Source organism: Streptomyces antimicrobicus, assembly GCF_020532625.1.
GTDB classification, from domain to species: Bacteria; Actinomycetota; Actinomycetes; order Streptomycetales; family Streptomycetaceae; genus Streptomyces; species Streptomyces antimicrobicus.
The window spans coordinates 1-83,720 of record NZ_JAJAUY010000013.1; the positions used below are offsets into that span (position 1 = coordinate 1).

At 73.9% G+C, this 83,720-nt stretch carries 82 protein-coding genes, 1 tRNA gene, 1 pseudogene and 1 riboswitch; of the genes and pseudogenes, 34 read left to right on the plus strand and 50 right to left on the minus strand.

Annotated elements, in window-relative coordinates; translation table 11 throughout:
- Positions 1-381 precede the first annotated feature (381 nt).
- Complete coding sequence (locus LG632_RS05465; protein ID WP_226725660.1) at positions 382-1,392, minus strand: HAAS signaling domain-containing protein; 1,011 nt, start codon at positions 1,390-1,392, stop codon at positions 382-384.
- A 97-nt stretch (positions 1,393-1,489) separates the two neighbouring features.
- Between LG632_RS05465 and LG632_RS05470 the strand changes: the two genes are divergently transcribed.
- The 3 genes from LG632_RS05470 (at position 1,490) to LG632_RS05480 (ending at position 7,165) form a co-directional block, all read left to right on the plus strand.
- The gene (locus LG632_RS05470) at positions 1,490-4,144 is read left to right on the plus strand and encodes a helicase-associated domain-containing protein (protein ID WP_226725661.1); all 2,655 of its coding nucleotides are present in this window, start codon (positions 1,490-1,492) and stop codon (positions 4,142-4,144) included.
- A gap of 627 nt (positions 4,145-4,771) precedes the next feature.
- Positions 4,772-5,380 carry a DUF4291 domain-containing protein gene (locus tag LG632_RS05475; protein WP_226725662.1) on the plus strand — a complete coding sequence of 203 codons (609 nt, stop codon included), beginning with the start codon at positions 4,772-4,774 and terminating at the stop codon, positions 5,378-5,380.
- A 123-nt stretch (positions 5,381-5,503) separates the two neighbouring features.
- Positions 5,504-7,165: a DNA repair helicase XPB gene (locus LG632_RS05480; RefSeq protein ID WP_226725663.1), complete on the plus strand. Its 1,662-nt coding sequence runs from the start codon at positions 5,504-5,506 to the stop codon at positions 7,163-7,165.
- Positions 7,166-7,220: 55 nt separating this feature from the next.
- Here the strand turns inward: LG632_RS05480 and LG632_RS05485 are convergent, their stop codons facing one another.
- On the minus strand, positions 7,221-7,415 hold the full coding sequence (locus LG632_RS05485; protein WP_226725664.1) for a hypothetical protein: 195 nt from the start codon (positions 7,413-7,415) through the stop codon (positions 7,221-7,223).
- Between the two features lie 494 nt (positions 7,416-7,909).
- On the opposite strand from LG632_RS05485, the gene LG632_RS05490 reads away from it, so the two are divergent.
- Both LG632_RS05490 and LG632_RS05495 read left to right on the plus strand, forming a co-directional pair.
- Complete coding sequence (locus tag LG632_RS05490) at positions 7,910-10,171, plus strand: HelD family protein (protein WP_374203403.1); 2,262 nt, start codon at positions 7,910-7,912, stop codon at positions 10,169-10,171.
- Positions 10,172-10,188: 17 nt separating this feature from the next.
- Positions 10,189-10,757, plus strand: a pseudogene (locus tag LG632_RS05495) (Uma2 family endonuclease).
- 6 nt (positions 10,758-10,763) lie between these two features.
- On the opposite strand, the gene LG632_RS05500 reads toward LG632_RS05495, so the two are convergent.
- Positions 10,764-11,453: a copper homeostasis protein CutC gene (locus tag LG632_RS05500; RefSeq protein WP_226725665.1), complete on the minus strand. Its 690-nt coding sequence runs from the start codon at positions 11,451-11,453 to the stop codon at positions 10,764-10,766.
- 262 nt (positions 11,454-11,715) lie between these two features.
- On the opposite strand from LG632_RS05500, the gene LG632_RS05505 reads away from it, so the two are divergent.
- Together LG632_RS05505 and LG632_RS05510 are read left to right on the plus strand one after the other, a co-directional pair.
- Positions 11,716-12,357, plus strand: coding sequence for an HD domain-containing protein (locus LG632_RS05505; RefSeq protein ID WP_226725666.1), 642 nt, complete (start codon positions 11,716-11,718; stop codon positions 12,355-12,357).
- A 248-nt stretch (positions 12,358-12,605) separates the two neighbouring features.
- Complete coding sequence (locus tag LG632_RS05510; protein WP_226725667.1) at positions 12,606-13,829, plus strand: Cmx/CmrA family chloramphenicol efflux MFS transporter; 1,224 nt, start codon at positions 12,606-12,608, stop codon at positions 13,827-13,829.
- A 75-nt stretch (positions 13,830-13,904) separates the two neighbouring features.
- Here LG632_RS05510 and LG632_RS05515 read toward each other — a convergent pair whose 3' ends face one another.
- Together LG632_RS05515 and LG632_RS05520 are read right to left on the minus strand one after the other, a co-directional pair.
- Positions 13,905-14,174 carry a DUF4031 domain-containing protein gene (locus tag LG632_RS05515; RefSeq protein WP_226725668.1) on the minus strand — a complete coding sequence of 90 codons (270 nt, stop codon included), beginning with the start codon at positions 14,172-14,174 and terminating at the stop codon, positions 13,905-13,907.
- Positions 14,171-14,551 carry a DUF8819 family protein gene (locus LG632_RS05520; RefSeq protein WP_226725669.1) on the minus strand — a complete coding sequence of 127 codons (381 nt, stop codon included), beginning with the start codon at positions 14,549-14,551 and terminating at the stop codon, positions 14,171-14,173. Before LG632_RS05520 ends, LG632_RS05515 begins: the two co-directional genes overlap by 4 nt.
- 126 nt (positions 14,552-14,677) lie before the next feature.
- On the opposite strand from LG632_RS05520, the gene murQ reads away from it, so the two are divergent.
- Both murQ and LG632_RS05530 read left to right on the plus strand, forming a co-directional pair.
- Positions 14,678-15,610, plus strand: a complete 933-nt coding sequence (murQ, locus tag LG632_RS05525; protein WP_226725670.1) for an N-acetylmuramic acid 6-phosphate etherase — start codon at positions 14,678-14,680, stop codon at positions 15,608-15,610.
- Positions 15,611-15,648: 38 nt separating this feature from the next.
- The gene (locus LG632_RS05530) at positions 15,649-17,142 is read left to right on the plus strand and encodes a PTS transporter subunit EIIC (RefSeq protein ID WP_226725671.1); all 1,494 of its coding nucleotides are present in this window, start codon (positions 15,649-15,651) and stop codon (positions 17,140-17,142) included.
- A 100-nt stretch (positions 17,143-17,242) separates the two neighbouring features.
- Here the strand turns inward: LG632_RS05530 and LG632_RS05535 are convergent, their stop codons facing one another.
- The 5 genes from LG632_RS05535 to thrC form a co-directional block, all read right to left on the minus strand.
- Complete coding sequence (locus LG632_RS05535) at positions 17,243-17,911, minus strand: phosphoribosylanthranilate isomerase (RefSeq protein WP_226725672.1); 669 nt, start codon at positions 17,909-17,911, stop codon at positions 17,243-17,245.
- Between the two features lie 148 nt (positions 17,912-18,059).
- Positions 18,060-19,679: a chaperonin GroEL gene (gene groL / locus LG632_RS05540; RefSeq protein WP_226725673.1), complete on the minus strand. Its 1,620-nt coding sequence runs from the start codon at positions 19,677-19,679 to the stop codon at positions 18,060-18,062.
- A 357-nt stretch (positions 19,680-20,036) separates the two neighbouring features.
- A complete protein-coding gene (locus tag LG632_RS05545) occupies positions 20,037-20,240 on the minus strand; it encodes a cold-shock protein (protein WP_005315736.1) in 204 nt (67 codons plus the stop codon).
- Positions 20,241-20,622: 382 nt separating this feature from the next.
- Positions 20,623-20,901: a MoaD/ThiS family protein gene (locus LG632_RS05550; protein ID WP_226725674.1), complete on the minus strand. Its 279-nt coding sequence runs from the start codon at positions 20,899-20,901 to the stop codon at positions 20,623-20,625.
- Between the two features lie 38 nt (positions 20,902-20,939).
- A complete protein-coding gene (gene thrC / locus LG632_RS05555) occupies positions 20,940-22,220 on the minus strand; it encodes a threonine synthase (RefSeq protein ID WP_226725675.1) in 1,281 nt (426 codons plus the stop codon).
- 17 nt (positions 22,221-22,237) lie between these two features.
- Positions 22,238-22,377: riboswitch (SAM riboswitch) on the minus strand.
- A 202-nt stretch (positions 22,378-22,579) separates the two neighbouring features.
- On the opposite strand from thrC, the gene LG632_RS05560 reads away from it, so the two are divergent.
- Positions 22,580-23,575 carry a glucosyl-3-phosphoglycerate synthase gene (locus LG632_RS05560; RefSeq protein WP_226725676.1) on the plus strand — a complete coding sequence of 332 codons (996 nt, stop codon included), beginning with the start codon at positions 22,580-22,582 and terminating at the stop codon, positions 23,573-23,575.
- A gap of 116 nt (positions 23,576-23,691) precedes the next feature.
- Entirely contained in the window at positions 23,692-25,137 is a 1,446-nt protein-coding gene (locus LG632_RS05565; protein WP_226725677.1) for an alpha,alpha-trehalose-phosphate synthase (UDP-forming), read from the plus strand.
- Between the two features lie 27 nt (positions 25,138-25,164).
- Here the strand turns inward: LG632_RS05565 and otsB are convergent, their stop codons facing one another.
- Complete coding sequence (gene otsB / locus LG632_RS05570) at positions 25,165-26,040, minus strand: trehalose-phosphatase (protein ID WP_226725678.1); 876 nt, start codon at positions 26,038-26,040, stop codon at positions 25,165-25,167.
- Between the two features lie 104 nt (positions 26,041-26,144).
- Here otsB and LG632_RS05575 point away from each other — a divergent pair, with 104 nt between their 5' ends.
- Positions 26,145-26,381 carry a DUF3263 domain-containing protein gene (locus tag LG632_RS05575; RefSeq protein WP_226725679.1) on the plus strand — a complete coding sequence of 79 codons (237 nt, stop codon included), beginning with the start codon at positions 26,145-26,147 and terminating at the stop codon, positions 26,379-26,381.
- 361 nt (positions 26,382-26,742) lie between these two features.
- On the opposite strand, the gene LG632_RS05580 is transcribed toward LG632_RS05575, so the two are convergent.
- Complete coding sequence (locus LG632_RS05580; RefSeq protein WP_226725680.1) at positions 26,743-28,041, minus strand: extracellular solute-binding protein; 1,299 nt, start codon at positions 28,039-28,041, stop codon at positions 26,743-26,745.
- Positions 28,042-28,231: 190 nt separating this feature from the next.
- On the opposite strand from LG632_RS05580, the gene LG632_RS05585 reads away from it, so the two are divergent.
- From LG632_RS05585 to LG632_RS05595, 3 genes are all read left to right on the plus strand, one after another.
- Positions 28,232-29,164 (plus strand): ROK family protein, encoded by a 933-nt coding sequence (locus tag LG632_RS05585; RefSeq protein ID WP_226725731.1) that lies wholly within the window; start codon positions 28,232-28,234, stop codon positions 29,162-29,164.
- Entirely contained in the window at positions 29,164-30,315 is a 1,152-nt protein-coding gene (nagA, locus tag LG632_RS05590; RefSeq protein WP_226725681.1) for an N-acetylglucosamine-6-phosphate deacetylase, read from the plus strand. The genes LG632_RS05585 and nagA overlap by 1 nt, the downstream gene beginning before the upstream one ends.
- Positions 30,316-30,408: 93 nt before the next feature.
- On the plus strand, positions 30,409-31,326 hold the full coding sequence (locus LG632_RS05595) for a 1-phosphofructokinase family hexose kinase (protein WP_226725682.1): 918 nt from the start codon (positions 30,409-30,411) through the stop codon (positions 31,324-31,326).
- Positions 31,327-31,347: 21 nt separating this feature from the next.
- Here the strand turns inward: LG632_RS05595 and LG632_RS05600 are convergent, their stop codons facing one another.
- Together LG632_RS05600 and cdgB are read right to left on the minus strand one after the other, a co-directional pair.
- Entirely contained in the window at positions 31,348-32,370 is a 1,023-nt protein-coding gene (locus LG632_RS05600; protein WP_226725683.1) for a carbohydrate-binding protein, read from the minus strand.
- A 79-nt stretch (positions 32,371-32,449) separates the two neighbouring features.
- Entirely contained in the window at positions 32,450-34,183 is a 1,734-nt protein-coding gene (gene cdgB / locus LG632_RS05605) for a diguanylate cyclase CdgB (protein WP_226725684.1), read from the minus strand.
- Positions 34,184-34,432: 249 nt separating this feature from the next.
- Here cdgB and LG632_RS05610 point away from each other — a divergent pair, with 249 nt between their 5' ends.
- Positions 34,433-35,011, plus strand: coding sequence for a flavin reductase family protein (locus LG632_RS05610; protein WP_374203407.1), 579 nt, complete (start codon positions 34,433-34,435; stop codon positions 35,009-35,011).
- Positions 35,012-35,072: 61 nt separating this feature from the next.
- Here LG632_RS05610 and arfB read toward each other — a convergent pair whose 3' ends face one another.
- Positions 35,073-35,498: an alternative ribosome rescue aminoacyl-tRNA hydrolase ArfB gene (gene arfB / locus LG632_RS05615; RefSeq protein WP_226725685.1), complete on the minus strand. Its 426-nt coding sequence runs from the start codon at positions 35,496-35,498 to the stop codon at positions 35,073-35,075.
- Between the two features lie 169 nt (positions 35,499-35,667).
- Here arfB and LG632_RS05620 point away from each other — a divergent pair, with 169 nt between their 5' ends.
- Together LG632_RS05620 and LG632_RS05625 are read left to right on the plus strand one after the other, a co-directional pair.
- Entirely contained in the window at positions 35,668-36,243 is a 576-nt protein-coding gene (locus LG632_RS05620) for a TerD family protein (RefSeq protein WP_226725686.1), read from the plus strand.
- Positions 36,244-36,351: 108 nt separating this feature from the next.
- Entirely contained in the window at positions 36,352-36,867 is a 516-nt protein-coding gene (locus tag LG632_RS05625; protein ID WP_226725733.1) for a GNAT family N-acetyltransferase, read from the plus strand.
- Between the two features lie 81 nt (positions 36,868-36,948).
- On the opposite strand, the gene LG632_RS05630 is transcribed toward LG632_RS05625, so the two are convergent.
- Together LG632_RS05630 and LG632_RS05635 are read right to left on the minus strand one after the other, a co-directional pair.
- Positions 36,949-38,367: a M1 family metallopeptidase gene (locus tag LG632_RS05630; protein WP_226725687.1), complete on the minus strand. Its 1,419-nt coding sequence runs from the start codon at positions 38,365-38,367 to the stop codon at positions 36,949-36,951.
- A 129-nt stretch (positions 38,368-38,496) separates the two neighbouring features.
- Positions 38,497-39,039, minus strand: coding sequence for a GlcG/HbpS family heme-binding protein (locus tag LG632_RS05635; RefSeq protein WP_226725688.1), 543 nt, complete (start codon positions 39,037-39,039; stop codon positions 38,497-38,499).
- 418 nt (positions 39,040-39,457) lie between these two features.
- Here LG632_RS05635 and LG632_RS05640 point away from each other — a divergent pair, with 418 nt between their 5' ends.
- The 4 genes from LG632_RS05640 (at position 39,458) to LG632_RS05655 (ending at position 43,544) form a co-directional block, all read left to right on the plus strand.
- Positions 39,458-40,597 carry a sensor histidine kinase gene (locus tag LG632_RS05640; RefSeq protein ID WP_226725734.1) on the plus strand — a complete coding sequence of 380 codons (1,140 nt, stop codon included), beginning with the start codon at positions 39,458-39,460 and terminating at the stop codon, positions 40,595-40,597.
- The gene (locus LG632_RS05645) at positions 40,594-41,217 is read left to right on the plus strand and encodes a response regulator (RefSeq protein ID WP_226725689.1); all 624 of its coding nucleotides are present in this window, start codon (positions 40,594-40,596) and stop codon (positions 41,215-41,217) included. The genes LG632_RS05640 and LG632_RS05645 overlap by 4 nt, the downstream gene beginning before the upstream one ends.
- Positions 41,218-41,856: 639 nt before the next feature.
- Complete coding sequence (locus LG632_RS05650; protein ID WP_226725690.1) at positions 41,857-42,975, plus strand: M4 family metallopeptidase; 1,119 nt, start codon at positions 41,857-41,859, stop codon at positions 42,973-42,975.
- Between the two features lie 65 nt (positions 42,976-43,040).
- Entirely contained in the window at positions 43,041-43,544 is a 504-nt protein-coding gene (locus tag LG632_RS05655; RefSeq protein ID WP_226725691.1) for a hypothetical protein, read from the plus strand.
- Between the two features lie 59 nt (positions 43,545-43,603).
- On the opposite strand, the gene LG632_RS05660 is transcribed toward LG632_RS05655, so the two are convergent.
- Positions 43,604-44,074: a GNAT family N-acetyltransferase gene (locus LG632_RS05660; RefSeq protein ID WP_226725692.1), complete on the minus strand. Its 471-nt coding sequence runs from the start codon at positions 44,072-44,074 to the stop codon at positions 43,604-43,606.
- 29 nt (positions 44,075-44,103) lie between these two features.
- Positions 44,104-45,030 (minus strand): aminoglycoside phosphotransferase family protein, encoded by a 927-nt coding sequence (locus tag LG632_RS05665; RefSeq protein ID WP_226725693.1) that lies wholly within the window; start codon positions 45,028-45,030, stop codon positions 44,104-44,106.
- A 59-nt stretch (positions 45,031-45,089) separates the two neighbouring features.
- On the opposite strand from LG632_RS05665, the gene LG632_RS05670 reads away from it, so the two are divergent.
- Positions 45,090-46,490: an NAD(P)/FAD-dependent oxidoreductase gene (locus LG632_RS05670; RefSeq protein ID WP_226725694.1), complete on the plus strand. Its 1,401-nt coding sequence runs from the start codon at positions 45,090-45,092 to the stop codon at positions 46,488-46,490.
- Between the two features lie 70 nt (positions 46,491-46,560).
- Here LG632_RS05670 and LG632_RS05675 read toward each other — a convergent pair.
- A tRNA-Thr gene (locus LG632_RS05675) sits at positions 46,561-46,634 on the minus strand.
- Between the two features lie 204 nt (positions 46,635-46,838).
- Between LG632_RS05675 and LG632_RS05680 the strand changes: the two genes are divergently transcribed.
- The 3 genes from LG632_RS05680 to LG632_RS05690 all read left to right on the plus strand — a co-directional run bounded on the left by LG632_RS05680 (position 46,839) and on the right by LG632_RS05690 (position 49,359).
- Complete coding sequence (locus LG632_RS05680) at positions 46,839-47,927, plus strand: ABC transporter ATP-binding protein (protein ID WP_226725695.1); 1,089 nt, start codon at positions 46,839-46,841, stop codon at positions 47,925-47,927.
- A 198-nt stretch (positions 47,928-48,125) separates the two neighbouring features.
- The gene (locus LG632_RS05685) at positions 48,126-48,542 is read left to right on the plus strand and encodes a hypothetical protein (RefSeq protein WP_226725696.1); all 417 of its coding nucleotides are present in this window, start codon (positions 48,126-48,128) and stop codon (positions 48,540-48,542) included.
- A gap of 49 nt (positions 48,543-48,591) precedes the next feature.
- Positions 48,592-49,359: a nucleotidyltransferase family protein gene (locus LG632_RS05690; RefSeq protein WP_226725697.1), complete on the plus strand. Its 768-nt coding sequence runs from the start codon at positions 48,592-48,594 to the stop codon at positions 49,357-49,359.
- 84 nt (positions 49,360-49,443) lie between these two features.
- Here LG632_RS05690 and LG632_RS05695 read toward each other — a convergent pair whose 3' ends face one another.
- The 6 genes from LG632_RS05695 to LG632_RS05720 all read right to left on the minus strand — a co-directional run bounded on the left by LG632_RS05695 (position 49,444) and on the right by LG632_RS05720 (position 55,937).
- Positions 49,444-51,003 carry a DoxX family membrane protein gene (locus LG632_RS05695; protein WP_226725698.1) on the minus strand — a complete coding sequence of 520 codons (1,560 nt, stop codon included), beginning with the start codon at positions 51,001-51,003 and terminating at the stop codon, positions 49,444-49,446.
- 196 nt (positions 51,004-51,199) lie between these two features.
- Positions 51,200-52,156 (minus strand): 23S rRNA (guanosine(2251)-2'-O)-methyltransferase RlmB, encoded by a 957-nt coding sequence (gene rlmB, locus LG632_RS05700; RefSeq protein WP_226725699.1) that lies wholly within the window; start codon positions 52,154-52,156, stop codon positions 51,200-51,202.
- A gap of 79 nt (positions 52,157-52,235) precedes the next feature.
- Entirely contained in the window at positions 52,236-53,636 is a 1,401-nt protein-coding gene (gene cysS, locus LG632_RS05705) for a cysteine--tRNA ligase (RefSeq protein WP_226725700.1), read from the minus strand.
- 138 nt (positions 53,637-53,774) lie between these two features.
- Complete coding sequence (gene ispF, locus LG632_RS05710) at positions 53,775-54,299, minus strand: 2-C-methyl-D-erythritol 2,4-cyclodiphosphate synthase (protein WP_226725701.1); 525 nt, start codon at positions 54,297-54,299, stop codon at positions 53,775-53,777.
- On the minus strand, positions 54,289-55,044 hold the full coding sequence (gene ispD, locus LG632_RS05715; protein ID WP_226725702.1) for a 2-C-methyl-D-erythritol 4-phosphate cytidylyltransferase: 756 nt from the start codon (positions 55,042-55,044) through the stop codon (positions 54,289-54,291). The genes ispF and ispD overlap by 11 nt, the downstream gene beginning before the upstream one ends.
- A 410-nt stretch (positions 55,045-55,454) precedes the next feature.
- On the minus strand, positions 55,455-55,937 hold the full coding sequence (locus LG632_RS05720; protein ID WP_003953493.1) for a CarD family transcriptional regulator: 483 nt from the start codon (positions 55,935-55,937) through the stop codon (positions 55,455-55,457).
- Positions 55,938-56,529: 592 nt separating this feature from the next.
- Here LG632_RS05720 and LG632_RS05725 point away from each other — a divergent pair.
- Entirely contained in the window at positions 56,530-57,237 is a 708-nt protein-coding gene (locus tag LG632_RS05725) for a copper chaperone PCu(A)C domain-containing protein (protein WP_226725703.1), read from the plus strand.
- A gap of 145 nt (positions 57,238-57,382) precedes the next feature.
- On the opposite strand, the gene phoP is transcribed toward LG632_RS05725, so the two are convergent.
- Together phoP and phoR are read right to left on the minus strand one after the other, a co-directional pair.
- On the minus strand, positions 57,383-58,054 hold the full coding sequence (gene phoP, locus LG632_RS05730) for a two-component system response regulator PhoP (protein WP_466527820.1): 672 nt from the start codon (positions 58,052-58,054) through the stop codon (positions 57,383-57,385).
- Positions 58,055-58,059: 5 nt separating this feature from the next.
- Positions 58,060-59,283 carry a two-component system sensor histidine kinase PhoR gene (gene phoR / locus LG632_RS05735; protein WP_226725704.1) on the minus strand — a complete coding sequence of 408 codons (1,224 nt, stop codon included), beginning with the start codon at positions 59,281-59,283 and terminating at the stop codon, positions 58,060-58,062.
- A 216-nt stretch (positions 59,284-59,499) separates the two neighbouring features.
- Between phoR and phoU the strand changes: the two genes are divergently transcribed.
- Both phoU and LG632_RS05745 read left to right on the plus strand, forming a co-directional pair.
- On the plus strand, positions 59,500-60,177 hold the full coding sequence (gene phoU / locus LG632_RS05740; protein WP_226725705.1) for a phosphate signaling complex protein PhoU: 678 nt from the start codon (positions 59,500-59,502) through the stop codon (positions 60,175-60,177).
- 159 nt (positions 60,178-60,336) lie between these two features.
- The gene (locus LG632_RS05745) at positions 60,337-60,483 is read left to right on the plus strand and encodes a hypothetical protein (protein WP_226725706.1); all 147 of its coding nucleotides are present in this window, start codon (positions 60,337-60,339) and stop codon (positions 60,481-60,483) included.
- Positions 60,484-60,565: 82 nt separating this feature from the next.
- Here the strand turns inward: LG632_RS05745 and LG632_RS05750 are convergent, their stop codons facing one another.
- Both LG632_RS05750 and LG632_RS05755 read right to left on the minus strand, forming a co-directional pair.
- The gene (locus LG632_RS05750; protein WP_226725707.1) at positions 60,566-60,916 is read right to left on the minus strand and encodes a hypothetical protein; all 351 of its coding nucleotides are present in this window, start codon (positions 60,914-60,916) and stop codon (positions 60,566-60,568) included.
- 97 nt (positions 60,917-61,013) lie between these two features.
- Positions 61,014-61,775 (minus strand): phosphoglyceromutase, encoded by a 762-nt coding sequence (locus LG632_RS05755; RefSeq protein WP_226725708.1) that lies wholly within the window; start codon positions 61,773-61,775, stop codon positions 61,014-61,016.
- A gap of 155 nt (positions 61,776-61,930) precedes the next feature.
- On the opposite strand from LG632_RS05755, the gene LG632_RS05760 reads away from it, so the two are divergent.
- The gene (locus LG632_RS05760; protein WP_226725709.1) at positions 61,931-63,319 is read left to right on the plus strand and encodes an MDR family MFS transporter; all 1,389 of its coding nucleotides are present in this window, start codon (positions 61,931-61,933) and stop codon (positions 63,317-63,319) included.
- A 37-nt stretch (positions 63,320-63,356) separates the two neighbouring features.
- On the opposite strand, the gene LG632_RS05765 is transcribed toward LG632_RS05760, so the two are convergent.
- Both LG632_RS05765 and mshA read right to left on the minus strand, forming a co-directional pair.
- On the minus strand, positions 63,357-63,845 hold the full coding sequence (locus tag LG632_RS05765; RefSeq protein WP_226725710.1) for a type III secretion system chaperone family protein: 489 nt from the start codon (positions 63,843-63,845) through the stop codon (positions 63,357-63,359).
- Positions 63,838-65,211 (minus strand): D-inositol-3-phosphate glycosyltransferase, encoded by a 1,374-nt coding sequence (mshA, locus tag LG632_RS05770; RefSeq protein ID WP_374203405.1) that lies wholly within the window; start codon positions 65,209-65,211, stop codon positions 63,838-63,840. The genes LG632_RS05765 and mshA overlap by 8 nt, the downstream gene beginning before the upstream one ends.
- 181 nt (positions 65,212-65,392) lie before the next feature.
- Between mshA and LG632_RS05775 the strand changes: the two genes are divergently transcribed.
- The 3 genes from LG632_RS05775 (at position 65,393) to LG632_RS05785 (ending at position 68,957) form a co-directional block, all read left to right on the plus strand.
- Positions 65,393-66,208: a class I SAM-dependent methyltransferase gene (locus LG632_RS05775; protein WP_226725711.1), complete on the plus strand. Its 816-nt coding sequence runs from the start codon at positions 65,393-65,395 to the stop codon at positions 66,206-66,208.
- A 113-nt stretch (positions 66,209-66,321) separates the two neighbouring features.
- Entirely contained in the window at positions 66,322-67,380 is a 1,059-nt protein-coding gene (locus tag LG632_RS05780; protein ID WP_226725712.1) for a C40 family peptidase, read from the plus strand.
- 218 nt (positions 67,381-67,598) lie between these two features.
- A complete protein-coding gene (locus LG632_RS05785) occupies positions 67,599-68,957 on the plus strand; it encodes a PP2C family protein-serine/threonine phosphatase (RefSeq protein ID WP_226725713.1) in 1,359 nt (452 codons plus the stop codon).
- A 41-nt stretch (positions 68,958-68,998) separates the two neighbouring features.
- Here LG632_RS05785 and LG632_RS05790 read toward each other — a convergent pair whose 3' ends face one another.
- The 6 genes from LG632_RS05790 to LG632_RS05815 form a co-directional block, all read right to left on the minus strand.
- The gene (locus tag LG632_RS05790) at positions 68,999-69,352 is read right to left on the minus strand and encodes a DUF2516 family protein (RefSeq protein ID WP_226725714.1); all 354 of its coding nucleotides are present in this window, start codon (positions 69,350-69,352) and stop codon (positions 68,999-69,001) included.
- A gap of 116 nt (positions 69,353-69,468) precedes the next feature.
- Positions 69,469-70,053: a hypothetical protein gene (locus tag LG632_RS05795; protein WP_226725715.1), complete on the minus strand. Its 585-nt coding sequence runs from the start codon at positions 70,051-70,053 to the stop codon at positions 69,469-69,471.
- Positions 70,054-70,079: 26 nt separating this feature from the next.
- Positions 70,080-70,475 (minus strand): helix-turn-helix domain-containing protein, encoded by a 396-nt coding sequence (locus LG632_RS05800; RefSeq protein WP_226725716.1) that lies wholly within the window; start codon positions 70,473-70,475, stop codon positions 70,080-70,082.
- A 76-nt stretch (positions 70,476-70,551) separates the two neighbouring features.
- Complete coding sequence (locus LG632_RS05805; protein WP_226725717.1) at positions 70,552-71,334, minus strand: putative protein N(5)-glutamine methyltransferase; 783 nt, start codon at positions 71,332-71,334, stop codon at positions 70,552-70,554.
- A gap of 31 nt (positions 71,335-71,365) precedes the next feature.
- Positions 71,366-72,619, minus strand: a complete 1,254-nt coding sequence (locus tag LG632_RS05810) for a GNAT family N-acetyltransferase (protein ID WP_226725718.1) — start codon at positions 72,617-72,619, stop codon at positions 71,366-71,368.
- A 152-nt stretch (positions 72,620-72,771) separates the two neighbouring features.
- Positions 72,772-73,413, minus strand: coding sequence for an RsiG family protein (locus LG632_RS05815; protein ID WP_226725719.1), 642 nt, complete (start codon positions 73,411-73,413; stop codon positions 72,772-72,774).
- 131 nt (positions 73,414-73,544) lie between these two features.
- On the opposite strand from LG632_RS05815, the gene dtd reads away from it, so the two are divergent.
- Positions 73,545-73,970, plus strand: a complete 426-nt coding sequence (gene dtd / locus LG632_RS05820) for a D-aminoacyl-tRNA deacylase (RefSeq protein WP_226725720.1) — start codon at positions 73,545-73,547, stop codon at positions 73,968-73,970.
- Between the two features lie 14 nt (positions 73,971-73,984).
- Here the strand turns inward: dtd and ygfZ are convergent, their stop codons facing one another.
- The 12 genes from ygfZ to LG632_RS05875 form a co-directional block, all read right to left on the minus strand.
- Entirely contained in the window at positions 73,985-74,950 is a 966-nt protein-coding gene (gene ygfZ, locus LG632_RS05825; protein ID WP_226725721.1) for a CAF17-like 4Fe-4S cluster assembly/insertion protein YgfZ, read from the minus strand.
- A 21-nt stretch (positions 74,951-74,971) separates the two neighbouring features.
- Positions 74,972-75,457 carry a Fur family transcriptional regulator gene (locus tag LG632_RS05830; protein WP_226725722.1) on the minus strand — a complete coding sequence of 162 codons (486 nt, stop codon included), beginning with the start codon at positions 75,455-75,457 and terminating at the stop codon, positions 74,972-74,974.
- Positions 75,458-75,553: 96 nt separating this feature from the next.
- Entirely contained in the window at positions 75,554-76,126 is a 573-nt protein-coding gene (locus LG632_RS05835) for a heme-binding beta-barrel domain-containing protein (protein WP_226725723.1), read from the minus strand.
- Positions 76,127-76,408: 282 nt separating this feature from the next.
- The gene (locus LG632_RS05840) at positions 76,409-77,299 is read right to left on the minus strand and encodes a hypothetical protein (protein WP_226725724.1); all 891 of its coding nucleotides are present in this window, start codon (positions 77,297-77,299) and stop codon (positions 76,409-76,411) included.
- Positions 77,296-78,105 (minus strand): hypothetical protein, encoded by an 810-nt coding sequence (locus LG632_RS05845; RefSeq protein WP_226725725.1) that lies wholly within the window; start codon positions 78,103-78,105, stop codon positions 77,296-77,298. The genes LG632_RS05840 and LG632_RS05845 overlap by 4 nt, the downstream gene beginning before the upstream one ends.
- On the minus strand, positions 78,102-78,932 hold the full coding sequence (locus LG632_RS05850; protein WP_226725726.1) for a hypothetical protein: 831 nt from the start codon (positions 78,930-78,932) through the stop codon (positions 78,102-78,104). Before LG632_RS05850 ends, LG632_RS05845 begins: the two co-directional genes overlap by 4 nt.
- 90 nt (positions 78,933-79,022) lie before the next feature.
- Positions 79,023-79,298 carry a DUF3099 domain-containing protein gene (locus tag LG632_RS05855; RefSeq protein WP_226725727.1) on the minus strand — a complete coding sequence of 92 codons (276 nt, stop codon included), beginning with the start codon at positions 79,296-79,298 and terminating at the stop codon, positions 79,023-79,025.
- 107 nt (positions 79,299-79,405) lie between these two features.
- Positions 79,406-79,696 (minus strand): DUF1416 domain-containing protein, encoded by a 291-nt coding sequence (locus LG632_RS05860; protein ID WP_219665613.1) that lies wholly within the window; start codon positions 79,694-79,696, stop codon positions 79,406-79,408.
- A gap of 33 nt (positions 79,697-79,729) precedes the next feature.
- Positions 79,730-80,575, minus strand: a complete 846-nt coding sequence (locus LG632_RS05865; RefSeq protein ID WP_226725728.1) for a sulfurtransferase — start codon at positions 80,573-80,575, stop codon at positions 79,730-79,732.
- Positions 80,576-80,835: 260 nt separating this feature from the next.
- The gene (locus LG632_RS30685; RefSeq protein WP_374203406.1) at positions 80,836-80,925 is read right to left on the minus strand and encodes an Ms5788A family Cys-rich leader peptide; all 90 of its coding nucleotides are present in this window, start codon (positions 80,923-80,925) and stop codon (positions 80,836-80,838) included.
- 145 nt (positions 80,926-81,070) lie between these two features.
- Positions 81,071-81,766: an LmeA family phospholipid-binding protein gene (locus LG632_RS05870; RefSeq protein WP_226725729.1), complete on the minus strand. Its 696-nt coding sequence runs from the start codon at positions 81,764-81,766 to the stop codon at positions 81,071-81,073.
- 43 nt (positions 81,767-81,809) lie between these two features.
- Complete coding sequence (locus LG632_RS05875) at positions 81,810-83,129, minus strand: hypothetical protein (protein WP_445271382.1); 1,320 nt, start codon at positions 83,127-83,129, stop codon at positions 81,810-81,812.
- Positions 83,130-83,720 lie beyond the last annotated feature (591 nt).

Genomic DNA, 83,720 nt, shown 5'->3' on the forward strand with positions numbered 1-83,720 from the left:
TGGCGGGGGGTACCCAAAAACAACCCCCCCCCCCCCCCCCCCCCCCCACCCTCCGCCCCCACCCCTCGCCCCGGCGTTGACGGTCATGGGGGCGCCCACCCCTCGGGCTGCCGCCTGGGGCGCCCACCCCTCACCCCGGCCGAGACGGCTCGAGGTACCCGCCGAGCAAGAGGCCCCGCCTCACGCCGCACTCAGCGCCTCCGATTCCCCCACCCTCGGCCCCGCCTCGGCGCCTCGGACATCCGCACCCCGGGCCCCGCCTGGACGGTCATGGGGGCGGCCGCCTCTCGGCCTGCCGCCCGGGCGGGAGCCCCGCCGAGCTGTGGCCGCGTCGCGCTCTCGGTGCGGCCTTGGGGGGTGGGGGCACTCGGGGGGGAAGGGTCAGGTGCGGCGGGAGCGCCAGGTGAGGTAGAGGGCCGAGGTGATGGCGGCGGCTCGTACGGTCCAGGGCCACAGGGACTCGAACGCCGGGGCCAGCTGGCCGTCGAGCAGCGGGTCGCCCCAGCGGCCGTCGGCGCGGCCCCACAGCCAGACCACCGCCGCCGCGCACACCGTGCCGGGCAGGCCGAAGACGACCCACTTCTTCTCCGCCGGGCCGAGCACCTTCGAGGCGTACGCGACCAGCCAGCCGGCGGCGAGCAGCAGCCAGTAGCCGGTCACCGTCCCCGCCACCAGGACCGCCGCGGCCAGCAGCAGGGCCCCGTGCCGCTGGGGGCGCGCCGCCGGGGCCTCCGGCGGGGGCGGGGCGGCGGCCTTGCGGCGCCGGCGGCGTTCGCGGAGCGCGCGGACCACGGCGCGGGCCCGGGAGCCCGTGCCGCCGGCGGCCGCGTCGTCATCGCCCTCCGCGCCCTGCGCCTTCCCGGCGGTCGCCGCTTTCCGGGCGTCGGCGGGTGCGTCCGGCTCGGCCGGGTCGTCCTCGTCGGCCTGGGGCGGGCGGAACGCCGGGTACTCGATGCCGCCCGCGAACCCCTCCACCTCGGGCTCCGCCAGCGGCCCGCCGCCGCGGGAGCCCTGGGGCAGGCGCCACCAGTCCGGTTCCGGGCCGGGGTCGGACGGGCCGAGCTCGTCCAGGCCCGCCATGTGCGGCGGATTCGCGGCGGTGCGCTGCTGCGGCACGGCAGGGGTGAGCGGCGGCGCCGGGTCCGCGGCCGGGGGGCGCGCGGCCAGCGCCTGGTGCTCGTCCAGCACCTGTTCCGGCGTGCCGAGCCGGTTGAGGATCTGCCGGACGGAGGCCTCCGTCTCCGGCTCGAACCGGGCCCGGCGCCGGTCGATCTCGTCCCGCAGTCCCGCCACGAGCCGCATCCGGTCCCCGCTGGGCAGCTGCCGGCGTTGGGCCAGGTCCCCGACCCGGCTCAGATACGCGTACACCAGCTGGTCGCTCTCGATCCCCACGCCGGGCTCCTCCCGTCCGCCCTCCGTACCGCCCCGGGGGAAAGGTAGCGCGTGCGCCCGTGGAGCCGCCCCGGGCGCAGCGGATAACGTTGGCCGGATGGCGACCGGAACAGGCGACCAGGAGGCGACCGTGCCCGAGGCAAGCACCACGGGGAGCGCGGCACCGCGTTCCCTCGCCGAGGCGCTGCGCGCCCGCGACGACGCGGCGCTCGTGGCCCTGCTGCGCGCCCGCCCGGACCTGCTCAATCCGGTCCCCGGCGACCTCACCCAGCTCGCCACCCGCGCCGGCACCCGCGCCTCGGTGGTGCGCGCCCTCGACCACCTCGACCGCTTCGCCCTCCAGACCGCCGAGGCCCTGGCCGTGGCCCCCGACCCCTGCGACGTCACCACCCTCGAAACCCTCCTGACCGGCACCCGGCCGGCCCCCGCCGTGGGCCCGGCCGACAGCACCGGGGCCGGGGCGAAGGCCGGCGCGGGCGCCGAGCGGACCGGCGGAGCCGCCGCACCGGGGGACGGGGCCGGCCCGGCCGGGGGCGAAGGCCCGGCCCGGGGCGAGGGCGAGGGCCCCGCCGGGGGCGAGGCCGCGGGCGAGGGGGCGTTCGGCAGCGAGCTGGTGGCCGAGGTGCGGCGCGCGTTGCCGGGGGCGCTGGCCACGCTGCGGGACCAGGCCGTGGTCTGGGGGGACGACCGGACGCTGCGGCTGGTACGGACCGCCCGCGAACTACTCGCGCCGTCGCCCTCCCGGCCCTCGCCCACGGGCCTCGGCCCCACCGTCGCCGAGGCCACCGCCGGCATGTCGCCCACCCGCATCCAGGAGATCGTGGCCGCCGCCGGGCTCCCGGCCACCCACGACCCGGTCTCCGCCGTCGCGGCCCTGACCGGCCTGTTCACCGACCCGGACCGGATGTCCGCACTGCTGGCGCAGGCCCCGCCGGAGGCGCACCACGTGCTGGCCCGGCTCGTGTGGGGCCCGCCGTACGGCGAGGTCACCCCCGAGCCGACGGCGCCGGTGCGCTGGCTGCGCGACCGCGGCCTGCTGCTGCCCGCCTCCGCGCGCACGCTCGTCCTGCCCCGCGAGGTGGCCCTGCACCTGCGCGGCGGGCGGGCCCACCGCCGGATCGAACCGCTCGCCCCGCCCGTCGTCGCCGCCCACACGCACCGCCCGGAGCAGGTCGACGCCAACTCGGCCGGGCAGGCGCTGGCCGCCGTCGCGACCGTCGAGGAACTCGTCGGCTCCTGGGACCAGGGCGGTCCCCCCGTGCTGCGCGCCGGCGGCCTGTCCGTACGGGACCTCAAGCGGACCGCCGTCGCCCTGGACGTCGCCGAGCCCGTCGCCGCGTTCTGGATCGAACTCGCCTACGCCGCCGGTCTGCTGGCCAGCGACGGCGAGGCCGACGAGCGCTACGCCCCCACCCCCGCCTACGACGACTGGGTCGAGGCACCGCCCGCGCAGCGGTGGGCCCGGCTCGCCACCGCCTGGCTGCCGGCCACCCGCACGTCCGGGGTGGTGGGCGAGCAGGACGCCAAGGGCCGCACCCTGTCCGCGCTCGGGCCCGACCTGGACCGCTCGGCCGCGCCCGAGGTGCGCCGCCGGGTCCTGGAACTCCTCGCCGAGCTGCCGCCCGGCGGCGCCGCCGAGACCGGCTCCCTCCTGGAACGCCTCGCCTGGGAACGCCCCTTGCGCGGCACCAGCGAACTGCGGGCCCGACTCGCCCGCTGGACGCTCGCCGAGGCGGAGCTGCTCGGCGTCACCGGGCGCGGCGCCCTGGCCGGCGTCGGCCGGGCCCTGCTGGCGGGCACCGACCCGGCGCCGCTGCTCGCGCCGCTGCTGCCGGAGCCCGTCGACCACGTGCTGCTCCAGGCCGACCTGACCGCCGTCGCCCCCGGCCCGCTGCGCCGGCCGCTGGCCGAGACCCTGGCGGTGCTGGCCGACGTCGAGTCCAAGGGCGGCGCCACCGTGTACCGGTTCACGCCGGCCTCGGTGCGCCGGGCGCTGGACGCCGGGCAGGCCGCCAGCGACCTGCACGACTTCCTGGCGGCGCACAGCATCACGCCCGTGCCGCAGCCGCTGTCGTACCTGATCGACGACGTGGCCCGGCGCCACGGCCACCTGCGGGTCGGCGCGGCCTCGTCGTACGTGCGTTGCGACGACGACAGCGTGCTCGGCGAGATCCTGGCCGACAAGCGCTCGGCCGGCCTGGGCCTGCGCCGCCTGGCTCCGACGGTGCTCGCCGCCACGGTCGAACCGCCCGCCCTGCTGGACGGCCTGCGCGCCATGGGCTACGCGCCGGCGGCCGAGTCCCACACCGGGGACGTGCTGATCACCCGCGCGGGCGCCCGCCGCACCCCGCAGCGCACCCCGCCGGTCCCGGTCCCGGAGGGCCCGCCGGTCCCGGACACGACCCTGCTGGCCGCGGCGGTCCGGGCGATCCGGGCGGGCGACGTCGCGGCCACCGCCGTCCGCCGCGAACCGGCCGCCGCCGGCGCCGCCGCCGGCGCGCCGGCCCCCGGCGAACTCCCCCGCACCAGCGCGGCCGAGACCCTGGCCACCGTCCAGGCGGCGGCCCTGACCGGCTCGGCGGTGTGGATCGGCTACGTCAACGCGGAGGGCGCGGCCAGCCAGCGCGTGATCGCCCCGGTCCGCGTCGAGGGCGGCTTCGTCACCGGCTACGACCACACCGCCGACGAGGTCCGCACCTACGCCCTCCACCGCATCACCGGCGTAGCAGAACTGGCCGAAGACCACCTCTGACCACCGCCCCGCCCCCTGGGCCGGGGGAGGGGACGGGGCCGGGGGCGCGGGGCCCCTCAGCCGCCCCGGCCGGACCGAGCCGCCCGGGCCCCTGGCCCACCCGGGAGCCCGGGCCGCCACGCCCCCTGGGCCGGGCGGCGCCCGGGACCGGAGCGTGCCGGGCGGGGCCCGGGACCGGAGCCCCTCGGGCGGACCGGCGGACGGGGCCCGGGGCCCGCGGCCCCTCGGGCGGGTCGTGGGGCCGGGCCCGGAGCATGCCGGGCGGGGCCTGGGCCCGGAGCCCCTCGGGCGGACCGGCGGACGGGGCCCAAAGCGTGTCGGGCGAAACTCGTGCCCAGAGCCCCTCGGGCGGGTCGTGGGGCCGGGACCGGAGTCCCTCGGGCGGAGCGGCGGGCGGGGGCCGGGGGCCGAACCCGGAGCCAGCCGAGCAGGCCGGGCCCGGGTCGCTCGGGCGGAGCGTGGGCGCGGGCTCGGGCCACTCGGGCGGGGCGATGGCCGGGGCCGTCTGGTCCGGGGTGAACGGGGAGAGTGGCGCGGGTGGGCGGGGATGGAGGGGCGGCCCGGCGGGGTTGGGGGTGGGTCGGAAATCGGGTGCGGGGTGGGGTGGGGATCGGCAAGGTGGTCGGCATGCATGACGTTTCGGACGTGGCCGGTGAGCCGTACCGGCGGATCCGCGCCGCCCATACCGACAGCACGGTCACGGTCTATCAGGCCTACCACCCGCGCCTCGGCCTGCCGGCCGCCCGCGACGGGCGCTTCCCGGCGGAGTGGAAGCGGGAGCGGATGACCTGGATCAAGCCCTCCTTCCTGTGGATGATGTACCGCTGCGGCTGGGCCACCAAGGCCGACCAGGAGACCGTCCTGGCCGTCGAGATCACCCGCGAGGGCTTCGACCACGCCCTGGCGAACGCCTGCCTGTCGCACCATGTGCCCGCCCTGCACGGCGACTTCGCGACCTGGCAGGCGACGCTCCGGCAGTCCCCGGCCCGGGTGCAGTGGGACCCGGAGCGGGACCTGCACCTGAACCCGCTGCCCTACCGCTCGCTCCAACTCGGCCTGTCCGGCTCCGCCTCCCGCGCGTACGCCGACACGTGGACGGTCTCGATCCGTGACGTGACGCCCCTGGCCCGGGAGGTCCACGCGCTGGTCCGCGCCGGCCAGGACGAGGCGGCCCGCGCCCTGCTCCCGGTGGAGACGCCCTATCCGGCGGGCCCACTGCCCCACCTGGGCGCATAGCCGCGCCGCCCCCGGCGGCCCGCCCCCGATCGGCCCGCCGTCACGGCCGGCGATACGGCAGACTGGAGGTTTGGCCGTCCGCACCCGGGTGGCCACCCCCCTGCCGAAAGGGACACACGCCAGGTGAATGGGCCGCTGATCGTCCAGAGCGACAAAACCCTCCTGCTGGAGGTCGACCACGAGCTCGCCGATGCCGCGCGCCGCGCCATCGCCCCGTTCGCGGAGCTGGAGCGCGCCCCGGAGCACATCCACACCTACCGGGTGACGCCGTTGGGGCTGTGGAACGCGCGGGCCGCCGGGCACGATGCCGAGCAGGTCGTCGACGCGCTCGTGGAGTACTCGCGCTATCCCGTCCCGCACGCCCTGCTCGTGGACGTGGCCGAGACCATGGCCCGGTACGGCCGGCTGACCCTCAGCAAGCACCCCGTCCACGGGCTGGTGCTCACCACCACCGACCGGCCGGTGCTGGAGGAGATCCTGCGCTCCAAGCGGATCACCCCGCTGGTCGGTGCCCGGATCGACGCCGACACCGTGGCCGTCCACCCCTCCGAGCGCGGGCAGATCAAGCAGACCCTGCTCAAGCTGGGCTGGCCGGCCGAGGACCTCGCCGGGTACGTCGACGGGGAGGCGCATCCCATCGACCTCGCCGAGGACGGCTGGTCGCTGCGCCCCTACCAGCGGCAGGCCGTGGAGGGCTTCTGGCACGGCGGCTCCGGCGTGGTCGTGCTGCCCTGCGGCGCCGGCAAGACGCTGGTGGGCGCCGGAGCCATGGCCCAGGCCAAGGCCACGACCCTGATCCTGGTCACCAACACCGTCTCGGCCCGCCAGTGGAAGCACGAGCTGGTGCGGCGCACCTCGCTGACCGAGGACGAGATCGGCGAGTACAGCGGGACCCGTAAGGAGATCCGGCCCGTCACCATCGCCACCTACCAGGTACTGACCACGAAGCGGAAGGGCATCTATCCGCATTTGGAGCTGTTCGACTCCCGGGACTGGGGCCTGATCGTCTACGACGAGGTGCACCTGCTGCCGGCCCCGGTCTTCAAGTTCACCGCTGACCTGCAGGCGCGGCGGCGGCTCGGGCTGACCGCGACCCTGGTCCGCGAGGACGGGCGCGAGTCGGACGTGTTCTCGCTGATCGGCCCGAAGCGCTTCGACGCCCCCTGGAAGGAGATCGAGGCCCAGGGCTACATCGCCCCGGCCGACTGCGTGGAGGTCCGGGTCAACCTGACCGAGAGCGAGCGGTTGGCCTACGCCACGGCCGAGACCGAGGAGAAGTACCGCTTCTGTGCGACCACGGCGACGAAGCGGAAGGTGACCGAGGCACTGGTCCGGCGCCACAAGGGCGAACAGACCCTGGTCATCGGGCAGTACATCGACCAGCTCGACGAGCTCGGGGCGCACCTGGACGCGCCCGTCATCAAGGGCGAGACCTCCAACGCGCAGCGGGAGAAGCTCTTCGACGCCTTCCGGCAGGGCGAGATCAGCGTGCTGGTGGTCTCCAAGGTCGCGAACTTCTCCATCGACCTGCCCGAGGCGACCGTCGCCATCCAGGTCTCCGGCACCTTCGGCTCGCGCCAGGAGGAGGCGCAGCGGCTCGGCCGGGTGCTGCGGCCGAAGGCCGACGGGCACGAGGCCCGCTTCTACTCGGTGGTGGCCCGCGACACCATCGACCAGGACTTCGCGGCCCACCGCCAGCGCTTCCTGGCCGAGCAGGGCTACGCCTACCGGATCATGGACGCCGACGAACTGCTCGCGGGCGAGGGCGACCGGTCCGACGGGTGAAACGACCGACCCGACGCAGCCGACCGACCCGACGGGAGCGCCAGGCGTAACGGCATCAGCGACGTATGACGCCCGCGTCGGCGGAGTATTCGCCGAGCAGGACCACGCTGAAGGCCGTGCCCGCGAAGACCTTCGCGGCGCGCAGTACGCCGCCGACGCGGTGGCGCGGGTGGATGTGGGCGGGGGTGGTGGTGGCGGTGGCGCCGCGAGGGCGGCGGCCCTGGACCGGGATGTAGGTTGCGGTGCTCATGTGTCCATGGTCGGCATCCGCCCCCTCCCGCACATCGCCCTGCGGGCGGAACCCCGCGGCCCCGCCCTCATCCCCCCGGCTCATCCGCCACGCCGCCCCCTCTACCGGAAGTAGCACCCCCACCCGTAGCCCTCCCGTAGGGGCCCCTACGGGAAGGGGGTCGGGGAAGGGGGTCGGGGAAGGGGATCCGTCCGGCCGAGGGAGCCGCTCCTGCCCGGCCGGCGCGCGGCAAGGCACGGCCGCCCCGCCGCAAGGCCCGGCCGGAGCGCCGCAAGGCCTAACCGGCACGCCGCACGGCCCGGCCGCCCCGCCGCACGGCCCGGCCGCCCCGCGCAGGCCCGGCCGGGCCGGGAAATCCGTTCGCGCCCCACCGGCGCCCTGACTACAATCTCCGCTCTTGCCGCCTCCCGCCTGCCCCTGGGGAGAGCGCCGCCCGGTCGGGACCGGGCGGCAACCGCCGTCGTCCCTCACGCAGCTCAGCAGGAGGCAATTCCGTGTCCGCGCACGCCACCGACCTGGCCGACCAGTCCGACCAGACCCGCCCGGCCGCCCCGACCGACCCGACGGACCCCCTCGCCCGCGAGCGGGCCCACCTGGCCGCCTCCCGCGCCGCCCTGCGGGCGATGCGCGAGGACGTCGAGGCCCTCGACATCAGCGACGTCACCGCGAACTGGGTCAACGCGGCCGTCCTACAGGCCCAGATCGACGACCGCATCAAGGCGCTCGCGGACCTCGCCCACACCCCGCTGTTCTTCGGCCGCCTGGACTACCTCCACCCCGTCGGTGGAGAGCTCGCCGACGGCACACAGCGCCCCGCGGACGCCGAGGGCACCAAGGGCACCAAGGACACGGAGGGCGCCGCAGCCCAACAGCCCCTGCCGGAAGCGGCCGTCCAGCCGCTGTACATCGGGCGGCGCCACGTGCACGACGCCGAGGGCGACCCGATGGTCATCGACTGGCGCGCGCCCGTCTCCCAGCCCTTCTACCGCGCCTCCAAGCAGGACCCGCAGGACGTCGGCATGCGCCGCCGCTTCGGCTACACCGGCGGCGAGCTCACCGCGTACGAGGACGAGCACCTCTCCGGCCCCACCGGCCCCAGCAGCCCCACCGGCCCCACCGGCGCCGAAACCGACCCCGCCGTGACCGAAGCCACCGTCAGCAAGCTCCTCCAGCAGGAGATCGAACGCCCCCGCGTGGGCCCCATGCGCGACATCGTCGCGACGATCCAGCCGGAGCAGGACGAGATCGTCCGCGCCGGGCTGAGCGGCTCGGTCTGCGTCCAGGGCGGCCCGGGCACCGGGAAGACCGCCGTCGGCCTGCACCGGGTCGCGTACCTGCTCTACGCCCACCGCGAGCGGCTGGCCCGCACCGGCACCCTGGTCATCGGGCCGAACCGTTCCTTCCTGCACTACATCGAGCAGGTCCTGCCCGCGCTGGGCGAGCTGGAGGTCCAGCAGACCACCGTCGACGACCTGGTCGCCGGCGGCCACGAGGTGCGGGGCGAGGACTGCGCCGCGACCGCGGTCGTCAAGGGCGACGCCCGGATGGCGGAGGTGCTGCGCCGCGCGGTCCGCTCGCACGTCACGCTGCCCACCGAGGCGCTGATGGTGGTGCGCGGCTCGCGCCGCTGGCGCGTCCCGGCGTACGAGCTCACCGAGATCGTCGAGGAGCTGCTGGCCCGCGACATCCGCTACGGCGCGGCGCGCGAGGCCCTGCCGCAGCGCATCGCGCACACGGTGCTGGTCCGCATGGAGCAGGCGGGCGAGGCCCCCGACGACCGGGTGCAGGACGCGGTGGCGCGCTCCGCGGCCGTGAAGGCGGCGGTCAAGGAGATCTGGCCGGTGGTGGACCCGGCGAAGCTGGTGCTGCGCCTGCTGTCGGACGAGGCGTTCCTCGCCGAGCACGCCGAGGGGCTGCTGACCGCCGACGAGCAGAAGCTGCTGCTGTGGGCCAAGCCGGCGCGCAGCGTACGTACGGCGAAGTGGTCGGCGGCGGACCTGGTGCTGATCGACGAGGCGGCCGACCTGGTCGTACGGACGCACTCGCTCGGCCACGTGGTGGTCGACGAGGCGCAGGACCTGTCGCCGATGCAGTACCGGGCGGTGGGCCGGCGCTGCACGACCGGTTCGGCGACGGTCCTCGGCGACCTCGCCCAGGGGACCACCCCGTGGGCCACCCGCAGCTGGGCCGAGGCGCTCGCGCACCTGGGCAAGCCGGAGGCGGCCGTGGAGGAGCTGACGGCGGGCTTCCGGGTGCCGCGCGAGGTCATCGCGTACGCCTCGCGACTGCTGCCGGCGATCTCGCCGGGCCTGGCGGCGGTGGAGTCCGTCCGTGAGACGCCGGGTTCGCTGGTGGTCCGCGAGGTCGCCGACCCGGCGGAGCTGACCGCGGCGGTGGTCGCCGCCTGCCGCGCGTCCCTGGCGCACGAGGGCTCGATCGGCCTGATCGCCGCCGACGCCCGCGTGCCGGTCCTCGCCGAGGCGCTGACGGAGGCGGGCCTGCCGTACCTCGCGCCGGGCGAGGAGACCACCGCCGACTCCCGGCTCACGCTGGTCCCGGCGTCGCTGGCGAAGGGCCTGGAGTACGACCACGTGGTGCTGGACGAGCCGGCGGCCGTGGTCGACGGCGAGCCGGACGAGCGGACGGGCCTGCGCCGCCTGTACGTCTGCCTGACCCGCGCCGTGTCGGGCCTGACGGCCCTCCACTCCGCCCCACTGCCGGAAGCCTTGGCCACGACCGGCCCAGAGACGTCCTGAGCGGCTACGGCGGGCCCATGACTGCCCTGCCCGAGTGGATGTATCCTCCGCGCGACGAGGGTTGGTTTGCCGATGATCTGGACCACCTGTCCGAGGCTCCCCGGCACACGGAACTCATTGACGGAGCGCTCGTCTTCATGATGTGGCCGCAGCGGTCCTGGCACGGCCGCCTGGTCACCGCCCTCACTACCGAGCTCATGACGCAGGCGCCTCCGGGGTTGGAAGTCGAACGGGAGATGACGATCCGGCTGGACCACCGCAACCGGCCCGAGCCGGACCTGCTCGTCACCAGCTCACCGTACGATCCGGACCGCACCTGGTTCGCCCCGGAAGAGGTCCGACTGTCGTCGAGGTCGTCTCCCCCGAGTCCGCGCACCGCGACCGCACCGTCAAGCTGCGCAAGTACGCCGAGGCCGGGATCCCGCACTACTGGTGCGTCGAGGACGAGGGCGGCGAGCCGGTCGTCCACGTCTACGAGCTGGACCGCCCGACCGGCCCGTACGTGCCGGCCGCGATCTTCCGCGGCGTCCTGCAGCGGCCCGTGCCCTTCCCCGTCGAGGTGGACCTGAGGGCCCTGACTCCGTAGGGGCCGCTACCCGTCCAGCGCCCTGCGCCACTGCGCCACGGCGGCCGTGGAGACCGGGTGGGTCCAGCCCTCGGGGCGGGCCGCGCCGCCGATGTGGAAGGCGTCGATGCCGGCGCCGCGCAGCGCCGGCAGGTGGTCGAGCCGCAGGCCGCCGCCGACCAGGATGCGCGCCTCGTAGCCGGGCTCGCCGCGCCGCGCGGCCTCGGCGAGCAGGACCGGCAGGCCGGCGTCCACGCCGTCCGCCGCGCCCGCCGTCAGGTACGTGTCCAGCCCCGGCCGGTCGGCCAGCGCCTTGCGCAGGCCCTCGCGGTCGGCGGCGCGGTCCAGGGCCCGGTGGAACGTCCAGGGGCAGCCCTCCAGCTCGGCCGCCAGGGTCTCCACGGCGGCCAGGTCCGGCGCGCCGTCCGCCGTGAGGAAGCCGAGCACGAACTCCTGCGCGCCCTCGGCCCGCAGCGCCCGCGCCTCGGCGGCCAGCGCCGCCACGTCGCCCGCCGCGAAGCCGTCCGCGGCGCGCAGCATCACGCGCAGCGGGATGTCCACGGCCGCGCGGACGGCCGCGAAGACCGCGCGGGGCGGGGTGAGCCCGTCGGCCGCGATGTCGGTGACCAGTTCGAGGCGGTCCGCCCCGCCGGCCTCGGCCGCGACCGCGTCCGCCGCGTCGAGGGCGATCACCTCCAGGAGCGCACGGTTGCTCATCTGATCCCATCCTTCGGTTGGCGGCTGATACGCGTGTGGGCTGACCGCGGCCCGACCCGGGCCGACTCCGGCCGGCCTGAGCCGGGCTCCGGCCGGCCCGGACCGACTTCGACCGGCCCGGACCGACTTCGGCCGGCCCGGACCGGCTTCGACCGGCATGACCGGCTTCGGCCGGTCCGTACAACAGGTCTAGTCCAATATCAGGGTACGGCCCTCACCGGTCCCGCCACCAGCACCATCGCGCCAACCGCAGAATGTCCGCATGGATGAGACCACCCGCACGGAGGACCTCCGCACCCGCTGGCACCGCACCGCCCTGGCCGCCGGTGCCCGCCGCGACCCGGCCCCGTACGCCGACCGCCTGCTCGCCGCCTGGGCGGAGCCTGGACGGCGCTACCACACCACCGCCCACCTGGCCGCCGTCCTCGCGCACGTCGACACCCTCGCCGCGCACGCCGCCGACGTCGAGGCCGTCCGCCTGGCCGCCTGGTTCCACGACGCGGTCTACCGCCCCGACCGCTCCGAGAACGAGGAACGCAGCGCCGCCCTCGCCGAGCGCGCCCTGCCCGAGCTCGGCGTCGACGCCACCCGGACCGCCGAGGTGGCCCGCCTGGTGCGGCTGACCGTGACCCACGACCCGGCGCCCGGCGACACCAACGGCGAGGTCCTGTGCGACGCCGACCTCGCCGTGCTGGCCGGTGGGCCCGAGGCCTACGCGGAGTACGTCGCGGCCGTCCGCGCGGAGTACGGCTTCGTGCCCGACGGCGCCTTCCGCGCCGGCCGCGCCGCCGTCCTGCGCCAGCTCCTCGACCTGCCCCGGCTCTTCCGCACCCCGTACGGCGGCGCCCACTGGGAGGCCCCGGCCCGCCGCAACCTCGCCGCCGAGCTGGACTCCCTGTCCTGACGGCGCCCGCCGCCCCACCGCAGGGCCGACCCCCGCAGGGCCGACCCCCGCAGGGCCGACCCTGCACGGCCGACCCCCCGCACGGCCGGGCCCGCCGCGCCCGCCGCCGCACCGCGCCGCGTCACACACCTGACACATACCTGCCACATCCGGGGGAATGCGGACACCCTCCGCCACCGTTGATCACGTACATGCCCGATACCGCCGCGCACCTCCCCACCACCCCCCGCCCCCGCCCCCGTCCCCGCATGCCCGTCGCCGTCTACGTCCTCGGCCTGTCCGTCTTCGCCCTCGGCACGAGCGAGTTCATGCTGTCCGGGCTGCTGCCGCCCATCGCCGACGACCTGGACGTCACCATCCCGCAGGCCGGCCTGCTCATCTCGGCCTTCGCCGTCGGCATGGTGGTCGGCGCCCCGCTGCTCGCCGTCGCCACGCTCCGGCTGCCGCGCCGCACCACGCTGATCGCGCTGATCAGCCTCTTCGGCCTCGGGCAGGTGGCCGGCGCGCTGGCCCCGACGTACGAGCTCCTCTTCGCCTCCCGGATCGTGGCGGCCCTGGCCTGCGCCGGGTTCTGGGCGGTCGGCGCGGCCGTCGCCGTCGCGATGGTGCCGGTCGACGCCCGGGCCCGCGCCATGGCCGTCATGATCGGCGGTCTGTCCATCGCCAACGTGCTCGGCGTCCCGGCCGGCGCCTTCCTCGGCGAACACCTCGGCTGGCGCGCGGCGTTCTGGGCGGTGGGCGCGGCCTCCGCCGTCGCCCTGGCCGGCATCGTCGCGCTGATCCCGCGCATCCCGCTGCCCGAGCAGCGCCCCCGCCTCGCCCGTGAGCTGCGCATCTACCGCGACCGGCAGGTCTGGCTGGCCATCGGCGTCACCGCGCTCGCGGCCGGCGGCGTCTTCTGCGCGTTCAGCTACCTCGCGCCGCTGCTGACGGACGTGGCCGGGCTGGACTCGACGTGGGTGCCGTGGGTCCTCGGACTGTTCGGGATCGGCGCGCTCGTCGGTACGACCCTCGGCGGACGGGTCGCCGACGCCCACCTGTTCGGTGTGATGCTGTGGGGCATCACCGCCTCGACCGTGTTCCTGGTGCTGCTGGCGCTGGTGGCCCCGGCCGCGATCGCCGCCGTCGCGCTGTCCTTCCTGATCGGCGTCTCGGCGTTCTTCACCGCGCCCGCCCTCAACGCCCGGATGTTCAACGTCGCCGGCGCCGCCCCCACCCTGGCGGGCGCCACCACCACGGCCGCGTTCAACCTCGGCAACACCGGCGGCCCCTGGCTCGGCGGCACCGTCATCGACGCCGGCGCCGGCTTCGCCGCCACCGCCTGGGCGGGCGCGGTCATGACCGTGACCGCCCTCGGCCTCGCCGCGCTCGCCCTGCGCCTGGACCGCCGTACGCCGCACCGCCCGACCCGGGTGGTGACCTCCTCGGCGGACGCCCCGGCCCCGGTGGAACGCTCCGCGGCCGCGCACTGAGACACGCGCACGGAGACGGAATGCGCGCGCACCCGCCCGGGCGCCACACCGACCCGCGCCCGCGCCACGCCCGCGCTACGCCGGCCTGCGGTGCTTCGGTACCCGCAGCCCGGCCTCGGTGAGCCGGCGCACCAGCTCCTTGCTGCCCACCTCCACCGCGCCGGCCGCCACGGCGGCGGCGTAGCGGGAGGAGGGCACGTCGTAGTGGTCCCGTTCGAAGGCCCGCGGCGGGCAGCCGATGCCCGCCGCGAAGGCGTGCAGTTCCTCGTACGAGACGTCGCTGACCAGGTGGGACCACATCCTGCCGTGGCCCGGCCAGGTCGGCGGGTCGATGTAGACGGTCACTCCGCGAAGCCCCCGAGCACCGGGCCGAGCGAACCGACGGCGGCCACCTTCACGCCCGCCTTGCCGCACACCCAGTGCGGGTCCGGACCCAGCTCCGGCTCGACGTCCAGGGCATGGGGGTCGCCGTGGCTGCACACCGGGCACAGCGGCCAGCGCCCGTACTTCGTCAGCAGGGCGTCCTGCACGTCCTGCGCGACGAGTCCGGGCAGGTAGTCGACCCCGTCCGGCCACTGCTCCACCCACCAGCGGCGGTGCGCGACCGAGTCCTCGACGAGGGAGACGACGTCGGCCTCGGCGACCTCGCCCGCGACGAGATCGGCGAGTACCAGAGCACGGGCGGCGTGGAGCGCCTGTTCCAGGGGGGTCGCGTGGTCCATGGGCCCATTGTGAACCCGGGCCGGTACGGGGGTGAAGGTCGGCCGGGCGGGGTGGCGCCTTGACCGGCGCCCCCGCCGAAAATAGCTTGCGGAGGATCAGCCGGAGACCGCCGAGGGGAGCCCCGGATGACCTCGTACGCCGCCCTGCGCGCCCAGCTGGACACCCTCACCACCGAGGCCTTCCGCCCCGACCTGGCGGGGATCGACCAGCTCCCCACCGTGGACCTGGTCCGGCTGATGAACGCCGAGGACGCCACCGTCCCCGCCGCCGTCGCCACCCAGCTGCCGGCGATCGCGGCGGCCGTCGACGCCGTCGCCGCGCGGATGGCCCGCGGCGGCCGGCTCGTCCACGCGGGCGCCGGCACCGCCGGCCGGCTCGGCGTCCTGGACGCCAGCGAGTGCCCGCCCACCTTCAACACCGCCCCCGGCCAGGTGGTCGGCCTGATCGCGGGCGGGCCGGACGCCCTGGTCACGGCCGTGGAGGGCGCCGAGGACCGCGCCGACCTGGCCGTCGCCGACCTCACCGCGCTCGACCTGACCCCCGTGGACACCGTGGTCGGCGTCTCCGCCTCCGGCCGCACCCCGTACGCCGTCGGCGCCGTCCGGCACGCCCGCGCCCTGGGCGCCCTCACCGTCGGCCTGTCCTGCAACGCGGGCTCGGCCCTCGCCGCGGCCGCCGAGCACGGCATCGAAGTGGTCACCGGCCCCGAGCTGATCGCCGGTTCCACCCGGCTCAAGGCGGGCACCGCGCAGAAGCTCGTCCTCAACCTGATCTCGACCGTCACGATGATCAAGCTGGGCAAGACGTACGGGAACCTGATGGTCGACGTACGGGCCACCAACGACAAGCTGCGCGCCCGGTCCCGGCGGATCGTGGCCCAGGCCACCGGCGCGCCGGACGAGGAGATCGAGGCCGCGCTCACCGCCACCGGCGGCGAGGTCAAGCACGCCGTCCTCGTCCTGCTCGCCGGGGTCGACGCCGCCACCGCGGCGCGGCTCCTCGACGCCCACCAGGGCCGGCTCCGGCCGGCCCTGCGCGAGGCCACCGCCTCCGGCTGACCCGCCCCTCCGTACGTCCGCACAGCGAGGCCTCCCCCATGGCACCTGCCCCCACACCCCCGGCCGACCGGCACCGCGCCACCGCCGCCGCCCTCCTGCCGCTGGTCGGCGGCCCGGACAACGTCACCTCCGTCGCGCACTGCATGACCCGGCTCCGGATCGGGCTGCGCGACCGGTCCCTGGTCCAGGACGCGGCGGTCCGGGCCGTGCCCGGGGTGCTGGGCGTCGTCGAGGACCGGGGGGCACCTCCCGGCGGTAGCGGGGCGAACTACCAGGTGGTGCTCGGGCCGGGCACGGTCGCCCGGGTCACGCCGGAGTTCGAGGCGCTGGTGGCGGCCGGCCGCCGCGAACCGGCGGGCGGCACCGCGGCCGAGCTGGCCGCACGCGGCGCCGCCCTGAAAGCGGCGCGGAAGGAACGCAACGCCACGCCGCTGAAGCTGCTCCTGCGCCGCGTCGCGAACATCTTCGTCCCGCTGATCCCCGCCCTGATCGGCTGCGGCGTCATCGCCGGGCTGAACGGCCTGCTCACCAACCTCGGCCTGCTGCCCGCCCTGGTCCCGGCGCTGACCGCGACGGCTTCCGGCTTCATGTCGCTGCTCGCGGTCTTCGTCGGGATCAACACCGCCAAGGAGTTCGGCGGGACCCCGGTCCTCGGCGGGGCGGTCGCCGCCGTCATCGTGTTCCCCGGCGTCACGAAGATCACCGCGTTCGGGCATCCGCTCGCGCCCGGCCAGGGCGGGGTGCTCGGCGCGCTCGCCGCGGCGCTGCTCGCCGTCCAGGTCGAACGGTGGTGCCGCCGCCGGGTCCCCGAGGCACTCGACGTACTGCTCACCCCGACCCTGACGGTGCTGGTCCCGGGCCTGGTGACGCTCTACGGGCTGATGTTCGTGGCCGGTGAGGTCTCCCGGGCGGTGGGGTCCTTCGCCACCTGGCTGCTGGCCTCCGGCGGCGCGTTCGCCGGGCTGGTGCTCGGCGGGCTCTTCCTGCCCCTGGTCATGCTCGGGCTGCACCAGGCGCTGATCCCGCTGCACACCACGCTCATCGAGCAGCAGGGGCACACCGTGCTGCTGCCGATCCTGGCCATGGCCGGCGCCGGCCAGGTCGGGGCGGCGCTCGCGATCCGGGTCCGGTTGCCGCGCAACGCGTCGCTGCGCGCCACCATCCGCTCCGCCCTCCCGGCGGGCTTCCTGGGCGTCGGCGAACCGCTGATCTACGGTGTCTCGCTGCCGCTCGGCCGGCCGTTCGTCACGGCGTGCGTCGGCGGGGCGGCCGGCGGCGCCTTCGTCGGGCTGTTCCACCAGCTCGGCGTGAGTTTCGGCTCCACCGCGATCGGCCCGTCCGGCTGGGCCCTGTTCCCGTTGCTGGACGGCGCCTCGGGGATGCTCGCGAGCGTGACGGTGTACGCGTGCGGGCTGGGCGTGGGCTACCTCGCCGGCTTCGTGACCACGTACTTCTTCGGTTTCACCCCGGCGATGCTGACGGCCCTGGACGCGCCGGCGACAGCGGAGCCGGAGCCGGCGCGGCTGCCGTAGGCAGCCGTGTGCGGTCAGACCTTTTCCATACGCGTACTTGTGGCCGTGCAGCCCGGCGGTGGCATTTTGAATGCCCTAGCGAGCGTCGTGATCGAGCGGGTCAGCCCCGGGCCGAGCGCGCCGCCTCGATGAAGGACCTGATCAGGGCCGGGGACTTCACGCCCCGGCTGCTCTCCACGCCGCTGGAGACGTCCACGCCCCAGGCGCCGGTGGTCTTCACGGCCTCGGAGACGTTCCCGGGGGTCAGGCCGCCGGCCAGGAGCCAGCGGCCCTCGGGGGCGGTGAAGGACGGCGCGCCCCAGTTCCAGGGCTTGCCGGAGCCGGGGTCGGGGGCGTCCAGGAGGAGCAGGTCCTCGCCGTACTCGCCGCAGCGCCGCACGTGCTCGGCGGTGGCGCGCAGCAGGGTGCGGCCCTCGGCGCGCAGCGCCTCGTAGTACTCCTGGCCCTCGTCCCCGTGCAGCTGCACGCCGCGTACGCCGCTCTCCTCGGTCAGGCGGCGGACCTCCTCGACGGGCTGGCCCCGGAAGACACCGACCGTGAGCACCCCGGCGGGCACCAGCGCCGCCAGGCGCCGGGCGGTCGGCGCGTCCACGGTGCGCGGGCTGCCGGGGGCGAAGACGAAGCCGACGGCATCGGCGCCGGCCGTGACCGCCACGTCGAGGTCCTGCTCGGTCCGCAGGCCGCAGATCTTGATGAACACGCCGTTCCCGCCGCCCCTGCGCACTTCGCCCGCCGTCCTGTCGCCCGTCGTCCTGTCGCCCGCCGTCATGTCGTCCGCCTCATGTCGTCCGTCCCTCCCGCGTTCCCTCCCATTGCACCAGACCCGCAGCCCGGGAAAGCGCCGAGGGCGGCACCCTCCCCGTCGGGGAAGGGTGCCGCCCTCGGTCAGGCGGAGCAGCCGATCGACCTGAAGTCGATCAGAAGTCCATGTCACCGCCCGGCATGCCGCCCGGAGCGGCCGCGGCCTTCTCCGGCTTGTCGGCGATGACGGCCTCGGTGGTCAGGAACAGGGCCGCGATGGAGGCGGCGTTCTGCAGGGCGGAGCGCGTGACCTTCGCCGGGTCGATGATGCCCTCGGCGATCATGTCGACGTACTCGCCGGACGCGGCGTTCAGGCCGTGGCCGACGGGCAGGTTGCGCACCTTCTCCACCACGACGCCACCCTCGAGGCCGGCGTTGACGGAGATCTGGGTCAGCGGGGCGGCGAGCGCCTTGCGGACGATCTCGGCACCGGTGGCCTCGTCGCCGTCGAGCTCCAGCTTCTCGAAGACGTTGCCGGCCTGCAGCAGGGCCACGCCACCACCGGCGACGATGCCCTCCTCGACGGCGGCCTTCGCGTTGCGGACGGCGTCCTCGATGCGGTGCTTGCGCTCCTTGAGCTCGACCTCGGTGGCGGCACCGGCCTTGATGACGGCCACGCCGCCGGCCAGCTTCGCCAGGCGCTCCTGGAGCTTCTCGCGGTCGTAGTCCGAGTCGGAGTTCTCGATCTCGGCGCGGATCTGGTTCACGCGACCGGCGACCTGCTCGCTGTCACCGGCACCGTCGACGATCGTGGTCTCGTCCTTGGTGATGACGACCTTGCGGGCGCGGCCGAGCAGGTCGAGACCGGCGTTCTCCAGCTTGAGGCCGACCTCCTCGGAGATGACCGTGCCACCGGTGAGGATGGCGATGTCGCCGAGCATGGCCTTGCGGCGGTCACCGAAGCCCGGGGCCTTGACGGCGACGGACTTGAAGGTGCCACGGATCTTGTTGACGACCAGGGTCGACAGGGCCTCGCCCTCGACGTCCTCGGCGATGATCAGCAGCGGCTTGCCGGACTGCATGACCTTCTCCAGGAGCGGGAGCAGGTCCTTCACCGAGGAGACCTTGGAGTTGACGATGAGGATGTAGGGGTCCTCGAGCGCCGCCTCCATGCGCTCCATGTCGGTCGCGAAGTACGCCGAGATGTAGCCCTTGTCGAAGCGCATGCCCTCGGTGAGCTCAAGCTCCAGACCGAAGGTCTGGGACTCCTCGACGGTGATGACGCCTTCCTTGCCGACCTTGTCCATGGCCTCGGCGATGAGCTCGCCGATCTGGGTGTCGGCGGCGGAGATGGAGGCGGTGGAGGCGATCTGCTCCTTGGTCTCGACCTCCTTGGCCTGGTCGAGGAGCGCACCGGAGACGGCCTCGACGGCCTTCTCGATGCCGCGCTTGAGGGCCATCGGGTTGGCGCCGGCGGCGACGTTGCGCAGACCCTCGCGGACGAGCGCCTGGGCGAGGACGGTCGCGGTGGTCGTACCGTCACCGGCGACGTCGTCCGTCTTCTTGGCGACTTCCTTGACCAGCTCGGCGCCGATCTTCTCGTACGGGTCCTCCAGCTCGATCTCCTTGGCGATGGACACACCATCGTTGGTGATCGTGGGGGCGCCCCACTTCTTCTCAAGGACGACGTTGCGACCCTTGGGGCCAAGGGTGACCTTGACGGCGTCAGCGAGCTGGTTCATGCCGCGCTCCAGGCCGCGCCGGGCCTCCTCGTCGAACGCGATGATCTTGGCCATGTGAAGTGGTCCTCCCGGACTGGGGTGGATTGCCTTCGGACCGCGTGGCGCCCGCGACGGACGGCCTGCCGGCCCGGCGGTTCCTTCCCACCGGGGCCCGCGGACCTCACCGACCCGGTCCTCGTCTTTATCACTCTCACCCGGAGAGTGCTAACGCCAATGATTAGCACTCGGGCATGCCGAGTGCAAGCGGCTCCCGCGAACCGGACCCCGCGGCGCGAGCGCGCCACGAGGAGTCGCCCGCACGCCCCCGGCGCCCGGGCACGCGCGAGGGGCCCGCATCTCCCTCCGGGATGCGGGCCCCTCGTGCGTCTGTGTCAGTGGTGGTCGATCGCGTGCGGATCAGCCAGGACTCGATCAAACGGCGAGCTTGACCATGTCCGCCTGCGGGCCCTTCTGACCCTGCGAGATCTCGAACTCGACCCGCTGACCCTCTTCAAGGGTGCGGTACCCGTCCATCTGGATGGCGCTGTAGTGGACGAACACATCCGCACCACCGTCGACCGCGATGAAGCCGTAGCCCTTCTCCGCGTTGAACCACTTGACGGTGCCCTGAGCCATGCCTAACTCCCCTATTACTGGCCCTTGCGCGGGACCACACTTCGTGGTCCCGGGTCAGAACTTGCGTCGGAACGCGTCGACCGCGGCTGAATGTATCTGGACCGACGCTGTCTGCAACAGGTCATTCCGACGAGAAATCTGGACACGCGGATACGCCGAAGAAGCGTGAAAAGTTGGCATATTCCTGGGCAACTCGGACCCGACATATACCGTCAATGCCCCATATCGCTCGCGCACATTGACCCGATGTCGACCATGGCGCGACCCGCTCATATGCACCGGGCAAGAACAGGGGAGGGGACTTCCCCAACTCTACCGCGCCCAACCAAGCAGAATTACCCCCTCCGCTTTCGCGCAGGGGGTAATTCGGAGGTTGCGCGTGTCAGCAGCCGCCGGCGACGGCGGGGATGATCGAGACGCCCGCACCGTCCGGCGTCGCGGCCTGCAGCCCGCCCTCGAAACGCACGTCGTCGTCGTTGACGTAGACGTTGACGAAACGGCGCAGCTTGCCCTGGTCGTCCAGGATGCGCGCGCCGATGCCCGGGTGGTTGGCGTCGAGCGAGGAGATGACCTCGGCGAGGGTGGCGCCCTCGGCCTTCACCTCGGCCTCGCCGCCGGTGTAGGTACGCAGGATGGTGGGGATGCGGACGGTCACGCTCATGGCGCTACTGCCTTTCCGGTAGTGCTGGAGGAGAAGGGTCAGGCCAGGCCGGCGGCGCGGAACGCGTCCAGGCTCGGGCGGATCGTGGCGGTCTGGCCGCTGTCGGCGGCGACCGCCTCCAGGGTCTTGAGGCCGTCACCGGTGTTGAGGACCACCGTGGTCAGGGTCGGGTCCAGGACGCCGTTCTCGATGAGCTTCTTCGTCACGCCGACGGTCACGCCGCCCGCGGTCTCGGCGAAGATGCCCTCGGCCCGCGCCAGGATCTTGATGGCCTCGACGACCTGCTCGTCGGTGACGTCCTCCACGAAGCCGCCGGTGCGCCGGGCGATGTCCAGGACGTACGGACCGTCGGCCGGGTTGCCGATGGCGAGCGACTTGGCGATGGTGTTCGGCTTCTGCGGGCGCACCACGTCGTGGCCGGCCTTGAAGGCCGTCGACACCGGCGAGCAGCCCTCGGCCTGCGCCCCGAAGATCTTGTACGGCTTGTCCTCGACCAGGCCGAGCTTGATCAGCTCCTGCAGACCCTTGTCGATCTTCGTCAGCTGGGAGCCGGAGGCGATCGGCACGACGATCTGGTCGGGCAGCTGCCAGCCGAGCTGCTCGCAGATCTCGTACGCCAGGGTCTTGGAGCCCTCGCCGTAGTACGGGCGCAGGTTGACGTTGACGAAGCCCCAGCCCTCGCCCAGCGGGTCGCCGATGAGCTCGGAGCAGAAGCGGTTGACGTCGTCGTAGTTGCCCTCGATGCCGACCAGGTCACCGCCGTAGACACCGGCCATGACGACCTTGCCCTGCTCCAGGTCGTGCGGGATGAACACGCAGGAACGGAAGCCGGCGCGGGCGGCCGCGGCGCCGACGGCGCCGGCCAGGTTGCCGGTGGAGGAGCAGGAGAGGGTGGTGAAGCCGAAGGCGCGGGCGGCCTCGACGGCGATCGCGACGACGCGGTCCTTGAAGGAGTGCGTCGGGTTGCCGGAGTCGTCCTTGACGTAGAGCTTGCCGGTGACGCCCAGCTCCTTGGCCAGGTTCTGCGCGTCCACCAGCTTGGTGAAGCCCGGGTTCAGACTGGGCTTGCCGGCCACGTCCGCCGGGACGGGCAGCAGCGGGGCGTACCGCCAGATGTTGTCCGGGCCCGCCTCGATGGCCGCGCGCAGGGCCTCCGGGTCGCCGGCCGGGAGTTCGTAGGCCACCTCCAGCGGGCCGAAGCACTCGGCGCACGCGAAGATGGGGCCGAGCTCGAAGCGGGTACCGCACTCGCGACAGGAGAGTCCGGTCGCGGGACCGAGGTCGACGGTGGTGGAGGTTGCGACAGTCTGTGCAGCCATGACGGCGAGGCCCTTTCTCCTCATCTTCCTCGCGACGCACTTCGCCGCGAGACGGATTTGGCACCTTCCCTAGCCGGGGACCTCGCTGCTGCGAGAACCGACTGGAGGGTTGCCGGGGCTTCAACGGGCCGTTTCCCTCTGCCCCTCTGGATGAGCGGTATGGCGCGGGACACCGCGCGCCATGGCGCGTTCCCGAGCGTTTGTGCGTGCGTGGGGACCCCGACATGCGGGGGTCCTCCGCGTTGTTCAAGACTGTAACCGAAGGGTCGGGCTGTTGAGACTGCCGTCCGATCCGCGAGATGGATCACACCGGACGGCACATCCGGACCGCGCACAGGATCACACAGGGGAGCCCACACGTGCTGGAAGAGGTGGAGCGCTGGCTGGCCGACCGCTCCTGGTCCGCTGCCGACCGGCCGCTCGACCAGCTGCTGGAGGCCAAACGGGCGTCCGGCAGCACGGTCAGCGTGGTCCTGCCGGCACTCGACGAGGAGGCCACCGTCGGCGCCATCGTGGAGAAGGTCCGCCGCGACCTGATCGAGGGCCTGCCGTTCCCGCTGGTGGACGAGCTGGTCGTGGTCGACTCGGGTTCGAGCGACCGTACGGCGGCCGTCGCGGCCGCGGCGGGCGCCCGGGTCGTGCGCCGCGACGAGGTGCTGCCGCGGATCCCGGCCCTGCCGGGCAAGGGCGAGGTGCTGTGGCGCTCGCTGCTGGTGACCGGCGGGGACATCGTCTGCTTCGTGGACGCGGACCTGCGGGACTTCTCCTCGGCGTTCGTGTCGGGGATCGTCGGGCCGCTGCTGACCGAGCCGGACGTGCAGTTCGTCAAGGCGATGTACGACCGCCCGTGGGACGGCGCGGCGGCCGCCCCGGGCGCCGTCGAGCAGGGCGGCCGGGTCACCGAGCTGGTCGCCCGGCCGCTGCTGAACCTGCACTGGCCGCAGCTGGCCGGCTTCGTGCAGCCGCTGGGCGGCGAGTACGCCGTCCGCCGCTCGCTGCTGGAGCGGCTGCCGTTCCCCGTCGGCTACGGCGTGGAGCTCGGCCTGCTGGTCGACGCCCTGCACACGGTGGGCCTGGACGCCCTCGCCCAGGTCGACGTGGGCGTGCGCCGGCACCGGCACCAGGACGGGCGGGCGCTGGGCCGGATGGCCGCCGCGATCTACCGCACGGCGCAGCTGCGCCTCTCCCGGGGGCACTCCCCCGGCCACCGCTGGGGGTACCCCCTGGTGCGACCGGAGCTGATCCAGTTCGAGCGGGGTCCGGACGGGTTCGTGCCGCACGCCTATCCGGTGGACACCGAGGAGCGGCCGCCGATGGCCGAGATCGAGGAGTACGCGCTGCGCCGCGCGGCGTGAGGAGCGCCGCCACCGGCCCGCGGGCCGCCCGCGCGCCGGTGGCGGCGTGGCGGACGTCTCGCCGCGCCGGGCGGAACGGACGTTTGAGCGGGAGCCGCCCCGGCTAGGTTGGCCGCATGGCTTCCCAGGTGCTCGTTGCAGCGAACCGCGGCCCCCTGTCCTACGTCCTCGGCGACGACGGCGCGCTGGAGTCCCGGCGCGGCGGAGGCGGTCTCGTCTCCGGCCTGTCGGCGGCCCTCGCGGAGCAACCGGAGGCGCTGTGGATCTGCGCGGCGCTCTCCGAGGCGGACCGCGAGGCGGTGCGCCGGGGGGTGAGCGAGCCGGGCGTCCGCATGCTGGACATCGATCCCACCATCTACGACGACGCGTACAACGGCATCGCGAACTCGGTGCTGTGGTTCACCCACCACGTCCTGTACGACATCCCGCGCGAGCCGGTCTTCGACGCGGAGTTCCGCCGGCGCTGGGAGTCGTACGAGGCCTACAACCGGGCCTTCGCCGAGGCGCTGGCGCAGGAGGCCGCCGAGGGCGCCTCGGTGCTGGTCCAGGACTACCACCTGGCGCTGGTGCCGGGCCTGCTGCGGGTGCTGCGCCCGGACGTGCGGATCGCGCACTTCACCCACACCCCGTGGGCGCCGCCGCACTACCTGCGCATGCTGCCGGACTACGCCCGCGAGACCCTGGTGTGGGGCATGCTCGGCGCGGACCGGCTGGGTTTCCACACCCAGGCCTGGGCGGACGCGTTCCTCGGGTGCACGGACCTGGACGACGCCTGGGGCCGGGCCGAGCCGGGCGCGGACCGGGTCGAGCACCGCCGCTACACGGTGTGGAAGCGGCGCACCACGCACGTGGCGGTGTACCCGCTGGGCGTCGACGGGGACGAGCTGCGGGCGCTCGCGCACCGGCCGGAGGTCGACGAGCGGCTGGCGGCGCTGCGGACGGAGACGGGCGGCTGCCGCACGATCGTGCGGGTCGACCGCACGGAGCTGTCGAAGAACATCGTCCGCGGGCTGCTGGCCTACCGGGAGCTGCTGGCCGGGCAGCCGGAGTGGCGCGAGCGGGTGGTGCACATGGCGTTCGCCTACCCCTCCCGGCAGGACCTCGCGGTCTACCGCGACTACACCGCGGCGGTGGCTCAGCTGTCGGCGCAGATCAACGAGGAGTTCGGCACGGCCGACTGGACGCCGGTCCACCTGCACGTCAAGGACGACTTCGCGCGGTCGCTGGCCGCGTACCGGCTGGCGGACGTGGCCCTGGTCAACCCGGTCCGCGACGGCATGAACCTGGTCGCCAAGGAGATCCCGGTGGTCTCCGACGCGGGCTGCGCGGTGGTGCTGTCGCAGGGCGCGGGGGCGTACGGGGAACTGCGCGAGGACGCGCTGACCGTGAATCCCTACGACGTCACGCAGACGGCCAAGGCCCTGCACCGGGCGCTGTCGATGCCGGAGGCGGAACGGGCCGAGCGGACCAAGCGGCTGGCGGCAGCGGCGACGGCGCTGCCGCCGGCCCGGTGGTTCGCGGCGCAGTTGGCCGACCTCCGGGAGTCGGCGCAGACGTCGTAGGGCGGGGCCTCGGCCCCGGGCGGGATCTCAGTCCCGGCCCGGGTCCTGGGCCCGGGTGCGCAGGGCCGCGGCGAGCCGGGCGAGGAAGTCGGCGACCGCGGCCGGCCCGGCGAGGACCAGGTCCGCGCGGGCGGCGAGTTCGGGGACCTCGGCCGAGCCGCTGCACACCAGCAGGCCCGGGGTGCCGTCGGTGCGGAGCTTCTCCACGGCGGCGTAGGCGGCGAGGTCGCCGAGGTCGTCGCCGGCGTAGAGGACCGCCTCGGCGCCGGTCTCGGCCAGGTACTCGGTGAGGGCCACGCCCTTGTCCATGCCGGGCGGGCGAAGTTCGAGGACGGCCCGGCCGGGCTCGACGATCAGGCCGTGCCGCTGGGCCAGCTCCGCGAGCGGCTCGCGCAGCGCGGCGAAGGCCGCCGCCGGGTCCTCGGCGCGCCGGGTGTGCACGGCCAGGGCCCGGCCCTTCTCCTCGATCCAGGTGCCGTGCCAGGCCCCGATCGCGTCGAGGAACCCGGGCAGTTCCGCGCGGACGGCGGCCACCCCCGGGTGCTCGGCGGGCGCGTGCACGATCCCGCTGACGGCGTCCCAGCGTTCGGCCCCGTAGTGGCCGAGGACGACGAGGTGCTCCAGGCCGGCCACTCCGGCGAAGCCGCCGTGGCGGACGGCGACCCCGGCCGGCCGGCCGGTGACCACGGCCACCGAGGCGACCTGCGGCGCCAGCGCGGCCAGGGCCGGGACGGCGGCGGGGTGGGCCCGGGCCTGGTCGGGGTCGGGGACGATGTCGGCGAGGGTGCCGTCGAAGTCGAGGGCGACCACGGATCGGCGGGGTGCGCGCAGCAGGGCTTGAAGCCCCTCGCGTCCCGCGGCGGTGTCGGGCATCGGCAGTTCGTGCGGATGGCTACTCCCCATGGCTACGACCCTACCGGCGCCGCCGGTCCGCCGCCCAGGCTTCCGCCGGCCCGGCCGTCCGGGTGACCCGGCGGCGTGTCGGTGGTCGGCGTTAGTGTGGCGGTATGACGGACGACGCGCAGCTGACGGCGGTCGAGGCCGCCGTGCTCGCGTACGAGGGGCGGACCTGGCCGGGCCCCGGTGCCAAGGAGCGGGCGATACGCGAGGGCCTGGGCCTGACCCCGGTCCGCTACTACCAACTGCTCAACGCCCTCCTGGACGACCCCCGCGCCCTGGCCCACGCCCCCACGACGATCAACCGCCTCCGCCGCCTCCGCACCACCCAACGCTCCCGCCGCTGACCCCCTGCAGAGGCCTCCGAAGCCCGGCCGGACGGAAACCGCCGGAGACCACACGGGGCGGCGCCTTCGAAGCACGGCCCAGGTCGGGGGCGCAGGGTGGGGGTGTTCGGGACGTAAAGCGTGATTTGTGGCGTGGTCACTGCACGAGCTGCGGAATCAGCCGGAACCGCCATAAATCATGCAGTCCCGAACACCCCCACCCGGAGCCCCCGACCCCCGAAGCCAAGCCCGGAAGCACCGCGCAGCGCGCTCCAGCCCGCCCGCCACGCTCCAGCCCGCCCACCGCGGGGCAGCCCGCCCGCCGCGGGCCCGCCGCGGGGCAGCCCGCCCCACCGGGCAGCCCCCGCCCCACCGGGCAGCCTCAGCGAGGATCGTTCGCCCGCGCAGCAGTCGCGATCTCCGACAGCACGCGGTCCGGGGAGCCCCCCGGAGCCACCGCCTTGCCGATGTTCTGCTTGATGTCCTCGCTCACGCCCGGCCACGACTTCTTGCCCGCCGGGTACAGCCGCGAGCCCGGCAGCGCCTGCAGGAACGTCTTCAGCTGGGCGCTGTTGCCGCCCGTGCTCGCGTTCGTCGCCCGGTAGCCGCTGGTGGTCACCGGCAGCAGGTCGTACGTGCTGGTGAACGCGGTCTGGTTCTTCGCCGTGTACACGAAGTCCAGGAACAGGCCCGTCTCCTTGCGGTGCTTGTTCTTGAACGCCATCATCCAGTCGGCCACGCCCATGCTCGGCTTGTCCGAGCCGTCCACCGTCGGCATCGGCACCATGCCGAAGCGGACCCCCTTGGCCGCGGCCTGCTTCAGCAGCGTCGGGTGCCCGTTGAGCATGCCGACCTCGCCGCGCGTGAACGCGTCGAACGCCGCCTGCCGGTCCAGCTTGCCCGGCTCGACCGGCCCGGTCAGGCCCTGGCCGACCATCCGGTCGCGCAGGAACTCGAAGGTCTTGACGTTCTCCGGCGAGTCGATCGCGTACTGCTCCTCGTTGTCGGTGTAACCGCCACCGCCCGCCAGCAGCCACATCATCGTCTCGGCCTGGGCCTCCTCGCGGCCCAGCGGCAGCGCGAACGGCGTCGGCACGTTCGCCGCCTTCAGCTTCTTGGCCGCCGCCTCCAGGTCCGCCCACGTCCTGGGCGCCCACGGCCGGCCGCCGGCGGTGATCCCGGCGTCCGCGAACAGCTTCTCGTTGTAGAACAGCAGCCGGGTGCTGGCCACGAACGGCATGCCGTACTGCACCCGCTTGACCTTGCCGGCGTCGGCGAGCGGCGCGAGGAAGTCCGCCTCGGTCTGCACGGCGAGCAGCTCGTCGGTGGTGTAGAGCTTGCCGTCGGCGGCGTAGTCGGCGTAGGCGCCGATCTGCGCGATGTCGGGGGCCTTGCCCGCCTTGACCATCGCGGCGACCTTGTTGTCCACCTCCGACCAGGAGTACACGCTCACCTCGACCTTGACCCCGGGGTGGTCCTTGGTGAACTCGCCGGCCAGCTTCTTCCAGTACGCCGCCGACGAATTCGACGGATTGTCGCCGTAGTCGGCCGCCACGACCCGCAGGGTCACCTCGTTGTCCCCCGTGACGCTGCCGCACCCGGCCAGCGTCACGGTCAGCGACAACGCCGCTCCCGTCGCGGCCAGGCCCAGGTAACGATTGCGACTACGGCTCCGGCCCATCACAGCTCTTCGTCCATCCCGACGTTGTACGTACGATCCTCGTAAGGTCTACAGGTCTACACCACTTGAGTTCCGCCGTCACGCCCGATGCCCCGACCTGCGCGCCGACTTTGTATGGCCGCTCAACAAAACCCTGCAATGGACTAGACCTTTCCCCGCCGAGCACGCGAGACTGTCCCCTGTGAAACCCGTGAAACACGTCATCGCCCTCGATGTGGGCGGCACCGGGATGAAGGCCGCCCTCGTCGCCGAGGACGGCACCCTGCTGCACGAGGCGCGCCGCGCGACCGGCCGCGACCGGGGCCCGGAGGCCGTCGTCGAGTCGATCCTCGACTTCGCCGCCGACCTGCGCGACCTCGGCACCGAGACCTTCGGCCGGCCCGCCTCGGCCGCCGGCGTCGCCGTCCCCGGCATCGTCGACGCCGAGAACGGCATCGCCGTGTACGCGGCGAACCTCGGCTGGCGCGACGTACCGCTGCGCGAGCTGCTCGGCCGGCGCCTCGGCGGCCTCCCGGTGGCCCTCGGGCACGACGTACGCACGGGCGGCCTCGCCGAGGGCCGCATCGGCGCCGGCCGGCACGCCGACCGCTTCCTGTTCGTCCCGCTCGGCACCGGCATCGCCGGCGCGATCGGCATCGCCGGCCGCATCGAGGCCGGGGCGCACGGCTACGCGGGCGAGATCGGGCACATCGTGGTCCGCCCCGGCGGCCCCGACTGCGGCTGCGGCCAGCGCGGCTGCCTGGAGACCCTGGCCTCCGCCTCCGCCGTCTCCAGGGCCTGGGCCGCCGCCAGCGGCGACCCCGGCGCCGACGCCGCCGACTGCGCCCGGGCCGTGGCCGCCGGCGACGTACGCGCCCACGCCGTGTGGCGGACGGCGGTCGACGCCCTCGCCGACGGCCTGGTCACGGCGCTCACCCTGCTGGACCCGCGCACGCTGATCATCGGTGGCGGCCTCGCGGAGGCCGGGGAAACCTTGTTCACACCGCTACGGACGGCCGTCAAGGAGCGCGTGACGTTCCAGCGGCTGCCCCACATCGTGCCGGCGGCCCTCGGGGACACCGCCGGCTGCCTGGGCGCAGGGCTGCTCGCCTGGGACCTACTCGCCACGGAGGTAACCGCCTGATGTCCGGACGCGCACACAGCACCGTTCTCTCCGGCGCCAGGGTGGTGCTGCCCACCGGGACCGTCGTCGGCGGCCGGGTGATCGTCGAGGGCGCCCGCATCGCGGGCAGCGCCCCGGAGGGCGCCGAGGTCCTCGACCTGTCCGGGCACTGGATCGTCCCCGGCTTCGTGGACATCCACAACCACGGCGGCGGCGGCGCCTCCTTCACCTCCGGCACCCAGGAGGAGGTCCTGCACGGGGTGCGCACCCACCGCGCGCACGGCACCACCACCCTGGTCGCCTCCACCGTCACCGGCGAACTGGACGAACTCGCCCGGCGCGCCGCGCTGCTGGCCGAGCTGACGCAGGCCGGCGAGATCGCGGGCATCCACTTCGAGGGGCCGTTCATCAACCCCTGCCGCAAGGGCGCGCACAAGGAGGACCTGCTGCGCCACCCCGACCCGGCGGAGGTGCGCAAGCTCGTCGACGCCGCCCACGGCGCGGCCCGCATGTTCACCCTGGCCACCGAACTGCCCGGCGGGCTGGACTCCGTACGGCTGCTGGCCGAGCACGGCGTGATCGCGGCGATCGGCCACACCGACTCCACCTACGAGCAGACCCGCCAGGCCATCGACGCCGGCGCGACCGTGGCCACCCACCTGTACAACGCGATGCCCGGCATGGAGCACCGCGCGCCCGGTCCGATCGCCGCGCTGCTGGAGGACGAGCGGGTCACCGTCGAGCTCATCAACGACGGGGTGCACCTGCACCCGGCCATGCTGGAACTGGCGTTCCACCACGCCGGCGCCGCCCGGGTCGCCCTGATCACCGACGCCATGGACGCGGCCGGCTTCGGCGACGGCACCTACCACCTGGGCCCGTTGGAGGTCGAGGTCAAGGACGGCGTGGCCCGGCTGGTCGAGGGCGGCTCGATCGCCGGGTCCACGCTCACCCTGGACACCGCCTTCCGACGGTCCGTCACCATCGACCGGCTGCCGGTGGAATCGGTGGTCCAGGCCATCTCGGCCAATCCCGCCAAGCTCATCGGCCTGTACGACGAGGTGGGTTCGCTGGAGCCCGGCAAGTACGCCGATCTCGTCGTCCTCGACGAGGACTTCGCGCTCAAGGGCGTCATGCGGCGCGGCGCGTGGGTGGTCGACCCGCTGCGCTGAGCGGGTAGGCGTGGCCGGGTGGCCGGACCGGGGACTGGGCCGGCCGCCCGGACTTTGGCATGATCCCGGCACCGAGATTCTCCGGGGGGTGCCATGATCCTGACCGTCACGCTCAACACCGCGCTCGACGTCACGTACCGCGTGCCGAGGCTGCTTCCGCACACCTCCCACCGCGTCTCCGAGGTGATCGAACGGCCCGGCGGCAAGGGCGTCAACGTCGCCCGGGTGCTGGCCGCGCTCGGTCACGAGGTCACCGCGACCGGCTTCGCCGGCGGACCGGTCGGCGAGGTGCTGCGCTCCCTGCTGGCGGACTCGCCCGGTGTCACCGACGCCCTGGTGCGCTGCTCGGGCACCACCCGGCGCACCCTGGCCGTGGTCGACTCCTCGACCGGGGACACGACCCAGTTCAACGAGGCCGGACCGTTCATCGAGGCCGTGGAGTGGGCGGAGTTCCTCAACGGCTACAACCGGCTCGTCCGCCGGGCCCGGGCCGTCGCCCTGTGCGGCAGCCTCCCGCCCGGCGTGCCGGTCGGCGCGTACGCCGTCCTGGTCCGCACCGCCCGTACGGCCGGGGTGCCGGTCCTGCTGGACACCAGCGGTGAGCCGCTGCGCCGCGGCGTCGCGGCCCGCCCGGAGATCATCAAGCCGAACGCCGCCGAACTCGCCGAGCTCACCGGCTCCCGCGACCCGCTCCCGGCCACCCGCGACGCCCGCCGCCGCGGCGCGCACGCGGTGGTCACCTCGCTCGGCCCCGACGGCCTGCTCGCCGTCACCCCCGAGGGCACCTGGCAGGCGGCCCCACCGCGCACGCTGGCCGGCAACCCCACCGGAGCCGGCGACTCCGCCGTCGCCGGCCTGCTGTCCGCCCTCGCCGAGGGCCTGGACTGGCCCGAACGCCTGGCCCGCGCGGTCGCCCTGTCGGCGGCGACCGTCCAGGCCCCGGCGGCGGGAGAGTTCGACCCCCGCACCTACGAGGAGATGCGGGGGTCGGTGAAGGTCACCCAGCCCTGAGGGGCCGGAGCTCCGTGAGCGCTACATGCGCTCCAGCCACAGCTGGTCGAGGTTGACGTCGCAGGAGTTGCCGGGCTCGCAGGAGATCCGGACGGTGTTGCTGCCCTGCTTCAGGTCGACCTGGACCCAGGTGTTGGTCCAGCCCTTCTCCCAGTCGCCGGGGGCGGCCTTCGCGAAGTTCTTCATGTTGATCTTGCGTAGGTCGGTGGCGTCGTTGAGGCGGAAGCTCATCTCGGCGTCCTTGCCCGGCACCCCGTAGGTCATCTTCAGCTTGTACGTACCGGCCTTCGGCACGTCCAGCGTCCATGTCACCGACGCGCCGGGGTTGTTGAGACCGCCGACGTACAGCCCGTTGCCGCCCTTGGCGCCCTTGATGGTGGACTGCGGGGACGCCCCGCCGGCCAGGCTGAAGCCCGTGCCGCTCGCGTCCGCCTTGGGCAGCGGGGCCTCCGGCGACGCCGACGTGCTCGGCGCGGCGGTCGGGTCCTTGGGAGCCGCCGACGGCGTCTGGCCGCCGCCGGCCTGGTTCTGCGCGCCCTTGTCCTTGTCCTTGTCCTTGTCCCCGCCGAAGGCCAGGGCCGCGCCGATGCCGATCGCGACCGCGGCGACCACCGCGACCGCGGCGATCAGCATGCCGCGGCGGCTGGAGCTGGTGCCGCCGCCGTGGCCGGAGCGCGGCAGCGGCTGCGCCTGCGGGGCCGGGCCGCCCTGCGGCGGGACGCCGTAGCCACCGGCCTGGAGGGTCTCCGGGGCCGGGTACTGGGGCTGGTAGCCCTGCGGCTGCTGCTGGGCGGGGACCTGCCCGCGCTGGCCGCCGTACGTGCGCTCGCCGACGGTCCGCACCTGGTTGTACGAGGTGCGCGGAACGCCGGGCTGGCCGCCGGGGTGACCACCGACCGTCGGACCCGGGTAGCCGTAACCGCCACCGGGCGGGGGCGGCGTGGCGCCGCCGGCCTGGCCGTCCGCGTAGAGGTAGCCGAACGGGTCGTCGTCCTCGGGCTGGTTGGCCCCGCCGTTCCGGCCGTTGTTCGCGGGCGTCGTCATCGCAGGTCACTCCTTTCGACCCCCGGGAGCCTACCTCGAACAGGCGCACCCCCGGTGATCCACCGGGGTCACCGGGGGGTCATCCGGCGCGCCGGTGCGCCTTGGAACGCGACCTTTTCTCGATGTACATCCGCTGGTCGGCCGAGCGCAGCACTTCCTCCGCGGACATCCCGCAGGACGCCCAGCCGATGCCGAAACTCGCGCCCACGCGGACCGCGCGGCCGTCCACCCGGATCGGCGGGATGATCGCGTTGCGCAGCCGCACGGCGAGGTCGGCGGCGTCGGCCGCGCCCAGGCCGTCGGCGAGCACGACGAACTCGTCACCACCCAGCCGGGCGACCGTGTCACCGTCCCTGACGCCCGTCGTCAGCCGCCGGGCCACCTCGATCAGCACCGCGTCACCGGTGTGGTGGCCGAACCGGTCGTTGATCGACTTGAAGCCGTCGAGGTCGCAGAAGAGGACCGCGAGCCCCTTGGTGCCGTCGTCGAGGTCGGTCGGCGCCACCGTGTGCACGTGGTGCTCGAACGCCCCCGGGACCGGCCCGGCACCGCCCGGCGCGTCGAAGGCGGCGTGCGCCTCGAAGGACCCGTGCGGCTCGTAGGGGCCCGCCTGCTCGTAGGAGCCGTGGCCGCCCCGGTAGCCGGCGTCCGACGGGAACTCGTGCTCGCCCCCCTCGCCCGCCCGGCTCTCGTACGCCGCGTCCAGCGCCTCCACGGCGGTCGCCCGGGCCGCCTGCGGCCGGCGGCACAGCCGCGCCGAGAGCCGCGAGCGCAGCTCGGCGCTGTTGGGCAGGCCGGTCAGCGAGTCGTGGCTGGCGCGGTGGGCGAGCTGGAGCTCGTGCCGCTTGCGCTCCTCGATGTCCTCGACGTGCGTGAGCAGGAAACGGGGCCCGTCGGCCGCGTCGGCGACGACCGAGTTGCGCAGGGACACCCACACGTACGTGCCGTCGCGCCGGCCCAGGCGCAGCTCGGCCCGGCCGCCCTCGGCGGAGGTGCGCAGCAGCGTGCCGATGTCCTCGGGGTGGACGAGGTCGGAGAAGGAGTAGCGGCGCAGCACCGAGGCGGGCCGGCCCAGCAGCCGGCACAGGGCGTCGTTGGTGCGCAGCAGCCGGCCGTGCTGGTCGCCGCCCATCTCGGCGATCGCCATGCCGCTGGGGGCGTACTCGAAGGCCTGCCGGAACGACTCCTCGCTGGCCCGCAGCGCCTGCTGCTCGCGCTCCAGGCGGACCAAGGCGCGCTGCATGTTCGCGCGCAGCCGGGCGTTGCTGATCGCGATGGCCGCCTGGAAGGCGTACATCTGGAGCGCCTCGCGGCCCCAGGCGCCCGGGCGGCGGCCGTTGCGGGGCCGGTCCACCGAGATCACGCCCAGCAGCTCGCCGCCGGCCGCGTACATGGGCGCGTAGAGCCGGTCCTCGGGGTGCCACTCGTCCTCGAACCGGGGATCGGGGCCGTCGGTGTGCCATTGCGGCACGTCGTCCTCGATCAGCACCCAGCCCTCGGTGTGCGGGATGAAGCGCAGGTCCCCCCACGACTCGCCCATGGTCAGGCGGCGCTCCCAGGAGGCTCGGGAGCCGACGCGGCCGGTGATGAGGGCCTCTGCGGCGGGGTCACCGGCGAAGGCGGCGACGACGAGGTCGCCGTCGGGGCGGACGAGGTTGACGGCGGCGAGCTCGTAGCCGAGGCCCACGACGATGCCGTCCACGACGGTCTGCAGCGTGTCCGCCAGGCTCCGCGCCGTGTTGAGCTCGGCCACCACCTGGTGAAGCTGCCGCAGGGTCGTAAGACGGACGTACGGCTCCGACTCGGTCTCCATCGTTCGCTCTCCCCGAGACCTCGACAGCAACTCCAGGTTCGTCATCGGCGGTTCGTTGCGGTGTCCCGTCCACTGAATCACAGTGAGCTGTTCCCCAGGTACACAGGGTCAACAAATCTTGCTCTCTGTGACTCAAGTCACACGATCGGATCATAGGAGGAGGGCAGACCTAGGGCCGCGGTCGCGGGTCGGGCTCGGGCCGGGGCCCGATGTGGGGCACGGGACGCCGAGGCTAGCGTCGGGGACGTGCTGAAGACGAGCCCCTCGAACACCCTGGTGCAGCCCGGTCCGGGACCGAAGCCTCATCCTGAGGGGGTGAGCAACGACGAGTTCCGGGCCGCGATGTCCCGCCTGGCTGCGGGCGTGGTGCTGGTCACCGCGCACGAGCCGCCGCTGACCGAGGACGGCCCGCGCGGCGAGGACGTCGGGATGACGGCGACGGCCTTCCTGTCGGTGTCCCTGGACCCGCCGCTGGTCCTGGTGAGCCTGCGCGAGGGCTCCCGCATGGACGACCTGCTGGCGGAGCAGCCGCTGTGGGCGGTGTCGGTCCTGTCCGACCACCAGCGGCAGGTCGCGGGCCGGTTCGCCATGAAGGGCCGGATCAGCGACCGGCTGCTCTTCGCCGACCTCCCCCACACGCGCGGCGCCGCCTCGGGCGCCCCGCTGATCGACGGCGCCCTGGCCACGCTGGAGTGCCGTACGGAGTCCCGGGTCGCGGCGGGCGACCACACGCTGGTCATCGGCCGGGTGCTGAGCACGGCCCTGCCGTCGCCGGAGGCCTCGCCGCTGACGTACTTCAGGGGGCGCTACCGGCAGTTGGGGGCGTAGGGGCGCGGGAGCGGGCGCTGCCGTGCGGCCCGGGCGCGGACCGGCTCGGCGCCCGCGGGGGTCACCAGTCGCGGGAAGAGCGGTTCCGCTTGGTCTCGGAGCGGGCCTTCTTCTCCCGCAGGCGGCGTTCGTTGATGCCCCGCGGGATCTTCGTCGGGCGCCGGGGCTTGGGCGGCGGCGCGGTGGCCTCCGCCAGGAGGGCGGCCAGGCGGACCGCCGCCATCTCGCGGTTGCGCCACTGGGAGCGGTGCTCCGAGGCGCGCACGGTGAGCACGCCGTCCACCAGCCGGCCGGCCAGCCGCTCCAGCGCGCGCTGCTTCCACACCTCCGGCAGCGCCTTCGTGGCCCCGAGGTCGAACAGCAGCTCGACCCGGCTGTCGGAGGTGTTCACGTGCTGACCGCCCGGCCCCGAGGAGCGGGAGAACCGCCACGACAGTTCGGCCTCGGGCAGCACGACCGAGCCGCGGATGGGATAGGGACCAGGCATGACCCCATGATTCCGCCCCGGCCGCCGCCGCGTCACCCGCATTTCCCCCGAGTTCGACGACGGGGAACCGGCCCGGCCCCTCCCGACGTTATGGGGATGAGCGGTAACTTCACCGCGACAAGCCCGCCGCGCGAGCGCGGGCGGGAGCGAATGAGGAAAGGGACATCCCATGGCTGTAAGCCTGTCCAAGGGCGGCAACGTCTCGCTGTCGAAGGAGGCTCCTGGCCTCAGCGCCGTCACCGTCGGCCTCGGCTGGGACGTCCGCACCACCACCGGCGTCGACTTCGACCTGGACGCCTCCGCCATCGCGGTCAACTCCCTGGGCAAGGTCGTCTCCGACAGCCACTTCGTCTTCTTCAACAACAAGTCCACCCCGGACCAGACCATCGTCCACACCGGTGACAACCGCACGGGCGAGGGCGCCGGCGACGACGAGGCCATCAACGTCAACCTGGCGGGCCTCCCCGCCGACGTCGACAAGATCGTCTTCCCCGTCTCGATCTACGACGCCGAGTCCCGCTCGCAGAACTTCGGCCAGGTCCGCAACGCCTACATCCGCGTCGTGAACCAGGCCGGCGGCGCCGAGATCGCCCGCTACGACCTCTCCGAGGACGCGGCCACCGAGACCGCCATGGTCTTCGGCGAGCTCTACCGCAACGGCGCCGAGTGGAAGTTCCGCGCCGTCGGCCAGGGCTACGCCTCGGGCCTGGCCGGCATCGCCCAGGACTTCGGCGTCAACGTCTGACCCCACCGGGCCCGGCGGCGGTGCTCCGGCACCCGCAGCACGGCGGAAGCCCCCTCCCGGCCGTCCGGGGAGGGGGCTTTCGCCGTCAGCCGCTAGGGTCGGCCGGTGATGCTCGAATCCCTCTCCCCCCCGGACGGCACGCCGTGCGGGCCGGTGCTCGACGAGGTCACCGCGCTCTACGCCTCCAACCGGGCGTTCTTCGAGCTCAGCGGCGACTTCCCCGACCCCGCCCGGATCACCTCCGGCCAGGTCGCCCGGGCCCTCGCCGCAGAGCTGGCACAGCCCGGCGCCGAAGTGCTGCTGGCCCGCTGCGGCGGCCGGCTCGTCGGGCTCGCCGCCACCTTGGCCCACCACCCCGACCCCGCCGCCGGGGACCCGGACCCGTGGATCGGCCTGCTGCTGATCGAGGCCGGCGCCCACCGGCGCGGCCACGGCCGCGCCCTCGCCGGCCGGGTCGAGGACCGGTTCCGCGCCGCCGGGCGGGACGGCGTACGCCTCGCCGTGCTGGACGACAACCCCGGCGGGCTGGCGTTCTGGCGGGCGCAGGGCTACGCCTTCCTGCGCCACGCCCGCGACCTTGAGCGCGGCCGGGCCTGCACGGTGCTGCGCAAACCCCTGGCATGACCCTTCCGGGCCGCGGAAGCCGGTGCCCGGGGGCGGGGCGGAGGCGGAGGCGGAAGCGGAAGCGGGCGTCCGGGGCGGAGGTCAGCGGCGCGGTGCCTTCGGCCGGTCCTGCCCGTACAGCCAGACGTCCCACACCTCGTCCAGGTCCTGCCCGGTCCGCTCCTCGGCGTAGGCGGTGAAGTCGGCCGTGGTGGCGTTGCCGTGGCGGCGCTCGGCCGCCCAGCCGCGGACCAGGTCGAAGAAGGCCTCGTCCCCGGCCTCCTGCCGGATCCGGTGCAGCACCATCGCCCCGCGGTAGTACACGGGGGCGTCGGAGATCCGCGCGGGCCCCGGCGGCACGGCCGGCGGGAACGCCGCCCAGTCCTCCAGGGCCGAGGGATCGACGTCGGTGTCACCGTCGAGGAAGGCCTCGAAGCGCTCCTGCGCGCGGACTCCCCCGTGCTGCTCGCTCCACAGCCACTCGGCGTACGTCGCGAACCCCTCGTTGAGCCACATGTCCTTCCAGGACGCGGGCGAGACGCTGTCGCCGAACCACTGGTGGGCCGTCTCGTGCACCACCAGCTCCACCTCGGGCGCCCCCGAGTACACGGGCCGGGTCTGGGTCTCCAGCGCGTACCCGAGGGTGCCGGAGCGTTCGACGATCGCCCCCGCCGAGGCGAACGGGTACGGGCCGAACAGCCGGCTGCCCCAGTCCACGACCTCCGGCAGCCGCTCCAGCGCGGGGGCACTGCCGGCGGCCTCCTCCGGGACGACCGCGTTCAGCACGGGCACACCGCCCGGGCTGCGGGTCGTGGAGATCTTGTAGCGGCCGATCGCCGCGGTCGCCAGATAGCTCGCCATCGGCTCGGCCGCATGCCAGGCGAAGACCGTACGGCCCTGCCCGTCGTCGGCGCGGGAGCGCAACTCGCCGTTGGACACCGCCTCGTAGCCCTGCGGCACGCGCAACGTGATGTCGTACGTCGCCTTGTCGCTGGGGTGGTGGTTGCCGGGGAACCAGGCCATGGACCCCACCGGCTCACCGACGCCGACCGCGCCGTCGTCCGTGCGGATCCAGCCCTCCTCGGAACCGTCGCCGTCCTCGACGGTCCGCGGACGTCCGGCGTAGCGGACCTCGGCGCGGAACTCCTCGCCCTTCTCCAGCTCGCCCGCCGGACGGATCGTCAACTCGTGGCCGGTCCGGTTGAACCGGGCCCCGGCCCCCTGCACCGTCACACCCTGGACGTCGAGGCCGTCGAGGTCGAGGTTGAAGGAGCTCAGCCCCTGCGTGGCGGTGGCCGTCAGCACGGCCGTGCCGGACAGCCGGCCGGTGTCGGGCTCGTAGGTCAGGTCGAGGCCGTAGTGCCGGACGTCGTACCCGCCGTTGCCGGCCTTGGGGAAGAACGGGTCGCGCAGCCCGGACGCGCCCGGCCGCCCCTGCACCGTGGTGCCGGTGCACGCCGTGGTGACGGCGAGCAGGGCGACGACGGCGGGGGCGGCGAGGCGGAGCGCGCGGTGGACCACGCGTCCGATCCTAAGCGCCGGGTACGACGCGCACGGACCGGACGGGACCGGACCGGACGGGAGTGGACCGGACCGGACGGGGCCGGAGCGCACGGGACCGGACCGCACAGGACCGGACCGCGGCAGGGGCTAGTTGTTCAGGGAGTCGACGCCGGCCTTGGCGTACTTCTCGTCCAGGTCGCCGCTCGGCGCGCCGGCCACACCGATGCCCGCGACCGGGGCGCCGTCCTTCTGGACGGGGGCGCCGCCGCCGAGGAACAGGGTGCCGGGGATGTCCTTGAGGTTCGGCGCCTGGGCGAGGCGGCCGACGAGCACGGAGGTCGGGGCGTTCCAGGACACCGCGGTGAAGGCCTTGCGCTGCGCGGACTCGTACGACTGCGGGCCGGCGCCGTCGCCGCGCAGGGTGACGATCGTGTTGCCGTTGCGGTCGACGACCGCGACCGTCACCTTCTGGTTCTCCTTCTGCGCCGCCTCCAGCGCGGCCTGCGCGGCGCGGGTCGCGGCACCGATCGTCAGGTGCGTGCTGGTGGTGAAGGTCTGGTCGTCGCTCTTCTTGGCGACGGCGGCGGGCGCGGAGGCCGGCGCGGCGGTGGCACTGACGGCCCCGAAGGCACCGGCCCCCAGGGCGACGGCGAGGGCGGTACCGGTGAGGACGCGGGTGCGGTTGTTCATGTCGGCATCTCCTGTGACGGGGACGGGCTCGGTGCTCCGCCTGCTGCACCTCCATGCTGGGTCCGCACCCCCCGCCCGCCGGTCCCCGGACCGGCTGCCCCCGGCTGCCGCACCGGATGACCCCGGGGTCATCCGATCGGTCGATGCGCGCCCGGGGCACAGGGCTTTGGCTGGACGTCGAGGGGACGTCGGACGCAGGACGACGACGTGGGACGTCGACGTGGGTCGTCCACGCGGGTCGTCCACGCGGCGCGACGGCCCGGGGCGTCCGCACCGGACGACGACGCCGGCCCCGCTTCGTCGCCGCGAGGCCCCCGCCGGCGCGCCGGGGGAGGATGGTCGCAGGCAGGCGCACCAGGAGAGAGCAGTGAACGAAGTGAACGCCGCGGGAGAGCGGACCCGGGTGCTGGCCGCCGTCATGCACACGGCGTTCTTCCTGCTGCTCGGCGCCTCCCTCCTGCGCTTCCTGCTGCGCCACCCGGGCGAGCCCCGCACCCCCTGGATCATCGCCCTGAGCCTGGCCCTGGCCCTGCTCTACGTCCTCGGACCCGCCCTCGGCGCCGCACCGACCCTGCGCCGCCTGCTCTGGCTCGGCCTGGTCGTCGCGACCTGGCTGGTGCTGGTCGTCCTCGCGCCCAGCTTCGCCTGGTGCGCCGTACCGCTCTTCTACACCGCTCTGCGCACCCTGCCGCCGCGGGCCGCGGTCGCCCTGGTCGCCCTGCTCACCGTCTTCGTCGTGCTCGCCCAGCTCGAACTGGCCGACACCTTCGACCCCAACCTGATCGTGGCACCGCCTGCCGTCGCCGCCATCGCCACCGCCGTCTTCATCCACATGGAACGGCAGAGCCAGGCCCAGCGCGGCCTGATCGACGACCTGATCCGCACGCGCCGTGAGCTGGCCGCCACCGAACGCCGCGAGGGCACCCTCGCCGAGCGGCAGCGCCTGTCCATGGAGATCCACGACACCCTCGCCCAGCACCTGTCCAGCCAGCAGATGCTCCTCCAGGCCGCCGACCGCACCTGGGACACCGACCCCGCCACCGCCCGCGCCCACGTCCGCACCGCCACCGGCATCGCCGCCCGCGGCCTGGCCGAGGCCCGCCGCCTGGTGCACGACCTGGCCCCGCCCGAGCTGGCCGGCGGCGCCGGACTGCCCGACGCGCTGCGGGCCCTGGACGCCGGACCCGACATCACCGTCCGCTTCCACCTGGAGGGCACCCCCGTCCCCCTGCCCGACCGCGCCCAGTCCGCGCTGCTGCGCATCGCCCAGGGCGCGCTGGCCAACGTACGGGAGCACTCGCACGCCCGGACCGCCGCGCTGACCCTGTCCTTCCTCGGCGACCAGGTCGTCCTGGACATCGCCGACGACGGCCGCGGATTCACCGCGCCGCACCCCAGCGGCACCGACCGCGGCCACGGCCTGCCCGCGATGCGCGCCCGGGCCGGCCAGCTCGGCGGCACCCTGACCGTGGAATCGGCGCCCGGCGAGGGAACGGTCCTCTCGGCGGCCATTCCCCTGGACAGCACCCCGCACCACAGAACGGACCCCGGGCCATGACGACGATCCTGCTGTGCGACGACCACGTCGTGGTCCGGGCCGGCCTGCTGGCACTCCTCGGCAGCGAACCCGACATCGAGGTCCTCGGCGAGGCCGGCAGCGGCGAGGAAGCCGTGGCCCTGGCCGCCAAACTGCGCCCCGACGTGGTCCTCATGGACCTCCAACTCGGTCCGGGCATCGACGGCGTGGAAGCCACCCGCCGCATCACGGCCCTGCCCGAGCCTCCGCACGTCCTCGTCCTGACCACGTACGACACCGACGCCGACATCACCCGTGCGATCAACGCCGGGGCCACCGGCTATCTGCTGAAGGCCGAGCGGCCGGAGGAGCTGTTCGCGGCGATCCACTCCGCGGCCCAGGGCCACACCACCCTCTCGCCACCGGTCGCCAACCGTGTGATGGCCCAGATGCGCGGGGCGCGTCCCACCCTGACCGACCGCGAACTGGACATCCTGGGCCAGCTCGCCCACGGCCTGGGGAACCGGGAGATCGCCCGGGCCCTGTTCATCAGCGAAGCCACGGTCAAGACGCACCTGGGCCGCATCTACGACAAACTCGGCGTGGACACCAGGGCTGGCGCAGTTGCGGTGGCCAAGGAGCAACGCCTTCTGCCGTCGTAGCCGAGCCGGGCCGGGCTCCGCTCCGGCTCGGCTGCGGTGGGGCCGGGTCGGGCCAGCGGCCGGGCTACGACAGAAGCGGCCCCTGTCCCCGGGCCAAGCCGGGCCGGGCTCCGCTCCGGCTCCGCTGCGGTGGGGCCGGGTGGGGCCAGGGGGCCGGGCTGCGGCAGGAGCGGCCCGCGCACCCCGGCCAGGCCGAGCCGGGGCGCTCCGGGTCGACGTCAGGGGGCCGGGGGCTCCGGGTGGGGGTGTGCGGGACTGCATGATTTATGGCGGATCCGGACGATCCAGCACCTTGCGCGGCGGTTACGCCACAAATCACGCTTTACGTCCCGCACACCCCCACCCTCCGCCCCCGACCCAGCCGGGCTACGACAGGAGCGGCCCCTGTCCCCGGGCCGAGCCGGGCCGGGCCCTGCTCCGGCTCCGCTGCGGTGGGCCCGGGTCGGGCCAGGGGGCCGGGCTGCGGCGGGAGCGGCCCCTGTGGTGGGGGGTCGGGCTGGTTCGGTCGGTGGAATCCGGTCGGGGCAGCCCTGTCTTCGGCCAAGCCGGGCGCCAGCCTTGTCGTGCACCTGCCGTATGCGGCATTCCGCTGGCAGCCTCGCCAGGGCCACCCACGGCCCACCCCGCGAAGGAGCCAGAGTGTCCCACCCGCACTCCCCGCGCCCCCGCCCGGCAACCCCGGTCGCCCTCGCCCTGGCGACACTGGCCGCGGCCTGCCTGGCCACGGCGACCCCCGCCGCGGCGATCCCGGCGGCGGCAGCCGCCCCCGCGCCCGGCCCCGCCCTCGGCACCGGCCTGAGCCAGCACGCCGGCGCCGTCCCTCTCACCACGTACTGGACCGGCACGACCTACCAGCTCCGCGACCCCACCCGCGGCGACACCCGCACCCTCGACGCCATGAACCAGAGCACCGGCTCCGGTGGCGTCCTGTTCACCGACCCCGACAACACCTGGGGCGACGGCACCCCCGCCCACCGCCAGACCGCCGCCGTCGACGTCCAGTACGGCTCCGCCGTGACCTGGGACTTCTACCTGGCGGCCTTCGGCCGCAAGGGCGTCCGCGGCGACGGCCGCGGCGTCACCTCCCGCGTCCACGTCGGCTCCGCCCACCCCGGCGCCCACTGGGACGACAGCTGCGGTTGCGTCGGCTACGGCGACGGCGCCCCCGGCGGCAAGGCCCCCACCTCGCTCGACATCGTCGGCCACACCCTCGCCCAGGGCCTCGTCAGCAGCACCGGCAACCTCGCCTACAGCGGCGAGCCCGGCGCCCTGCGCGTCGCGACCGCCGACATCCTCGCCGCGGGCGGCGAATTCTTCGCCGACAACCCCACCGACGTCGGCGACTACCTCTTCGGCGAGCGCCTCCAGCCCGACGCGCCCCTGCGCCGCATGGACCGCCCCAGCTCCGACGGCCGCTCCCCGGACTACTGGTCCAAGGACATCGGCCGGCTCGACCCCTACGCCGCCTCGGGTCCGGCCCGCCACTTCTTCTACCTCCTCGCCGAAGGCAGCGGCACCAAGACGATCAACGCGGTCACCTACGACTCCCCCACCCACGACGGCTCCCGGCTCCCCGGCATCGGCCGCGACAAGGCCCTGCGCATCTGGTACCGCGCCCTGACCCTGAACATGACCTCCACCACCTCCTACGCCGGCGCCCGCACCGCCACCCTGCGCGCCGCCACCGACCTCTACGGACCCGCGAGCCCGGAGGCCACCGCCGTGGCCGCCACCTGGACGGCGGTCAACGTCCGCTGACCCCCGGCCGGGGCGGACGCCACCGCCCGCCCCGGCCGCCCCCGGCGCATGACACCATCGGAGGCGTGCTCGACATCGGCTACTCCCTCTCCCGGCGCTTCCCGGACCCCCCGCAGACCGACTACCGGACCGCGGACGTCCACACCCTGCGCCACGACCTCTTCTGCGGCGACGTCTACCTCGCCGACACCAAGGAGGACCGGGAACTGTCCACAGCCTGGGGATGGGTGCCCGTGCTCGACTTCGCCTGGGCCCTGTGCGACATCGTCGAGCAGCTCGACCAGGACCCCCACGGCAGCCGCGCCTCCCGCAGCCAGTACGCCGAGCTCGACTTCACCGAGTCCACCGACCGCATGCTCTTCGAACGCCGCTTCGGCTGGGTCGACATCGAAGCCGACTGGATGCCCGCGGAAGAACCCCCGCTCACCTTCGCCCACCGCCTCCTGCGCCGCGAGGCCCGCGACTTCCTGCACGACCTGATCGCCGACCTGACCGACATGCACGAAGGCCTCGCCGACAACCCGACCATCTGGACGCTCCAGTCCCGCTTCCCCCGCGTCCCCGCCTGACCCGGTAGCCGGCCGTGCGCCGGCGCAGCGCCGCCGCACCGGCGCGCACCGGCGCGCGCCTAGGCCGCGAACCGCGCCAGCGCCTCGTCCGTCAGCCGGTACACCGTCCACTCGTCCTGCGGACGCGCCCCCAACCGCTCGTAGAACTCGATCGCGGGCCGGTTCCAGTTCAGCACCGACCACTCCAGCCGCTCGTAACCCCGCGCCACGCAGATCCGCGCCAACTCCGCCATCAGCTCCCGCCCGTACCCGCCGCCGCGCGCCTCCGGGCGGACGTACAGGTCCTCCAGGTAGATCCCGTGGACACCGCGCCACGTGGAGAAGTTCAAGAACCACAACGCGAAACCGACGACCTCCCCCTCGGCCGTCTCCGCGAGGTGCGCGAACGCCGCCGGCCGCTCCCCGAACAGCGCGGCACCCAGCTGCTCCTCCGTCGTGCGCACCTCGTGCAGGCACTTCTCGTACTCCGCCAGCTCGCGGATCATGGCCAGAAGGGCCGGAACGTCATCGATCGTGGCTCTACGAATCATGCGCGCAGCCTAAGCGGCGAACCCCGCCCCTACGCCCCCGGCAGCCGCTCCACCAGAGCCACCTGCTCCCCGTCGAGCCGCCGCTCCCCCTCCTCGACGTCCCACACCGCGTTCTGCAGCACCCGCGCCAGCGTCCACACCCGCGCCCGCCGCCGGTCCAGCCCCAGCGCCTCGGTCATCAGGTCGAACCGCCACCGCACGTCACCGGCGTCGAAACGGTCCCGCAGAGCGGGCAGCAGATCGAAGCCCGGATCCCCCGCCAGCGGCTTCGGGTCGATCGCCAGCCACGGCTCCCGGCCCGCCGCCAGCACGTTGTCGAAATGCAGGTCCCAGTGCAGCAGCCGGTCCCCCGACTCACCCGCCACTTCCGCCACCTGCGCCCCCCATGCCCGTACCAGCCCCCGCTCCACCGGATCGGCCAACCGCCCCACCACCGCCGGCACCCGCGCCAGCAACCCCCGCACCTCGTCCTCCAACCGCCGCAGCCCCGCCGGCGCCGGCACCGCCGTCAGCCGCGCGAGCAGCCCCGCGACCACCTGCACCGCCGCCCGAGGCTCGTCCTCGGCCACCACCGACAGGTGCCGGCCGTGGTCCAGCCGCTCCAGCAGCAGCGTGCCCGTCGCCGGATCGTGCTCCAGCAACCGCACGCACCCCTCCCCCGCCCACCGCCGCAACGCCACCGGCTCGCCCGCGCTCTCGTCGTCCGGCATCGACACCTTCAACGCCGCCCCGGAACCGTCCCGCCGCCGCACCGGCAGCACCAGCGCCGTCACCCCGTGCAGCACCGGACCGTCCCGCCGCAGCTCCCACCGCTCCAGGAACTGGGCCACCCGCCCCGGCAACGCCGCCACGAACGCCCGCCCGGCCTCCCCGTTGAACCGGAGCTGCGCCCGCGCCAGCCCCTCCGGCACCTCGACCGCGTCACCGACCCCGCCGGCCCCACCGACCTCGCTCATGCCCCGACGGTAGCCCCCGACCCTGGACACGCATCCGGAACGCGGTGTACCACTCCCCCATGACCACCAGCTCGACGATCAACGGCGGCATCTCCTTCTGGTACGCGGACCAGGGCACCCCGCCACCCCGCGCACCCCTCACCGGGGACACCACCGCCGACGTGGTCATCGTCGGCGGCGGCTACACCGGCCTGTGGACGGCCTACTACCTCAAGCGAGCCGCACCCTTCCTCCGGATCACCGTCCTCGAACAGAAGTTCTGCGGCTACGGCGCCTCCGGCCGCAACGGCGGCTGGCTCTACAACGGCGTGGCCGGCCGCGACCGCTACGCCCGCCTCCACGGCCACGACGCGGCCAAACGCCTCCAGCAGGCCATGAACGACACCGTCACCGAAGTCGTCGAGACCGCCGCCAAGGAAGGCATCGACGCCGACATCCACCGCGGCGGAGTCCTCGAAGTCGCCCGCACCCCCGCCCAACTCACCCGCCTCAAGGCCTTCCACGAGGCCGAGACGGCGTTCGGCGAGACCGACCGCACCTTCCTCTCCGCCCTGGAGACCCGCGAGCGCATCGACATCGCCGACGCCGTCGGCGCCAGCTGGACCCCCCACGGCGCCCGCATCCACCCCGCCAAACTCGTCACCGGCCTCGCCGACACCTGCGAACGCCTCGGCGTCACCATCCACGAGTCCACCCCGGTCACCGAGATCGCCCCCAAGCGCGCCGTCACCCCCTACGGCACCGTCCGCGCCCCCTACGTCCTGCGCTGCACCGAGGGCTTCACCGCCGCCCTCAAGGGCCACAGACGCTCCTGGCTCCCCATGAACTCCTCCATGATCGTCACGGCTCCCGTCCCCGCCGACGTCTGGGACCGGATCGGCTGGAGCGACCGCGCCACCCTCGGCGACATGGCCCACGCCTACATGTACGCCCAGCGCACCGCCGACGACCGCATCGCCCTCGGCGGGCGCGGCGTCCCGTACCGCTACGGCTCCCGCACCGACCACGACGGCCGCACCCCGCCCACCACCGTCAGGGCCCTCGCGGACCTCCTCACCGCCTTCTTCCCCCAGCTCGCCGGCATCGAGATCACCCACGCCTGGTCCGGCGTCCTCGGCGTCCCCCGCGACTGGTGCGCCACCGTCGCCCTGGACCGCGCGACGGGCCTGGGCTGGGCCGGCGGCTACGTCGGCTCCGGCGTCGCCACCGCCAACCTGGCCGCCCGCACCCTGCGCGACCTGGTCCAGCAGGACTCCGGCCAGGGCGGTCCCACCGACCTGACCACGCTGCCCTGGGTCGACCACCGCGTCCGCCGCTGGGAGCCCGAACCCTTCCGCTGGCTGGGCGTCCACGCCCTCTACGCCGCCTACCGCGAGGCCGACCGCCACGAGTCCCGCACCCACACCCCGACCACGGCGCCCCTGGCCCGCCTGGCCGACCGCGTCGCGGGCCGCCACTGAGACGGGCCGGACGCCGGCCGGACACACCGAAGGCCTCGGACCACAACCGGTCCGAGGCCTTCGCGCACTGAGCCCCCTGTCGGGTTCGAACCGACGACCCCCGCTTTACAAGAGCGGTGCTCTGGCCAGCTGAGCTAAGGAGGCACGCCCGTGCAGTGTACCCAGGCCCGGGCCGCCCGACTGTCGAAAATCTCACGGTGCGTCCCGCGGTCGGGGCCGGCGCGGGTGCTGACATCCGGGCGCACGCCAGGTAGCGTCACCAGCGGTCCACTTCGTGGACTAGACCAAGACACTCCTTCCACTCGGATCGTCCGGCACGTTCCTGCCGGTAGAAGGGATGCATCACCCATGGCTTCTGTCACCTTCGACAAGGCGACCAGGCTCTACCCCGGCGGCGAGAAGCCGGCCGTCGATCAGCTGGAGCTGCACATCGAGGACGGCGAGTTCCTCGTGCTCGTCGGGCCCTCGGGCTGCGGCAAGTCGACCTCGCTGCGGATGCTCGCCGGCCTGGAGGACGTCAACGGCGGCGCCATCCGGATCGGCGACCGCGACGTCACACACCTGCCGCCCAAGGACCGGGACATCGCGATGGTGTTCCAGAACTACGCGCTGTACCCCCACATGAGCGTCGCCGACAACATGGGCTTCGCCCTGAAGATCGCCGGCGTCGAGAAGGCCGTCATCCGCAAGAAGGTGGAGGAGGCCGCGGACATCCTCGACCTGCGCCCCTACCTGGACCGCAAGCCGAAGGCGCTGTCCGGTGGCCAGCGCCAGCGGGTGGCGATGGGCCGGGCGATCGTGCGGCAGCCGCAGGTGTTCCTCATGGACGAGCCGCTGTCGAACCTCGACGCCAAGCTGCGCGTGTCCACGCGTACCCAGATCGCCTCGCTCCAGCGGCGCCTCGGCATCACGACCGTCTACGTCACGCACGATCAGGTCGAGGCCATGACCATGGGTGACCGGGTGGCGGTGCTGAAGGACGGCGTGCTGCAGCAGGTGGACACGCCGCGCAACATGTACGACCGGCCGGCGAACCTGTTCGTCGCCGGGTTCATCGGCTCTCCCGCCATGAACCTGGTGGAGGTGCCGATCGCCGACGGCGGTGTGAAGTTCGGCGAGAGCGTGGTGCCGGTGTCGCGCACGGCGCTGTCGGCCGCTGCGGACGCGGGTGACCGTACGGTGACCGTCGGCGTGCGGCCGGAGCACTTCGACCTGAGCGAGGAGGGCGGTCTGGCCGTCACCGTGAACGTGGTCGAGGAGCTGGGCGCGGACGGTTACGTCTACGGCACGGCCGAGGTCGGCGGCGCGCGGCAGGACCTCGTGGTCCGGGTGAACGGCCGGCAGGTTCCGGAGAAGGGCGCCACGCTGCACGTGACGCCGCGCTCCGGTGAGACGCACGTGTTCGCGACGTCGTCGGGCGAGCGCCTCTCCGACTGACCGCGTTCCGGGAGGGGTTCGGGTGCGGGGCGCCCGTGCCCCTCCCGCGTTTGCGGGGGGCTTCCGGTCATTTCCCCGGCGAACGGGGGCATTTCGAGCGGCGTGCGTCAACACCCCATTCGAAAAACCACGTCGAACCGTCCCTCGACAGGGTGACTAAATGTCGCCATATCTTCACCGAGCGCTACTCTCGCCCTCGTGACCCACACTGCACGCCGTATCGGCCGTTCCCTCGCCCTGGTCCTGCCCGTCGTTCTGGTCCTGTCCGGGACCCTCGCGGTCACCATGGTCCCTTGGGCCGACAACACGCCGTCCCAGATGCTGACCGCCTCCGCCGAGGACGTCTCCGTGCCGCAGAAGCCGGCCGCCGCGCACGAGGTGCTGCGCGACAAGCTGCTGAGCGAGCTGCAGCAGGGGACGGATCCGGGCGTGGTCCTCACGCACCTCCAGCAGGAGGTGGACAAGCGGCCCACGACGCTCGCCGCGCACTGCGTGGGCATCGCGCGGGCGCTGGGTGAGGCGGCCGTGAAGGTGGTGGGTCCGACGAAGGCCCAGTCCTACGCCCGCCCGGTGTGTGACACGTCGTACGCCACGGGGGTCCTCTCGGCGAGCTGACGGGCCGTTCCGGCCGCGTCGTGCGGTCGGGGGTCCTTAGGCTGCCGCCATGTCGGCACCTTTTCCTGTTCCGTCCTCCGTTCCTCCCGCAGCCGCGCGTCCTGCGGCGCCCACCCAGGCGGTCGTCCTGGCGGGCGGCCAGGGCTCGCGGCTGCGGCCGTACACGGACGACCGTCCCAAGCCGATGGTGGAGATCCCCGGTAGCGGTCTGCCGATCATCGGGCACCAACTGGCCTGGCTGGCCGCCGAGGGCGTCACGGACGCCGTGGTCTCGTGCGGTCACCTGGCGGAGGTCCTCCAGGAGTGGCTGGCGGCGGCGGTGCTGCCGCTGCGCGTGACGACCGTGGTGGAGGAGGAACCGCTGGGCCGCGGCGGCGGGTTGAAGTTCGCGGCGGCGCGACTGCCGTTCCCGGAGCAGCCGTGGTACGCGACCAACGGCGACGTGTGGACGCGGTTCTCGCTGCGCGAGATGGCGGCGTTCCACGAGGAGCGGGGGGCGCTGGCGACGTTGGCGCTGGCGCGGCCGCGGATCCCGTGGGGGGCGGTGGAGACCGACGAGTCGGGGCAGGTGCTGGACTTCGTGGAGGCGCCGCCGTCGCCGTACCTGATCAATGCCGGGGTGTACGTCTTCGCGACGGGCTTCGCCGCGCTGCTGCCGGAGCTGGGGGACCACGAGCGGTCGACGTTCCCGAGGCTGGCGCGCGAGCGGCGGCTGGCGGGCTTCCCGCTGCCGCAGGGGGCCTACTGGCGGGCGATCGACACGGCGAAGGACTTGGCCGAGGCGGCACGGGAATGGGGCGCTCAGGCGGCCGTCTGAGCCCTGCGCGCGGGGTACGGCGACGGGGCCCGGTGCACCTGGTGGTGCGCCGGGCCCCGTCGGGTGTGTCGGGCGGGGTGGCGGTCAGCCGAGGAGGCCGCCGACGAGGCCGGAGCGGCTGCCGCCGGAGGTGCCGCTGCCGGAGCCGCTGCTGCCCGAGGAGGTGGGCGTCCTGGGCGAGGTGGTCGCGGTGGATCCGCTGCGGGTGGTGCTGCTCCTGGGGGTCTGCTGGCCGCCGGTGCCGCGGGTGGCGGTGGGGGATTCGGAGCCGGTGGTGGTGCGGCCGGTGGTGCCGGGGGTGGCCTTGCCGGTCCTGGCCGGTTCGGACGCCTTGGCGGAAGGCGTGGCGGGGGCGGAGGGCTGCTGGGGCGGCGGGCCCTGCTGCTTGCGGGAGGTGGAGGGCTGCTGCTGCGGGAGCGGCTGCCCGGGCAGGTAGTTGGTGGGGGCCCGGCCCGGTCCGGGCACGGTGACGACGGTGCTGGAGCGGACGGCGCCGCCGAGGACGGAGCCGACGAGCAGGGTGAGCCCGCAGACGACGGCGGCCATGACGGCGCCGCGGCGCAGCACGCGGCGGCGCAGTTGCCAGACCTCGGAGCGGGGGCCGAGGGTGCGCCAGGCCTCGCCGGCGAGGCGTCCGTCGAGGGAGTAGACGGGCGCGCCGGCGATGATCAGGGGGCTCCAGGCGGCGAGGTAGATGATGTCGGGCGCGTCGTAGGCGGGGACGGTCTTCCAGCTGACGGTCATCAGCAGGGCGGCGGAGAGCAGGGCGCCGATGCAGGCGGCCAGTCGCTGCCAGAGGCCGAGGACGGTGAGGACGCCGACGACGACCTGGAGGAAGGCGACGCTGAGGCCGGCTCCGACGGGGTGGGCGAGGGCGAAGTCGCGCAGCGGTTCGGCGAGGGCCCACGGGTGCAGGGTGTGCAGCCAGGTGACCATGGACCCGCGTTCGCCGCCGTCGAAGTAGACGGGGTCGCACAGCTTGCCCATGCCGGCGTAGATGGAGATGAAGCCGAGGAAGATGCGCAGCGGCAGCAGGACGACGCCGAGGTTCATCCGGCGGCCGGGGTAGTACGAGGCGTGGCCGCGGGCGTCGGCCTGGGTCCGGCCGGCGCGGTCGGCGGGGCCGGTGCCGGGCGGGGGCTGGTGCGGGGGGCGGCCGGTGTACGGCAGGTCCCGTACGGCGGCCATGGCGCGGGTGTCGCGGTCGTCGTCGGCGTCGCGGTAGCTGCGCTGGCCGATGACGGTGGGGGTGGGGAGGGTGTCGTCGGCGAGGTCGTGCGCGAGGTCGACGCGCGGGATGACCTGGGTGGCGCCTCCGTCGTACTCGTCGTGGCCGCGGCCGGACTCCCGTACGGCCTGGAGCAGTCCGCCGGTGGCCGCGGAGTCGCCGGGGGACGACTTGCCGGACCAGACGACGGGGGCGCGGCGGCGGGTCGCGCCGGCCGCGGCCACCGCGGCGCCGCTGAGGGCGGGGATGCCGGCGGGGGTCTTCGCGGGCTGGTGGGGACGCGCGCTCGGGCTCGGTGCGAGCCGCACGCGGAAGCTGGCGTGGTTCACGATGACCTGTGCCGGGTCGCACGGCACCTTGACCATGCTCAGGGCAGGCTGGTCGTCGAACCGGGGCGTTCTGGTGTCCACACTCATCTAACCGAGTGATCAGTGTTTAGGACACTGCCTTGACAGCGTTGATCTGTCCGAGGCCCGTCAAGGCGCGATTTCCGGCCATCCGGCGGAGCCGGTGTCGCCCGGGAGGCGGGCGGTGCGGGCGGGCGGGTTTGGGCGGGTGTCCCACCCGGTCGGCGGCGGTGCGAGCCGCCGACCGGGGGAATCCGCACCGTGGTCAGCCGCGTCGGCGGGCGGCCTCGTAGAGGACGACGCCGGCCGCGACGCCGGCGTTGAGGGACTCGGCGCCGCCGGGCATGGGGATGCGCACGAGGTAGTCGCAGGTCTCGCCGACGAGGCGGCCCAGGCCCTTGCCCTCGGAGCCGACGACGATGACGACCGGGCCGCCCAGGGCTTCGAGGTCGCCGATCTCGTGCTCGCCCTCGGCGGCCAGGCCGACGACGGTGATGCCGGCCTTCTTGTAGTCCTGCAGGGCGCGGGTGAGGTTGGTGACGCGGGCGACCGGGGTGCGGGCCGCGGTGCCGGCGGAGGTCTTCCAGGCGCCGGCGGTCATGCCGGCGGCGCGGCGCTCGGGGATGACCACGCCGTGGCCGCCGAAGGCGGAGACGGAGCGGATGATCGCGCCGAGGTTGCGGGGGTCGGTGACGCCGTCGAGGGCGACGATGAGGGGGTCCTCGCCGTCGTCGTAGGCCTCGGCGGTGAGGTCGTCGGGGTGGGCGTACTCGTACGGCGGGACCTGCAGGACGAGGCCCTGGTGGTTGAGGCCGCCGGTCATCCGGTCGAGCTCGGGCCGGGGGGCCTCCATCAGGTTGACGTTGCCGCGTTCCTGGGCGAGGGCGAGGGCCTCGCGCACGCGCTCGTCGTTGTCGATGAACTGCTGGACGTAGAGCGTGGTCGCGGGGACGCCGTCGCGCAGGGCCTCGTAGACCGGGTTGCGGCCGACGACCATCTCGCTGGTGCCCTTGGGGCCGCCGCGGCGGGGCGCGGGGCGGCGCCGCTCGGCGGCCTTCGCCTTGGCGTTGGCGATGCGGTTCTTGACGTGGCCCTTGCGCATCGAGGCGGGCGGGGTCGGACCCTTGCCTTCCAGGGCCCGGCGCCGCTGGCCACCGCTGCCGACCGTGGCGCCCTTCTTGTTGGACGTGCGGCGGTTCCTGCGCTGGCTGTTCCCGGCCATGACTACCTGTCTCTGTGAAAAGTACGAACGTATCACCAGTGTGCCGCCCACAGCCTGTGGGCGGCACGTCCGGCTGGTCTCAGCGGGGGCCGAGCGTCCAGCGCGGCCCGGTGGGGCTGTCCTCGATGACCAGGCCCGACTGCTGGAGCTGGTCGCGGATGGCGTCGGCGGTGGCCCAGTCCTTGCGGCCCCGGGCCGACTCGCGCTGGTCCAGGACCAGGCGTACGAGGGAGTCCACGACGCCGTGGAGGTCCTCGCCGCGGTCGGTCTCGCCGGCCCAGTGCGGGTCGAGCGGGTCCAGACCGAGGACGCCCAGCATGGCCCGTACCTCGGCGAGGCGGGCGACGGCGGCTTCCTTGTCGTCGGCGGCCAGCGCGCTGTTGCCCTGGCGGACGGTGGTGTGGACGACGGCCAGGGCCTGCGGCACCCCGAAGTCGTCGTCCATGGCCTCGGCGAACGCGGGCGGCACGTCGGCGGCCGGTTCGACGACGCCCCCGGCCTTCTCCACGACGCGCTGGACGAAGCCCTCGATGCGCGCGAAGGCGGACTCCGCCTCGCGCAGGGCCTCCTCGCTGTACTCGATCATCGAGCGGTAGTGCGGGGTGCCGAGGTAGTAGCGCAGGACGATCGGACGCCAGTTCTTGACCATCTCGGAGACGAGCACCGAGTTGCCCAGGGACTTGGACATCTTCTCGCCGGACATGGTGACCCAGGCGTTGTGGGCCCAGTACCGGGCGAACTCGTCGCCGTAGGCCTTGGCCTGGGCGATCTCGTTCTCGTGGTGGGGGAAGACCAGGTCGAGGCCGCCGCCGTGGATGTCGAAGGCGCTGCCCAGGTACTTGTGCGCCATGGCCGAGCACTCCAGGTGCCAGCCGGGGCGGCCGCGGCCCCACGGGGTCTCCCAGGAGGGCTCGCCCGGCTTGGCGGCCTTCCACATCGCGAAGTCGCGGGGGTCGCGCTTGCCGGTCTCGCCCTCGCCGGAGGGCTGCAGGAGGTTGTCCAGGTCCTGGTTGGACAGGGCCAGGTAGTCCGGGTAGGAGCGCACGTCGAAGTAGACGTTGCCGTCGGCCTCGTAGGCGTGGCCGCGCTCGATCAGGCCGCGCATCATCTCGACCATCTCGGTGACGTGGCCGGTGGCGCGGGGCTCGTAGGTGGGCGGGAGGCAACCGAGGGCGGAGTAGCCGTCGTTGAAGGCGCGCTCGTTCTCGTAGCCGATGGCCCACCAGGGGCGGCCCTGCTCGGCCGACTTGGCGATGATCTTGTCGTCGATGTCCGTGACGTTCCGGACGAAGGTCACGTCGTAGCCCCGGTGGGTGAACCAGCGGCGCATGATGTCGAAGTTCAGACCGGAGCGGATGTGCCCGATGTGCGGGGCGGCCTGCACGGTCGCACCACACAGGTAGATCGAGACGCAGCCCGGCACGAGCGGGGTGAAGTCGCGGATCTGCCGGGCGCTGGTGTCGTACAGGCGAATAGTCACGGCAACCAGGGTAGTGCGCCTGCGGCAGTGCCCCGCGACCGTTTGCGGGCGCGGGGCGGCTTTGTCGCCGGACGGCGGCCCCGCCGAGCGGCGCTCGGGCGGGGCCCAGGTGCACCGGCAGGCCGGTGCGAGCGGTGCTCAGGCGGGGTTCGTGCGGTACACCAGGGCGGTGGCGATCGCGGCCAGGCCTTCGGCGCGGCCGGTCAGGCCCAGGCCGTCGGTGGTGGTGCCGGAGACGGCGACGGGGGCGCCGACGGCCTCGCCGAGCGCCTTCTGCGCCTCGTCGCGGCGCTTGCCGATCTTCGGGCGTACGCCGATCACCTGGACGGAGACGTTGCCGATCTCGAAGCCGGCCGCGCGCACGATCCGGGCCGCCTCGGCGAGCAGGGTGACGCCCGAGGCGCCCGACCACTCGGGCCGGGAGGTGCCGAAGTGGGCGCCGAGGTCGCCGAGGCCGGCGGCGGAGAACAGGGCGTCGCAGGCGGCGTGGGCGGCGACGTCGCCGTCGGAGTGGCCGGCCAGGCCGTACCCGCCGCTGTCGGCGTCGTCCCACCGCAGGCCGGCGCACCACAGCTCGCGGCCCTGCTCGAAGGCGTGGACGTCGGTGCCGATGCCGACGAGCGGCAGCACCGGGGGCGTGGGCGTCGGGGTGTCAGTAGGCATCGGTGGCCCTCCTGCGGGCGAGTACGGCCTCGGCGAGGACCAGGTCGAGCGGGCGGGTGACCTTGAAGGCTTCTTCGTGGCCGGGGACGACCACGACGGTGACGCCGGTCTTTTCCACCATTCCGGCGTCGTCGGTGGCGCCCTCGCCGTTGACGGCGACGCTGTCGTGGGCGCGCACCAGGGTGGCGCGGTCGAAGCCCTGCGGGGTCTGCACGGCCCGCAGCCGGGACCGTTCGGGGGTGGCGACGACCGGCTCGGGCTCGCCGGGCCGGCCGGGCTCGACCTCCTTGACGGTGTCGGCCAGCGGCAGGGCGGGCACGACGGCCGGGGCGCCGGCGCGGACGGCCTCGACCACGGCGTCGACGGTGTCGACGGGGACGAGGGGGCGCGCGGCGTCGTGCACGAGGACGTCGGTGACGTCCTCGGGCAGGGCGTCGAGGCCGGCCCGTACGGATTCCTGGCGGGTCTCGCCGCCGGGCACGACGAGGATGTCGGTCCGGTCGGGCAGGGCGTGCTCGTCGAGGAGGTTCTTCACCTCGCCGGCGCCGTCGGCGGGGGCGACGACGACCACCAGGGAGACGGCACGGGAGCGGGCCATGGCGCGGACGGCGTGGATCAGCATCGGCGTGCCGCCGAGCGTGCGCAGGGCCTTGGGCGCGCCGGGTCCGAGCCGGACGCCGCGGCCGGCGGCGGGGATCACCGCGGCGGTGCGGCGGGGGCGCTCGGGGCGCGATTCGTCATACATCGGGTAGCTCCGCTAGCTCCGGGGAATCGGCCAGGTTTGTGGCTTCGGCCGACGTGGGTATGGCCTGAAGGGTGCCGGGTGCGCTGCCCTCGCCCCTTCCGTGACGACCGGTCGAGCCGGCTGCCCGGACCCGGCACACGCCAGTACGCCGGCGCTCCGGCACGCCGGTGGTGCAGCACGGCGGTGCGGCGGTGTGTGATGTGGGTCCGGTGCGTGGAGGGCGACGTCGCGCGCGGCGTGCGGCGTGGTGTGCCGCGAGGTGGTGTGCGGGGCGCAGCAGGGTGCGTGAGGGATGTGCGCGGCGGGTGGGGCCAGACATGCCGCAGCGCCCGGCGACAGGCCTCCCGGACGAAAAAAGGGAGGCGCCGTCATCGGGCACCGCGGCACACTGTGTGGAACGGTCCGTCGCGTCAGGACGCGAGAACCTCGTCGAGGAGGGCCTCGGCCTTGTCCTCGTTGGTGTTCTCAGCGAGCGCGAGCTCGCTGACCAGAATCTGACGCGCCTTGGCGAGCATGCGCTTCTCGCCCGCCGAGAGCCCGCGCTCGCGCTCACGACGCCACAGGTCACGCACCACTTCGGCGACCTTGATGACGTCGCCAGAAGCGAGCTTCTCCAGATTTGCCTTGTAGCGACGGGACCAGTTCGTCGGCTCTTCGGCGTACGGTGCACGCAGCACCTCGAAGACCCGGTCCAGCCCGTCCTGGCCGACTACATCGCGAACGCCGACGAACTCCGCATTGTCCGCAGGCACACGAACCGTCAGGTCGCCCTGGGCGACCTTGAGCACCAAGTAGGTCTTGTCCACGCCTTTGATCTGGCGAGTTTCGATGGCCTCGATCAGCGCGGCCCCGTGATGGGGATAGACCACGGTGTCGCCAACCTTGAACGTCATGTGACAGGTACCCCTTCCGTGGCTATCCAGGGTAACACGAGAACTGACTGTTCTGAATGGCGTTTTCGCAGGTCAGGGCATATCTCGGGGCTTGACAACAGCGCGGGGGGCGTGCTGCGGAGGGCTTCCGGAAGGGGGTATTCGCAGGTCGGAGGCGCTGTGCGGACACGCCGAAACGGCCACGTTACACCTGCCGGGCGACCCGGTCGACGTGATGTACGTCCCGTTTTGCCTGGTTCGGCGGGGCCGCGGCGAACTACTCCGTTCGGCTGTCGGCCCTCCGTACGGAGCGGTTCCGGCCCAATCCTGAATTGATCACCGCGCCCGTTCGAAGGAATCCGGGAAATTGATCACCGGCGGGTGCCCGCCGGACGATCACCGGCGATTTACGGACGCGCACCGGAAGTGCGGCGGGAATGAAAGATCGGCGAGCCGGGAGCGGCGCGCCCGGCCGCACCCCCGCGGCACCGGAGGGTCGGGTGCGGGGGCGGGGCGGCGGCTCGGTAACCTAAGCGCGCTGACTGACCCTTAGGGCGGCTTTACCTTCGCCCGCACGACCCTCCGTCCGTACGTCCAAGGAGTTGCCGCCGCCGTGAGCCGCAGCCTTCGACGCGGCGCCCTCGCCGCCGCCGCCATCGTGTTCTCGATCGGATCGCTCGCCGCATGCGGTGCGGGCAACGACGCCCAGACGCTGCAGATCAAGCCGGACAACGCGGCCGTCACCAAGGGCGACATCAAGATCCAGAACGCTCTGGTGATCACCCAGGGCGAGAAGGAGAAGAAGGGTCCGGCCGTGGTGTCCGCGACCATCTTCAACGCCGGGACCAAGCCCGAGACCCTTGAGGCGATCACCCTCGGCGGCTCCAAGGGCCGGGTGGAGCTCAAGCCCGCGGCCGGCGGCACCGGCAAGATCGTCGTCCCGGCGGGCGGCTCGGTCGTGCTCGGCGGCAAGGGCAACGCCTCCGCCGTGATCGAGGGCGGCCGCGAGGCCGTCAAGGACGGCGACGCCCAGAAGGTCCAGTTCAAGCTCTCCAGCACCGGCGACGTCGCGCTGGAGGCCTTCGTGGTGCCGAGCACCGGCTACTACGCGGGCTTCGGCCCGACCGAGGCGCCCGCCGCGGCCGGTGCCACCCCCTCCGGCTCCCCCTCGGGCAGCCCGCAGGCCGGTGCCACGCCGTCGGGCGCGCCGTCCGGCAGCCCGCAGGCCGGTGCCACCCCGTCCGGCAGCCCGTCCGGTGCCGCCGCGGGCAAGCCGTCCGGTTCCCCGTCGGGCTCGCCGTCCACGGGCGCCGGTCACTGACACCGGTCACCGTTCACCGGCACCGGCACCAGACCGGTCACCGGTACCGGCCAGCCGGCCGGCCGGCCGATCGAACGCCGAAGGGGCCCCGTCCGCGCGATGCGGACGGGGCCCCTTCGTGTCCCGGCTCCGCCGGGCGGGCGCTCTACGGCTCGAACTTGTAGCCGAGGCCCCGGACCGTCACCAGGTAGCGCGGAGCACCCGGGTCCGGCTCGATCTTGGCGCGCAGGCGCTTGACGTGGACGTCGAGCGTCTTGGTGTCGCCCACGTAGTCCGCGCCCCAGACCCGGTCGATCAGCTGCATGCGGGTCAGCACGCGGCCCGCGTTGCGCAGCAGCATCTCCAGCAGGTCGAACTCCTTGAGCGGCAGGTCCACCTTCGCACCCGCGACGGTCACCACGTGACGGTCGACGTCCATGCGCACCGGGCCGGCCTCCAGCGCCGCGGGGGTGACCTCCTCCGGCTCGCCGCGGCGCCGCAGCACCGCGCGGATGCGGGCGACCAGCTCCCGCGAGGAGAAGGGCTTGGTGACGTAGTCGTCGGCTCCTATTTCCAGGCCGACCACCTTGTCGATCTCGCTGTCCTTGGCCGTCACCATGATCACGGGGACGTTGCTGCGGCCGCGCAGCTGCCGGCAGACCTCGGTGCCGGGCAGGCCCGGCAGCATCAGGTCCAGCAGCACGAGGTCGGCGCCGTTGCGCTCGAACTCGTCCAGGCCGTCGGGCCCGGTCGCCGCGATCGCGACCTCGAAACCCTCCTTGCGGAGCATGTAGGACAGGGCGTCGCTGAAGGATTCCTCATCCTCGACGACGAGCACTCGGGTCACGGAAGGACCTCCGGGGCAGGGGTGGTGGCTGGTACGGATTCGGAGTCGGCGGCGGTCGTCCGGGTGGCTGCGGCCTCCGGAAGCCTGAGGGTGAAGGTGGAGCCCTGTCCTTCGGAGCTCCACACGGTGACCTCCCCGCCGTGCGAGGCGGCCACGTGCTTCACGATCGCCAAGCCCAGCCCGGTCCCTCCGGTGGCGCGGGAGCGGGCGGGGTCGACGCGGTAGAAGCGCTCGAAGATGCGCTCGCGGTCCTTCTCGGGGATGCCGATGCCCTGGTCGGTGACGGCGATCTCGATCAGGTCGCCGCCGGGGCCGGAGACGCGGCGGCCGGCTATCCCGACGCGGGTGCGCGCCGGGCTGTAGTTGACGGCGTTCTCCACCAGGTTGCCGAGGGCCGCCGCGAGCTGGCTGCGGTTGCCCCAGACGCGCAGGTCGGCGGTGCCGCCCGCGGCCATGGTGATGTGCTTGGACTGCGCCGTGTGGCGGCAGCGGTCGATGGCCTCGGCGACGAGCGTGTCGACCCGGACCGGCTCGGCGTCCTCCAGCGGGTCGTCGTTCTGGACGCGCGAGAGGTCGATGAGCTCCTGCACGAGGTTGGTCAGCCGGGTCGCCTCGATCTGCATGCGGCCGGCGAAGCGCATGACCGCCTCGGGGTCGTCGCTGGCGTCCATGACGGCCTCCGAGAGCAGCGAGAGCGCGCCCACGGGCGTCTTCAGCTCGTGCGAGACGTTGGCGACGAAGTCCCGGCGGACCGCCTCGATGCGGCGGGCCTCGGTGAGGTCCTCGACCAGCAGCAGCACCAGCCGGGAGCCCAGCGGGGCCACCCGGGCGGAGACGGCCAGCGCCTCGCCGCGGCCGGTGCCGCGGCGCGGCAGGTCGAGCTCCACCTGCCGTATCTCGCCGTCGCGGCGGGTGTCGCGGGCCATGTGGAGCATCGGCTCGACCGCCAGCTTGCCGCCGCGCACGAGCCCGAGGGCGTACGCCGCCGAGCTGGCCTTGACCACCGCGTCGGCCTCGTCGAGGACGACGGCGGAGGAGCGCAGCACGGACAGGACGGTGTCCACACCCGGGGGCAGCACGGCGTTGATGTCGGGGCGCATGGAGCTCCGGGTGGGGCGGGCCTGGTCGCGCTCGCTCCAGCGGAACGCCAGCATGGCGATCACGCCGGTGCACAACCCGGCGATCGCGGCCACTGCGGCGACCGCCGCGTTCACGTCCATGCATCCAGGTTAAGCAGGCACGACGACGGTTCCACAGCCGTTCGGGTGGCACCTCGAACACTCGTCGCCCAGAGTTCACCGTGGCGACGGAGGTGATTCACTTCCGGTGTCGCAGTCGGACGCGTTCTCGGCCGACCGTGTCGATGTGGGGCAAAGGGCCCCGGCCTCCCGGGCCGGACGCAACCGCCCGGGCCGGACACAAGAGAGGGACACCCAATGCGGGACGCGTACCACGAGGAACTGGACTCGATCGGGGAGAGCCTGGTCGAGATGGCCCGGCTGGTCGGGTCCGCGATCGGGCGGGCGACGACCGCCATGCTCGACGCCGACCTCAAGCTCGCCGAGAGCGTCATCGCGGCGGACCAGAAGATCGACGACCTCCAGCACGACCTGGAGGCCCGCGCCATCGCCCTGCTGGCCCGCCAGCAGCCGGTCGCCACCGACCTGCGGATCGTGGTCACCTCGCTGCGCATGAGCGCCGACCTGGAGCGCTCGGGCGACCTGGCCCAGCACGTGGCCAAGCTGGCCCGGCTGCGCTTCCCCGACTCGGCCGTGCCGCGCGACCTGCACGCGACCATCCTGGAGATGGGCCAGCTGGCGCAGCGCCTGATGGCGAAGGCCGCCGAGGTGATCATCACCAAGGACGTGGACCTGGCGATGCAGCTGGAGACGGACGACGACGAGATGGACCAGCTGCACCGCACGCTGTTCCAGCACCTGATGGACGACCGCTGGAAGCACGGCATCGAGACGGCCGTGGACGTCACCCTGCTGGGCCGCTACTACGAGCGCTTCGCCGACCACGCGGTGTCGGTGGCCAAGCGCGTGGTCTACCTGGTCACGGGCGAGCACGCGGACGACTTCCAGGCCCCGACGCAGGTCGAGGGCGCCTGAGCCGCCGACGGCGTACGGGCGGTCGGCGCGCTGCGGGGCCGGCGCGCCGCCGCGGGCGTGCGGCCGAGCCACAGTGCGCCGTTGACGCGCCTGCCGGCCTGGGCATGAATGAGGCGAAAGGCAGTACGAACCGACCCCGTACGCCTGCGAGGAGGAACCATGCCCGATTCCCCCGTTCCCATCACCCCGGAGCAGGAGCAGCCCCAGCGGCCGGAGCCGGTGCGCCTGCCCCTGCTGGCCGCCTGCGGCTGCGGCTCGGGCTGCGGCTGCGGCTGCCAGTCCGGCGCACCGTGCCAGTGCGGCTGAGCGCACCACCGCTGCACACGGCGAGGGGCCCCGCCCCGGGCGTACCCCGGGCGGGGCTCCTCGTCGTGCGTGCGCCGCGCCCTCAGGCCGGGCGGCCGGCGGCCTCCGCGCGCGGGGCGGCGCACACCACCATCGAGGTGAAGACGTCCGCGCGGGAGCTGACGACGTAGGTCCGCTTCGCCCCCGGCACCCGGAAGCACAGCAGGGCGTCGTCCTCCCCCTCGAACACACCGAGCACCACCTCGCGGGCCCCGGCCTCCTGGCACCCGACCTGCTCGGGCCGGTCCCGCCGGTCACCGGTCAGGCAGTCGCCGACGGCGATGCCGCCGTGCTGCTCGCGCCAGTCGTCGGCGTAGGCGTAGACCGTCAGCGCCAGCAGCACCGCGACGCCCAGCCCCCCGCACACGCGGTTGATCCTGCTCCCCGTCCCCATGGCCGGATCTTGTCAGAGGAGCGGGAGCAGGAGAAGGCCCCCCGCCCGCCGGTGCGGGCAGGGGGCCTCTCACGGGTCGTGCGGGGTGGGGCCGGGCCTACTTCTTCTTGCCCTGGTTCTTGACGGCCTCGATGGCGGCCGCGGCGGCCTCCGGGTCGAGGTAGGTGCCGCCCGGGTTCAGCGGCTTGAAGTCGGCGTCCAGCTGGTAGGAGAGCGGGATGCCGGTCGGGATGTTCAGGCCCGCGATGTCGGCGTCGGAGATGCCGTCCAGGTGCTTGACCAGGGCGCGCAGGCTGTTGCCGTGGGCGGCGACCAGGACCGTGCGGCCGGCCAGCAGGTCCGGGACGATGCCGTCGTACCAGTACGGCAGCATGCGGACGACGACGTCCTTCAGGCACTCCGTCCGCGGGCGCAGCTCCGGCGGGATCGACGCGTAGCGCGGGTCGTCCGACTGGGAGAACTCCGTACCGTCCGCGAGGGCCGGCGGCGGGGTGTCGTACGAGCGGCGCCACAGCATGAACTGCTCCTCGCCGAACTCGGCGAGGGTCTGGGCCTTGTCCTTGCCCTGCAGGGCGCCGTAGTGGCGCTCGTTCAGGCGCCAGGAGCGGTGGACGGGGATCCAGTGGCGGTCGGCGGCCTCCAGCGCGAGCTGCGCGGTGCGGATGGCGCGCTTCTGGAGGGAGGTGTGGACCACGTCGGGCAGCAGGCCGGCGTCCTTGAGCAGCTCACCGCCGCGGACCGCCTCCTTCTCGCCCTTCTCGTTGAGGTTGACGTCCACCCAGCCGGTGAACAGGTTCTTCGCGTTCCACTCGCTCTCGCCGTGGCGGAGGAGGATCAGCTTGTACGGTGCGTCGGCCATGGCGTCGAGCCTAATGGACGCCCCGGGGCGGTCGCGCGCCGCCCGGCGGGGGCTGTGGATTGACGGTCCGCGTCAATTCGGTGGCGCCTCGCACGGCCCCATTTGTAACGTGCCGAGTGCTGAGGAGCCGCTTACACCGCCGGGGGGAATTCCGTATGTCCGTCGCATCCGTCGGACGGGCCGCGCGCGCGAGCGTGTCCGGTCTGCCGCGCGCCTTCTGGTGGCTGTGGGCCAGCACCCTGGTGAACCGGCTCGGAGCCTTCGTCGCCACCTTCATGGCCCTGTACCTGACCCTGGAGCGCGGCTACTCGGCCTCCTTCGCGGGCCTGGTGGCCGCCCTGCACGGGCTGGGCGGGGTCGTCTCCTCCCTGGTCGCGGGGGTGCTCACGGACCGGCTCGGGCGGCGGCCGACCATGCTCGCGGCGAACGTCGCCACCGCCGTGACGGTGGCGCTGCTCGGCTTCATGGAGCATCCGGTGGCCATCGCGGTGGTGGCGCTGCTGGTCGGCATGGCCTCCAACGCCTCGCGCCCGGCGGTGCAGGCGATGATGGCCGACATCGTGGCCCCCGAGGACCGGGTGCGGGCGTTCGCGCTGAACTACTGGGCGATCAACCTCGGCTTCGCCGTGAGCTCGGTCGGCGCCGGCTTCATCGCCGAGTTCAGCTACCTGGCCGGCTTCCTGGTGGAGGCCGCGCTGACGCTGGCCTGCGCCGTGCTGGTCTACGTCAAGCTGCCGGAGTCCCGTCCGGTGCGGGACGCGGCGGCCGGCGGGGACGGGCGGGCCGACGGGGAGCTCGGCCTGGGGTCGGTGCTGCGCGACGGCCGGTTCATGGCCGTGGTGGGCCTGTCGTTCCTGGTGTCGCTGATCTTCACCCAGGGCTCGGTGGGGCTGCCGGTGGCGATGGGCTCGGAAGGGTACTCGCCCGCGGACTACGGCCTGGTCATCGCGGTGAACGGGGTGCTGATCGTGCTGGTCCAGCTGCCGGTGACCCGGTACGTCGAGCAGCGCGACCCGCGGCGGGTGCTGGTGCTGTCGGCGCTGCTGGTCGGCTACGGCTTCGCGCTGACGGCCTTCGCCGGATCGCTGGCGGTGTACGCGCTGACGGTGTGCGTGTGGACGCTGGGCGAGGTGATCAACTCGCCGGTCCAGATGGGCCTGGTCGTCCGCCTCTCGCCGGTCCACGGCCGGGGCCGCTACCAGGGCGTGTACACGATGTCCTGGGCGGTGGCGGCGCTGGTGGCCCCGCTGATGGCGGGCTTCGTCATCGACGGCTTCGGCGCGGTCTGGCTGTGGGCGGGGACGGGCGTGCTGGGCACGGTGGCCGCGGCCGGCTACTGGTTCCTGATGCGCGACCTGCCGTCGGCCGCGGCGTCCGGGGCCGAGGCCTGCGCCGGGACGACCTCGGCGGAGACCCGGGCCGGGGCGGAACCCCCGGAGGCGGGGGCCGGGGCGGGGGCTCCCGGTGCCGGGGCCGGGGCCTCCGAGACCGGGGCCGGGGCCTCCGAGACCGGGGCCGGGGCCAAGGCCGGCGCGACAACCTAGCCGCGGGCGCCGGCGTACGGGCCGGCGCCGCCCGGCGTCAGGCCGACGGCCGGGTCAGGTGCTTGAAGGCGTCCAGGTTGCGCGTGGACTCCCCGCGCGCCACGCGCCATTCGTACTCGCGCCGGATCGCGCCGGCGAAGCCGAGCTCCAGCAGGGTGTTGAAGGCGCCGTCCGCGGCCTCCAGGACCGTGCCGAGGACCCGGTCGAGCTCCTGCGGCGTGACCGCGGACAGCGGGAGCCGGCCGGCGAGGTAGATGTCGCCGAGCGGGTCGACCGCGTAGCCGACGCCGTAGAGCTTGAGGTTGCGCTCCAGCAGCCAGCGGTGCACGCCGGCCTCGTTCTCCTCGGGGTGCCGGATGACGAACGCGTTGACCGACAACGAGTGCCGCCCGAGCTTGAGCGAGCAGGTCGTGGACAGCTTCCGGGTGCCGGGCAGCTGGACGACGTACGAGCCGGGCTGGGGCGACTCCCAGGTCAGGCCGGCGTCGGCGAGGGTGCTCTCGATGATCTCCGCGGGGTCAGCCATGGAGGGAGCGTACGCGACGGCGGTGCTCGTGCATGGCCGCGGTGTACACGTCGGCGGTGCCGCTCGCGGCGGTGTCCCAGCCGAAGAACTGGGCGTGCCGCGCGGCCTCCCGGCCCATGCGTTCGGTCAGGCCCGGGTCGTCGGCGAACCGGCGCAGCCGGGCGGCGTAGTCGGCCGGGTCGTGGCCGGGGACGAGCAGGCCGGTGACGCCGTCGTTGACGGCGACCGGCAGGCCGCCGACCTCGGCGGCGAGCACCGGGGTGCCGGTGGCCTGCGCCTCGATGGCGACCAGCCCGAAGGACTCGTTGTAGGAGGGCATGACCAGCACCGACGCCGCCCGGAACCAGTCCGCGAGCCGGTCCTGCGCCACCGGCGGGTGGAAGTGCACGAGATCGGCGATGCCCAGCTTGGCGGCGAGCTTCTGCAGGCCCTCGGGCTTGGCCAGGCCGCTGCCGCTGGGGCCGCCGACGACGGGTACGAACAGCCGGCGGCGCAGCGAGGGGTCCTGGTCGACCAGGTGGGCGACGGCGCGCAGCAGCACGTCGGGGGCCTTGAGCGGCTGGATGCGGCCCGCGAACAGCGGTATGAGCGCGTCCTGCGGCAGCCCGAGCCGGGCCCGGGCGGCGGCCCGGCCGTCCCCGACGGTGAAGCGGTCGAGGTTCACGCCGGGGTGCACGACGGCGACCTTGGCCGGGTCGGCGTCGTAGTGCCGCACCAGCTCGTCGGCCTCCTCGGTGGTGTTGGCGATGAGCCGGTCCGCGGCGGCCACGATCTGGGTCTCGCCGATGACGCGGGCGGCCGGCTCGGGGGTGTCCCCGGCGGCCAGGGCGGCGTTCTTGACCTTGGCCATGGTGTGCATGGCGTGCACCAGCGGAACGCCCCAGCGCTGGGCGGCGAGCCAGCCGACGTGGCCGGAGAGCCAGTAGTGGGAGTGGACGAGGTCGTAGTGGCCGGGGCGGTGGCCCGCCCAGGCCTGCATGACCCCGTGGGTGAAGGCGCACAGCTGCGCGGGCAGCTCCTCCTTGGCCAGCCCCTCGTAGGGGCCGGCGTCCACGTGCCGGACGAGCACCCCGGGGGCCAGCTGCACGGCGGGCGGCAGGCCGCCCTCGGTGGCCCGGGTGAAGATCTCGACCTCGATGTTGATCGCGGCCAGCCGCTTGGCGAGCTCGACGATGTAGACGTTCATCCCGCCGGCGTCACCGGTGCCGGGCTGGTGCAGGGGGGAGGTGTGCACGCTGAGCATGGCCACGCGGCGCGGCTTGCGGTGGTGGCCGACGGCCGGCAGGCGCAGCCGGTGCGGTTCGGCGTGGCGGGACATGCGGCCGGCGGCGAGCCTGCCTCCGAGCCGGGACACGTACTGGCTCAAGGGAGCAGTCCTCTCGGTCGGGGCCTGACGAGCATGACGACACGGGCATGGCGACGAGGGCGCGGTACGCCCTGCAGGGGGTGCAACCAGTCGGGGGCGGTCCGGCATTCCACGCCGGAGCGGATCGGCGGGGATTTGCTCGATTTTTATCCGGGCGGGGCGTTCCGCTTACCCTCGGCGCATGGCCTCCCGCACCCCTCCCCCGAGCCGCCCGGTGGGCACGGTGACCCGCGGGACCACGAATCCGAACCGGCTGCGCCGCATGGACCGCTGGATCGCGGCCGTGCACGGGCCGGCGCTGCGCCGGGCCGCGGCGCCGGTCGCCGTGGACCTCGGGTACGGGGCCGCGCCGTGGACGGCGGTGGAGCTGCTGACCCGGCTGCGGGTAGCGGCGCCGCAGGTGCGGGTGGTGGGCATCGAGATCGAGCCGGCCCGGGTGGCGGCGGCGCGGCCGTACGAGCGGGAGGGGCTGACCTTCCGGCACGGGGGCTTCGAGGTGCCGCTGGAGGCCGGGCAGCGGCCGGCGCTGATCCGGGCGGCGAACGTGCTGCGGCAGTACGACGAGGAGCAGGTCGAGGCGGTGTGGCGGCGGCTGTGCGCGCGGCTGGCGCCGGAGGGGCTGCTGGTGGAGGGGACCTGCGACGAGATCGGGCGGCGGCACGTGTGGGTGGCGCTGGGCCCGGAGGGGCCGCGCACGGTGACGTTCGCGACCCGGCTCGGCTCCCTGGAGCGGCCCTCGGACCTGGCGGAGCGGCTGCCCAAGGCGCTGATCCACCGCAACGTGCCGGGGGAGCCGGTCCACGCGTTCCTGAGGGACTTCGACCGGGCGTGGGCGGCGGCGGCGCCGTACGCCTCCTTGGGGGCCCGGCAGCGGTGGATCCGCACGGCGCGGTCGCTGGCGGCGGACTGGCCGCTGACGGACGGACCGCGGCGGTGGCGGCAGGGGGAGTTGACGGTGCGGTGGGAGGCGCTGCGTCCGGCCGGGTCCGCCGGATGATCGGCGCGTCGTCCCCAAGGGTGTCGTAATCCGCCGGGACATGGCACCATCCGGAAGGCGATGGAAGTTACTGACGAATAGTCAGATCTGTTGGCCCAGGGGGGACCGCAACCATGAACCGACGGCGGCACAGCGCGTCCGCACTCACGCTGCTCTGCGCCACGGCCATCCTGGTGGCCGCCTCCTTCACCGGCCCGGTGGCCCCGGCGTACGCCGCTCCCCAGCCGGAGCCGGGGCGCAAGTCCCTGGAGCAGGTGCGCAAGGAGATCGAGGAGCTCTACCGGCAGGCGGGCACCGCGACGGACGCCTACAACCTCGCCGAGGGCGAGACCAAGGCCCAGTCCGAGAAGATCGTGGAGATCGCCAAGCAGGTGCAGGCCGGTCAGGAACGGCTGACCGGGCTGAAGAACAAGGCCGGCGCCGCCGCCCGCGCCCAGTACCGCTCCGGCGGGATGCCGCCGGGCGCGCAGCTGGCGCTGAGCAGCGACCCCGGCACGTACCTGGCCGGGGTGGACCTGCTGCGCCAGGGCGAGAAGGCCACGGCGGACACCATCTCGGAACTGACCCGCACGCAGAAGCAGTTGCAGAGCTACGCGGTCGACGCGAGCGCGCGCTGGCAGGTCCTGGAGGAGAACCGGGTCAAGCAGGAGAACGCCAAGAAGGAGATCGAGCAGAAGATCAAGGCGGCGGAGGAGCTGGAGAACAAGCTGGAGGCCGAGGAGAAGGCCCGGCTGCTGCAGCTCGAACAGGAGGACCAGTACAAGGCGCAGAAGGCCTGGCTGTCCACGGGCGTGCTGAAGGAGATCAACGGCGCGGCGTCGGACGCCGGGAAGAAGGCCGTCGCGTACGCCACCGCCCAGATCGGCAAGCCGTACGTGTGGGGCGCCACGGGCCCGGGCTCCTTCGACTGCTCGGGCCTGACCTCCCAGGCCTGGCGGGCGGCGGGCCGCGGCATTCCGCGGACCTCGCAGGAGCAGTTGCGGCTGCTGCCGAAGATCGCGGTCAAGGACATGCGTCCGGGCGACCTGATCATCTACTTCGACGACGCCAGCCATGTCGGCATGTACGTCGGCGACGGGGCGATGGTGCACGCGCCGCGGCCGGGGCGCAGCGTGACGATCGCGGGGGCGGGCTCGATGCCGATCAAGGCGGTCGTCCGCCCGGACGCGTGAGCCGGACTCCCGCCGGGACCGGCCGGGGGCGACGTCCCGCGTGGCGAGACGGGTGGGGCCCCGCCCGTGACGTACGTCATCCCGGGGACCGGGACGACGTACGCGATATCGGCACATGACGGCGGCAGGTGAGACCTTGGCCATTGACGGTCGCAGGTCCCGGGCCGCTAGGGTCGCCTCCGAGCGCACCCTCGGGGGGAGGGAAGGAACCGGAATCGATGCCCGTACCCGTACCGCGGCAGAGGGACACCCCGGCTGCGGAGAGCGGTCAGGCCGTGCTGCCCGGCGCACACCTCGCCCGTCCGCAGGCCACGCCGCCGCACCCCGCAGGGACCGGCACGGCGAGCCCCACCGCCTCCCTCCCGGCCCCGGCGGCCCCGCAGAGCCTGACCTTGCTGGTGATCGACGACGACCCGGCCGGGGGCCTGACCGTCCCCGAGATCCTCGACAGCGACGGCCACCGCATCCGCCTGCGGACCGCGCGGAACCTCACCGAGGCCGCCCGGCTGCTCACCCCGGACGTGCACTGCGTGCTGCTCGACCTGTCGATGCCGCACGGCCCGGGCGGGTCCGAGGCCGCCGGGGACCAGCTGGACGTGCTGCGGGAGGTGCTGCGGATCGCCCCGCGCCACGCCGTGCTCGTCCTCACCGCCGAGGCGGACGCCGAGCGGGCGGCCGAGGCCGTCCGGGTCGGCGCCACCGACTTCCTCTTCCGCGACGAGCTGGACGGGCGGCTGCTGAGCCGCGCCGTCCGCTACGCCGTCGAGCGCAAGCGGGCCGACATCGCCCAGTACAAGCTCGCCGAGTCCCGGCTGCGGGCCCAGGAGAACTCCCGCCTCGAACGCGGCCTGCTGCCCACCCCGCTGCTGGAGGGCTCCGACCTCCGCTTCGCCGCCCGCTACCACGCCGGGCGCAGCCGGGCCCTGCTGGGCGGGGACTTCTACGACACCGTCCGCACGCCCGACGGCACGGTCCACGCCATGATCGGCGACGTCTGCGGCCACGGCCCGGACGAGGCCGCCCTCGGCGTGGAGCTGCGGATCGCCTGGCGGGCGCTGACCCTGGCCGGGCTGTGCGGGGACGAACTGCTGGCGACGCTGCAGCAGGTGCTGGAGGTGGAACGGCCCTGCGAGGAGATCTTCGCCACGCTGTGCACCGTGGACATCTCCCCCGACGGCCGCAGCGCCGGGCTGTGCCTGGCCGGCCATCCGGCCCCGCTGATATCCCGGCCGGGCCGGCCCGCGCGGCTGCTGCCGTACGAGAGCAGCGGCCCCGCGCTCGGCCTGCTGCCGAAGGCGCGCTGGCCGCGCCGTCAGGTCGAGCTCGGCGGCACCTGGAGCCTGATGCTCTACACCGACGGCCTGATCGAGGGCCGGATCGGCGAGGGCCGCGAGCGCCTCGGCCAGGACGGCATGGTGGAGATGATCAACCGGCACCTGGACCAGGGCCTGCGCGGCGAACGCCTGCTGGAGGCCGCCGTCACCGAGGCCCGCCGGCTCAACGGCGGCGAGCTCACCGACGACGTGGCCGTGGTCCTGCTGGACCGCGCGGGAACCCGCTCCCGGCCCCGGCCCTGACGGACCGGCCCTGACAGCCTCGGCCCGGACGGGCCGGCGGCTCAGCGCCCGCCGTTGTAGGGCCCGTACGGCCCGTCGCTGCTGCTGCCCCCGCGGCGCCGGCCGCCCCCGCTGACCTCGGCCAGCGCCGGCCGTACGTCGACCATGAAGACGATCGTGGCGATCAGGCCGGCGATCTGGAGGAACATCAGCCCGCCCAGCAGCCCCCAGAACACGAGGAAGTCGAACAGGACGGTGAAGCCGAGCACCACCGTCCAGAACGTCTTGGTCTGCTTGTCGGCGGCCCGGTAGGCGTCGCTGCGGGCGGCGAGCGCGAGCAGGCAGGCCACGGCGGCGAACACCAGCATGCCGATGTCGATCAGCACCCAGATGGAATCGAACTGGTCCATCAACATGTCGCCTACCGCCTCTGCCGCCTCGTACCCGACCGTGGAGCGCCCGCCCCGGGCTCCACGCTACCGATAGAACGGGCCGGACACCCCCAAGGTGCCCGGCCCGTTCGTGTGCGTCCTCAGCTCTCGGTGGCCGCGGCCTTCTTGGCGGCCGGCTTGCGCGTGCCGGTCCGGCGGGCCGCGGGCTTGGCCTCCTCGCCGGCACCCTCCTCGCCGGCGGCCGGCTCCGCGGCCCCGTCCGGCTGCCCGGCCGACGCCTGCGGGGCCGGGTCGGGCTCGACGACCTCGGCGATGTCGACGATCTCGTCGGCGACCTCGCCGCGCCAGGCGCGCACGGCCTGCTCGCCGTGCTCGGCGACCTTGTCGTAGGTCTCCTTGGCGCGCACCGCGTACTCGGCGGCGACGCCGACGCCGCGCAGCGCCAGGTCCTGGGCGGCCTCGCCGAACTTCTTCGGGTCGAAGGAGCCCAGCACCTCGGCGACCTTGGCGGTCACCACGTCCTGGACCTCCTTGGCCTTCTCCTGCACGACCTTCGGGTCGGTGTTGCGCACGGCCTCGATGCGCGCCGGCGCCTGCTCGCGCACCTGCTCCAGGAGCGCCGGCACCTTCTTGGCCTGCTGCACGGCGAGATCCGCCGTGCCGGCGGCGAAGTAGAGGGGAGTCGGGTCGGTGAGGGTCTTCTTCAGGTCATCGACGATGGCCATGGTGGCTGGTCCTCCCGGATCACAGTTCAGTTCGTGGACGGCGACGGCTCGCCGTGGCCTGCGTCGGGGTCGGCGCCGAGCCCGTTCTCCTTGCGGAACGACTCGTAGATCTGGAGCAGCGCCTGCTTCTGCCCCTCGGTGATGGTGGGGTCGGCGAGGATGACGGCCCGCGTCTCCACCTCGCCCCGGTCCCGCTCATCCAGGATCCCGGCCTGCACGTACAGCGTCTCCGCGGAGATCCTCAGCGCCTTCGCCAACTGCTGGAGGATCTCCGCGCTCGGCTTGCGCAGCCCGCGCTCGATCTGACTCAGGTACGGATTGGACACGCCCGCGGCGTCGGCGAGCTGCCGCAACGAGAGCTGGGCCTGCCGCCGCTGCTCCCGCAGGAACTCCCCGAGACTGCCGACATTGAGCGATGCCATGCTCCGCATCCTCCCCCACTTCGCTAACTTTTGCAAGCACTCGCTTGCAACAGCGCGCACCCGCAGGTGCACCCCTTCAGTCCACCTCCCGGCGGCCGATCACCACCGTGGCGTGGAGGTCCTCCGAGCTCGTGGCGCGGACCGACAGGCCCGCGGCGGTCAGGGCGGCCGCGGTGGACGGGGACTGGCGGGCGCTCGTCTCGATCAGCAGGTGACCGCCCGGCGCCAGCCAGGCCGGGGCCCCCTCGGCGACGCGGCGCTGGACGTCCAGGCCGTCCGGGCCGCCGTCCAGGGCGGTGCGCGGCTCGTGGTCGCGGGCCTCCGGCGGGAGCAGGCCGATGGCGTCCGTGGGGACGTACGGCGCGTTGACCACCAGGACGTCCACCCGGCCGCGCAGCGACGGCGGCAGGGCGTCGTACAGATCGCCCTCGTGCACCCGGCCGCCGACCGGGGCGACGTTGCGGCGGGCGTAGGAGGCGGCGACCGGGTCGATGTCCGCGGCGTGCAGCTCGACCGTGCCGCCCAGCTCCGCCGCGACGGCCGCGCCGATCGCGCCGACCCCGCAGCACAGGTCCAGCACCACCGCGCCGGGCCGGGCCAGGCCCGCCGCCTCCTGGACGAGGAACTCCGTGCGCCGGCGCGGCACGAACACCCCCTCGCCCACCGCCATCCGCAGCCCGCAGAACTGCGCCCAGCCCACCACGTGCTCCAGCGGCTCACCGGCCACCCGCCGCGCCACCAGCGCGGCCAGCTCCGCCTCGTCGGCGGCGGCCGAGGCCAGCAGCTCGGCCTCCTCCTCGGCGAACACGCAGCCCGCCGCGCGGAGCGCGTCGACGACCGGCGTGTGGATTCCTGTCATGTCCTGTCCACCCTCCCTCGCGTCCGTCCCGTCAGAAGATGTCCGGGCACCACGGACGCCGGGCCGTACGGAAGACCACGTCCGCCAGCGCCGCCGCGCCGGGCCGTTCCTCGGCGACCCGGCCGAGGGCCGCGAGCCGCACCACCGAGCCCTCGCCGAGGTAGAGCGCGCCCAGTTCCGCCACGTCCAGGCGCAGGTCCGCCGGGACCGTGTCGGGCACGGCCTCGCACTCCCCCGCCGCCGCGTCGAGCCGGAACCGGCCGCCGGACAGGCCGCTCCGGTCGGTCACGTCCAGCACCAGCGTGCCCGGCGCCTCGTACGTACGGGCCGACAGCGCGGCCGGGACGTCCAGCAGCCGCACCCACAGGTGGTCGGCCGCGGTGAGCGTGCGCGCGGCGCGCGGGTCGGGCAGGAGGTCCGGCAGGAGGTCGTCGGGGGCGCGGTAGCCGGTGCGCACCTTCATCACCCAGTCCATGGAGCACACGTAGTGCCACAGCGCGCGCTCCGCGTCCGGGGTGGCCGCCAGCAGCTCGTGGACGGTCAGGGTGTTCAGTGGGATCTTGGCGTCGGTCCACGTCTCGTCGGTGGTGTACGCGACGTAGCCGTCGACGCTGCCCCCGGGCGAGCGGTAGGCCGCGAACAACTGGCCGGTCCACGGCCGGAAGGACGGCCGGTCCAGGCCGGTCGCCTGGTTCCACACCCACCAGCCGCGGCGGACCACGCCCGCCCGGCCCGCGCCCAGCCGCTCCAGCAGCTCCGGGCCGAACTCCCGTACGTCCGCGGGCTCCACGAAGTCGATCCGCCCGCCGCACTCCGGCCGGGCCCAGCGCCGGTCCAGCCCGGCCCGGCTGACGTCGACCTCCCACTCCACCAGCGAGGTGGCGGGGCCGTAGCCGTAGCGCCCGTAGATCGGGTACTCGGCGGCGATCAGCGTGGAGACCACTTCCCCGCGCTGCCGCGCGGCGGTGAGCTCGTCGGCCATCATCCGGCTCAGCAGGCCCTGGCGGCGGTGGGTGGCCAGCACGGAGACGTTGGTGACGGCGCTGGCGGCGACCCGGGCGCCGCCGGGCACCGCCAGGTCCTGCGCGAAGCTGCGGAACGTGGCCACCAGGCGGCCGGTGTCCCGGTCGAACGCGCCGCGCACCCGGTCGAGGTCGGTCCACTTCAGCCGGGTGGTGACGTCCTCGGGCGTGACCTGCGGGGGGTTGAGGAAACCGATGTGGTTGGCCCGGAACCAGTCGGGGAACTCGGATTCGGTGATCAGCCTGACGTCAGCGTCGCTCATGAGCCGCACGCTAACCGCCGGTTCGCCGCGCGTCGCCTGAATATCGGGCGGCGGCCGCTTGCCGCGACGCGGCGGCCGCCGCTCGCCGCGACCGGGCGGCCGCCGCTGCCGCGACCGGGGCCCAGGGCGCCCGCGCCGGCCCGCCGCGCGCCCTACGCCAGCAGGTCGTCCACCTGGGCCTCGCCCTCCCGGTAGCGCCGGGTGATCTCCTTGCTGCAGTCGTCGGCCAGCCGTTGGAGCTGCTGCCGCCGCCGCGAGACCTGCTGCTCGTAGCCGGTCAGCCGGGCCATCGCCTCGTGCAGTTCGCCGTCCGTTCGGGCGTCGAGGTCGGACAGCTCCACGTCGGCCAGCATCTCGGCGGCCAGCCGCCGGAACTCCTCGCTCTGCGGGGTCCCCAGCGTCACGTGGCGGGCGGAGGCGCTGCGCCGCGACGGCGCGTCCGCGAGGATCTCCGAGAGCCGGTCCACGACGGGCGGTTCGTACACCGCGGGCGCCTCCGGGTCGGCCCGGCGCGCCAGTTCGGCCCGCAGGATGTCGATCCGGCCCTGGAGCAGCCGCCGTACGTAACTGAGGTCGGCCTCGTCGCGCTGCGCGTCCCGCCGCAGCGCCCGCAGCTCGGGCAGGCCGAGCGCGGTGACGGCCACGGCGGCGCCCGGCGCGGGCGGCGCGCACGCGGTGCCCCGCTGCGCGGGCGGTCGGACCGCGGCAGCCGGAGGATGCGGGGCCGCCGAGACGGCGGATCCAGCGGGCGCGGGTGAGGTGTCCGTGCCGGTGCCAGTACCAGAAGTAGTCATCAGAACGTGTCCGTCCCCTCGACCGGTGCGGGAGCACCGCCTGTACGCATCGTGCCACTGACCGTGGTGCCGGTGCAGTCCCACGCCACCCGATCGGCCCCGGACGGGTGCACGCCTGGTACACAGGTGGTATGCGAGCAGTGGTGCAGAGGGTGGACGGCGCGAGCGTCGTCGTCGCCGGCGAGACCGTGGGCGAGATCGTCGGCGAGGGGCTGTGCGTGCTGGTGGGCGTGACCCACGACGACAGCCGCGAGAAGGCCGCGCAGCTGGCCCGGAAGCTGTGGTCGGTACGGATGCTGGAGGGCGAGAAGTCCTGCAGCGACATCGACGCGCCCCTGCTGGTGATCTCGCAGTTCACGCTCTACGGCGACGCCCGCAAGGGCCGCCGGCCCACCTGGAACGCGGCCGCGCCCGGCGAGGTCGCCGAGCCGCTGGTGGACGAGGTCGTCGCGCAGCTGCGCGCGCTCGGCGCGACGGTGGCGACGGGCCGGTTCGGGGCGGACATGCGCGTCTCGCTCACCAACCACGGCCCGTTCACCCTCGTCATCGACGTCTGACGCCGGCCCCGCCGCTACGGCGCGACCACGACCTCCTGCGCCGCCGCGGTCTGCCCGGCCAGCAGCGGAGCGTCGACCGGCACGTTCCGCTTCACCAGCGCCAGGGCGATCGGGCCGAGTTCGTGGTGGCGGGCCGCGGTGGTGACGAAGCCCAGCTGGCGGCCCTCCGCGCCGTCGGCGGCCAGCCGGACCGGCGCGCCGTGCGGCGGCAGGTGCACCTCGGAGCCGTCCAGGTGCAGGAAGACCAGCCGGCGCGGCGGCTTGCCCAGGTTGTGGACGCGGGCGACCGTCTCCTGACCGCGGTAGCAGCCCTTCTGCAGATGCACGGCGGTACCGATCCAGCCCAGCTCGTGCGGGATCGTCCGGTGGTCGGTCTCCAGGCCCAGCCGCGGCCGGTGCGCCTCGACGCGCAGGGCCTCGTACGCCAGCAGCCCGGCGGCCGGACCGTGGGCGGCCGCGAACGCCTCCAGCTCGGCGCGCGGCAGGAACACGTCGCGGCCGAACGCGGTCTCCCGCACCACGTGCTCCTTGTCCGGCTCCGCGACGGACCCGGCGGGCAGGTGGACGACGGCGAAGTCGGCGGTGCGGTCGGCGACCTCGACCCGGTAGAAGAACTTCATCGACTCCAGGTAGGCGATCAGCGCCTCCTGCGTCCCCGGCTCCACGTGCGCCCACACCGTCTCGCCGTCGTCCACGAGGTAGAGCGCGTGCTCGATGTGCCCGTTCGCGGACAGGATCAGCGCCTCGGTGGCCCGGCCGGGCGGCAGTTCCGTCATGTGCTGGGTGAGCAGCAGGTGCAGCCAGCTCAGCCGCTCCGGTCCGGAGACGGTGACGACACCGCGGTGCGAGAGGTCCACGAAACCACGGCCGTCCGCGAGGGCGCGCTGCTCACCGAACAGTTCGCCGTAGTGGGCGGCGACGCCCTCGTCACGGCCTTCGGCCGCCACGGCGCCGGGAAGATTGAGCAAAGGGCTGGTCATGCGCCCAAGCCTACGACTGTCCTACGAGGCGCCCGCCGAGGTCCCCGCCGAAGGGTCGTCGGACGGGTCCGCCGCGTGGTCCGCCCGGTGGGCGGCGGCGCAGCCGCGGCAGCGCCCGAAGATCGCGAAGTGCTTCATGTCGGTCTCGAAGCCGAAGGTGGCGCGCAGGGTGGCGGTGAAGTCGGAGGCGATGTCCTGATCGGCCTCGATCACCTCCTGGCAGTCCCGGCACACCAGGTGGATGTGGTGGTGCCGGTCGGCGAGGTGGTAGGTGGGCGCGCCGTGCCCGAGGTGGGCGTGCGAGACGAGGCCCAGCTCCTCCAGGAGTTCCAGCGTGCGGTAGACGGTGGAGATGTTCACCCCGGAGGCGGTCTTGCGCACCTCGACGAGGATGTCGTCGGGGGTGGCGTGCTCCAGGGTGTCGACGGCCTCCAGGACAAGCTGACGCTGCGGCGTCAGCCGGTAGCCGCGCTGTCGCAGGTCGCTCTTCCAGTCGGTGCTCACCACGGGGTCAGTGTAAAGGCGGCAGGGGCCGGCCGGGTGTCCCCGGCCGGCCCCTGCCGAAAGCCTCGTGGATCGTGCGACCGCGTGGCCGCGTCCGGCTCAGCGGAAGAAGGCGATGCCGTCGTCCGGCATGTCGGGGAGGTTGCGCGCCATCTCGGCGACCTCCTCCGGCGAGACGACCTTCTTGAGCTGGGCCGACATGTACGGACGCAGCTCGACGTCCGGCGTGGCCTTCTCGCCGACCCACATCAGGTCGCCCTTGACGTAGCCGTAGAGCCGCTTGCCACCGCTGTACGGGCCGGAGGCCGCGGTGCGGGCCATGGCGTCGGTGACCAGGTCGATCTGCGGCTTGCCGTCGGCCAGCTCGCCGTACCAGACCTCGACGACGCCCTGGTCGCGGACCATGACGATCTCGACCTTGCGCTCCGTGTCGATGCGCCAGTAGCCGGACTCCGACTCCAGGGGCCGGACCTTGTTGCCCTCGGTGTCGAGGACCCAGGTGCGGGAGGAGTACTCCAGGAAGTCCCGGCCGTCGTGCCGGAAGACGACCTCCTGGCCGAAGTTGCACTTCTCGTCACCGGGGAAGTCGAAGACGCCCGCGCCCTCCCAGGTACCGAGGAGGAAGGCGAGGGGGACGAGGCCCGGGTTCAGGTCGGACGGAATCTGGATCATGGGTGGCAGCTCAGGCGATCTGTAGAGAGGGGTCCGGGGCGGTCACGGCGACCGGTGGGTCAGCGCTGACCCTGGTAGAGCTTCTTCACGGCCAGGCCGGTGAAGGCGAGGACGCCGACGCAGACCAGGACCAGCAGGGAGGTGAAGAATGCCTCAAGCACGGGGTGCTCCTCGGAAGGGTTCGTCGGTTCCTCCAGGATCGCCCGGAGGAAGGCAAGGGGCCGGTCCCCAGCCTACTGGCCCCGGGACCGGCCCACTCTGTGAGGTACGCCGTAGCGACGATCAGCGCAGCAGCTGCTCCTGGAGGATCACGGCCTGCCGCACCGGCACGCCCGGCACCTCGCCCTTGCGGGTCTGGACGATCACGGCCTGCACGTCACCGGACTGGACGCAGCCGAGCTTGGTGTGCTCGTCGCCGGCGGGCAGGGGCTCCTGGTAGACCCGCACCTTGACGGCGACGGTCGCCGCGCCGCCCGGCCGCTCGCCCTCGTGACGGCCCCACTCCACGTCCTCCTCCAGGGCCGCAGCCCCGGCGACCTTGGCGTGGAAGGTGCAGCCGGTGAAGGTGTCCACGAACCCCGAGGACGCGAAGCGCAGCAGGTAGACGTGGGTGCGCGTGCCGTCGGGCATGGTCCAGCCGCGGCCGACGATCTGGCGCAGGCCCTCGTGGGACAGCGTGTCCCTCAGCTTGGGGCGCTCCTCGGCGGAGTACTCCTCCAGGAAGCCGTCGAGCGGGACCACGCCGTCCTTGTCGGCCTTGACCGAGGCGTCGGGCGCGGAGCCCCGCGGGGCCGGCAGCAGCAGCTGGCTCAGGGCCGCGTAGTGGAGGCCGTCCCGGTTGTCGGGCGCGAAGGGCAGCGGGGCGCCCGCGGGGAGGGCGGGCTTGGTGAGGGCGGGGTAGTCCCAGCGTCCGTCGCCGGCGGTGGCCAGCCCGGGGACGTCGGTGCGGTCGGCGCGGGTGATCCCGTACGCGACCCCGGCGCCGGCCACCGCGAAGACGACCGCGGCGGCCGTCCACCGCAGGGCGGCGCGCAGCCCGCGGCGCTGCGCGGGCGCGGCGGGCGCGGGTTCGGGCAGCTCCGGGCCGGCGGGCGCGGGGTCGGGCAGCTCCGGGCCGGCGGGCGCGGGGTCGGGCAGCTCCGGGCCGGCGGCGGTGGTGGACTGCTCGGTCATACGGACTCCCCCGGGGACTTCATGTGGTTCAGCTGCCGCTGGAAGAGCTCGGCGGCCTTGCCGGCGTCGAACGGCTTGCCCCCGTAGGCGCGGAAGCGCACCAGGAGATCGCCCTCGACGGCGACGCACTCCAGGGAGTCGATCTCCTCCTCCTTCTCCCGCCCGACGGCCATGAGCGTGCACTTGGCGGCGGGGAACCCGTCGATCTGCGGCGCCTTGCGGTCGTCGCCGACGAGCTCCATCACCTTCTTGGTGACCGTGGAGAAGGTGCCGAGGGCCTGCGGGTCCGCCTGGACCAGCTGGACCTCGAAAGCGGTGGGGTGGTCCACCCGGCGGGTGGTGCCGGTCCCGGCGTAGCTGCGCCCGGCGAGACCCTTGAGCTTCAGCTGGGCCAGCGACTTGTCGCGCTCGGCACGCTGCTCCGTGGACAGTCCGGTGCGCGCCTCCTTGAACACCTCCACCGCCTTGTCCCCGGAGACGTAGTAGTCGTTGCCGTCGCCTTCGAGGTCGGGGCCGAGGGTGAACTGCTCGGGGACCGGCAGCAGCTTCGCGGTGAGCGCGTTCGCCGGGACCTTGGCCGGGGTGTGGTCCGGTCGCGGGCCGTCGTTGCCCGGGGTCCAGTACGCCGTCGGCGCGCTGCGGTCGGCGGTCGCCGCCATCGCCGCGACCGCGCCGCCGGCCGCGGCCAGCAGGGCGACGGCGGCGCCGCCCGCGACGAGCGCCGTACGCCGCCGGCCCCGCACCGGCTCCTGCACGGCGGGGGCGGGGGTGGGGGTGGGGGCGGCCTCGGGGTGCTGCTCGGTCACAGTCGCTCCATCTGTCGCTTGGCCAGATCGACGATGTCGCTCTGCGAGACCTTCTTCTTGTGGTCGCGGTACGCGACGAACATGGCGACGTCCGCCCGGCGGCCCACGGCGGAGGCCAGGTACAGCGGGAGGTAGCCGGGCTCCTCCAGGGGCTTGGAGAACACCCAGGCCCGAGCGAAGTCGGCCGGAACGCCGGGGACCTCCACGCCGTCGTTGTCCGCGTGGTCGTCCTTGGCCTGGTAGACGGTGTGGTGGTGCTGGAAGGTGTCGGCGCCGGAGCGGTCGCGGAACTGGATGAGCGTGACGTCGACGAAGACCGTGCCGTCCACCTCGTACTCCAGCTGCGCGACGCGCCGCACCTTGTTCCTCAGCAGCGATTCCAGGCCGCGGCCGGGCGTCTTGAAGAAGGTGCCGGCGAACTCGTCCACGGGCACGTCGCGCTTCTGCCTGACCTTGGCCCCTCCCGGCGCGTCGACCAGCAGCTGGACGAGGTCGCCCTCGCTCTTGTGCCAGCGGTGGGCGTTGACCGACGTGGCGGTCGTCCGCTCGTCCGGCGCCTTCGGCGGCGGGTCGGCCAGGTTCTGCTGGGCCAGCGGCGCCAGCGGGGTGGGCTCGCGGTCGTACTGGATCGCGTAGCCGGTGACGGCGCCGGCGAGCACGCCGAGGGCGGCCGCCGAGGCGATCAGGACGGTCGTGCGCCGCGCGCCACGCGTGCCGCGCTCGGCGCGCGGGTCGTGCTCGGCGCGCGGGTCGTGCTCGGCGCGCGGGTCGTGCTGTGCGACCGGAATCGGCGGAGTGTCCGCTTCCGGTGCGGGTGCGTCTTCCACAGTGGTCCCCCCACAGGACATGGGCACGGGGCCCTTCGCCCGTGCACACGTTTGATTCCTGTGGGTCGGGCAGGGTTGCCCGCCCCGCGATCACGGTTCGGTCTCTCTGCCCCCGTCCCGCCGCCCGTCCAGCTCGTCCCACCACGCGTCGGACTGCGGGTCCCCGGACGGGTCGTCCCACCACCGGTCGTCGGGGCCCCGCCGGTTCGCCACCACCGCCGCGACGGGCGGGATCACCATCGCGACGACGCACAGGGCGACCGCCGCCGGCACGGACCACAGCCGCACGAAGGTCCAGGCGGAGACGAAGAGGAAGAGACATCCGCCCATCAGCAGGAAGTAGGCGCGCCGGCGCCGGGCGTACATGTCTCCAGCGTAGGACGCGGACCCGCATCCGGACAGGACGAAGGGCCGCACCCCGTTCCAGTGGCGTCCAACCCCTGGGGTGCGGCCCTCCGGCCGGTTCATGAGCCTCAGACGGCGATGGCGACGTCCGTCAGGCTGCCGGTCTCGGTCACGACGACCTTGCGGTCGGCCGTGCCGCCCGGGACGAGGGCCCGCAGGGTCCACTCACCCGGCGCCGCGTAGAAGCGGAACTGGCCGGTGGCCGAGGTCGGGACCTCGGCGGTGAACTCGCCGCCGCCGTCCAGCAGGCGGACGTAGCCCGAGACGGGCTCGCCGTCCTTGGTCACCTGGCCCTGGATGGCCGTCTCACCCGGCTTGAGGGTCGAGACGTCGGGTCCGCCGATCTGTGCTCCGCACATGTTCTCTGTCCTGTCCTGAGAGAAGAAGTGGTCTTACTTGGTGGCGCCGAGCTCGATCGGCACGCCGACGAGCGAGCCGTACTCGGTCCACGAGCCGTCGTAGTTCTTGACGTTCTCCTGGCCGAGGAGCTCGTGGAGCACGAACCACGTCAGCGCGGAGCGCTCACCGATGCGGCAGTAGGCGATGGTGTCCTTCGCCAGGTCGACCTGCTCGGTCTCGTAGAGGGCCTTGAGCTCGTCGTCCGACTTGAAGGTGCCGTCGTCGTTGGCGTTCTTCGACCACGGGATGTTGCGGGCGCTCGGCACGTGGCCGGGACGCTGCGACTGCTCCTGCGGCAGGTGCGCCGGGGCGAGCAGCTTGCCGCTGAACTCGTCGGGGGAACGGACGTCGACCAGGTTCTTGTTGCCGATCGCGGCCACGACGTCGTCGCGGAAGGCGCGGATGGAGGTGTCCTGGGCCTTGGCCTTGTACTGGGTGGCCGGGCGCTGCGGGACCTCGGAGCCGTCGACCAGGTCGCGGGAGTCCAGCTCCCACTTCTTGCGGCCGCCGTCGAGGAGGCGGACGTCCTGGTGGCCGTAGAGCTTGAAGTACCAGTAGGCGTACGAGGCGAACCAGTTGTTGTTGCCGCCGTAGAGGACGACCGTGTCGTCGTTGGAGATGCCCTTGGCCGAGAGGAGCTTCTCGAAGCCCTCCTGGTCGACGAAGTCACGGCGGACCGGGTCCTGGAGGTCCTTCTTCCAGTCGATCCGGATGGCGTTCGCGATGTGGTTCTTGTCGTACGCGGACGTGTCCTCGTCCACCTCGACGATCACGACGTTGGCGTCGTTCAGGTGGGCCTCGACCCAGTCGGCGTCGACGAGGACGTCGCTGCGGCTCATGATGTTTCTCCTCCGGGGCAGTGTGCGGCGGCTGTGCAGGTGCGGTGCTGCGGTGCGGGGTGCGGATGCTGCGGTGCGTGCGCGGACGTGGTGCGCTGCGCTGCTCGTCGTGCGTGAGGCGGGTGCGCCAGGGCGTCCTGGCGTCCTGTCTCCTGGGCGTCCTGGCGGGGCGCCCAAGGCGGTCGGTCAGGTGCGGTCACGCGGAGGGGCCGGGTCCACGGCCGACGATCGAGCGGGGTGCGTACGGATGCGCGGGGCGCTCACATCGGGCGACAGAGCATGGCGGCGACGCGACACAGGTCTACTGCCCGTCGCTTCGTGAGGTCCGCCTGCTGTCGCTTCATAGGCATGGATCGTAGGGAGGAACCAGGCGCCCTGTCACCGGCGTTTCATATCCCGAGACGGAATCGTCCGCAGAATAAGATTCAAACCCGCTCCGGACGGGCCCGGCGGACCCCGTGGAGCGGGTTTGACTGCGGATCGGACCTGGTCGTCTCACGATCCGGCCAGAACCACGTCCTTGCCGCCGATCGTCAGGTGCACGCCGCCCGCGTCCGAGGTCAGGCCGGACAGCTCGATGCCCTTGGGCAGGCCGTCGATGCGGCGGTCGAAGTCGGTCTTCCTGCGGACCATCCCCTCGACGCCGGGGATGCCCTCGCCGGGGACCTCGTCGGCGCGGACGCGGACCGTGGTGCCGTCGACCAGGCTGATGGTGGACACCACGCTCCGGGTGATGCTGCGGCCGAGGATCTCGACGGTGGCCGTGACCTTCACCTTCCCGGGCGCGCCGCCGTACGTCAGCGTCACGCCGGTCTGGGAGGCCTTGGTGAGGTCCTCGTACGAGACCAGCGCGGTGCCGTCGACGGCCGCGGCGGTCCCGCCGGAGTAGTCGCTCTTGACCGCGACGTCGTGGAAGCGGGCGTCGAGCTGGGTGATCCGCAGCCGGCGGCCGTCGGCGCTCGCCTCGACCCCCTTGAGGCGGACGTCGACCTGCTCCAGCTCGTGGCCGAGCGCCTGCGTCAGGAACGGGAAGCCGTGGATGTCCACCTCGGTGCTCCCGGCCAGGCCGCGGCCGATCTGGACCCGGGCGGCCAGCTCGTCCTCGGCGTAACCGGCCGCCCAGCGGTCCACGGCCACGAAGAGCCCGGCCAGGACCAGTCCGATGATCAGAATTATGCGTAGGGCGCGCACGAGTCCTCCCCCTTGGATGATCAAGTGATCGTGAGGCTACTGGCTAGCCGACGACACGTCCGATCAGGTAGACGGCCGGCGCGGCGACCGCCAACGGGAGGGCGACGCCCGCCGTCATGTGGACGAACTTCGACGGGTAGTCGTACGCCGCCACGCGCAGGCCGATCAGGGCGCAGACGCCCGCGACCAGGCCGAGCAAGGCGCCGCCGGCGGCCCCCACGTCGGTCAGCCCGCCGACGGCCACGCCCGCCCCCGCGGCGGCGGCCAGCGCCACCCCGACCGAGGGCGCGGGCGGCAGCGGCAGGGCCCGGGCGAAGGTGGCGACCGCGACGGCGACCGCGCCGACCGTGACCGCGGCGAGGTCGGCCGCGAGGTAGCCCGCGCAGACGATCGCCAGGGCGGCGGAGGCGACGGAGGCCATCAGGCCGTACATGCGCTCGTCGGGATCGGCGTGGCTGCGCAGCTGCAGCACCAGGGTGAGCAGCACCCAGGCGCCGAGCGTGCCGACGACGGCGCCCGGGCCGTACGCGTCGTCCACGGCGAGCACCGCGATGTCGGCCGTGACCGCTCCGGCGAAGGCCAGGGCGATGCCCTGCCGGGCGGGCCACATCCCGTTGAGCCGGAACCAGCCGGCGGCGGTGAGCCCCTGCAGCAGGACGAGCGGCACGAGCAGCGCGAACTCGCCGACGGCGGCCGCGCCCGCGAGGAGGACGCCGAGCCCGGTCGTCACGAGCGCCGGCTGCGGCCCCGGGTCGATGATGGGCGACCGCCCTTCGGCCCGCGCCTGCGCCGGGTCGATGACCCGCGTGCTCCCCCCGAGCGTCGGCTCGGAATACCCGGCCCCGGCGGCGGAGGGCTCCGCGTGGGGCTCCGCCGGGGCGGGGGCGTCGTCGCGCACGGGCGGCAGGTACGCCGTCTGCGCGGCAGCATCGGCGGGCGCGCCGGTCGGGAAACCCGCCCCGGCGGAGGCGTCGTCGCGGACCGGCGGAAGGTACGCCGTCTGCGCGGCAGCATCGGCCGAAGCCGCGCCCGCCGGGAAACCCGCCCCGGCGAAGGCGTCGTCGCGGACCGGCGGAAGGTACGCCGTCTGCGCGGCGGCATCGGCGGGCGCGCCCGTCGGGAAACCCGCCCCGGCCGAGGCGTCGTCACGGACCGGCGGCAGGTAGGCAGTCTGGGCTGCCGGGTCGGCGGGCGCACCCGCCGGGTACCCGGCACCCGCAACGCCGAGCGGGTGCGGAGCACCCGCCCCGTCGGGGCCGGGCGCGTTCCCGCGGACCGGCGGAAGGTACGCCGTCTGCGCGGCAGCATCGACCGAAGCCGCGCCTGCCGGGAAACCCGCCCCGGCGGGAGCATCGTCACGCACGGGCGGCAGGTACGCCGTCTGCGCGGCAGCATCGGCCGAAGCCGCGCCTGCGGGGAAACCGGCCCCAGCGGAGGCGTCGTCACGGACCGGCGGAAGATACGCCGTCTGCGCGGCAGCATCGACCGAAGCCGCGCCTGCCGGGAAACCCGCCCCGGCCGAGGCGTCGTCGCGGACCGGCGGCAGGTACGCCGTCCGGGCCGCCGCGTCGGCCGGCTCGCGGACCGGGGGCAGGTAGGCGGTCGGGGCCGCCGCGTCGGGGGTCGGGGTGCCCGGCCACGGAGTGGCCGCGGCCTGCGCCCCGGGGGCGGGCGCCGCCGGGGCCTCGGGGCGGAACCACTCGTCCGGCGCAGCCAGCCCGGCCGCGCCCTGCGCGGGTGCGGCGGGTGCGGCGGGTGCGGGCGCGCCCCCGGAGGTGTAGGGGGGCGGGTACGCCGCCTCGGCGGGAGCCGCCGCAGGGGCCGGGGCCTCGTCCCGGAACCAGCCCGCCGGAGCCAACGGCTCCTGGCTCGGGCCGGGCGCCGGGACGCCGCCGTACGCGGCGGCCGGCGGCTGCTGCGCCGGTACCCCGCCCAGGGCCCCGCCACCCCAGCC

Excerpts from the sequence above, each read along its gene's own strand:
- LG632_RS05550 (WP_226725674.1), bottom strand. The coding sequence starts at position 20,901 with ATGAGCGTGACCGTCCGCATCCCCACCATCCTGCGTACCTACACCGGC.
- ygfZ (WP_226725721.1), bottom strand. The coding sequence starts at position 74,950 with ATGACCAGCCCTTTGCTCAATCTTCCCGGCGCCGTGGCGGCCGAAGGC.
- LG632_RS05750 (WP_226725707.1), bottom strand. The coding sequence starts at position 60,916 with ATGGGGACGGGGAGCAGGATCAACCGCGTGTGCGGGGGGCTGGGCGTC.
- LG632_RS05520 (WP_226725669.1), bottom strand. The coding sequence starts at position 14,551 with ATGGACCACGCGACCCCCCTGGAACAGGCGCTCCACGCCGCCCGTGCT.
- phoU (WP_226725705.1), top strand. The coding sequence starts at position 59,500 with ATGCGGGACGCGTACCACGAGGAACTGGACTCGATCGGGGAGAGCCTG.
- LG632_RS05800 (WP_226725716.1), bottom strand. The coding sequence starts at position 70,475 with ATGGCATCGCTCAATGTCGGCAGTCTCGGGGAGTTCCTGCGGGAGCAG.
- LG632_RS05620 (WP_226725686.1), top strand. The coding sequence starts at position 35,668 with ATGGCTGTAAGCCTGTCCAAGGGCGGCAACGTCTCGCTGTCGAAGGAG.
- ispD (WP_226725702.1), bottom strand. The coding sequence starts at position 55,044 with ATGTATGACGAATCGCGCCCCGAGCGCCCCCGCCGCACCGCCGCGGTG.
- ispF (WP_226725701.1), bottom strand. The coding sequence starts at position 54,299 with ATGCCTACTGACACCCCGACGCCCACGCCCCCGGTGCTGCCGCTCGTC.
- LG632_RS05535 (WP_226725672.1), bottom strand. The coding sequence starts at position 17,911 with ATGACGGCGGGCGACAGGACGACGGGCGACAGGACGGCGGGCGAAGTG.
- LG632_RS05500 (WP_226725665.1), bottom strand. The coding sequence starts at position 11,453 with ATGAGCAACCGTGCGCTCCTGGAGGTGATCGCCCTCGACGCGGCGGAC.
- LG632_RS05720 (WP_003953493.1), bottom strand. The coding sequence starts at position 55,937 with ATGACGTTCAAGGTTGGCGACACCGTGGTCTATCCCCATCACGGGGCC.
- LG632_RS05755 (WP_226725708.1), bottom strand. The coding sequence starts at position 61,775 with ATGGCCGACGCACCGTACAAGCTGATCCTCCTCCGCCACGGCGAGAGC.
- LG632_RS05505 (WP_226725666.1), top strand. The coding sequence starts at position 11,716 with ATGGATGAGACCACCCGCACGGAGGACCTCCGCACCCGCTGGCACCGC.
- LG632_RS05470 (WP_226725661.1), top strand. The coding sequence starts at position 1,490 with ATGGCGACCGGAACAGGCGACCAGGAGGCGACCGTGCCCGAGGCAAGC.
- LG632_RS05840 (WP_226725724.1), bottom strand. The coding sequence starts at position 77,299 with ATGACCGAGCAGTCCACCACCGCCGCCGGCCCGGAGCTGCCCGACCCC.
- LG632_RS05690 (WP_226725697.1), top strand. The coding sequence starts at position 48,592 with ATGTCGGCACCTTTTCCTGTTCCGTCCTCCGTTCCTCCCGCAGCCGCG.
- LG632_RS05805 (WP_226725717.1), bottom strand. The coding sequence starts at position 71,334 with ATGACAGGAATCCACACGCCGGTCGTCGACGCGCTCCGCGCGGCGGGC.
- LG632_RS05625 (WP_226725733.1), top strand. The coding sequence starts at position 36,352 with ATGCTCGAATCCCTCTCCCCCCCGGACGGCACGCCGTGCGGGCCGGTG.
- LG632_RS05760 (WP_226725709.1), top strand. The coding sequence starts at position 61,931 with ATGTCCGTCGCATCCGTCGGACGGGCCGCGCGCGCGAGCGTGTCCGGT.
- cdgB (WP_226725684.1), bottom strand. The coding sequence starts at position 34,183 with ATGGAGACCGAGTCGGAGCCGTACGTCCGTCTTACGACCCTGCGGCAG.
- LG632_RS05660 (WP_226725692.1), bottom strand. The coding sequence starts at position 44,074 with ATGATTCGTAGAGCCACGATCGATGACGTTCCGGCCCTTCTGGCCATG.
- LG632_RS05485 (WP_226725664.1), bottom strand. The coding sequence starts at position 7,415 with ATGAGCACCGCAACCTACATCCCGGTCCAGGGCCGCCGCCCTCGCGGC.
- thrC (WP_226725675.1), bottom strand. The coding sequence starts at position 22,220 with ATGGCTGCACAGACTGTCGCAACCTCCACCACCGTCGACCTCGGTCCC.
- murQ (WP_226725670.1), top strand. The coding sequence starts at position 14,678 with ATGACCTCGTACGCCGCCCTGCGCGCCCAGCTGGACACCCTCACCACC.
- LG632_RS30685 (WP_374203406.1), bottom strand. The coding sequence starts at position 80,925 with ATGCCTATGAAGCGACAGCAGGCGGACCTCACGAAGCGACGGGCAGTA.
- LG632_RS05565 (WP_226725677.1), top strand. The coding sequence starts at position 23,692 with ATGGCTTCCCAGGTGCTCGTTGCAGCGAACCGCGGCCCCCTGTCCTAC.
- arfB (WP_226725685.1), bottom strand. The coding sequence starts at position 35,498 with ATGCCTGGTCCCTATCCCATCCGCGGCTCGGTCGTGCTGCCCGAGGCC.
- LG632_RS05775 (WP_226725711.1), top strand. The coding sequence starts at position 65,393 with ATGGCCTCCCGCACCCCTCCCCCGAGCCGCCCGGTGGGCACGGTGACC.
- dtd (WP_226725720.1), top strand. The coding sequence starts at position 73,545 with ATGCGAGCAGTGGTGCAGAGGGTGGACGGCGCGAGCGTCGTCGTCGCC.
- LG632_RS05865 (WP_226725728.1), bottom strand. The coding sequence starts at position 80,575 with ATGAGCCGCAGCGACGTCCTCGTCGACGCCGACTGGGTCGAGGCCCAC.
- LG632_RS05575 (WP_226725679.1), top strand. The coding sequence starts at position 26,145 with ATGACGGACGACGCGCAGCTGACGGCGGTCGAGGCCGCCGTGCTCGCG.
- LG632_RS05670 (WP_226725694.1), top strand. The coding sequence starts at position 45,090 with ATGACCACCAGCTCGACGATCAACGGCGGCATCTCCTTCTGGTACGCG.
- LG632_RS05695 (WP_226725698.1), bottom strand. The coding sequence starts at position 51,003 with ATGAGTGTGGACACCAGAACGCCCCGGTTCGACGACCAGCCTGCCCTG.
- LG632_RS05530 (WP_226725671.1), top strand. The coding sequence starts at position 15,649 with ATGGCACCTGCCCCCACACCCCCGGCCGACCGGCACCGCGCCACCGCC.
- LG632_RS05665 (WP_226725693.1), bottom strand. The coding sequence starts at position 45,030 with ATGAGCGAGGTCGGTGGGGCCGGCGGGGTCGGTGACGCGGTCGAGGTG.
- LG632_RS05545 (WP_005315736.1), bottom strand. The coding sequence starts at position 20,240 with ATGGCTCAGGGCACCGTCAAGTGGTTCAACGCGGAGAAGGGCTACGGC.
- LG632_RS05645 (WP_226725689.1), top strand. The coding sequence starts at position 40,594 with ATGACGACGATCCTGCTGTGCGACGACCACGTCGTGGTCCGGGCCGGC.
- LG632_RS05765 (WP_226725710.1), bottom strand. The coding sequence starts at position 63,845 with ATGGCTGACCCCGCGGAGATCATCGAGAGCACCCTCGCCGACGCCGGC.
- LG632_RS05580 (WP_226725680.1), bottom strand. The coding sequence starts at position 28,041 with ATGGGCCGGAGCCGTAGTCGCAATCGTTACCTGGGCCTGGCCGCGACG.
- phoR (WP_226725704.1), bottom strand. The coding sequence starts at position 59,283 with ATGGACGTGAACGCGGCGGTCGCCGCAGTGGCCGCGATCGCCGGGTTG.
- LG632_RS05600 (WP_226725683.1), bottom strand. The coding sequence starts at position 32,370 with ATGACGACGCCCGCGAACAACGGCCGGAACGGCGGGGCCAACCAGCCC.
- LG632_RS05640 (WP_226725734.1), top strand. The coding sequence starts at position 39,458 with ATGCACACGGCGTTCTTCCTGCTGCTCGGCGCCTCCCTCCTGCGCTTC.
- LG632_RS05785 (WP_226725713.1), top strand. The coding sequence starts at position 67,599 with ATGCCCGTACCCGTACCGCGGCAGAGGGACACCCCGGCTGCGGAGAGC.
- nagA (WP_226725681.1), top strand. The coding sequence starts at position 29,164 with ATGTCCGGACGCGCACACAGCACCGTTCTCTCCGGCGCCAGGGTGGTG.
- LG632_RS05835 (WP_226725723.1), bottom strand. The coding sequence starts at position 76,126 with ATGATCCAGATTCCGTCCGACCTGAACCCGGGCCTCGTCCCCCTCGCC.
- LG632_RS05510 (WP_226725667.1), top strand. The coding sequence starts at position 12,606 with ATGCCCGTCGCCGTCTACGTCCTCGGCCTGTCCGTCTTCGCCCTCGGC.
- LG632_RS05595 (WP_226725682.1), top strand. The coding sequence starts at position 30,409 with ATGATCCTGACCGTCACGCTCAACACCGCGCTCGACGTCACGTACCGC.
- LG632_RS05795 (WP_226725715.1), bottom strand. The coding sequence starts at position 70,053 with ATGGCCATCGTCGATGACCTGAAGAAGACCCTCACCGACCCGACTCCC.
- LG632_RS05635 (WP_226725688.1), bottom strand. The coding sequence starts at position 39,039 with ATGAACAACCGCACCCGCGTCCTCACCGGTACCGCCCTCGCCGTCGCC.
- LG632_RS05855 (WP_226725727.1), bottom strand. The coding sequence starts at position 79,298 with ATGTACGCCCGGCGCCGGCGCGCCTACTTCCTGCTGATGGGCGGATGT.
- groL (WP_226725673.1), bottom strand. The coding sequence starts at position 19,679 with ATGGCCAAGATCATCGCGTTCGACGAGGAGGCCCGGCGCGGCCTGGAG.
- LG632_RS05745 (WP_226725706.1), top strand. The coding sequence starts at position 60,337 with ATGCCCGATTCCCCCGTTCCCATCACCCCGGAGCAGGAGCAGCCCCAG.
- LG632_RS05810 (WP_226725718.1), bottom strand. The coding sequence starts at position 72,619 with ATGAGCGACGCTGACGTCAGGCTGATCACCGAATCCGAGTTCCCCGAC.
- rlmB (WP_226725699.1), bottom strand. The coding sequence starts at position 52,156 with ATGGCCGGGAACAGCCAGCGCAGGAACCGCCGCACGTCCAACAAGAAG.
- LG632_RS05860 (WP_219665613.1), bottom strand. The coding sequence starts at position 79,696 with ATGTGCGGAGCACAGATCGGCGGACCCGACGTCTCGACCCTCAAGCCG.
- otsB (WP_226725678.1), bottom strand. The coding sequence starts at position 26,040 with ATGGGGAGTAGCCATCCGCACGAACTGCCGATGCCCGACACCGCCGCG.
- LG632_RS05475 (WP_226725662.1), top strand. The coding sequence starts at position 4,772 with ATGCATGACGTTTCGGACGTGGCCGGTGAGCCGTACCGGCGGATCCGC.
- LG632_RS05780 (WP_226725712.1), top strand. The coding sequence starts at position 66,322 with ATGAACCGACGGCGGCACAGCGCGTCCGCACTCACGCTGCTCTGCGCC.
- LG632_RS05790 (WP_226725714.1), bottom strand. The coding sequence starts at position 69,352 with ATGTTGATGGACCAGTTCGATTCCATCTGGGTGCTGATCGACATCGGC.
- LG632_RS05815 (WP_226725719.1), bottom strand. The coding sequence starts at position 73,413 with ATGACTACTTCTGGTACTGGCACCGGCACGGACACCTCACCCGCGCCC.
- LG632_RS05680 (WP_226725695.1), top strand. The coding sequence starts at position 46,839 with ATGGCTTCTGTCACCTTCGACAAGGCGACCAGGCTCTACCCCGGCGGC.